Origin of the sequence: Comamonas koreensis (genome assembly GCF_021026195.1) — a bacterium.
In the GTDB taxonomy this organism is placed as follows: domain Bacteria; phylum Pseudomonadota; class Gammaproteobacteria; order Burkholderiales; family Burkholderiaceae_C; genus Comamonas; species Comamonas koreensis.
This window is the reverse complement of record NZ_JAJNCT010000020.1, coordinates 55,387-145,979: the sequence shown is the minus strand read 5'-3', so window position 1 is coordinate 145,979 and position 90,593 is coordinate 55,387. Positions and strand designations below refer to the sequence as shown.

The 90,593-nt window shown below is 64.6% G+C and carries 88 protein-coding genes and 1 pseudogene (1 of these 89 running past the window's edge); 31 read left to right on the top strand and 58 right to left on the bottom strand.

Annotation, left to right across the window (positions count from 1 at the left end; all coding sequences use genetic code 11):
• Positions 1 to 321: 321 nt before the first annotated feature.
• The 21 genes from LPW39_RS14860 to LPW39_RS14760 all read left to right on the top strand — a co-directional run bounded on the left by LPW39_RS14860 (position 322) and on the right by LPW39_RS14760 (position 26,055).
• Positions 322 to 4,281 (top strand): hypothetical protein, encoded by a 3,960-nt coding sequence (locus LPW39_RS14860; protein ID WP_230776547.1) that lies wholly within the window; start codon positions 322 to 324, stop codon positions 4,279 to 4,281.
• A gap of 101 nt (positions 4,282 to 4,382) precedes the next feature.
• On the top strand, positions 4,383 to 4,901 hold the full coding sequence (locus LPW39_RS14855; protein WP_230776544.1) for an OmpA family protein: 519 nt from the start codon (positions 4,383 to 4,385) through the stop codon (positions 4,899 to 4,901).
• A 65-nt stretch (positions 4,902 to 4,966) separates the two neighbouring features.
• Positions 4,967 to 5,803, top strand: a complete 837-nt coding sequence (locus LPW39_RS14850) for a hypothetical protein (RefSeq protein WP_230776542.1) — start codon at positions 4,967 to 4,969, stop codon at positions 5,801 to 5,803.
• A 93-nt stretch (positions 5,804 to 5,896) separates the two neighbouring features.
• The gene (locus LPW39_RS14845) at positions 5,897 to 6,517 is read left to right on the top strand and encodes a hypothetical protein (protein ID WP_230776541.1); all 621 of its coding nucleotides are present in this window, start codon (positions 5,897 to 5,899) and stop codon (positions 6,515 to 6,517) included.
• Between the two features lie 299 nt (positions 6,518 to 6,816).
• A complete protein-coding gene (locus tag LPW39_RS14840) occupies positions 6,817 to 8,685 on the top strand; it encodes a peptidase domain-containing ABC transporter (RefSeq protein WP_230776539.1) in 1,869 nt (622 codons plus the stop codon).
• Positions 8,682 to 10,010, top strand: coding sequence for an HlyD family type I secretion periplasmic adaptor subunit (locus tag LPW39_RS14835; protein ID WP_230776528.1), 1,329 nt, complete (start codon positions 8,682 to 8,684; stop codon positions 10,008 to 10,010). Before LPW39_RS14840 ends, LPW39_RS14835 begins: the two co-directional genes overlap by 4 nt.
• Positions 10,011 to 10,013: 3 nt before the next feature.
• Positions 10,014 to 11,921, top strand: a complete 1,908-nt coding sequence (locus LPW39_RS14830) for a TolC family protein (RefSeq protein WP_230776522.1) — start codon at positions 10,014 to 10,016, stop codon at positions 11,919 to 11,921.
• Positions 11,922 to 12,002: 81 nt separating this feature from the next.
• Positions 12,003 to 12,182 (top strand): Flp family type IVb pilin, encoded by a 180-nt coding sequence (locus LPW39_RS14825; protein WP_230776520.1) that lies wholly within the window; start codon positions 12,003 to 12,005, stop codon positions 12,180 to 12,182.
• Between the two features lie 10 nt (positions 12,183 to 12,192).
• Entirely contained in the window at positions 12,193 to 12,747 is a 555-nt protein-coding gene (locus LPW39_RS14820) for an A24 family peptidase (protein ID WP_230776519.1), read from the top strand.
• Positions 12,748 to 12,872: 125 nt separating this feature from the next.
• Entirely contained in the window at positions 12,873 to 13,910 is a 1,038-nt protein-coding gene (cpaB, locus tag LPW39_RS14815; RefSeq protein WP_230776517.1) for a Flp pilus assembly protein CpaB, read from the top strand.
• A gap of 99 nt (positions 13,911 to 14,009) precedes the next feature.
• Positions 14,010 to 15,407, top strand: coding sequence for a type II and III secretion system protein family protein (locus tag LPW39_RS14810; RefSeq protein ID WP_230776515.1), 1,398 nt, complete (start codon positions 14,010 to 14,012; stop codon positions 15,405 to 15,407).
• Between the two features lie 4 nt (positions 15,408 to 15,411).
• Complete coding sequence (locus tag LPW39_RS14805) at positions 15,412 to 16,812, top strand: CpaF family protein (RefSeq protein ID WP_230776507.1); 1,401 nt, start codon at positions 15,412 to 15,414, stop codon at positions 16,810 to 16,812.
• A complete protein-coding gene (locus tag LPW39_RS14800; RefSeq protein ID WP_230776506.1) occupies positions 16,809 to 17,789 on the top strand; it encodes a type II secretion system F family protein in 981 nt (326 codons plus the stop codon). Before LPW39_RS14805 ends, LPW39_RS14800 begins: the two co-directional genes overlap by 4 nt.
• Before the next feature lie 89 nt (positions 17,790 to 17,878).
• Positions 17,879 to 18,868 (top strand): type II secretion system F family protein, encoded by a 990-nt coding sequence (locus tag LPW39_RS14795; RefSeq protein ID WP_230776496.1) that lies wholly within the window; start codon positions 17,879 to 17,881, stop codon positions 18,866 to 18,868.
• 2 nt (positions 18,869 to 18,870) lie between these two features.
• Positions 18,871 to 19,890 (top strand): tetratricopeptide repeat protein, encoded by a 1,020-nt coding sequence (locus tag LPW39_RS14790; protein ID WP_230776494.1) that lies wholly within the window; start codon positions 18,871 to 18,873, stop codon positions 19,888 to 19,890.
• Positions 19,891 to 19,907: 17 nt separating this feature from the next.
• Entirely contained in the window at positions 19,908 to 20,354 is a 447-nt protein-coding gene (locus LPW39_RS14785; protein WP_230776492.1) for a DUF3613 domain-containing protein, read from the top strand.
• Between the two features lie 16 nt (positions 20,355 to 20,370).
• Positions 20,371 to 20,922 (top strand): TadE/TadG family type IV pilus assembly protein, encoded by a 552-nt coding sequence (locus LPW39_RS14780; protein ID WP_230776490.1) that lies wholly within the window; start codon positions 20,371 to 20,373, stop codon positions 20,920 to 20,922.
• Positions 20,919 to 21,425, top strand: coding sequence for a TadE/TadG family type IV pilus assembly protein (locus LPW39_RS14775; RefSeq protein WP_230776488.1), 507 nt, complete (start codon positions 20,919 to 20,921; stop codon positions 21,423 to 21,425). Before LPW39_RS14780 ends, LPW39_RS14775 begins: the two co-directional genes overlap by 4 nt.
• A gap of 14 nt (positions 21,426 to 21,439) precedes the next feature.
• Positions 21,440 to 23,284: a TadG family pilus assembly protein gene (locus tag LPW39_RS14770; protein WP_230776486.1), complete on the top strand. Its 1,845-nt coding sequence runs from the start codon at positions 21,440 to 21,442 to the stop codon at positions 23,282 to 23,284.
• Between the two features lie 45 nt (positions 23,285 to 23,329).
• Positions 23,330 to 24,760 carry a sigma 54-interacting transcriptional regulator gene (locus LPW39_RS14765; RefSeq protein WP_230776478.1) on the top strand — a complete coding sequence of 477 codons (1,431 nt, stop codon included), beginning with the start codon at positions 23,330 to 23,332 and terminating at the stop codon, positions 24,758 to 24,760.
• 26 nt (positions 24,761 to 24,786) lie between these two features.
• Positions 24,787 to 26,055: a glycosyltransferase gene (locus tag LPW39_RS14760; RefSeq protein WP_230776476.1), complete on the top strand. Its 1,269-nt coding sequence runs from the start codon at positions 24,787 to 24,789 to the stop codon at positions 26,053 to 26,055.
• A 13-nt stretch (positions 26,056 to 26,068) separates the two neighbouring features.
• On the opposite strand, the gene queC is transcribed toward LPW39_RS14760, so the two are convergent.
• Both queC and LPW39_RS14750 read right to left on the bottom strand, forming a co-directional pair.
• Positions 26,069 to 26,770, bottom strand: coding sequence for a 7-cyano-7-deazaguanine synthase QueC (queC, locus tag LPW39_RS14755; RefSeq protein WP_230776474.1), 702 nt, complete (start codon positions 26,768 to 26,770; stop codon positions 26,069 to 26,071).
• Positions 26,771 to 26,831: 61 nt separating this feature from the next.
• On the bottom strand, positions 26,832 to 27,176 hold the full coding sequence (locus LPW39_RS14750) for an ArsR/SmtB family transcription factor (RefSeq protein ID WP_133858464.1): 345 nt from the start codon (positions 27,174 to 27,176) through the stop codon (positions 26,832 to 26,834).
• 284 nt (positions 27,177 to 27,460) lie between these two features.
• On the opposite strand from LPW39_RS14750, the gene fusA reads away from it, so the two are divergent.
• Positions 27,461 to 29,572: an elongation factor G gene (fusA, locus tag LPW39_RS14745; protein ID WP_230776467.1), complete on the top strand. Its 2,112-nt coding sequence runs from the start codon at positions 27,461 to 27,463 to the stop codon at positions 29,570 to 29,572.
• 98 nt (positions 29,573 to 29,670) lie between these two features.
• Here fusA and LPW39_RS14740 read toward each other — a convergent pair whose 3' ends face one another.
• Both LPW39_RS14740 and LPW39_RS14735 read right to left on the bottom strand, forming a co-directional pair.
• Positions 29,671 to 30,477: a hypothetical protein gene (locus LPW39_RS14740; protein WP_230776460.1), complete on the bottom strand. Its 807-nt coding sequence runs from the start codon at positions 30,475 to 30,477 to the stop codon at positions 29,671 to 29,673.
• Between the two features lie 165 nt (positions 30,478 to 30,642).
• Positions 30,643 to 31,533 (bottom strand): LysR family transcriptional regulator, encoded by an 891-nt coding sequence (locus LPW39_RS14735; protein ID WP_230777301.1) that lies wholly within the window; start codon positions 31,531 to 31,533, stop codon positions 30,643 to 30,645.
• A 131-nt stretch (positions 31,534 to 31,664) separates the two neighbouring features.
• Between LPW39_RS14735 and LPW39_RS14730 the strand changes: the two genes are divergently transcribed.
• A complete protein-coding gene (locus tag LPW39_RS14730) occupies positions 31,665 to 32,402 on the top strand; it encodes an SDR family oxidoreductase (RefSeq protein WP_230776458.1) in 738 nt (245 codons plus the stop codon).
• A 9-nt stretch (positions 32,403 to 32,411) separates the two neighbouring features.
• Here the strand turns inward: LPW39_RS14730 and LPW39_RS14725 are convergent, their stop codons facing one another.
• From LPW39_RS14725 to LPW39_RS14570, 32 genes are all read right to left on the bottom strand, one after another.
• The gene (locus LPW39_RS14725; protein ID WP_230776456.1) at positions 32,412 to 33,149 is read right to left on the bottom strand and encodes a 4'-phosphopantetheinyl transferase family protein; all 738 of its coding nucleotides are present in this window, start codon (positions 33,147 to 33,149) and stop codon (positions 32,412 to 32,414) included.
• 15 nt (positions 33,150 to 33,164) lie between these two features.
• The gene (locus LPW39_RS14720; protein WP_230776440.1) at positions 33,165 to 33,605 is read right to left on the bottom strand and encodes an excinuclease ATPase subunit; all 441 of its coding nucleotides are present in this window, start codon (positions 33,603 to 33,605) and stop codon (positions 33,165 to 33,167) included.
• Positions 33,602 to 34,036: a hypothetical protein gene (locus LPW39_RS14715; RefSeq protein WP_230776438.1), complete on the bottom strand. Its 435-nt coding sequence runs from the start codon at positions 34,034 to 34,036 to the stop codon at positions 33,602 to 33,604. The genes LPW39_RS14720 and LPW39_RS14715 overlap by 4 nt, the downstream gene beginning before the upstream one ends.
• A gap of 41 nt (positions 34,037 to 34,077) precedes the next feature.
• A complete protein-coding gene (locus tag LPW39_RS14710; protein ID WP_230776436.1) occupies positions 34,078 to 35,331 on the bottom strand; it encodes a beta-ketoacyl-ACP synthase in 1,254 nt (417 codons plus the stop codon).
• A complete protein-coding gene (locus LPW39_RS14705; protein WP_230776434.1) occupies positions 35,328 to 36,074 on the bottom strand; it encodes a 3-ketoacyl-ACP reductase FabG2 in 747 nt (248 codons plus the stop codon). The genes LPW39_RS14710 and LPW39_RS14705 overlap by 4 nt, the downstream gene beginning before the upstream one ends.
• Positions 36,075 to 36,539, bottom strand: coding sequence for an ApeP family dehydratase (locus LPW39_RS14700; RefSeq protein WP_230776417.1), 465 nt, complete (start codon positions 36,537 to 36,539; stop codon positions 36,075 to 36,077).
• A gap of 21 nt (positions 36,540 to 36,560) precedes the next feature.
• Entirely contained in the window at positions 36,561 to 37,757 is a 1,197-nt protein-coding gene (locus tag LPW39_RS14695; RefSeq protein WP_230776416.1) for a beta-ketoacyl-ACP synthase, read from the bottom strand.
• The gene (locus LPW39_RS14690; protein WP_230776414.1) at positions 37,754 to 38,371 is read right to left on the bottom strand and encodes a DUF3261 domain-containing protein; all 618 of its coding nucleotides are present in this window, start codon (positions 38,369 to 38,371) and stop codon (positions 37,754 to 37,756) included. The genes LPW39_RS14695 and LPW39_RS14690 overlap by 4 nt, the downstream gene beginning before the upstream one ends.
• Positions 38,338 to 39,591: an NAD(P)/FAD-dependent oxidoreductase gene (locus LPW39_RS14685; protein ID WP_230776412.1), complete on the bottom strand. Its 1,254-nt coding sequence runs from the start codon at positions 39,589 to 39,591 to the stop codon at positions 38,338 to 38,340. The genes LPW39_RS14690 and LPW39_RS14685 overlap by 34 nt, the downstream gene beginning before the upstream one ends.
• Positions 39,592 to 39,598: 7 nt before the next feature.
• Complete coding sequence (locus LPW39_RS14680) at positions 39,599 to 41,983, bottom strand: MMPL family transporter (protein WP_230776410.1); 2,385 nt, start codon at positions 41,981 to 41,983, stop codon at positions 39,599 to 39,601.
• A gap of 14 nt (positions 41,984 to 41,997) precedes the next feature.
• Positions 41,998 to 42,639, bottom strand: a complete 642-nt coding sequence (locus LPW39_RS14675; RefSeq protein WP_230776401.1) for an outer membrane lipoprotein carrier protein LolA — start codon at positions 42,637 to 42,639, stop codon at positions 41,998 to 42,000.
• Positions 42,636 to 43,076 (bottom strand): acyl-CoA thioesterase, encoded by a 441-nt coding sequence (locus LPW39_RS14670; protein ID WP_230776399.1) that lies wholly within the window; start codon positions 43,074 to 43,076, stop codon positions 42,636 to 42,638. Before LPW39_RS14670 ends, LPW39_RS14675 begins: the two co-directional genes overlap by 4 nt.
• Entirely contained in the window at positions 43,066 to 44,616 is a 1,551-nt protein-coding gene (locus tag LPW39_RS14665) for an HAL/PAL/TAL family ammonia-lyase (RefSeq protein WP_230776397.1), read from the bottom strand. Before LPW39_RS14665 ends, LPW39_RS14670 begins: the two co-directional genes overlap by 11 nt.
• Positions 44,579 to 45,628 (bottom strand): LpxL/LpxP family acyltransferase, encoded by a 1,050-nt coding sequence (locus LPW39_RS14660; protein ID WP_230776395.1) that lies wholly within the window; start codon positions 45,626 to 45,628, stop codon positions 44,579 to 44,581. The genes LPW39_RS14665 and LPW39_RS14660 overlap by 38 nt, the downstream gene beginning before the upstream one ends.
• Positions 45,628 to 46,383, bottom strand: coding sequence for a glycosyltransferase family 2 protein (locus LPW39_RS14655; protein ID WP_230776393.1), 756 nt, complete (start codon positions 46,381 to 46,383; stop codon positions 45,628 to 45,630). The genes LPW39_RS14660 and LPW39_RS14655 overlap by 1 nt, the downstream gene beginning before the upstream one ends.
• Before the next feature lie 3 nt (positions 46,384 to 46,386).
• Entirely contained in the window at positions 46,387 to 48,132 is a 1,746-nt protein-coding gene (locus tag LPW39_RS14650) for an AMP-binding protein (RefSeq protein WP_230776391.1), read from the bottom strand.
• Between the two features lie 5 nt (positions 48,133 to 48,137).
• Positions 48,138 to 48,695, bottom strand: a complete 558-nt coding sequence (locus tag LPW39_RS14645) for a COG4648 family protein (RefSeq protein WP_230776382.1) — start codon at positions 48,693 to 48,695, stop codon at positions 48,138 to 48,140.
• 5 nt (positions 48,696 to 48,700) lie between these two features.
• Positions 48,701 to 48,961, bottom strand: coding sequence for an acyl carrier protein (locus LPW39_RS14640; protein WP_230776380.1), 261 nt, complete (start codon positions 48,959 to 48,961; stop codon positions 48,701 to 48,703).
• A 45-nt stretch (positions 48,962 to 49,006) separates the two neighbouring features.
• Positions 49,007 to 49,267: a phosphopantetheine-binding protein gene (locus tag LPW39_RS14635; RefSeq protein ID WP_230776378.1), complete on the bottom strand. Its 261-nt coding sequence runs from the start codon at positions 49,265 to 49,267 to the stop codon at positions 49,007 to 49,009.
• Positions 49,254 to 50,030 (bottom strand): lysophospholipid acyltransferase family protein, encoded by a 777-nt coding sequence (locus LPW39_RS14630; RefSeq protein WP_230776377.1) that lies wholly within the window; start codon positions 50,028 to 50,030, stop codon positions 49,254 to 49,256. The genes LPW39_RS14635 and LPW39_RS14630 overlap by 14 nt, the downstream gene beginning before the upstream one ends.
• Positions 50,023 to 50,676, bottom strand: a complete 654-nt coding sequence (locus LPW39_RS14625; RefSeq protein ID WP_230776375.1) for a beta-ketoacyl synthase chain length factor — start codon at positions 50,674 to 50,676, stop codon at positions 50,023 to 50,025. The genes LPW39_RS14630 and LPW39_RS14625 overlap by 8 nt, the downstream gene beginning before the upstream one ends.
• 661 nt (positions 50,677 to 51,337) lie before the next feature.
• Positions 51,338 to 52,486: a galactonate dehydratase gene (gene dgoD / locus LPW39_RS14620; protein ID WP_230776373.1), complete on the bottom strand. Its 1,149-nt coding sequence runs from the start codon at positions 52,484 to 52,486 to the stop codon at positions 51,338 to 51,340.
• A gap of 49 nt (positions 52,487 to 52,535) precedes the next feature.
• Positions 52,536 to 53,573, bottom strand: coding sequence for an L-idonate 5-dehydrogenase (locus tag LPW39_RS14615; RefSeq protein ID WP_230776371.1), 1,038 nt, complete (start codon positions 53,571 to 53,573; stop codon positions 52,536 to 52,538).
• 37 nt (positions 53,574 to 53,610) lie between these two features.
• Positions 53,611 to 54,636, bottom strand: coding sequence for a DctP family TRAP transporter solute-binding subunit (locus tag LPW39_RS14610; RefSeq protein WP_230776369.1), 1,026 nt, complete (start codon positions 54,634 to 54,636; stop codon positions 53,611 to 53,613).
• Positions 54,637 to 54,748: 112 nt separating this feature from the next.
• A complete protein-coding gene (locus tag LPW39_RS14605; RefSeq protein WP_230776367.1) occupies positions 54,749 to 56,029 on the bottom strand; it encodes a TRAP transporter large permease in 1,281 nt (426 codons plus the stop codon).
• A complete protein-coding gene (locus tag LPW39_RS14600) occupies positions 56,026 to 56,607 on the bottom strand; it encodes a TRAP transporter small permease (protein WP_230776358.1) in 582 nt (193 codons plus the stop codon). The genes LPW39_RS14605 and LPW39_RS14600 overlap by 4 nt, the downstream gene beginning before the upstream one ends.
• A 163-nt stretch (positions 56,608 to 56,770) precedes the next feature.
• Complete coding sequence (locus LPW39_RS14595; RefSeq protein ID WP_230776356.1) at positions 56,771 to 57,784, bottom strand: TRAP transporter substrate-binding protein; 1,014 nt, start codon at positions 57,782 to 57,784, stop codon at positions 56,771 to 56,773.
• 64 nt (positions 57,785 to 57,848) lie between these two features.
• On the bottom strand, positions 57,849 to 59,096 hold the full coding sequence (locus LPW39_RS14590) for an enolase C-terminal domain-like protein (RefSeq protein ID WP_230776354.1): 1,248 nt from the start codon (positions 59,094 to 59,096) through the stop codon (positions 57,849 to 57,851).
• A gap of 14 nt (positions 59,097 to 59,110) precedes the next feature.
• Positions 59,111 to 59,881 (bottom strand): SDR family oxidoreductase, encoded by a 771-nt coding sequence (locus LPW39_RS14585; RefSeq protein WP_230776352.1) that lies wholly within the window; start codon positions 59,879 to 59,881, stop codon positions 59,111 to 59,113.
• A 137-nt stretch (positions 59,882 to 60,018) separates the two neighbouring features.
• Positions 60,019 to 60,720, bottom strand: a complete 702-nt coding sequence (locus LPW39_RS14580) for a FadR/GntR family transcriptional regulator (RefSeq protein ID WP_230776350.1) — start codon at positions 60,718 to 60,720, stop codon at positions 60,019 to 60,021.
• Positions 60,721 to 60,913: 193 nt separating this feature from the next.
• On the bottom strand, positions 60,914 to 61,372 hold the full coding sequence (locus LPW39_RS14575) for a carboxymuconolactone decarboxylase family protein (protein ID WP_230776348.1): 459 nt from the start codon (positions 61,370 to 61,372) through the stop codon (positions 60,914 to 60,916).
• Between the two features lie 54 nt (positions 61,373 to 61,426).
• Positions 61,427 to 62,353 (bottom strand): VOC family protein, encoded by a 927-nt coding sequence (locus LPW39_RS14570; RefSeq protein ID WP_230776339.1) that lies wholly within the window; start codon positions 62,351 to 62,353, stop codon positions 61,427 to 61,429.
• Between the two features lie 132 nt (positions 62,354 to 62,485).
• On the opposite strand from LPW39_RS14570, the gene LPW39_RS14565 reads away from it, so the two are divergent.
• Positions 62,486 to 63,229, top strand: a complete 744-nt coding sequence (locus tag LPW39_RS14565; RefSeq protein WP_230776337.1) for a GntR family transcriptional regulator — start codon at positions 62,486 to 62,488, stop codon at positions 63,227 to 63,229.
• A 424-nt stretch (positions 63,230 to 63,653) separates the two neighbouring features.
• Here the strand turns inward: LPW39_RS14565 and LPW39_RS14560 are convergent, their stop codons facing one another.
• Together LPW39_RS14560 and LPW39_RS14555 are read right to left on the bottom strand one after the other, a co-directional pair.
• The gene (locus tag LPW39_RS14560; RefSeq protein WP_230776335.1) at positions 63,654 to 64,787 is read right to left on the bottom strand and encodes a thiolase family protein; all 1,134 of its coding nucleotides are present in this window, start codon (positions 64,785 to 64,787) and stop codon (positions 63,654 to 63,656) included.
• A gap of 21 nt (positions 64,788 to 64,808) precedes the next feature.
• A complete protein-coding gene (locus LPW39_RS14555) occupies positions 64,809 to 65,609 on the bottom strand; it encodes an SDR family NAD(P)-dependent oxidoreductase (protein WP_230776333.1) in 801 nt (266 codons plus the stop codon).
• A gap of 118 nt (positions 65,610 to 65,727) precedes the next feature.
• On the opposite strand from LPW39_RS14555, the gene LPW39_RS14550 reads away from it, so the two are divergent.
• Positions 65,728 to 66,672: a GlxA family transcriptional regulator gene (locus LPW39_RS14550; RefSeq protein WP_230776331.1), complete on the top strand. Its 945-nt coding sequence runs from the start codon at positions 65,728 to 65,730 to the stop codon at positions 66,670 to 66,672.
• Here LPW39_RS14550 and LPW39_RS14545 read toward each other — a convergent pair.
• On the bottom strand, positions 66,669 to 68,000 hold the full coding sequence (locus LPW39_RS14545; protein WP_230776330.1) for an aminotransferase-like domain-containing protein: 1,332 nt from the start codon (positions 67,998 to 68,000) through the stop codon (positions 66,669 to 66,671). The genes LPW39_RS14550 and LPW39_RS14545 overlap by 4 nt on opposite strands.
• A gap of 60 nt (positions 68,001 to 68,060) precedes the next feature.
• Between LPW39_RS14545 and LPW39_RS14540 the strand changes: the two genes are divergently transcribed.
• On the top strand, positions 68,061 to 68,819 hold the full coding sequence (locus tag LPW39_RS14540) for a sulfite exporter TauE/SafE family protein (protein WP_230776328.1): 759 nt from the start codon (positions 68,061 to 68,063) through the stop codon (positions 68,817 to 68,819).
• A 169-nt stretch (positions 68,820 to 68,988) separates the two neighbouring features.
• On the opposite strand, the pseudogene LPW39_RS14535 reads toward LPW39_RS14540, so the two are convergent.
• The 6 genes and pseudogenes from LPW39_RS14535 to guaB all read right to left on the bottom strand — a co-directional run.
• A pseudogene (locus LPW39_RS14535) lies at positions 68,989 to 69,429 on the bottom strand (LysR substrate-binding domain-containing protein); the annotation flags it as partial.
• Positions 69,430 to 69,592: 163 nt separating this feature from the next.
• Positions 69,593 to 71,209 carry a glutamine-hydrolyzing GMP synthase gene (gene guaA, locus LPW39_RS14530; protein WP_230776319.1) on the bottom strand — a complete coding sequence of 539 codons (1,617 nt, stop codon included), beginning with the start codon at positions 71,207 to 71,209 and terminating at the stop codon, positions 69,593 to 69,595.
• Between the two features lie 45 nt (positions 71,210 to 71,254).
• Positions 71,255 to 71,701: a type II toxin-antitoxin system VapC family toxin gene (locus LPW39_RS14525; protein ID WP_133858776.1), complete on the bottom strand. Its 447-nt coding sequence runs from the start codon at positions 71,699 to 71,701 to the stop codon at positions 71,255 to 71,257.
• Positions 71,698 to 71,958 carry a type II toxin-antitoxin system Phd/YefM family antitoxin gene (locus LPW39_RS14520; RefSeq protein ID WP_230777299.1) on the bottom strand — a complete coding sequence of 87 codons (261 nt, stop codon included), beginning with the start codon at positions 71,956 to 71,958 and terminating at the stop codon, positions 71,698 to 71,700. Before LPW39_RS14520 ends, LPW39_RS14525 begins: the two co-directional genes overlap by 4 nt.
• A 380-nt stretch (positions 71,959 to 72,338) precedes the next feature.
• A complete protein-coding gene (locus tag LPW39_RS14515; RefSeq protein WP_230776312.1) occupies positions 72,339 to 72,797 on the bottom strand; it encodes a DIP1984 family protein in 459 nt (152 codons plus the stop codon).
• A 59-nt stretch (positions 72,798 to 72,856) separates the two neighbouring features.
• Positions 72,857 to 74,332, bottom strand: coding sequence for an IMP dehydrogenase (gene guaB / locus LPW39_RS14510; RefSeq protein ID WP_230776311.1), 1,476 nt, complete (start codon positions 74,330 to 74,332; stop codon positions 72,857 to 72,859).
• A gap of 144 nt (positions 74,333 to 74,476) precedes the next feature.
• On the opposite strand from guaB, the gene LPW39_RS14505 reads away from it, so the two are divergent.
• A complete protein-coding gene (locus LPW39_RS14505; RefSeq protein WP_230776302.1) occupies positions 74,477 to 75,037 on the top strand; it encodes a DUF4124 domain-containing protein in 561 nt (186 codons plus the stop codon).
• A 65-nt stretch (positions 75,038 to 75,102) separates the two neighbouring features.
• Here the strand turns inward: LPW39_RS14505 and LPW39_RS14500 are convergent, their stop codons facing one another.
• Both LPW39_RS14500 and LPW39_RS14495 read right to left on the bottom strand, forming a co-directional pair.
• Entirely contained in the window at positions 75,103 to 75,459 is a 357-nt protein-coding gene (locus tag LPW39_RS14500) for an RnfH family protein (RefSeq protein ID WP_407928848.1), read from the bottom strand.
• A complete protein-coding gene (locus tag LPW39_RS14495; protein ID WP_230776300.1) occupies positions 75,452 to 75,892 on the bottom strand; it encodes a type II toxin-antitoxin system RatA family toxin in 441 nt (146 codons plus the stop codon). The genes LPW39_RS14500 and LPW39_RS14495 overlap by 8 nt, the downstream gene beginning before the upstream one ends.
• Before the next feature lie 137 nt (positions 75,893 to 76,029).
• Between LPW39_RS14495 and smpB the strand changes: the two genes are divergently transcribed.
• From smpB to LPW39_RS14480, 3 genes are all read left to right on the top strand, one after another.
• Positions 76,030 to 76,503 (top strand): SsrA-binding protein SmpB, encoded by a 474-nt coding sequence (gene smpB / locus LPW39_RS14490; RefSeq protein WP_021027262.1) that lies wholly within the window; start codon positions 76,030 to 76,032, stop codon positions 76,501 to 76,503.
• Between the two features lie 84 nt (positions 76,504 to 76,587).
• Positions 76,588 to 76,965: a DUF4259 domain-containing protein gene (locus LPW39_RS14485; protein WP_230776298.1), complete on the top strand. Its 378-nt coding sequence runs from the start codon at positions 76,588 to 76,590 to the stop codon at positions 76,963 to 76,965.
• Between the two features lie 89 nt (positions 76,966 to 77,054).
• The gene (locus tag LPW39_RS14480; RefSeq protein ID WP_407928847.1) at positions 77,055 to 77,465 is read left to right on the top strand and encodes a COG4315 family predicted lipoprotein; all 411 of its coding nucleotides are present in this window, start codon (positions 77,055 to 77,057) and stop codon (positions 77,463 to 77,465) included.
• A gap of 90 nt (positions 77,466 to 77,555) precedes the next feature.
• Here the strand turns inward: LPW39_RS14480 and LPW39_RS14475 are convergent, their stop codons facing one another.
• From LPW39_RS14475 to LPW39_RS14445, 7 genes are all read right to left on the bottom strand, one after another.
• The gene (locus LPW39_RS14475; protein WP_230776295.1) at positions 77,556 to 79,520 is read right to left on the bottom strand and encodes an oleate hydratase; all 1,965 of its coding nucleotides are present in this window, start codon (positions 79,518 to 79,520) and stop codon (positions 77,556 to 77,558) included.
• Between the two features lie 131 nt (positions 79,521 to 79,651).
• On the bottom strand, positions 79,652 to 80,746 hold the full coding sequence (locus LPW39_RS14470; RefSeq protein ID WP_230776293.1) for an enoyl-CoA hydratase/isomerase family protein: 1,095 nt from the start codon (positions 80,744 to 80,746) through the stop codon (positions 79,652 to 79,654).
• A gap of 82 nt (positions 80,747 to 80,828) precedes the next feature.
• Positions 80,829 to 81,860: an acyl-CoA dehydrogenase gene (locus LPW39_RS14465; protein WP_230776291.1), complete on the bottom strand. Its 1,032-nt coding sequence runs from the start codon at positions 81,858 to 81,860 to the stop codon at positions 80,829 to 80,831.
• 16 nt (positions 81,861 to 81,876) lie between these two features.
• Complete coding sequence (locus LPW39_RS14460) at positions 81,877 to 83,034, bottom strand: acyl-CoA dehydrogenase family protein (RefSeq protein WP_230776289.1); 1,158 nt, start codon at positions 83,032 to 83,034, stop codon at positions 81,877 to 81,879.
• 15 nt (positions 83,035 to 83,049) lie between these two features.
• Positions 83,050 to 84,027 carry a Bug family tripartite tricarboxylate transporter substrate binding protein gene (locus LPW39_RS14455; protein WP_230776281.1) on the bottom strand — a complete coding sequence of 326 codons (978 nt, stop codon included), beginning with the start codon at positions 84,025 to 84,027 and terminating at the stop codon, positions 83,050 to 83,052.
• 66 nt (positions 84,028 to 84,093) lie between these two features.
• Entirely contained in the window at positions 84,094 to 84,531 is a 438-nt protein-coding gene (locus LPW39_RS14450) for a MaoC family dehydratase (RefSeq protein ID WP_407928857.1), read from the bottom strand.
• 87 nt (positions 84,532 to 84,618) lie between these two features.
• Complete coding sequence (locus tag LPW39_RS14445; RefSeq protein WP_230776277.1) at positions 84,619 to 85,797, bottom strand: CaiB/BaiF CoA transferase family protein; 1,179 nt, start codon at positions 85,795 to 85,797, stop codon at positions 84,619 to 84,621.
• 106 nt (positions 85,798 to 85,903) lie between these two features.
• On the opposite strand from LPW39_RS14445, the gene LPW39_RS14440 reads away from it, so the two are divergent.
• A complete protein-coding gene (locus LPW39_RS14440; RefSeq protein ID WP_230776274.1) occupies positions 85,904 to 86,800 on the top strand; it encodes a LysR family transcriptional regulator in 897 nt (298 codons plus the stop codon).
• Positions 86,801 to 86,868: 68 nt separating this feature from the next.
• On the opposite strand, the gene typA is transcribed toward LPW39_RS14440, so the two are convergent.
• The 4 genes in view from typA to infB are tightly spaced (at most 6 nt apart) and all read right to left on the bottom strand, a layout consistent with a single transcriptional unit that may run on beyond the window.
• Positions 86,869 to 88,698, bottom strand: coding sequence for a translational GTPase TypA (gene typA / locus LPW39_RS14435; RefSeq protein WP_230776265.1), 1,830 nt, complete (start codon positions 88,696 to 88,698; stop codon positions 86,869 to 86,871).
• The gene (gene truB / locus LPW39_RS14430; RefSeq protein WP_230776256.1) at positions 88,695 to 89,687 is read right to left on the bottom strand and encodes a tRNA pseudouridine(55) synthase TruB; all 993 of its coding nucleotides are present in this window, start codon (positions 89,685 to 89,687) and stop codon (positions 88,695 to 88,697) included. The genes typA and truB overlap by 4 nt, the downstream gene beginning before the upstream one ends.
• 4 nt (positions 89,688 to 89,691) lie before the next feature.
• Positions 89,692 to 90,069: a 30S ribosome-binding factor RbfA gene (gene rbfA / locus LPW39_RS14425; RefSeq protein ID WP_021027862.1), complete on the bottom strand. Its 378-nt coding sequence runs from the start codon at positions 90,067 to 90,069 to the stop codon at positions 89,692 to 89,694.
• A 6-nt stretch (positions 90,070 to 90,075) separates the two neighbouring features.
• A protein-coding gene (infB, locus tag LPW39_RS14420; RefSeq protein WP_230776254.1) for a translation initiation factor IF-2 crosses the window boundary here: on the bottom strand, positions 90,076 to 90,593 show its end. The gene runs 2,341 nt beyond the window's last position; 518 of the gene's 2,859 nt are visible here — the last part of the coding sequence; the start codon falls outside the window, past its right edge; it ends in the stop codon at positions 90,076 to 90,078.

The window sequence follows — 90,593 nt, the reverse complement described above, 5'->3', positions numbered from 1 at the left end:
AACCCAACGAATCCGACGGACCCTACCAATCCGACGAATCCTACGAATCCGACCAACCCAACCAACCCTACGGATCCAACGAATCCGACGAACCCGACCAATCCTACGGATCCAACCAATCCAACCAACCCTACGAACCCCACCAATCCGACCAACCCCACGGACCCGACCAACCCTACCAATCCGACTAATCCAACGGACCCCACGAACCCGACCAATCCCACCAACCCCACGGATCCCACCAATCCGACCAACCCGACCAATCCTACGGATCCGACCAACCCCACCGATCCCACGGATGGCCATGGTCTGATCACCTCGGTGGAGGACGTACTGGGCGCGCTGGGTGGCGGCACCTTGGTCGCACCGGTGACGGATCTGGTGAACTCGCTGATTAACCCATCGACGGGAACACTGGCGGTGGTGACCAGCGTGCTGGAGCAGTTGACCAACACCAACGGCGGCCCTCTGGGTGTGCTGACTGAGCTGGTCGATGGCCTGGTCAATATCCAGGACCAAGGGCTGGAGCCGCTGGTGGCCACGCTCAACCAGCTGATCGCCGGTCTAGGCGATCCCACCTCCACCGAAGGCATCCCCGGTCTGGTGAACCAGGTGCTGGGCGGCCTGCTGGGTGAGAACAGCCCGCTGGGCGAGTTGCTCGCAGGTGTCGGTGGTCTGCTCGGCGGCTTGCTGGGCGGAGGGTCCGGCACGCCTCCTGGCGGTACCGAGGGCCCTGGCATCGTGACCACAGTGCAGGATGTGGTGGACGGTTTGCTGGGTGGCACGGTGGCCGAACCCGTGGGTCAGCTGATCGACAGCCTGCTGCACCCCACCGATGGCACCCTGGCAACGGTAACTGGTCTGCTCGAAGGCCTGACCAGTGTGGAAGGCGGCCCGCTGGGTGTGCTGACCGAGTTGGTCAATGGCCTCACCCAAGTGGACGGCCAGGCACTGCAACCGCTGATTGGTACCTTGAACGAGCTGATTGCAGGCTTGGGCAATGTGGGTGAAGGTGGGCTGGGCGGGGGCATCATCGGCTCCATCGTTGAGGGCATTCTGGGCGGCCTGGTACCCGGCGGTGGCGCCACCGACGGTGGCGTGGTCACCAGCGTCCAAGACGTGCTGGACGGTTTGCTGGGCGGCACGGTGGCCGAGCCTGTGGGCCAGCTGCTCGACAGCCTGCTCAACCCCGGCACGGGCACCCTCTCGACCGTGACCTCGGTGCTCGAAGGCCTGACCTCGGTGAACGGCGGCCCTCTGGGCGTATTGACCGAGCTGGTCAATGGCCTGACCCAGGTCGAAGGCCAGGCGCTACAGCCCGTCATCGGCACCTTGAACGAGCTGATTGCCGGCTTGGGCAATGTGGGTGAAGGCGGCCTGGGCGGCGGCATCATCGGCACCATCGTCGGCGGTGTGCTGGGCGGCCTGGTGCCTGGTGGCGGCGCCACCGATGGCGGCATCGTCACCACAGTGCAGGATGTCGTCGATGGCCTGCTGGGCGGCACGGTGGCTGAGCCGGTGGGCCAGTTGCTCGACAGCCTGCTCAACCCGGGCAGCGGCACCCTCGCTACGGTCACCTCCGTGCTGGAAGGCCTGACCTCGGTCGAAGGCGGCCCGCTGGGCGTGCTGACCGAATTGGTCAGCGGCCTGACCCAGGTCGAAGGCCAAGCCCTGCAGCCTGTGATCGGCACCCTGAACGAGCTGATTGCCGGACTGGGCAGCCTTGGTGAAGGAGGTTTGGGCGGCGGCCTGGGCGGTGGTCTGATCGGAACCATCGTCGGCGGCGTGCTGGGCGGTTTGGTGCCGGGTGGCGGTGCCACCGACGGTGGCTTGATCACCACAGCCCAGGATGTCGTCGACAACCTGCTGGGCGGCACCGTTGCTGAACCTGTAGGCCAGTTGCTCGATAGCCTGCTCAACCCTGGTACCGGCACCCTCGCCACGGTCACCTCCGTGCTGGAAGGCCTGACCTCGGTCGAAGGCGGCCCGCTGGGCGTGCTGACCGAGTTGGTCAGCGGCCTGACCCAGGTCGAAGGCCAAGGTCTACAGCCTGTGATCGGTACCCTGAACGAGCTGATTGCCGGCCTGAGCAGCATCGGTGACGGTGGTGCTGGCGGCGGCCTGGGTGGCGGCCTGATTGGCACCGTGGTCGGCGGCGTGCTGGGCGGGCTGACGGGCGGCAATGGCGGCCTGTTGGGTGGCCTGACCGGTGAAGGCGGTCTGCTCGGCGGTTTGACCGGAGAAGGTGGTCTGCTGGGTGGCCTGACGGGCGAAGGCGGCCTTCTCGGCGGCGTCGTCGGCGGCAATGGCGGCCTCCTGGGCGGCCTGACCGGTGAAGGTGGCCTGCTTGGCGGTTTGCTGGGCGCCGGCTCTGGTGGCAGCGATGGCAGCGGCGTGGTGACCACGGCACAAAACCTGGTGGGCGACCTGGTTGGTGGCACGGCCGCCGCCCCGGTCAATGCGGTGGTCGATACCCTGCTCAATCCACAAAGCGGCGTGCTGGCCCCTGTGACCAGCGTGGTTGAAAGTCTGACCCATACCGGCAGCGGCCCGCTGGGCACTGTTACCTCCGCCGTCAACGGCCTTACCCAAGTGCCCGGACAGGCGCTGGAGCCAGTGGTCTCTGCCGTGCACGATGTGGTCGCGGGCCTGAGCGGCGGCCTCACCGGCGACGGCGGCCTGCTGGGTGGCCTGACCGGTGAAGGCGGTCTGCTCGGTGGCTTGACCGGTGACGGCGGCCTGCTTGGCGGTGTTGTCGGCGGCAATGGCGGCCTGCTGGGCGGCCTGACCGGCGAAGGCGGTCTGCTCGGTGGTTTGACCGGTGAAGGTGGTCTGCTGGGCGGTGTCGTCGGCGGCAATGGCGGCCTATTGGGCGGCCTGACCGGCGAAGGCGGTCTGCTCGGTGGCCTGACCGGTGACGGCGGCCTGCTCGGCGGTGTCGTCGGCGGCAATGGCGGCCTGCTGGGCGGCCTGACCGGCGAAGGCGGTCTGCTCGGTGGCCTGACCGGTGACGGCGGGCTGCTCGGCGGTGTTGTCGGTGGCAATGACGGCCTGCTGGGCGGCCTGACCGGCGAAGGCGGTCTGCTCGGCGGTTTGACCGGTGACGGTGGCCTGCTGGGCGGCTTGCTGGGCAATGGCTCCGGTGGTGCCGATGGCAGCGGCGTGGTCACCTCGGCACAAAACCTGGTCGGCGACCTCGTCGGTGGCACGGTGGCAGCGCCAGTCAACGCGGTGGTCGATACCCTGCTGGATCCGCAAAACGGCGTCCTGGCACCGGTGACCAGCCTGGTTGAAGGCCTGACCCATACCGGCAGCGGCCCACTGGGCGTGGTGACCTCGGCGGTCAACGGCCTCACCCAGGTGCCAGGCCAGGCACTGGAGCCGGTGGTCTCTGCCGTGCACGATGTGGTCGCGGGTCTGAGCGGCGGTACATCGGGTGGCGCAGTCGGCGGCTTGCTGGGTGGTTTGACCGGTGAAGGCGGTTTGCTCGGCGGCGTGCTGGGTGGTAATGGTGGCCTGCTCGGCGGCCTCGACGGCGGCAATGGCGGTCTGCTCGGTGGCCTGACCGGTGACGGCGGCCTGTTGGGCGGCTTGCTGGGCTCGGGCACCGGCGGCGCCGATGGCAGCGGTGTGGTGACCACGGCGCAAAACGTCGTGGGCGACCTGGTCGGCGGCACGGTGGCCGCACCGGTCAATGCGGTGGTCGATACCTTGCTGGATCCGCAAAGTGGCGTTCTGGCACCGGTCACCAGCGTGGTCGAGAACCTGACCAGCACCAGCAGCGGCCCACTGGGCGTGGTGACCACGGCGGTCAATGGCCTGACCCAGGAAACGGGCCAGGCGCTGGAGCCGGTGATCTCGACCGTGCACGATGTGGTCGCAGGTCTGGGAGGTGCCACTTCGGGCGGCACGGCGGGTCTGGGCGGAGTCGTCAGCGGCCTGTTGGGCGACCAGGGTGTGCTGGGCAGCGTGCTGGGCTCCACTGGCTCAACCGGCGGTCTGCTGAGCGGTCTGACCGGCAACGGTGGCCTGGTCGGCGGTCTGCTGGGTGGCAACACCGGCCTGCTCTCGGGCATCACCGGTGAGCACGGTGTCGTCGGCGGTCTGCTGGGCGGCAGTGGTGTGCTGGGTGGCTTGCTGGGCGGCACGGCAACGCCGCACCTGGCCGCCAGCAACGACAGCAGCGCGCTGCAACCGGTCGCTACCGCGATCAGCAGCGTGGCCAGCGGCGATGCACACAACGTGCTGCCGCAGGACCTGCTGCACCACCAGCTGGCCTGATGCACAGCGCGCTTTGCGCTCATCACTGACCCGCTTCCATCCCATGGGTCTGCAGCGCTTGCCTGGCAACAGGCAAGCGCGGGGCCCCATCAAGGATTGCCATGTTCAAACATCTACCTCTCTCCATCGCCGCCGTGCTGGCCCTGAGCCTGACCGCTTGCGGCACCAACTCCACCACCTCCAAACGCGAGGAGCATATTTATGCAGTGTCCAAGCCGGCACCGGCGCCAGCCCAATCGGGCGTGGCACCCGTCGTGGCCACCGCACAGCCCGGCAAAAAAGGCCCGGCTGATACCGCCCATATCGTGTATTTCGACTTTGATTCCTACACCGTGCGCCCGGCCGATCGCCCGATTCTGGAAAGCCATGCGCGCTGGATGCGCAGCCACCCCGGCCAATCGCTGATCCTGCAAGGCCATACCGATGCACGCGGCGGCATCGAATACAACCTGGCCCTGGGCCAGAAACGCGCAGAGTCGGTGCGCAGCAGCCTGCAGACCCTGGGGGTCGACCCCGCCCGTGTCGAGGCGGTGAGCTATGGCAAGGAGCGCCTGGCCGATAGCGGCACCAGCGAAGAGGCACACCAGCGCAACCGCCGGGTCGAGTTCGAGTACCGCTAAGCGCCGCGCTGCATGGCGCATAGCAGCGCCATGCCCCTTCCCTTGTCTCAGCCCCTGGAGGACGCGTGTTGGCGCACCAAGCACCCCACCGCTGGAGCAAACAGCCCAGCCTGGTCCAGCAACTGGGCCTGGGCCTGGACTATCTGAAGACCCGCACCAGCCCCCTGCCCGAGCCCTTTGGCGATTGCATCTTGCTGCTGAGCGTGGCCACCCCGGGTGAGCCCGTGGCCACCTTCTATGTGCGCCGTGCCACCCTGGATGCGGCCTGGCGTGCCGGCACCACCCAGGTGCGGCAATGGGCCTGGAGCCGCAACTTGGATTGTCTGGAGCTGCGCATTGACTGGCCCTCGCACATCAGTGCGCTGCCAGGCAGTGCGCCAGCATCCAACCAGCGGCCCCCCGTATCCGCCTGGGCACTGGCCGACGAGAGCCTGGAGCAGGTGCAACTGGTGCCGCCCCAGCGCTGGTCATCGGCAGCACCGGCTCCCAGCGCATGGCTGCCCGGCATGGCCGAGCCGCCCGACAGCCTGCCCCGCGCCCATTGGCTGCTGCATCTGCAAGGCCTGTTTGTGAACAGCGAAGGCAGCCTGACACAGCTGCCGCGTATGGACCCGGCCCCGGTACCCAGCACTGCGCCTGCGCTGCCGCTGCCGCTGCCTCTGCCCCTTCCTTTGGGCGATGCCAGTATCGCCATGCTGCAGTCCCTGGCTGTGCCCGAACCCGCGCTCAGCCCCTGGAGCAACGAGCGCCTGGAAGCCTTTTGCGCGCGGCTCTATGCGCTGCTGCTGGTGCAGCAGCACTACCAGCAGCAGCCAGGCGATGCCCTGCCCCAACAGCGCGGCCTGTCCCAGCTGCTGGGTCGCGCTGCGCTGCAGCTGTGCCAGCAAGTCCAGCGCCACTAGGCAGAACCAGCGCAGAAACTGAACCATGCGCTGTGCCTGCTGGTACTGGCCCGCTATGCGCAGGCCCAGCGCTCCGACGCGCTGGACAGCGTGATGCCAGTGATGGCCCAGCTGGCCCAGCGCATCGGCCCCAAGGAACAGCCCGCGCACAGCGACCTGCAGCCGCCCTTGCCCACACCCAAACCGGCCGCACTGGCACCTGCCTGGCGCCTGGTGGCACTGGCGGCTTATGGCGATTGCCTGGCTGCCGACGGGGTTGCATCGACAGGACTCACCGCGCTGACCGGTGCAAGCGCTGCCAAGTCCAGCGACAGCCTTGCCAGTGAAGCCCGCACCGCAACACCCGAAATGACTGCGCTTGAAACCCTGACCCGGCACTGGCTGCAGTGGCACCTGCTGGCCCATGGGGGGGCCTCTGCGCCCCAACCCGATTGGTCCGTCATCGCAGTGGCCGAGCTGGCCTTGCAGCCGGGGCTGGCCCGTGCCCGCCAGCATTTGCAAAGCTGCAGTTGGCTGGCGGCCCTGCGCCAGCCCTTGCGCGCCAGCCTGCCGCAGCACATCCACCCGGAAGCTGCGATGTTCGTTCCACCCGACAACCGCGAGCAGGCCGTGTTTATCGAGCCCTTTAGCTACGCCGATCCCTTGCAGGCCAGCAGTTGGCGCAGTTACCAGTGGATCCACCACATCGCTGTCCCGCAATTAATCAATTTTTGATTAGCAAATACCTTTAATTTGTTGAACATTTACATAGAAAAAATCTTTAAAACAATCGTTCCTGCAATATTTATATAAACCCTATATTTAGTATCTGGGCGGAAGTTATTTGTCATAAAAAAATACAATTTCTTACCGGCACCCATCCGGGATATGTTTGATAAAAATCAAAGTAAATTACTGCAAATGGCGGTTTAAACCGCAGTCGAGTTTCCGAGTTAATAAGAAAAACCAATAACGAATTTGCATATTTGTGCAGCGCAAAAGCGGATCGCTGAGAGGAATTGGGAGAGACCAACATGATCGAGTACCTGCTACCCCGCGCCTTGGTGTCACGCACCGAAGCCACGGCGCAGGCCCAGGAGGCCGAAGCGGCGACGGCCAGCCCGTTTGCCTCTGCGATGGCGACCGCATTCGCCCATGCCAAAGGCCACTTGCACCAGGCCGTCTGGCTGTCGTTGCCCATCAGTCTGCTGGGCCTTCTGCCGTCCATCTTCCTGCTGCAGGTCTATAACCGTGTCATCTCGCGTGGCGGCACCGCCACCCTCACCGCCATGGTGGCCGGCGTGCTGTGCATGCTGGCGCTGGAGCTGTACCTGCGCCGCAAGCGTGCCCGTGCGCTGCGCGAAGCCGGCGCCACGATTGACCGCGAAGTCTCGCAAAGCCTGATGCGCTCCATGCTGGGCCACCCGCTGCTCACCTTGGAGCAGCGCTCGGCCACGCAATGGTTGCAGCTGTTTCGCGATGTCGGCGCGATGCGCTCCTGCATCTCGGGCGGCGTGGCCTCCTCGGTGCTGGATCTGCCGATGGCCCTGCTCGCGCTGATCGTGATCGGCATCATCGCCTGGCCAGTGCTGCCGGTGATCGTGGTGGCCATGATTGTGCTGGGCGTTCTGGCCTGGTGGTGGGCCGACGAGGTGCGCAGTGGCCGGGTCGAAGAAGTCGAGCAGGCACGCCAGCTGGACCGTGGCACGGCCGAGATCTGCAATGCACGCGGCACCCTCAAGGTGCTGGGCTATGACGCAGCAGCCCAGCAGGCCTGGCAGTCTGGCTATGACCGTTGGCTGGCCGAGAGCTTCGACAAGAACGGCGAAATGGAAAACGCCAAGGAAACCAGCCATGTGCTGCTGACCTTGTTCTCGGTCGCCGTCATCACCGTGGGTGCGCTGGCCATCAATGCGCAGTGGATGAGCATCGGCAGCCTGATGGCCGTGAACCTGCTGTCGGGCAAGGCCCTGGGCCCGATCGCCCAGCTGGCCAGCAACTGGCGCTCGCTGGCCCGTGCCAATGAGGCCACCGTGCGTCTGCAAGAAGCGCTGGAAGAGCCGCTGGAGCCCGAAAGCCAACGCATTGCGCTGCCCCGGCCACGCGGCGTGTTCCGCCTGGAGCAGGCCAGCTTCCAGTACCCATCAGGCCATCTGGCGCTGGACAACGTGTCGCTGCAGATAGGCCCCGGCGGTATCCATGCAATCCTGGGCCGCAATGGTGCCGGCAAATCCACGCTGGCCAAGCTGCTCGCCGGTCTTTACCAGCCCACACAGGGCACCATCTCGATCGACGAATACGACATGGCGCAGTTCCCGCGCAATGACCTGGGCCGCTGGGTCGGCTGCCTGGCGCAGCAGACCTACTGGTTCAGCGGCCCCATCGTCGATATCCTGCGCATGGTCAGCCCCGATGCCGATGACGGCCAGATCTTGGCGGCCTGCCAGTTGTCCGGTGCACACGGCTTCATCAGCCGCCTGCCCCAGGGCTACCAGACCATACTGGGCGAAGGCGGCGCGGGCCTGTCCGCTGGCGAGCTGCGCAAGCTTGGCCTGGCCCAGCTGTTCCTGCGCAACCCCTCGGTGCTGATCCTGGACGAGCCCAGCAACGACCTGGATTTCGAGAGCGAAACCGCGCTGCTGCAGACGCTGCGCCAGATTGCGACCAAACACACCGTCATCATCGTCACCCATTCGCTGCGCGTGGCATCGCTCGCCCAGCATATCTACCATGTGCGCGGCGATGGCCAGGTTGACCAGGGCCAACCCGAGCACATGCTGCCGCTGCTCTTTGGCGTCAGCCACAAGCCAGCGGCGGCCAATGAGGCCACCGCATCGCGCAGCGCTGCCGCCAAGCCATCGGCCCCATCCGGCCCCGCGCAAGCCCAGGAGTTGGCATCATGACGGCCCGCTCCCTCCACGATCTGCCCCAGGTGCTGCAAAACCTGGAGCGAGCCCCCGATTCCGGCACACCCGCACCCGGCCGCAACCAGCGCCGCATCGCGCTGGCGGCCCTGGGCGTGCTGGTGCTGGTCGGCCTGTTCTACCCGGTAGAGAACGTCGTGGTTGCCACCGGCCAGGTGATTCCATCGGACCGCGTGCAGACCGTGCAGCATCTGGAAGGCGGCATCGTCACCACCGTGCATATCAAGGAAGGCCAGGAAGTGCACAAGGGCGAGCCGCTGCTGGAGATTGACCTGGGCGGCAGCAGCCTGAACCTGGAGCAACTGACGGCCCGCAGCGCCAGCGCGCAGGCCAGCCGCACGCGCCTGACAGCCGAAAGCCAGGGCCTGGCGCTCAAGGCCACGGATTTCCCCAAGGAGCTGGAGAGCAAGATTGTGCGCGCCGAGATGGGTGCCTTCACCTCCCGTGCGCTGGAATACCAGGGCAGCCTCGCATCCAGCCAGGCCATGCTGCTACAGGCCCGGGGCGATGTGGCCCAAAGCCAGGCCCGTATTGACGGCCTGCGCAGCAGCCTGGCCCTGCACGAGCAAGAGGCCGGCATTGCCCAGCAACTGGCGGCCGAGCAACTGATTGGCCAGCTTGAAGTGCTGGACAAGCAGCGCGCGCTGACCCTGGTGCGCACCGATCTGGCGGCCGCCGTGCAAAGCCTGGTTAGCAACTGCGCCAAGGTCGAGCAGGCCCAGGCCAAGATACTGGAAACCCAGGGCGCGTTCCGCCGCCGTGCCTCCGAAGAGCTGGCCCAGACCGAGCGCGAGCTGCTCAGCCTGAGCGAGGACCTGTCCCGCGCCCGCAACCAGCGCAGCCGCACCGTCGTGCTGGCTCCCACCGATGGCGTGGTCAAAGGCCTGCGCAGCTCGGGCGCCGGCTGGGTGGTCAAGCCCGGCGAGGCGATCCTGGAAGTGGTGCCCGACAAGGACGAGGTCATCGTCGAAGCGCGCCTGAACCCGGCCGACCGGGGCTATGTGCGCGCTGGCCAGGAAACCAAGGCCAAGGTCAGTGCCTATGACTACCTGCGCTATGGCTTTGTGCCTGGCAAGGTCACGCTGGTGTCGGCCGATGCCGACCACGACCCGAACGTGCCCGATGCCCCCTCGTATTTCCGCATCCAGGCCAGCCTGGCCCAGCCCTGGGTCGGCCGCAAGGACAACCGCATCACCACCGGCATGCAGGCCGAGCTCGATCTGCTGCTGGGGCGCGAGCCCTTTATCTGGTACCTGCTGCGCCCCGTGCTGCATATCCAGAGCGAAGCTTTCCGGGAGCCTTGAGCCATGCGCCTCTTTGCCCCCCTTCCCACCAGCAGTCTGCCAGACCACTACCTGGCGGCCCAGCCTCGCCTGGCTTGCCCAGGCCGTGCCGAGCCGCAGGGGTCTGCGGTGTGGGGAATCGTCTGCGCGCTCACCATGGCCTTGGCCAGTACGGATCTGCAGGCGCAAGGCTTTTCCGATGGCACGGTGCCGGCGCAGGACAGCAGCCAAGCCGAGGCCACGCCCGTGGTGGAGATGCCGCTGCGCGTGCAGATGGCCGAACCTGCGGCAGGCAGCAGCGATACCGCACCTGAGCTTGCCAGCAGCGCCGAAGCCATTACCACGGCAGAACTGCCTGCTGCCCCAACACCTGCGCCAGCGGCACCCACTGCCCCCGCCATACCCGCCTACAACGGTCCGGCTGCCCTATTGCAGATGGCGCCCAAGCTGATGCCCGGCACGCTCGCGGGCAACGCGTCCCAGCGGCAGTTGCTGGCAGCGCTCTACACCATGCTCAGCGAGCACCCCGATGTACGCAAGGCGCGCGCTGCGGTGGAATCGGCGGGCTACGACACCCACACGGCAGAAGGCGCACGCTGGCCTAGCTTCAAACTTGGTACCTCGGCCGGCAACGCGGCCCTGCCCCAGGGCGGGCGCCGCAGCTCGTACACGGCAGTGAATGCCGAGGTGCGCATGAACCTGCTCGATGGCGGCGCCATCAGTGCCGGCATCGAATCGGCTCAGGCCATGGAAGCGGCGCAGGGCAGCGCCCTCTACACCACGCGCCAGAATGTGCTGCTCGATGCACTGTCGGCCTTGCTGGAGCTGCACCGCTTCCAGACCAAGGCCCGCATTGCCGCTGAGTCGGCCGAGATCATCGGCCAGCTGGCCAGGGTGGAGGAGCGCCGCGCCGAGCTGGGTGCCGTGGGCCGCAACGACCTGCGCCAGGCCGCATCCCGCCGCGCCAGCGCACTGGCCCAGCAAAACGCCCTGGAAGCCCAGCGCATCGATGCGCAGGCCCGCTTTACCCGTTACTTCAACTACATCCCCAGCCTCACGTGGCTGCCGGAACCCCAGGTGCCCAGCTTCTGGGTGCCAACGAATGAGCAAGCCGCGCTGCTGGCCGCCGAAGACCAAAGCGCCGAGCTGCGCGAGATCGGCCATCTGATCGAACGCGCCCAGGCGGAGGTGGACCGCAGCAAGGCCCAGCGCTGGCCCACGGTGGCAGCGGTGGTCTCGCACACCCGCGACCCCAAGAGCGTGCTCTACACCGAAGGCACGCGCTACGGCGTGGAGCTGAACTGGAACTTTGGCAATGGCTTTGAGCTGCGCGACCGCATCCTCAAGGCCATCAGCGAGCTGCAAGCCCAGCAGGCCCAGCAAGAGGCCGTGCGGCGCCAGGTGCATGAGGCTGCCTCATCGGCCTGGGGCCGCTGGCAAGCGGGCCGCGCCCGTGAGACCCAGCTGCGCGATGCCGTGCGTGAAGCCAGTGCCGCCTTTGAAGGCTACCGCCGCCTCCTGGAAGTGGGCCGGGGCAACCTCTCGCAGGTGCTCGATGCCCAGCTCGACGTACAGCGCCTGATGCTGGACGCCGCCGACGCCATGTATGACCAGCGCATCAATGAATTGCGCCTGACCCGCACCACCGGCCAGTTGCTGCCCCGCGACTTGCCCGAGCACTGGCTGGACCAGCTCTTTGCCCAGCGCTCTGCGAATGCCCCTGCGCCTGCCACTGCGCAGCGCCCCTTTGCCGGCCCTGGCCCCGCGCCACTGGCCAGCAGCCGCGCAGCCCCTGCCCGGCCCGGCACACCTTATACCTCACCCCCTGTTTTGACTGCACAGCACCTGCCGCTGCGCCTGGACCACCGATGGGACCCGCAGCTGCGCAGCCAGCCGCAAGGCCCCGGTGCGCCGCGCACTCAGCGCTGGTAAGAGGTACGGGTTTCCACAGCGACAGGCGCTTGCCCACGCCTGCCACTGTTTTTCAGCTGGGCTATGTAAATGGAAAGCATCATGACCAACATCATCAAGAACTTCTGGAACGATGAAGAAGGCGCGACCGCCATTGAGTATGGGTTGATTGCAGGGCTGATTGCTGTTGGCCTGCTCGTCGCCTTGACCGATATCGGTGACAAGCTGAAAGTGGTCTTCGAGAAAATTGGTACCTCATTGACCACCGCTGGCACGCCCTGAGTGTTCTGAAGTGGCAACTACTGCCTTCACCTGGATCCTGCTGCTATGGCTTGTCGCCATAGCGGTCATGGACCTGCGCAGCCGTAAGGTGCGCAACTGGATGGTGGTGCTAGGCCTGGCTACAGGGCTGGCAGCACTGTTCGGGGGTGCACAACCGTTCGACATGCTGGCCTGGCAAGGCCTGGCGGGGATGGCGGTGGCCTTTGTCGCCCTGCTGCCCCTGTACGCCATCCGCTGGATGGGCGCCGGGGATGTCAAGTTTGCGGCGGTGGCTGGGCTGTGGTTTGGGTTGTCCCCCTACCTGCTGGCCATCTGGCTGGGTGCAAGCCTGCTTGCCGGTCTGCACAGCATGTTTGTATTGGGATGCCGCATCCTGATGCGCAGTCCCCAAGGTCCGCTGCTGCTGGCCAGGCTGCCCATGCTGCAGCCCGTACTGGCAGCCGGTGCAGATGCCCCTGACAACGACCGGCCTCGTGCCCCTCAGCGCAGCATCCCCTATGCCGGTTATATGGCCCTGGTGGCGATCGTGCTGATGATGCGCAATTCCGTTCCTTTCCAGGGTTGAAGGACTGCTGACATGCACCTCTACCCATCTCCTCCTTCCATGTGCTTTGCTGTCGCTCCCCGGGCCGCACGCGCTGCCGCGACAGCAAAGCATATGCCGCGTTCAACCTCCAGGAGCCTCCGACCATGAACCTCACCAAGATACTTGCCGGCCTGCTGCTGGTACTGGCCTTGGCCCTGGGCCTGGGCGCCTTGCTGTTGGGCCGCCAGACCGCCAATAGGCCGGTGGCGCAGACCACGGCGCCAAGCAGCGCTGCAGCCAGCCCAGCTGCGCCCACCTTTGCCGTCGTAGTCGCCGCCAAACCTGTCACCGCCGGTCAGCGCCTGCAGAAAGAGGACGTCAAGGTCGTCGAACTTCCGGTGGCTGTGGCTTCCAGCTTTAAAAGGGTGGATCAGGTTGAGGGCCGCACCACCACGATGGCTTTAGCGCCCGATGCACCACTGTTCGAACAGCAGCTGATCAGCGGTTTGGCATTGCAGGTCGAACCCGGCCAACGCGCGGTGTCCGTCGGCATCCGCGAGGCCATGGCCGCTGGCCACCATGTGCGGCCCGGCGATTTTGTCGATGTGTTCTTCACCTTGGACGGCAAGACCGACGCGGCCGAGGTGGACAGCCAGACCCGGCTGCTGCTGGCACGCACCCGTGTGCTGGCCTATGGCGCAGCCAGTGTAGAAAACCCACCCCTCACGCAGGCCCAGCGCCAGCAGGAAGAGCAAGAGGCCGCCAAGAACGGCAGCAGCGCCAATGCGGCGCGGCGCAATACGCAAGATGCCCAGGCGGCGCGCAGTGCTGCCACCGCCGTGCTGGCCGTGCCTTTGCAGGACGTGGAGCGCCTCACCCTGGCCGAGAAATATGGCCAGCTGAGTCTGGCGCTGCGCCACCCCGACGACAGCCGCGTGCCCGACCCGGCGCTGTTTGCGGCCCTGCCCACCGTGCTGCAGCCCATAGCAGGCAAGCTGGCCAAAGGCGAGCAACTGCAGGACATGGACCGCTCCTTTGCAGGCCTGCGCTTCAAGGACCTGGCGACAGGCGCCGACAGCAAACCGGCACGGCGCCCTCCCACCGTCACGCAGGCCAAGGCGCCAGCCCCCGCTGCACCCATGGCACCACCACGCTCGCTGGAGGTCTACCAAGGCGCCAGCGTGCAGACCGTACGTTATTGATGGCGGCCGGGGTTGTCAGCCCCGATCGACCGCGCCAGCACAGGCGCACACGGGCCCGCAAGGCCCGGAACCAGAACGAGACAGACGAGGGAAACGACTATGAGAACTACCGCACTCGCATCCGCCGCCTGGCTGCCCCTGCTGGTCAGCGCCTTGGCCGTGCAAGCCCAGACCGTGGCGCCCGCTGCCAATAGCGCGCAGCCCCTGGCACTGGTGCAAGGCCAGCAGCAACTGTTCAAGCCCGGTATTGCCATTGCACGCATCGCCATCGGCGACCCTGCGGTGCTGGATGTGCAGGTGCTGGGCGAACTGCCCCAGACCGGCAAGCCCGCCGCCGGCAAGGCAGCCGGTCAACGCCCCGCCCGCCATGCCGAGCTGCTGCTCACCCCCAAGGCCGCAGGCAGCACCACCTTCATGGTCTGGCCTACCCAGGGCGAACCGCAGACCTGGAACGTTGTGGTCAGCGGTCCGCGTCTCTTGCTGGAACGCCGCCTGCAATCCTTGCCCGAGCATGCACGCGCATCGGCCGAGTTGGCAGCGATGGCTCCCAAAGGCACGCCACTGACCGACCTGTCCCAGGTGAATGTGCGCAGCAATACCGTGCAGGTCGATGTGCAGGTGGTGGAGTTCAAGAAGTCGGCCATGCGGCGCGCGGGCGTGCAGCTCAACAGCGGCGGTGCCAATGACCACGGCTTCCAGTTTGGGGTCTACACCCCCGGCAGCAATGGCAGCAGCAGTGGCTCGTCGAGTGGCGGCAGTGGTAGTGGCAGCGGTACCGACGGGGGCACCTCAGCCATCGCCAGTGCGATGAACCTGGTGCTCGGCTTTGGACGCGCCTTCAGCGGCAAGGGCATCACCGCGCAGCTGGGCTTTCTGGAAGGCAATGGCCTGGCGCGTGTGCTGGCCAAGCCCACACTGGTGGCCCAAAGCGGCCAGACTGCGAGCTTCCTGGCCGGTGGCGAAATCCCCATCCCTGTACCCAGTGGCGGCAGCAACAGCATTTCCATCCAGTACAAGGAGTTTGGTGTCAAGCTGCAGCTGACGCCGACCATTCTCTCCAACGAGCGCATCGCCCTCAAGGTGGCGCCCGAGGCCAGCGACTTGGACTACACCCAAGGGGTGACCATCAACGACATCTCGGTGCCGGCGTTGCGCACCCGCCGTGCCGACACCTTTGTCGAGCTGGCAGATAGCGAGAGCTTTGTCATTGGTGGGCTGGTCAGCCGTTCGACCCTGTCCAACGTCAACAAGGTGCCGCTGCTCGGCGACCTGCCCATCCTGGGCACCTTCTTCAAGAACCTCAACTACTCGCAGGAAGAGACCGAGCTGGTGATCATCGTCACCCCCCGTCTGGTGCAGCCCTTGCCTGCGGGCACCAACCTGGAGGCACTGCTGCCCGGTGCCCAGCAAGAGCTGCCCAATGCCGGCCGCGTCTGGGCGCCCTATGCCGTAGGCGCGCCCTATGCCGACTCTCCTCTGCCCGGCTTTTCGTACTGATGCCATGAACAAGGATTCTCTCGCCCCCCATGGCGCAGGCCCCTCGCCCGAGAACCCCTCGCTGGCCGACCTGCTCACACCCAGGCCCGGGCCGGCACGGCCTGCGCCGGCAGATGCCAGCGAGAGCCTGCAGCATACCCAGCTGCTCGCCGATCTGAAGAACCATGCCTATGAGCATTTGCTCAGCCGCATCGAGGAGCTGGGGGCAGAGTTTGGCCGCTGGTCGCAGGCGGCGATTGCGCAGTTTGTGAAGCTGGAGCTGGACAGCTTTATCCGCCTGCATGCGGTGCCGGTCAATGAGCAAGAGGCCCGGCAGGTGGCTGAGGCGCTCAGCCGCGAGCTGACCGGCCTGGGCCCGCTGCAGCCGCTGCTGGAAGACCCGAGGGTCGAGGACATCCTCATCAATGGCTACCGGGACATTTATGTTTCGCGCGGCGGCATGCTCGAGCGCGAGGCCTCGCATTTCAAGGATGACGAGCATGTGCTGCGCATCGTGCGGCGCATTCTGGCGCCGTTGGGCCGGCGGCTCGATGAATCCAGCCCCATGGTCGATGCCCGCCTGCCCGATGGCGGCCGTATCAATGTGATCATCGGCCCGCTGGCCATCGACGGCCCCACGGTCTCGATCCGCAAGTTCCGCAAGGACCCGCTCACGCCCAAGGACCTGGTGCAGCTGGGAAGCTTTAGCGAAGACATCTGCCGCATTCTGGAGATGGCGGTGAAGGCCCGTTGCAACATCCTGGTGAGCGGCGGCACCAGCTCGGGCAAGACCTCCTTGCTCAATGCGTTGGCCAGCTTTATCCCCAGCAACGAGCGCATCGTGACCATTGAGGACACCGCCGAGCTGGCCCTCAACCACAGCCATGTGGTGCGGCTGGAGAGCCGCCCGGGCAGCTTTGATGGCTCGGGCCATGTGAGCATCCGCGACCTGCTGGTCAACAGCCTGCGCATGCGGCCCGACCGCATCATCGTCGGCGAAGTGCGCAGTGGCGAAGTGCTCGAGCTGCTGCAGGCGATGAACACCGGCCACGATGGCTCCATGGGCACCATCCATGCCAGCTCGCCGCGCGAATGCCTCTACCGCGCCGAGATGCTGGCCGGTTTTGCCGGCTTTCAGGGCAGCGAAGTGAGCCTGCGCCGCCAGATTGCCAATGCGGTGGACTTCATCGTGCAGATCGGCCGCCTCTCCAACGGCCGCCGGCGCCTGTTATCGCTGACCGAGGTGACGGGCATGACGGACAACATGATCTCCACCCAGGAGCTCTACCGCTACGAGGCCCAGATCGGACCCGACGGCCAGGAGCAGGACCAATGGGTGTCCATGGGCATCTCACCCCATTCCCCCAAATTGCTGGCCTGGTGGCGCGCCCAGCAGCAGGCGGGCAGCAGCGGAGCGCAACGATGAACATCCACCCCGCCGTCCTGGTCATCGCCGCCCTCGCCTGCGTGCTGCTGGCCCTGGCGCTGTGGCTGTTCTCCCGTGCGCGCCAGCAGCAGGCACGGCAATCGATTGCCGGCCATATGCAGCGCAGCCGCGATATCCAGCGCGACCTGATGGCCAGCGTTGCGGCAGCACCGATGCCTGGCATGGTGGCTGATCCGCGCGCTTCGACGGACTTCCCCGCCGCAGCCAGCACTTCGGCTTCGGCACGGCAATGGCTGTATGACCATCTGGGCTATGGTGCCTGGGGCATCAGCCCGCGCGGCCTGGTCATGATCGCCGGTCTAGGCCTGTTTCTGGCGTTTCTGGTTGCATTGCAAGCAGGTGCTTTGCTGGGTCTGATGGTGCTGGCCGTCTACGCGCTGCTCACCTGGTTTGGCATCTGGCACCGGGTAAGCAAGCGCCGCGCCAAGATGCTCTCGCTGCTGCCTGGCTTTCTGGACAATATGGTGCGCCTGATCTCCATCGGCAACTCGCCCCATGCCGCCTTCCAGTTTGCCAGCGGCAATGTGCCCGAGCCGCTGGGCAGCGCGTTGCAGCATGTCAATGCCTCGCTCAGCGTCTCGCCCGACCTGGGCCAGGCGATGACCCAGCTGGAGCGCACCTGGAAATTGCCTGAGTTTGGTCTGCTAGCCGCCGTATTCCGCATGAGCACGCGCTATGGCGGCCGGGTCGAGCAGGTGCTAGAACGTGTGTCTGCCTATATCCGTGACCGCCTGTCTGCCGAGCGGGAGCTCCATTCCCTCTCAACCGAAGTGCGCCTGTCAGCCTGGATCCTGGCCTTGCTGCCCATCATCGTGGGCAGCTTGATCATGCTGCTCAACCAGGGCTACTTTCTCCGGCTGTGGCAGGACGGTACTGGTCAAAAAATGATCTTTATCGCCGCGGGCCTGGAAGTGTTTGGCTCCTTCCTGCTTTACCGGCTGGCACGTCTGAAATAAGGAGGGCTAAAGATGTTCCGATACCTCCGCCTTCAAAAGCACCGGGGTGCATCAGTGTTAGTGCACGCCTGCAGCGCAGGAGAGCGTCCATGACCGCCGACCAACTGTGGATCGCCAGCCTGGCGCTGGCTGCGCTGGGTCTGCTGGTGCTTGCTGGCAGGCTGCTGCTGCGTCTGCACCGCGCTGAACGCACTGAGCAGCGTGTCGTTCAACTGCTGCGCCAGCGCGAAACGGCAGCGGCAGTGATACAGCCCTTTCCGATGCCGGGCCTGCAACCGCTGGGCACGGCCACGCCTCAGACCGACCAGGATGCCGCCCAGCAGGTGCTCGAACGCCTCAAGCCACCCGCCTGGCTGGAGACCGGACTGGCCAAGGCCTTGTTTGCCCAGGAGGACCGCAAACTGATGGAGCAGGCGGGCATCGAGATAGGCCGAGGCGGACTCATTTTTGTGGCCAGCCGTACGGCACTGTGCCTGTTGTTGCCGGTACTGGTACTGCTGGTGCTGCAGCCGCAGGGCATGAAGGCCATGTTCTATGCCTTTGCTGCGTTCAGTCTGGGCCTGATGCTGCCCAAGTGGATTCTGCGCTCCAAAGCCACCAACCGCCGCAAGCAGGTGGTCGAAGAGCTGCCGCTGTTTGTGGACCTGCTGCGCCTGTTGCAAGGCGTGGGCCTGAGCATTGACCAGAGCCTGCATATTCTGGCGACGGAATTTGGCAGCGTGCTGCGGGTGCTGAGCGCCGAGCTGGGACTGGCCAACCGGCTCTATAGCTCGGGCCGCACACGTGAGCAGTCGCTGCAGCGACTGGCCATGCTGGGGGCCGACGACGACATGAGTGCCGTTGTCAACCTGCTGGTGCAGGTGGACCGCCATGGCGGCGCGGTGCAGGAGCCGCTGCGCGAGTTCAGCCTGCGCCTGCGTGAAAAGCGCCAGGCCAACTTCAAGGAAAAGATCGGCACCATCACGGTCAAGATGACGGGCGTGATGGTGCTGACCTTGCTCCCTGCCTTGATCGTGATCACCGCAGGGCCCGGCTTTACGGCGGTGATCCGCTCCCTGTCATCCATTGGAGGGCGATAAGCATGCGCCAAACCAACCGCAACACATCTCTATTCGCCATGCCGCTGCTGGCCTTGGCGGCCGCGCTGCTGACCGGCTGTGCCTCCAAAGGCCCGCAGGGCTATGGCGCTGCCGAGCAAAGCACGGCGGCCCAGGCCCAGCAGCAAATGGAAAAAGCCGCCCAGCTGACCCAGATCGATCCGCAGCAAACTTATCTGAACCTGATCCGCCAGATGCAGCAGGCCAACCAGTGGTATGCGTCGCTCGCGCACACGCAGGCCTTTGAGCGCCAGTACGGCAGCCAGCCGCAGATCCGCTTGATGCGTGCCGATGCACTGCGCAACACCGGCCAAGGCAAATTGGCTGAACAGGGTTACCAGGCCTTGCTGGCCGACCCCGACAGCGGCACCGTGGCGCGTGCGCGGCGCGGCCTGGGTCTGCTGTATGCCAGCCAGGGCCAGTACCCCAACGCCATTGCGCAGCTGGAGATGGCACGCCAGATCAACCCCATCGATGCCGATGTGCTGAGTGACCTGGCCTACGCCCATATGCTCGATGGCCAGACGGAAGCCGCCCACCTGCCCGTGCTGCAAGCGGCGCAGCTGGCCCCCAGCAATGCGCGGGTGCAGCTCAACTTGGCTCTCTACCTGATGGCCAGCGACCAGAAGGCACAGGCTTCGCAACTGCTGCAGCGGCTCAGCCAGCCCGCCGCCAAAAATGTGCCCGCGCTGATTGACGCGAACTCAATGCAGACCTTGCAAGCCCAGTTGCAGACGGTGCAGACCGCCATGCGCCGGCGCAACGGTGGCGAGTTGCCAACGCCAGCACCTGCTGCGGCGGTGCCGATGGTGGACAGCGCCACGCTTGCAGCCAGCCCGCTGACCTCTCCGGCTACCGCCCCTGTTGTAGCCCCGGCAGCAGCGCCATCCGACGTGCCAGCGGCGGGCCCAGGGCCTGCTATGCCCACGGCCTTGCGCAGTACGGCCACTGGCAACGACAGCCCGCAAATCATTGATTCCCCGGCACGCCCCATCGCGCCTTAGCACCCCAGGAGTACCCCATGTCTCAGTTTCCTTCTCTCCCCACCTGGCGTTCCGTGCTGATGCTGGGCCTGGCTGCTGGTGCCGGCCTCTCGGCAATCGCCGTGCATGCAGAATCCAGCCGCACCGTGGTATCGGTTGAAGCCCAGGTACCCAGCCTGGAAATGACACGCCAAGCGCCGGTGGTGGATATCCCCGAGCGCGTCTCGCCCGCCACCCAGCCCTATATCCCGCTGGCTACGGAGAACAGCAATCCGTCGCTGGAGAACCCGGTCATCTGGCGCAGCCGCCCCATCGTCATCGGCAACGCCACCGAACGCCTGCTGGCGCTGCAAACGGCATCACCGGGCGTGCATCCACGCCCCATCGATGGTGAGCAGGCCAGCCGCAGCTACCAGCGCTACCTCAAGAGCTTCGAGACCAAGATCCCCGAGCGCTTTGATACCGGCCTGGATGTGAAGAAGTAAAGCCCAGGAGCCCCGCATGCGCCCGCACCCCACCCCTTCCATGCACTGCTGCAGGCGCTCGCGCCAGCAGCGCGGCGTGTATGCGCTGGAGTGGGCGATCATCTTCCCGGTGTTTTTTGTGCTGCTCTACGGCATCGTCTGCTATGGGCTGACCTTTCTGGTGCGCCAGTCGATGCAGTATGCGGTCGAGGAAGGCGCCCGTGCAGCGCTGCGCTACCCCAGCTCTACGATCATCGGCAGCAACCCGCCCACCTGGGCCTTCCGCAGCCTGCAGGCGCGCCGCACCACCGCCAATGCGCTCAACTGGTTGCCGGCTGAGCTGCGGCCAGCCGAGAGCGATATCAACTTCACGCTCTGCCACCTGGCAGACACCGCCTGCAACCAGGACACGGCGCTGAACCCGGCGCTCGACTGCAATATCGAGACCCCTTGCCTGGTGCTGGTCAGCTACCGCATCGCCAACTACCGCCAGGGCGCCATTGCGCCGGCTATTCCCGGTTTCGGCCTGTTGCTGCCCGCCAGCCTGCAGGCCCAGGCGAGCCTCTTGGTGGACAGGAGGATGCTATGAAGCAGCTCCGCCAGCATCGGCACACCAGCACTCAGCTGCGACGCCAGCGCGGCGTCGCCGCCATCGAATTCGCGCTGATCGCCGTGTTCATGATTGTCATGCTCCTTGGCGTGACGGTGTACTGGCGGGCTTTCCAGGCGCAGCAGTCGCTCACGCGGGCGGCGGGCGATGGCGCGCGCGCCATTCTGGGCGTGCTGGCAGCGGGGGTCAGCGACCCCTGCCACCCCACGCAGGCAGCAGCCAACCGCGCCACCATCCAGCTGCGGGTGGCGCAATCGGTGCGCTCCAGCCTGGAGCGCAGTGACATACCGGGCACGGTGGGCGACCAGCTGACCGTGGGTACCATCCAATGGCAAGCGGCCTGCCCGAGCACGGGCACCGGCAGTGCCAGCTTTGAGCTGCGCTACCAACTCGCGCCACTGTTCGGCACGCAAAGCGCCTGGGTTACCGAGCCCCGGCAGCTCTATGAAAAAAGCGTGGTGCACTTTGCATCGCTGCTGTGAGGAGGATCTACACCATGTCCGCCTTTAGCGCTCCCTCCGTACGCCGACCCATGCCCCTGGTGCAGCGCGGCGCCGTGCTGGTGCAGTTTGCGCTGCTCGCTGCCGTGCTGGTCACCCTGCTGGGCACCGTGCAGATCGGCTATATGTACTACGCCAAGCGGGATCTGCAGCGCATCGCCGATGTGGCCGCGCTCGAAGCTGTCAACGCCATCACCTATGGCAACTCTGCCACCTGCGGGCAGGGCCAGGCAGCGGCCAACCAGAGCGTGACCACGCAAATGCGCCTGTCGCTGGACAAAGAACAGCGCCGCATTGACTGCGGCCACTGGGACAGCAGCAAGGCCGATGCGCTGCGTTTTGGCCTCAACAGCAGCCCGATGAATGCCGTGCGCGTGCAGCTGCAGGGCGAGGTGTTGCAGCTGGTGCCGTTTATCGGCTCGAGGGTCGTGGCAGCCGCCGCCACTGCGGCCAAGGACAGCGAACCGGTGGCCGCATTCTCGATCGGCTCGCAGCTGCTGCGCTTCAACAACAACGGCCTGCTCGGGCGCATCACCGCGCTGGTGGGGCTGGATATCCAGCGCCTTACCGTGCTGGACAAGGATGGCATCGCCAATGCCAAGATCACGCCGTCTGGCCTGCTCAAGGTGCTGGGTCTGCCCATCGGTGTCAACGACCTCGCCCTGCTGACCCCCAATGACCTGGCCAATGTCAACGCGTCGGTGATCGACCTGATCGACGCCGCAATCCAGGCGGGCAGCGACAGCCTGCTGAACGCCGGTGTCGACATTGCCGCCTTGGTTGATCTGCGCGCCTACCTGGCAGCTTTTCAGATCGCGAACATCAAGCTGCCACTGGGGGGAGACAAGGGCTTGCTGGCCGTCATCTCGGCCGGCGGTGCGGCCTCGCCCATCGGCGCCGGGCTGGATGCCGCTATTGGCCTGGGTGACCTGGTGCGCACCCACCTGGTCGCTGCCAATGGCAGCAACAGCGTGGCACTGGGCCTGGGCTTGCCCGGCATTCTGGATGCCAACCTGACCGTGGTGGAACCACCGCGCAATGCCATCGGCCCAGCCAATGGGCTGACCAAGGCCCGCAGCGCCCAGGTGCGCCTGACCGTCAACATCGGCGAGCAAAAGAATGTCAGCACGCCCGGCCTGCTGACCGCGCTGCTGGGCAATCTGCTGGGCATCCGGGTGCACATCCCCATTCAGGTCGATCTGGTGCGCAGCACCGGCACGCTGGAGGCCATCCAGTGCACGCCCGCCCGCAACAACCGCCGGGCCAATATCTCCGTGCGCTCGGCGATTGGCGATGTCTGCATTGGCCAGCTCAACGCCAACGGTGTCTGCCAGAAAACCGAGCTGGTGGACCTGAACCTGCTGAACCTGCTGGGCGGGCTGCGCGTGCAGAGCAAGCTGTCCACCTCGGTACTGCAAGGCGCTACCTACTCATCGCCGCCCAATGCCCAGGCCTGCCCCTACAACAGCAGCAATGTGGACGAATGCCTGGTCGGCATGCAGGTGGATGTCGAACGATCCAGTGGTCCCAACGGATTGCGGCTGGGCACGACGGTCAGCAATCTGTTGAAGCAGGTGCCTGCCCTGGTAGGCGATGTGCAGAACGCCGAGTACTACGGCGTGCTGGGGGGACTGCTTGGCGGGCTGCTGGGTGGTTTGCTGGGCGGCCTCAATGCGCTGCTCAATGTGGTGGTCACGGTGGTGAGCGCCTTGCTGGCACCACTGCTCAACACCATTGGCGGTGCGCTCGATCTGCTGCTGCAGGGCCTGGGCATCGAGCTGGGTCGCGCCAGCGTGGATTTGCTGGGCATCCAATGCGACACCGCCCAGATCGTGCAATGAAGACAGGAGTGAGCGCAACGACATGAAGAACCGAGGGAATAGAACGTGAATCAGAACGATTTGGTCATCTACGTCTGGGAAGGCCAAGCGGACATTGCGGAGCGGGTGGAGCGCTGCATGGTCAACTTGGATGTGGACGTGGTGCGCGCCGATGGCCTGACCCTGTCGCCGATGGCGGCACAGGGGGGCAATGCCATTGCCGTGGTCAGTGTGTCGGTGCTGGAAGGTGCGCGCTTTACGCGCCAGGGGATCGAGGGCAACTTTGGAGGCATGCCGGTGCTGTGGGTCAGCGCCAAGCCGCGTGGCGAAGGACCGGGCACCTATGCCACCGAGTACTCCCATGTGCTGCCCTTTGACTTTACCGGCGCCGAGCTGCGGGCCATGCTGGTGCGCATTGTGCGGCGCCTGCAAAGCACCAGGCACAAGCCGCCGCGTGGCGACGACATCATTGCCGAGGCCGAGGTCATGCTGGCCCTGCTGCGCGATGTGGACACCTTTGCCGACTGCGAGCACAGCGTGCTGATCTTTGGCGAGACGGGCACTGGCAAGGAGCGCATTGCCGAGCGCCTGCATGAGCGCAATACGCACTACGGCCAGGGACCCTTTGTCGTGGTCAACTGCGGCGCCATCCCTGACGGCCTGTTTGAGTCGCTGTTCTTTGGCCATGCCAAAGGATCGTTCACCGGTGCGGTGACGGCGCACAAGGGCTTTTTCGAGCAGGCCAATGGCGGCACCTTGTTTCTCGACGAAATCGCCGACCTGCCGCTGTACCAGCAGGTCAAGCTGCTGCGTGTGCTGGAAGAGCGCACGGTCACCCGGCTGGGCGCTACCTCGCCGGTGGCGCTGGATTTCCGCCTGGTCGCGGCCACCAACAAATCGCTGCGCGAGCTGGTGCATGCCGGGCGCTTCCGGGCCGATCTGTTCTTTCGCCTGGCGGTGATCGAGCTGCAGATGCCCAGCCTGGAAGAGCGTGGCGAGGCCGACAAGCTGGCCATCTTCAACAGCATTTTGCGCAAGGTGGTGGGCGAGGAGATGATGGAGCGCCTGGGCGGGCCGCCGATGTACATCCTGGATGCCATTGCGCAGATGTACTTTCCCGGCAATGTGCGCGAGCTGCGCAACCTGGCCGAGCGCATTGGCGTGGCTGCCCGCCAGACCCAGGACTGGCATGCCGGTGGCGCCACCGAGCGCCTGCTGCAGCAGGCCCAGAGCCTGTCGGCCACCACCTTTCCGCTGGAGCCCCATGCCGCCGAGCCGCTGCTGGCCGACCGCAGCAACTGGGATCTGGAAGAGCGCAACCGCATCATCGAGGCACTGCACGCCAATGCCTGGAAGCGCCAGAACACCGCGCAGCAGCTGGGCATCAGCCGCAAGGTGCTGTGGGAGAAGATGCGCAAGTACCAGATCTCGGACGGCGAACCGCTGGTGCCCCTGGCACCGGCCGCCGCGCAAGCCAACGACAACCTGCCCCTGTGACCCTGCAAACCCAGCCTTGGCCGACCATGACAGACAAACCCCTGATCGTTTTTGTAGGCGCGGTGTACCCGAGCCAGTACAGCCTGCTGTGCAGCTACCTGCGGGCCCAGGGCCTGGCCGATGCCTGGTTCATGACCACACCCGGCCACAAGGCCAACCATGACAAGCACTGCGACCACCTGCTGTCCTTCCAGCCCGATGGACTGATCGTCGGCCCCCAGAGCTACTACTACTCGGACAAGGTCGAACGCTCGGCGCGCATTTGCCGGGGCGTGCTCAAGGCGCTGGAAGACTTTGAAGCCGCGCAAGGCCGCAAGATCGATGTGGTGGTGGCCCATTCGCTCTGGGGCGCGCCCAACTGGCTGTATGGCGAGCTGGACGCCGCCATCATCAGCTACATCGAGTTCCCCAGCTACCTGGCACATGGCTGGGATGCCGCCTACCCGCCCGACCAGGCCCAGCGTCTGGGCGACCGCAACACCGAGATGCTGAGCTTTCACCAGGTGCTGTGCAGCGACCTGACCATTGTGCCCAGCGCCTATGCGCGCTCGATGTTCCCGCCGCTGCTGCAGGACCGGGTGGCGGTACAGTTCGAGGGATTTGACATCCAGCCGCCGCTGCGCAATTTTGGCGCGGCCGGCGATGCAGCGGGCGATACGAAAAAGCCTTTTACCATCGCGTTCTCGGCGCGTGATCTGTCCAGTGCCAAGGGCTTGGAGACCTATATCCGGCTGGTGGACCGCATGGTGCGCGAAGGCGATGGCCAGAACACCCGCTTTATCGCCATTGGCGATGCCAAGGCCTCCACCTATGGCTATGAGCAGCAATGGGTAGAGCGGCGCTACGGCGGCAAGGTGGAGAGTTTTCGCGACCACCTGCTCAAGGTCTACCCTGCGGCTGATGTGATCGAGTTCCCGGGCCACCTGCCCTATGACCAGTTCTCGGCGCTGCTGGCCGAGGTTGATCTCTTCCTCTACCCGCTGCGCTACGGCGTGGCCAACTGGGGCCTGATGGAGATCCTGGCGCGCGGCGGCTGCGTGATTGGCTCCAACTGGGGCTTTGCACCCGAGCTGATTGCCCACAATGTCAACGGCCTCTTGCTGCCCGACAACGACGACGACTGGATCGACGCGATACGGCAGCTGCGCAAGGACCCGGCCCGGCGCCAGCGCTATGCCCAGGCTGCGCTGGAGACCGGCAAGGCCTACCACATCGCCAAGGTGGCGCCCCGCTTTATGGCGCTGTTTGAGCGGGCGATGGCCAACCGCAAGGCGCAGCTGGTGGCACCGCGCTGACCGGCGCTGTTGTCTAGGCCGCTTGCTTCCAACGCGCGAAGCCCTGTGCGCGCAACGCACAGGCCGGGCATTCGCCGCAGCCATAGCCCCAGTCATGGCGCTCGCTGCGGTCGCCCTTGTAGCAGGTATGGGTGTCCTCCTGCACCAGGGCCGTCAAGGCGTCGCCGCCCAGGTCTTGCGCCAGCTGCCAGGTCGCGGCCTTGTCGATCCACATCAAGGGCGTCTCCACCACCAGTGGCCGTCCCAGGCCCAGGCTGAGCGCCACCTGCATGGCCTTCATCGTGTTGTCGCGGCAGTCGGGGTAGCCGGAGAAATCGGTCTCGCACATGCCGCCCACCAGCACCGTGCACTGGCGGCGGTAGGCCACCGCAGAGGCCAGGGTCAGGAACACCAGGTTGCGCGCCGGCACAAAGGTATTGGGCAGGCCATCGGCCTGGTAGGCCAGTGCGGCATCGCTGGTCAGCGCCGTATCGCTGATCTGGCCGAGCACATCGATGTTCAGCAGGTGGTCATCCCCCAGCTTTGCCGCCCAGTGGGGGAACTGCGCGCGCAGGTGAGCCAGCACGGTGCTGCGGCATTCCAGCTCCACCCGGTGGTTCTGGCCGTAGTCGAAGCCAATCGTTTCGACATGGGCATAACGGCTCAAAGCCCAAGCCAGGCAGACGGTGGAATCCTGTCCACCCGAAAAAAGTACCAGCGCCTTGGCGTCTTGCATGCTGCGCTTCTCCATCCATCAAAAATTTAAGAACCAGGCTCTGTTGACAACGGCCAATGGCCTAGCTGCGCTCACCCCAGGCCGTGCTGGCATCGGTCAGCGCATCGCTGCGCGTGGCCGAAAGAATTGCGTCGAGCAGGCCGGGAAAGCGGGCATCGAGGTCTTCGCGCCGCAGCGACAGCAGGTTCTCGCGCCCCGCAGGGCGCTGCCAGATCACGCCGCTGCTGCGCAGCACGCGCCAGTGGTGCGTCATCGTGGACTTGGTCTGGTCGCGCAGCAGCGCCGTGCAGCTGCGCTCCTGGCCATCGGCCAGCACGCGCACCACCGCCAGCCGGGTGGGGTTGCCCAGGGCGGTGAGCACATTTTCCAGATGGATCTGTGCCGCTTCAGGGTGGTGAGGAATCATCGGGGTCCATGCGCCACGGAGGCGCGCATCGGCTGACATAGCCGGGTCTTGCCAAAGGGCGCCATTCTGCCTGGGTCGGCAGGGCTGGCAGCCCGAATGGCGTTATTGTCCCCAAACCGCCAATACCCATGACGACAGTACGATTGTCTTCGTACTATTAATATCGCTCTTTTCTGGCCCTGTGCCGGTGCTCTCTTGAAGGCACCGGATGTCGCAAAGTGGGAGCGCACAGGGCTGTAACACGCAGCTGAATCCGGCTGAAAAACCGACCCAAGGAGGTCAACATGGCCCGCCATACCCCCATAGAACGCTATCGCAACATCGGCATCTCTGCGCACATCGATGCCGGAAAAACCACGACGACCGAGCGCATCCTGTTCTATACCGGGGTGAGCCACAAGCTGGGCGAGGTGCATGATGGCGCCGCCACGATGGACTGGATGGCCCAGGAGCAAGAGCGCGGCATCACGATCACCTCGGCAGCGACAACGGCCTTCTGGTCGGGCATGGAACGCAACTTCCCAGCCCACCGCATCAACATCATCGACACCCCCGGTCACGTGGACTTCACGATCGAGGTCGAGCGCTCCATGCGCGTGCTCGACGGCGCCGTCATGGTCTATGACTCGGTGGGCGGCGTGCAGCCGCAGTCGGAAACCGTCTGGCGCCAGGCCAACAAGTACAAGGTGCCACGCCTGGCCTTTGTCAACAAGATGGACCGCATTGGTGCGGACTTCTTCCGCGTGCGCCAGATGATGGTGGACCGCCTGAAGGCCAACCCCGTGCCCATCGTGATCCCGATTGGCGCCGAGGCTGAGTTCTCCGGCGTGATCGACCTGATCAAGATGAAGGCCATCATCTGGGACGAGGCCTCGCAGGGCATGAAGTTCGAGTACCGGGACATCCCCGCCGAGCTGCAGGCCTCTGCGCAAGAGTGGCGTACCAAGATGGTGGAAGCCGCAGCCGAAGCCAGCGAAGCGCTGACCGACAAGTACCTGAACGATGGTGACCTGCCTGAGGCCGACATCATTGCGGGCTTGCGCCTGCGCACGATTGCGACGGAGATCCAGCCCATGCTGTGCGGCTCGGCCTTCAAGAACAAGGGTGTGCAGCGCCTGCTGGACGCCGTGGTCGAGCTCATGCCTTCGCCGCTGGATGTGCCTGCGGTGACTGGCCACAGCGAAGACGAGAACGACAGCACGGTGCTGACGCGCCGCGCTGACGATGGCGAGAAGTTCTCTGCCCTCGCCTTCAAGCTGATGACCGATCCCTTTGTGGGCCAGCTGACCTTTGTACGCGTCTACTCGGGCGTGCTCAGCAAGGGCGATCTGGTCTACAACCCGATCCGTGGTCGCAAGGAGCGCATTGGCCGCATCGTGCAGATGCATGCCAATGAGCGCCAGGAAATCGATGAGATCCGCGCCGGCGACATTGCCGCCTGTGTGGGCCTCAAAGAGGTGACGACCGGAGAGACCTTGAGCGACCCGAGCGCGCCCATCATCCTGGAGCGCATGTCCTTCCCTGAGCCCGTGATTGCGCAAGCGATCGAGCCCAAGACCAAGGCCGACCAGGAAAAGATGGGCATCGCCCTGTCGCGCCTGGCCGCCGAGGATCCCTCGTTCCGCGTGCGCACCGATGAGGAATCGGGCCAGACCATCATCGCCGGCATGGGCGAGCTGCATCTGGAGATCATCGTGGACCGCATGAAGCGGGAGTTCAACGTGGAAGCCAATGTGGGCAAGCCCCAGGTGGCCTACCGCGAGACCATCCGCAACACGGTCAAGGATGTGGACGGCAAGTTTGTGCGCCAATCGGGCGGCAAGGGCCAGTATGGCCATGTGGTCTTCACCCTGGAGCCGATGGAGTCCGGCGAAGGCTTTGCGTTTGTCGACGAGATCAAGGGCGGTGTGGTGCCACGCGAGTACATCCCCGCCGTGGAGAAGGGGGTGCGCGAGGCACTGACGACCGGCGTGCTGGCCGGCTACCCGGTGGTGGATGTGCGCGTGCGCCTGACCTTTGGTTCGTACCACGATGTGGACTCGTCCGAGCAGGCCTTCAAGATGGCGGCCATCTTTGGCTTCAAGGAAGGCATGAAGAAGGCCAACCCGGTCATCCTGGAGCCGATGATGGCGGTCGAGGTGGAAACGCCTGAGGACTATGCCGGCACCGTGATGGGCGACCTGTCATCTCGCCGGGGCATGGTGCAGGGCATGGACGACATTGCCGGTGGCGGCAAGAGCATCAAGGCCGAGGTCCCCTTGTCCGAGATGTTTGGCTATGCGACGCAGCTGCGCTCGATGACGCAGGGCCGCGCCACCTACACGATGGAGTTCAAGCGCTACACCGAAGCGCCTGCCCATGTGGTGGCGGGCATTGCGACCCGGTCGAACCGATAAGGCCTGGGCCTGCTATAGCAGGCCACTGAGCCCATAGGCAAGCAAGTCAACAGGCACACCGCCCCCAAAGCGATGTGCCTGTTTTTTATGCGCCCTCCTCAAAAGCGCCAGGTGGCACCCAGCAAAGGCCCGGCCATCGTCACATCGATGCGGGTGCCGCCCCGGCGGTAGTCCAGGGTCAGCACCCGGTAGCCCAGCGAGACAAAGGCCTGCTCGCTCCACTGGTAGTTGACGGTGGCAGCGACCTGGTGCGTGGCCCGCGAGCCCACGCCAAAGCCACCCACATCGCCATAGGCCAGGGCCGACCAGCGCGGTGCAATGGGGATATGGGCGCGCAGGCCAAGGACAGGGTCGACAAAGCGCTTCTCGGGCGAGGTCTGCACCAGGCCGCCCGCCACATCGACCGAGGCCTTGACGCTCCAGGCGCGCAGGCCCGCCAACAGATCCAGGTTGATATCGGCGTTGGAGACCGCACGGTAGCCCGCAGCCAAGGTGGCGGAGGCCTGGCGGAAGCTGCCCGATGCCGGCAGGCCAGGTGGCAACTTGCCCGAGCGCGAACTGGATGAATAGCTGATGTCGCCCAGCAACACCAGGCGGTCCTTGCGGGCATAGCCGGTCAAAAAGAACGCCGCATCCAGGTCCTTCATCACCTCGGAAAAAGACTTGTCCATCGACACCACACTGCTGCCCTGAAAGGGCCGCAGATCCCCCCCCACCCCACTGGCCCAGACATAGGGCGTGAGCTGAACCGCCCAGGCGCCAGTAGCGCCCTCTTCGGCCGGTGGAGGCAGCTGCTGCGCCACAGCGGCCAAGGGCAGGCCCGCAACGGTAGCCAGCACTGCAAGGCGGCGCCACGCAGTGGCGCTAGAGAGCACCCGGTGGCGCAAATTGGAAGACCCTGGCATCGCTATCCCTCCATCTGGCCGCACGCGAGACGACGGCAGCTTTTTCGAAAAATAAAACAACTTATATATTGAACAAATCATCGCATGAATTTGCGGCCATGCACAGCGACGGCAGAGCCCGGCCACCCCGCCGCCGGGTCGCCGGACCGCCGGACCGCCGGACCGCTAACTTACATGTGCAAAGCGCTCGGCCAGCCAGTCGATGAACACCCGTACCCGTGCCGAAGGCTGGCGGCTGTAGGGATGGAGTACCGACACCGGCATGGACGGCGGCGGCAGATCGGGCAGTACCTCCAGCAATTCGCCCTCCTCCAGTGCCTGCGCGATGCGGTAACGTGGCACCTGCACCATCCCCAAGCCCGCCATCGCAGCGCCGGTGTACAGATCAGCGCCGTTGACGGTGATGCTGGGCTTGATGCGCCGCTCCACCACCTGCTTGCCCACGCAGAACTCCAGCGCCACCGCCCGGCCCGTGGCGCTGGAGACATAGGCCACGGCGGCATGCTGGGGCAGGTCATCCAGCGACGCGGGCAGGCCATGGCGCGCGGCATAGGCCCGGCTGACCACGGTCACCTGGCGCAGCGACGCGACCTGGCGCCCGATCAGCGTCGAGCTTTGCAGGCTGCCGGCCCGCAGTACGCAGTCCACCCCTTCGCGCACCAGGTCCACCAGGCGGTCGTCTTCGGCCATGTGCAGCTGCACCTCGGGGTAGCGGTCGGCAAAGTCACCCAGGTGCGGCATCACAAAGTAGCGCGCCAAGGTGCCCTGCAGATTGACCCGCAGCAAGCCTTGTGGCGGCGCATGGCGAAAGGCGCTTTCGGCCTCCTGCAGATCGGCCAGCAGCCGGGTGCAACGGCGGTAGTAGTCCTCGCCCTCGGGCGTCAAGCGCACCTGGCGCGTGGTGCGGTCCAGCAGCCGCGCGCCCACGCGGGCCTCCAGCCGCTGGACCAGGTTGGTCACCGTGGCACGCGGAATCTGCAGGTCCTCCGACGCCTGTGCAAAGCTGCTGCGGTCGGCCACCCGCACAAATACCTGCATTTCCTGAAAACGGTCCATCGCCAGCATGCCGCGCCAGAGCGGCGCAGATTATTAAAGTAAACCGAATTATAAAATTCAAATCAGGGTAATGATCTTTTGAATGGAATAGTCAAAAATCCAGCCATTCCATCAACGACAGGAAAGCAGACATGACCAAGCCCACCTCCATTGCCCTGATCACCGGCGCATCGCGCGGCATTGGTGCCACCATAGCCCGCCGACTGGCCCAAGAGGGCTATGCCATCGCCATCAACTACGCCAACAACGCGCAAGAGGCCGAAGCACTGGCCCAGGCGCTGATGCAAGAAGGTGGCCAGGCGATGGCCATCCGCGCCGATATCTCACAGGCTGACCAGGTGCAGGCCATGTTCAGCGCCGTCGAGCAGCAACTGGGCAAGATTGATGTGCTCGTCAACAATGCCGGCGTGCTGACCACCAGCACCCTGGCCGAAACCAGCGATGCGCTGTTTGCCAAGACCTTTGCGATCAACACCCAGGGCGTCTTCAACACCTTGCGCGAAGCAGCCACGCGCCTCAATGACGGCGGGCGCATCATCAACCTCTCGACCACCGCACTGGCCCTGAACCTGCCCGGCTACGCCATCTACAACGGCAGCAAGGCAGCGGTAGAGGCCTTTACCCGCGTGTTTGCCAAGGAGCTGCGTGGCCGCCAGATCACCGTCAATGCAGTAGCCCCCGGCCCGGTCGCGACCGAACTGTTCTTCGCCGGCAAGAGCGAGGCCCAGATCGAACACTTTGCCAAGATGCCTCCGCTGGAGCGCCTGGGCGAGCCCGAAGACATCGCCGCCGTGGTCGCCTTTCTGGCCAGCAAGAACGCCGGCTGGGTCAACGGCCAGGTGCTGCGCGCCAATGGCGGTATTGCCTGAACCGCAGACTCAGCCCAACAAGCCGATGCAAAAGCGCTGGGCGGCAGGCAGCGGCAGATGGGACTGCGCATGCAGCGCCCAATGCGCGACGGCACTGCGGGTGCATACCGACACCATCGCTGCTTGGCCAGCGGGCGTCTCTGCCACCCACGCCCAGGCATGGGCACTGCCGCCCGCTGCGCCCTGCACGGCAGCAGCGGGGGCCGGCAGGCAGGCCAGGCGTGGCAGCATGGCAAAGTCCACCCCCGTCCCGCGCTGCTTGAACCAGGCTTCCTTCAGACTCCAGAGCTGCACGAAGCGCTGCTGGCATTGCGCAAGGTCGGCGATCTGCGCCAGCGCCTCGCGCTGGTCCGGTGTGCAGGCCAGCTGGGCCAGGTCGGCGATGGCGCTGGCCGGCTTGCGGGTGATCAGCTCCATATCGATGCCAACCGGCTCAGGCGCCAGCGCGCACGCGATCCAGCCATGGCTGTGGGACAGTGACAAATGCAAGCCCGCGCCTGTGCTTGCTGAAAGACGCGGCGGCTGCCCGGCCGGCGCCTCCAGCGACCAATCGGCAAACCGCCCCTCGTCGCCTGCCAGCAGCAACCGCAACGCATAGCGGCAGGCGATGAACTCGGCGCGGCGCGCCGGCTCTGCCATCTGCGCCAGGCGCGCTTGCTCCGAGGCGCTCAGCCACTGCGAGGGTGTGCTGGCATGCACAGCGCCCTCCAAGGCAGCCTGCGACACCAGCAGCAGCCGATGGGACACAGGAGCATTCCCGCTTTAACGCGTCTTGGCGTAGCTGCCCTTGAGGGCCACACCCACAACGATGTTGCCCGCATGGCATTCAAAGTTGACGGGGTCCTTGACGTTGTTGCCCTTGTACACGCTGTGCATGTCCACCACCGCGTCGGCCCCCCGTTTCTTGGCAGACGCCTGGAAAGCGATCAGCGCCGACAGCGCGGCCCAGCGGCAGGCGGTCAGGTCGTCCTTGCCGACGCCATTGGTTTTTTTGTTGGAGACATCATCGCCCAGCGCTTCCTTGACGGCCGGGGCTGCGGCGCCAGACAGGTGGAAGGTGACGCTCCCATCCAACTTGCCATCGGCCAGGCCCATCTGGATGACCTCGTCCAGAGGCACCAAAAGCTGGGTATCGCGCGCATGGGCAGCGCCCAGGCTGCCACAGACCAGCAGCAGCGCGCAGGCATATTTCAGTGCGTTCATTGTTCAGCTCCTGGTGCAGCAGGTACGGGCGCCACGGGCGTGCTGATCTGCTTGTTCAGGTTCTTGATCCAGCGGTTGTAGCCCGGGTGGATCCTGCGCTGGCCGTCGCGCTCCTCATAGTTCAGGTTGTTGCTACGCACATAGTTGATGTCAAAGCCCGCTGCGTCGTAGTTCACCTCGATGTAAGCCTGGTACTGGCCGGCCTTGTCATACATCAGCTCCATATGGCCAGGATCATCCTTGGTGGGCTGCCAGCCAATGTTCTGCGCGGCATTGATGATTCTGGCGCGTACCTGTTGCTCGGTCAGCGGCGGGCCGTCGGCCAGCAAGAGAATCTTTGGGTGGTCAATCAAAACAGCTTGGCGCGCCATGGCAGCGCCGGAGCACAGTGCCAGGGCCAGAATGCAGCTGGAGGTTTTCAAGAGGTTCATTTTTTTCTCATTTCCGAGTTGTGGATGGGTAGAGGACGAACTCAGGGCATCCAGCGCCTGAAGATCAGCGAGGTATTGATGCCACCAAAGGCAAAGTTGTTGCTCATTACCACGTCGGTACCAATGGCCCGGGGCTGGCCGGTGATGTAATCCAGCGCGGCGCAGCGCTCGTCCACCTGGTTGAGGTTGGCGTTCTGCGCAAACAGGCCCTCGCGCATCATCTCCAGGCTCATCCAGGCCTCCAGCGAGCCGCAGGCGCCCAAGGTGTGGCCCATGTAGCCTTTGAGCGTGCTCACCGGCACCCGGTCGCCAAAGACATCGAATGTCGCCGCCGCCTCGGCGATATCGCCCTGCTCAGTGGCGGTGCCGTGCGCATTCACATAGCCGATGTCGGCGGGCGCGAGGCCCGCGTCCTGCAGCGCCAGCCGCATGGCCTGCGCCATCGTGGCCGGATTGGGATGGGTCACATGCGTGCCGTCGCAGTTGCTGCCAAAGCCGATCAGCTCGGCGATGATGGGCGCGCCCCGGGCTGTCGCATGCGCCAGCTCCTCGAGCACAAAGGTGCAGGCGCCCTCGCCCAGCACCAGGCCATCGCGCCCGGCGTCAAAGGGCCGTGGCGTCAGCCCGGGCGTATCGTTCTTCACGCTGGTGGCAAACAGGGTGTCAAACACCGCCGCTTGCGTGGCATCGAGCTCTTCGGCGCCGCCGGCCAGCATGGCCAGCTGCTTGCCGCTCTGGATCGCCTCGAACGCATAGCCAATGCCCTGGCTGGCGGAGGTGCAGGCGCTGGAGGTGGTGATCACCCGGCCCGTCAAGCCAAAGAACACGCCGATGTTGACCGCTGCCGTGTGCGACATCATCTTGATGTAGGTATTGGCGTTGATGCCTTCGGTGGTGCGGTCCATGATCATGCGGCCAAAATCACCAATGGCCGCTGGCGTGCCTGCCGACGAACCGTAGGCCACGCCCATGCTCCCGCTCTTGAGCAGCGGGTGGCCCAGCAGACCGGCACTCTCGAGTGCCAGCTCGCTTGCGCGGGTGGCCATCAGTGCCACGCGGCCCATGCTGCGCATGGTCTTGCGGTTGTAGTGCGCGGGCAGCGCAAACTCAGGCACGGTACAGCCCAGCTGGGTGTTCAGGCCCTCGATGTCCTGCCACTCGTGCATCACGCGGATCGCATTGCGTCCGCTGTGCAGCTGTTGCCGCACCGTCTGCCAATCATGGCCCAGCGGGCTCAGGGCGCCGATGCCTGTCACCACGACACGGCGCTTGGCGCTGTGGTTGTCATTGCTCATCCCAGCATGCCTCCATTGACTGATATGACTTGCCGGGTCACGTAAGACGCATCCGGCCCCATCAAAAAGGCCACCACCCCGGCCACCTCCTCCACCGCGCCCATGCGGCGCATCGGGATCAAGTCGATCGCGTGCGCCAGCACTTCTTCGCTGACCATGTCGGTGTCGATCAGCCCGGGAGCCACACAGTTCACGGTGATGTCGCGCTTGGCCAGCTCGATGGCCAGCGACTTGGTGGCCGCGATCACCCCCGCCTTGGCCGCGCTGTAGTTGGTCTGGCCCCGGTTGCCCATCAAGGCCGACACCGATGCCAAGGTGACGATGCGCCCGGCCGCGCGTCTGCGCACCATCGGCATGACGACCGGGTGCAGCACGTTGTAGAAGGCATCCAGATTGGTGTGCACCACGGCATCCCAGTCCTCGCCGGTCATCGCCGGAAAGGCGCCATCGCGCGCAATGCCGGCATTGCAGACCACGCCGTAGTAGGCACCGTGCTCTGCCATATCAGCCTCCAGCGCAACACTGGCAGCGCTGCGGTCGGCCACGTCAAACTGCAGCAAGCGGGCGGTGCGGCCCAGCGCCTCGATATCGCGCAGGACCGCTTGCGCCTGCGCCAGGCCGCTGCGGCAATGCACGACCAGGTCAAAACCATCGCGCGCCAGGCGCATTGCAATAGCCCGGCCTATGCCCCGGCTGGAGCCGGTCACCAGCACAGTGCCCTTGGAATGGGATTGGGTTGTCATTCAATTCTCAGTCGTTTGCAGCGCCTGCACATAGGCACTGCCGTCTTCAGGTTCATAGACCGAAATGCGGGCCGTGGCACACAGCTGGTCGTCCGCACGGATGCTGCATGCAAACATGCCCAGTCCGTTCTCTGCAATCAGTTCGCACTGCGCCTGCACCTGCAGCCGGGTGCCCGGCGCAAAGAAAAGTGCCGTAGCCTCAAACTTGCGCGTGCCGAGCAAAAAGCCCAGTTTCACTGGCTGCCCTGCCTGCAGCGCACGCCATCCGGCCCAGGCCGCCACGGTCTGCGCCATGTACTCCAGCCCCACCCAGGCAGGCATGCCTTCGTCCTGCAGAAAAAGACCGCCGCGCGGCACCTGCAGCTCGGCGGTTGCACCCTCTGCGCCTGCCGCCAGCAGGCGGTCGATCAGCAGCATCGCGCCACGGTGGGGCACATAGTTCTCGATGGGCAGCATCTCAGTCATTGCTTGTGGTTCATCCATAGCTCAGCCCGCCGCCAACAGCAGCGCGCAATTGCTGCCACCAAATGCAAAAGAGTTGCTCAGCACTGCTTGCGGGGCGCGGCCCAGGGCCGTGTGCGGCCCCACCACCTGCAGCGCCGGCAGCGCTTGGTCGGGCTCGCCATCCCACCAATGCGCGGGCAAACGGCCCCTGGGGTTGTCATGCAGCACATGCCAGCACAAGGCCGCCTCCAGCGCACCTGCGGCTGCCAGGCTGTGGCCGCTGAGCGGCTTGGTGGAGCTGACCGCACAGCCCTCGCCTACCAGCGCATGCACCGCCAGGCTTTCCATCGCGTCGTTGTGTGGCGTGGCCGTGCCATGCAGATTGATGTAGTCGAGCGCGGCCGGCTGCATGCCCGCACCTTGCAGCGCCTGCTGCATGGCCGACAGCGCCCCGCGCCCGCTCGGGTCAGGCGCAGACATATGGTGCGCATCCTGGCTCTCGCCCCAGCCGGCCAGGCGCACCGGCCCGGCGTCGCGCGTCATCACAAAAAAGGCTGCCGCCTCGCCCAGGTTGATGCCCTGACGGTGCAGCGACAACGGATTGCAGCGCTGGGCAGAGACCGCCTCCAGCGCACTGAAGCCCGCCACCGTGAACGGGCTGAGCGCATCCACACCGCCGGCGACCACCGCATCCACCACACCAGCGCGCAGCAGCCGCGCGCCACTGGCCAGGGCCTTGGCACCGGAGGAACACGCTGTCGAGATCACATAGGCGGGGCCAGCAACGCCCAGCGCGGAGGCCAGAAACGCGGCCACATCGCCCAGCTCCTGAACGGCGTAGTCAAAACCGGGAGGAAAAGCCCCGGTGCGGCGGTAGCTGTCTGCAGCCAACGCCCCTTCGTCCAGGCCGCCGGTGCTGGTGCCGACGATCAGCGCCACCCGCTGCGGGCCCCAACGCGCCACCAGCGCATCGATGTGCGGGCGCAGTGGCAGCATGGCCGCCCAGGCCAAGGCGTTGTTGCGCGACCGCTGCTGAGGCGGTGCAAAGTCCAGCGCCGGCAGCACGGCATCTGCAGGCAGGCAGCCCAGCATCAGCGTCCGCCCCGGTGAATAGGCCTCGGTGGCCGTCAAGGTCGGCGGCAAGGACGGCGCAAACAGGTTGGCACGCAATGCCTCAGGCGTGGCACCGGCCGCGCTGATCGCCGAGCTCGCATTCAGATAGACCGAGGCAGCCGTCATGGTGCCTCCGCCGCGTTGCTGCACAGATCCGCACCGCCCGGGCTGTCGATACGCAGCGACCAGCCGCCCTGCTGGTACACGAGCTCCAGGGCATTCGCACCGGCAGCGCGTATCCTCACCCGCTCGCTGCCCTGGTACTGCAGCACCCGCCCGGCTGCAGACACTGCCAAGGTCCAGCCCTCGGGCAGCGCGGCCGCAATCGCCTGGGGCGGCCAGAACGCCAGCTGTACATCGCTGAGCACCTGCTCGGGCGCCAGCACCGCCGGCCACCAGCGTGACAGCTGGGGCTGGAGCTGCGCACCATCCCATTCCAGCGTGCCCACCATCTGGCCCAGGTTCAGGATCGCCAGCTTCATGCGGTGCGCATCCACTTCCAGCAAGGCATCGAGTTCCTGGGCGGCCTGCCCAGGGGGCTGCACCGTCAGGCGCTGCTGCACCGCCGCCGAGCACCCCAAGGCCGCCGGCGCCAGCGCCAGCCGGGTCGAGGCATGGGCCGCTTGGGCCGTGGATTCCCGCTGCGGCGCTGGCTGCAGCGCGCAGCCGGCCAGCAGAAGGGCCGTGCCCAGCATGCCCAGCGCCTTCATGCCACCACCTCCGGCACGGTCTGCTGGCACAGCTGGCGCAATACATCCAGGCGGCGCTGAGGCTCGGCCACATAGGGATTGCTGCGGTCCCAGGCATAGCCGGCGAGGATGGAGGCGATCATGCGGCGAATCTCTGGCGCGTGCTGGTCATGGAAGATCACATCCTGAAAGCCCCCCTCGTACCACCCGGCCACAAAGGCCCGGAAGGTGTCGACACCGGCCTGCAGGGGCAGCGCATAGTCCGCCTGCCAGTCCACCGTCTCGCCCTGGTAGGCGCGGCCAATGCAGCCGGCGGCCAGGCTGGCCGACTTCATCGCGATCGTCACGCCGCTGGAGAAGACGGGGTCGAGAAACTCACCCGCATTGCCCAGCAGCGCATAGTTCTTGCCCCACAGCGAGGTGACATTGGCTGCATAGCCCGTCAGCGAGCGCCCGGGCGTATCCCATACGGCCTGTCGCAGCACCTTGGCCAGCGTAGGGACCTCGGCAATGATGGCGCGCAGGCGCTCGACCTCCGTCCCGGGGTAGCGCGCCAGGTAGTCCGGCGTGGCGACTACACCTTGCGAGCTGCGGCCATCGGAAAACGGAATGGTCCAGAACCATACCCCGTGGTGCTGCGGATGCACGGTGATGAGGATCTTGTGCCGGTCCATATCGGTCAGCGCGATGCGGTCCTCGATGTGCGTGAACAAAGCCCCACGCACCGGAAAATCAGACGGCCGCTCCAGGCCCAGCAGGCGCGGCAGGATGCGCGCAAAACCACTGGCGTCGAGCAGATAGCGCGCACTGACGGCGTAGTTCTCACCGCCTTCGCCGCGCACTTGCACCAGGGGCCGCTCAGCGTCCACATCCACGGCCGTCACCGCATGGCCATAGCGGATCTCGGCGCCGGCTTTTTCCGCGGCGTCTGCCAGCAGCTTGTCAAACTGCCCGCGCGGCACCTGGTAGGTGGTGCCCCAGCCCGGCGAGAACTTGTCGCGAAAGTCAAAATCGCTCCACAACGCCCCCTTGGCAAAGGCAGCGCCATTCTTGTGCTGGAAGCCGGCCTCGACCACCTCCTGCAGCATGCCTGCTTCCTCGATGTACTGCATGCTCTGGGGCAGCAGGCTCTCGCCGATGGAAAAGCGCGGAAAAGTCTCTTTCTCGATCACCAGCACCTGGCGGCCCTGCTTGCGCAGCAGACCTGCAGCCACCGCTCCCGAAGGGCCGGCACCAATGATTACAATCTCTGTTTGCTCTATCCTGCCCATAGGCCGTTCATCCTTTCTCAGCCGCAGGCAGCGGCGCGGCTTCCGCACGGAACAGCGGCGCCAGCAGCAGCACCATCGGCAAGCCCAGCATCAAGGTCACGCCAAAGGCGCGCAATGCTGGCGTCTGCGACAGCCCCAGCAGACCAAACGACAGCCAGGTGCTGGCAGCGCCGATGACCACCGCCAGCCAGGCCTGCGGATCGTTCTCGTGTTCCTGTAAATAGATGCCGTAGTCAATGCCCACGCCCAGCAGCAGCATCAGCGCCAGCACATTGAACAGCTGCCAGGGCTCGCCCATCAGTGCCATGGTGATGACGACAGCCAGGCTGGCCAGCACGGTCGGCAGCCAGGCACGCCAGGCGCTGCGGCCAAAGCGCAGGCACAGAGCAGCCAGCACCAGCAGGTGGCCCACCACCAGCAGCTCGGTCATCGAGATGCGGTAGCGCTGCAGCAATTCGGTTATCTCCGCAGGCTTGTCCACCCAGGTCACGGCAGCCAGACCTTGGGCAGCGGCCTCCAGCGCCGGCAGGGCTGCCTGGCCACGCACTCCGCGCAACATCACCATGCTGCGGTAGGCCCCATCGTGCTCACCCAGCCACAGCGGGCGCGCAGCGGCCGATATCGGTTGTGCCAGCCAGGCCTGCAGCGTCAGCGGCTCCTGCGGGCTGCCCGCAGCCGCCGCCTCGAAGGCCTCACCGAGCTGTGCATTCACGCCCGATAGCACCACCTGGTTGGCATGCTGCACCAGCTGGGCATTGCGCTGCTGCATCTGCTGCGAAGGCACCCAGTCCGAGACGGCGCTGTAGCCTGCGATGTGTTGCTGCGCGACCAGGGCATCCAGCCGCTCCTTCAGTGCCTCTTCCTGCTGCAGCAAGGCCTCAGGGCTTGCTGCCTTGACCAGGTAGAACTGCGCCGGGCTGGGCAGCCCCAGCATCTGGCTGACCTGTATCTGCTGCTGCAGCAGCTGGGGCGAGCTGTTCTGCAGTTGGCGCACATCGTCGCGCAGCTGCAGCAGATGGCCCTGCGTGATCCACAGCAGGGCCAGCGCACACAGCGCCAGGGACCAGGGCAGCGCCGAGCGCCAGCGCGGCCACCACCACATGGTCCTGCCGATCCACTGCGCAGCCGCATTGCCCGCCACCTGGCCCCGGTCCAGCCAGGGGAACCAGCAAACCACCGTCAGCATCGCCGCCGCCAGTCCGACCACCGAGAACAAGGCCATTTGCCGCAGGCCCGGGAAGGCCGCCATGCCCAAAGCCACATAGGCGATGGCGCTGGTGCCCAGCGCCAGCCAGAGCGCGGGCAGCAGGCCTCGCATCAGCGCATGCGGCGCGCGGCCGGGTGTGCCCTGGCGCGATGCAAAGTAGTGGATACCATAGTCTTCCGCCACGCCGACCAGGCTGGCACCAAACACCAGGGTGAGCAGGTGCACCTTGCCAAAGACCAGGTCGGTCACGCTCAGCGCCACCGCGCAGCCAATCAGCAGTGACAGCCCCACCAGCAGCACCGGGCGCAGCGAACGAAACGCGATCCAGGCCAGCAGCAGCACGCCCGCCAGCGAACCCCAGCCAATCACATGGATCTCGCCATTGGCCTGCACGGCGGCAGCCTCGGCATGCAGCGGCACGCCCGCCATGATCATCTGCGCATCGGGTGCGTGTCGGCGCACCTGGGCCAGCGCATCGTCCATCGCCGAGCCAATCACCGGCTCCCCCGAGAGACTGAAGGCCGAGCCTTCCAGCGTGTACTGCAGCACCACCCATTGCTTGCCCTGTGCAGCCACCCACAGCTCGGCATCCCGCGGCCGGGCCTGGCTTTGTGCAGCGCGGGCCGACCACCACTGCGTCCACAGGCCAAGCGGGTCGTTGACCCAGCCGGTCAGGCGGGCCTGCGTGGCAGGTTGGTACAGGTCCTGCAGCGCGCGCTGGACCAGGGCCTCATCGCTGGCCGCGCGCAGGTCGGCACGCTGTGCGGGCGTCAGCAGCGCCGTGTGCCAGGGCTGGTAGAAGTCCAGCGCCGACTGCAGCGACACATGCTGGGCCATCGTCTCTTCGGTCAGGCGCGCATCCATCTGCGCAGCGAGCGCTGCGCGGAAGGTCTGTGCCGCTGCCCGTGTGTGATCCCATTGCCCGGTGCCCAACAGCACCACGACCTGGCGCTGGAGCTGCTCGGCCAGCTGCTGCGTGGCCTGCGCCACATCGGGCGCGCGTTCATTGATTGGCAGCAGGGCCAGCACATCGGTGTCGATGCGGCCCTGCTTCCAGAAATGCCATTGGTGCGCGCCAACGGCCAGCACCAGCAAAAGCCACAGCAGCGCAGCGGCACGCCACAGCAGGCCGGCAGGCCGCTCCTGGTGGCCGCTGTGGGCGGCAGTCTGTGAGGTAGCAGTCATCAAGCCGTCATCCTTCAGCGGAACTGCGCCAGTTCGGAGTCGCTGGCCTGGGACGCGGCCTCGGCGCCTTCGATGCGGATCAGGCTGCTATCGCCCCGGGCTTCCTGCAGGCGCACTTCACGCACAAACTGCCCGCCTTCCAACTCGATCGAGGCCAGCCACTGCGCCAGCATCGGGTCGCGCGGCAGCAAGCGCATCTGCCAGCCGGAAGCCTGCGCCTTGCCGCTGACCTCAAAGAAATGGTGCAGTTGCACCAGATCGGCCGACATCACGGCAAACAGCATGGCATTTACGGTGCGCAGCACCGGCTCGTCTTCGGCACGCATCTGCATGCTCAGGGAGCCATCGGCGCGGCGCGATTGCAGGCTGTCGGGCTTGACCACCAGGCTCGACGCAAAGGGCTTGCGCACATGCCAGACGATGCCCTGGCCCTTGGCCACCAAGAAATCGCCCATGGAACGCAATGGCTGCTTGAAGCCCTTGACCGTCTTCTCCTGCGTGAACTGGCCGCGCACCACGGGCGCATCCTTGAGCTGCTGGCGCACCTGCGCCAACAGGTCCTGGGCCGCCGGCTCGGTCGGGGCCGCAGCGGGCTTTTGGGCGAAAGCCGGGGAGATCCCCGCAGCCAGCGCCATGCACAGGATCCAGGCCCTCACGGCGCCACCCCCAGACGTTCCCATAGCACAGGTGGGCAGACAAAGCGCATCTCCTGCGTTTGCATGTCGACCGCCACCTGGATCGTGTAGGCCGAATTGAGCTTTTCGCCGGTCTGCGCGTCGCGGATCAGGTAGTCGATGCGCAAGCGGTTCTCCCACTCCGTGATGCTCGCCTTGATCTTGAGGCGCTGGCCAAAGGCGGCCGGACGCACGTATTTGAGGCGCATATCCACCACCGGCCAGCCAAAGCCCGAATCGCGCATGCGCGGGTAGTCGTAGTCGAACTGGGCCAGCAAGGCGCTGCGGGCCAGGTCCAGAAAGCGCACGTAGTTGCCGTGGTAGACGATCTCCATCACATCGATGTCATAGAACGCCGGCGTGATCTCGATGTCGCAGGACAGGCGCTCGCGCGAGGCCATTTCACTTTCAGTCGGCATACAGGCTCCAGGTTTGGGCACGGATGCCGCTCAGCAACTGGTGCAGATCGCGGTCCAGCGCACGGTCTTCCTCGACCAGCGCCACGCGGCTGGCCAGGTCCGCAATCCAGGCACGCATGGCGGGTCCCACCGGCACATCGGGCTGGATGCGCTCACGCAAGGGCACTGCCTGGCGCGCGGCGATCAACATGGCCGCCAGCACCTGCTCGGTCAACTCCAGCACCCGCAGCGCATCGCGCGCAGCAATCGTGCCCATGCTCACCTTGTCCTGGTTGTGGCACTCGGTCGAGCGCGAGAACACCGAAGCCGGCATGGTCTGTTTGAGGGCTTCGGCCGTCCAGGCCGAGGCGCTGATCTGCAGCGCCTTGAGGCCGTGGTTGATCGGCTGCGTTGCGCCCTGCGAGCCCGACAGGTTGGACGGCAGGCCCTGGCTGTAGCGCGTGTCCACCAGCAGTGCGAGCTGCCGGTCCAGCAGATCGGCAATATTGGCCACCGTGTTCTTCAAGGTATCCATGGCCAGCGCAATATGGCCGCCATAGAAATGGCCGCCATGCAGCACCCGCTCCTCATCGGGCTCGATCAGCGGGTTGTCGTTGGCCGAGTTGAGCTCTGCCTCGATCAGTTGGCGCAAAAAGGGCAAGGCATCTTCGAGCACGCCGATCACATGCGGTGCGCAACGCAGCGAGTAGCGGTCCTGCAGGCGGTGGGAGTTGCGCAGCTGCGCCTCGGCCACCAGGTCGCCCCGGATGCGCGCGGCGGCACGCTGCTGGCCGGCATGCGGTTTGGCGGCAAACAGCGTCTGGTCAAAATGGTGGGCATTGCCCGCAATGGCCACCACATTGGCCGCCGTGATGCGGCATGCCAGGCGTGAGACATAGTCCGCGCGCTGCCAGGCCAGGCAGCCCAGTGCCGTCATCACGGCCGTGCCATTCATCAGCGCCAGGCCTTCCTTGGGGCGCAGGCGCAAGGGCGCCGCGCCAGTCTCTTGCAGGGCCTGCGCGGCGGGCACGATCTGGCCCTGGAACAGCACCTCACGGTCACCGCAGAGCACCGCTGCCACATAGGACAGCGGGGTGAGATCGCCACTGGCGCCCACCGAGCCTTCAGCCGGGATGCGCGGCAGGATATCGTGCTGGATCAGATGCTCGAGCTGCAGCAGCAGCGCCCAGCTGACGCCTGACATGCCCCGGCACAGCGAGGCCAGACGGCAGGCCAGCACCGCGCGCGTTTCCACGTCGGTCAGAAAACGGCCCATGCCACAGCCGTGGTAGGCATAGAGGTGGTGTGGCAGATCGGGGATCAGCGCTGGCGGTATCTCGACCGTGCAGGAGTCGCCATAGCCGGTGGTGACGCCATAGACCACACCGTCTTCGCGCAACAGCCGGTCGAGAAAGTCCGCACCGCGCTGTATGCGGCTGCGGAACTGGGGATCGGGCGAGAGCTGCACTTGCGCCTGGCCCTGGGCGATGGCCGTGATCTGCTCGATCTGCAGCGGGCTGCCATCAAAGAGGATCAGCGTGGGTGGAACGTTCTGGGTCATGGGGGCTACTTTTCTGTGCCTGTGCCAAAGGGGTGACGGGCTGCGGCGCGTTGGCCTGCGCCCAGAAGGGAAAGAAATTGAACCAGTCCCAGGGCGCGCTGCGCAGCCGCGCCTCCAGCGCCGCCGCATAGCGGGCGGCATACTGGGCCAGCGCCTGCTCGCGACCAGCGCGGGGCAGCAGCACCTGCGAGGCCAGGGTCTCGATCTGCAGCGCATAGCCGTCGCCGGCGTGGGTGCAGGTCATCAGCAGCAAGGGGCACTTGAGCAGCGCCGCCATCACATAGGGACCGGTGGGAAAGGCCGCTTGCGCGCCCAGGAACGGGGCCTGTGCGGTATTGCCCGCGTGCACCGGCACCCGGTCACCCGCAATGGCGATGAACTCCCCGGCGCTGACGCGCTCGGCCAGCAAGATTGCCGTGGCCGCGTTGAACTCCTTCACCTGCAAGAAGCGCACCTGGCTGCCCGGTGACAGGCGCGCCAGCATGCGGTTGAACTGCTGCGCATGGCGGGTGTGCACCAGCACATTCAGCCGCAGGCCCGCGCGCTGCTCGGCCAGCACTTGGCTCAGCTCGATGCAGCCCATATGGGCGGTGATGAACACGGCCCCCTGGCCGCGCGCAATCAAATCCATGACGGCCTGCTGCCCCAGAACCTGCACCCGGGAGGCCGGGTAACGGCCCGCGATGGCCAGTATCTTGTCGAGAATGACCTGCGCAAACACGCGGAAGTGGCGCAGGCTCGCCCGCCAGCCGGGCGGCTGCGGCCACAGCCCATGGGCCTGCTGCATGCGCTGCAGGTAGTCCAACGACGACCGCCTGGCCAGAGGCCGACTGAGCCAGTAGTAGCTGACGACCGGGTAGAGGCAGAGCAAAAACAGCCAACGCCCCAGCAGCCGGTGGATCTGGTAGAGCAGCCACATGCCTGCGACAAAGCTGCTCTCCCCGATCTGGGCCCAGTGCGTGGATGGCGTCTGCGGGGAAGCCTTGGAGGCCTTGTTGCCTGCGCCCGCCATCAGACCGCCCTCCGCCGCGCCAGCTTGCGCCACAGCAGCAGCGGGCTGCGCAACAGCATGCCCGCAAACAGGCGCGCATGCATCCTGGAGATCAGCAGGTTGTCCCGCAGCATCCGGAAGTGGGACAGGCCATCTTGCGGGTAGGTCACGCGGGTGAACTGCGTGACAAAGGGCACGCCCTGCCAGTGCATGCGCACGAGGATCTCGGTATCAAACTCCATGCGCCGCCCGATGTGGGCGCTGTCCCAGGCACGCAAGCTGGCCGCCAGCGGATAGACCCGGAAGCCGCACATGGAGTCGCGGATGTCCAGCGACCAGGTATTGATCCAGACCCAGACATGGGTGGCATAGCGGCCATAGAGCCTGGCCTTGGGCACGCTGTGGTCGTAGACCGGCGCACCGCAGACCATGGCCAACGGGTGCTGGCGTGACAGCGCCGCGAAGCCGGCAATGTCGGCGGTGGCGTGCTGGCCATCGGCATCGATCTGCACCGCATGCGTGAAGCCGCGCTGCTGCGCGCGGCGCATGCCGGCGATCATGGCCGCGCCCTTGCCCTGGTTCTGCGCCAGGCGCAGCAGCTCCACCCGGGGTGCATGTTCGGCGGTCAGCGCATCCAGCACGGCGGCGCAAGACGCCTCCGAGCCATCATCGACCATGATGCAATCCTGCCCGCTGGCCAGGACGCCGCGCAGCATGTCCGCCATCGTGTCGGGATGGTTGTAGACCGGGATGATGGTGATGATCGCGTGCTGCATGCGTCAAACGCCCTGGAGCAGCCGGCCACTGGCATGCATGCCACGCGCCGAACGGATGGCGAACTGGACCGCGCCCTTGGCCGCCAGCCACTGGAGCTCGACCTCGACGGTATCGCCCGGCAGGATCGGCTGCTGGAACTTGATGACCTCGCCCCGGCCATAGGCCGCTGTCAATGCAAAGGCCTGCTGCGCCAAAGTCACCGCCCAGTGCAGCTGAGCCACGCCGGGAACCAGCAGGGCCTGCGGAAAATGCCCGTCCAGCACGCGCAAGCCCGCCACGACCTGGAGGCGGGCGCAGGCCTCGGTGGCGCTGCGGCTCATCCATTGCGGCGTGGGCATCATCGGATCAAACAGCGCCAGCAGGCTTTGCTGGGTGACCTTGCTCTGCGCATTCATCGGCATGCGCTCGACGTAGCGCCAGCTGCGTGGCAACGCCACCCGCTCTACCTGATCCGCAAGCAACGCACGCAGGGCCTGAGCCATGGCCTGGCGGCCATGGGCGAGCAGCTGCTGCCAGCCCGCGTCCGTCAGCGCCAGCACCATGCCCACACGGGTCGGCAAATCGCTGCGCTCGATCAGCACGGCGCGGGCCGCATGCACCCAGTCACTGGCCTGCAGGGCCTGCTCCAGTGCAGTCAAAGAAATGCGCTTTTCGGCAATTTTCACAATCCGGTCCACCCGGCCCCGCAGCACAAAGCTGGCACCATCGCTGCTGGCCTCGGCCCGGTCTGCGGTCTCCCACCACCGAGCAGGATCGGGCAGATGCGGTGAGCGCACCTTGAGCACACCGCTGTCCGCATCCAGCGCGACGGCCACACCCGGCAAGGCCTGCCATGCCTCGCCCGATTCGGCGCGGCGCCGCCAGGCAATGCCACCGGTCTCCGAGCTGCCAAGCACCTCGGTCGGGGAATGCCCCAGCACCGCCAGGCTGTGTGCCGAGGCCTCGGCGGCCAAGGGCCCGCCGGAGGAAAAAATGGCGCGCAAACGCGATCGTGCATCGGCCCAGGGCAGCTGCTGCGGCAGCCGGCCCAGCATTGCAGGGCTGGACACCAGCAGGCAGGCTGGTGCCCGGCGGAACTGCGCAAGCAGGTCTTCGGGGTAGCGCGCGAAGGCCGTGCCGAGCATGCGGCCCGCCGACAACGGCCACAGCACGCGGAACAACAGCCCATAGATATGCTGGTGCGACACGGTGGCCAGCACCTGCAGCGGCCCACCGCCCAGCGCAGCACCAAAGGCAGTCTCCAGCGCCTGGACTTCGGCATCCAACTGCGCCAACTGCTTGACTATGCGCTCGGGCTGGCCGGTCGAGCCCGAGGTGAACAGCACCAGGCGCGTGGCCTGCCTGTCCAGGGGCCGCAAAGGCAGATCGCCTGCAGCATCGGCCACAGGCGCCACGGCGCCGGGCAGCAGCCCTGCGGTACCGGTCAGGCTGGGCAGCAGGGCGGCGGTGGTCGCCGGCAGCAGATCGCTCAGCAGTACCGGCGTCTTGCCTGCATGCCAAGCCGCCCACAGCGCGGCCGAAAAGTCCAGCGCATCGTCAAAATAAAAACCGATCTCCTGGCCGGGCAGCTCTGCAAAGGCGGCATACCAACGGCGCACCATCTGCAGCCATTCGCTGCCCGCCACGGTCCGGGCATCGCTCGGTGTGACCTGCATGGCCACGGGACGCTGGGCGCCCTGCTCTGCCATCATCACGGCCACATCGGCCAATGCCACACCCTGCTTCAACTGCGTCGCTCCTTGTCCCATTGCGTTCAGATCCCGGGCGCCGCCTGCCGCACATGGCGCCGCACCAGCCACTCGCCGCCCATCAGGCATCCCATCAGGACGTAAGCCAGCAGTCCGTTGTAGAAAGCCCAAACGGAATCGCTGGCCCAGAGCGTGGTGATGGCGGCGACCGCACCATTGAGCACAAAGAACAGACACCACACCAAGGTGACCTTGCGCGTGTAAAGCACACCTGATGCCGGCAATGCGGGCTCCTGCAGCCGCGCCAGGCGCTCGACCACCGAAGGCGGGTGCAAGAGGCTATAGCCAAATACCGCCAGCAGCACTGCATTGACCCAGACGGGGTAGAGCTTGACCATCAGGGGATCGTTGCCCAGCCAGGCAGCCAGGCCCAGCGCGGCGGCGCCTGCCGCCACGAGCCACCAGAACTTCTGCTGGGCGATGAGCGCACGCCCAACGGCCAGCACCACGATCAACAGCGCCAGCCACTGGGGCGCAACCCGCCCGATGGTGGCGTAGACCACCAGCGGGTAGAGCACGGTCAGCCCGACCAGGGCCCAGTTCAGCGCGCTGCGCATGCCCATGGCGCTCAGGCGGCCTGCTGATCGTCGTTGACCAGCAGGTAAAGCGCGTCCACCACATCCTGCACCGTGCGCACCGACTTGAAAGCTTCCGCATTCAGGCGCTTGCCCACCAGAGGCTTGAGCTGCACGATCAGGTCGACCGCATCGATGCTGTCGATATCCAGGTCGTCATAAAGCTTGGCCTCGGGCGTGATGCGCGCGGCCTCGATGCTGAAGTTCTCGTCCAGGATGCGGACGATATGTTCATAAATTTCTTGCTTTTTCAAAGCGGTACCCAATGAGGTCAATAGATGGGAAGGAGCCAGGGCCGCTTACTGCGCCTGGTGGCCCGCGACAAAGGCCACCAGGGCATTGACGCTGCTGAAATGCTGGCGGGTCTGCTCGGAGTCGGCCGACATGCTCAGGCCGTATTTCTTCTGCAGCGCCAGGCCGAGCTCGAGCGCGTCAATGGAGTCCAGGCCCAGGCCGTCCACAAACAGTGGTGCGGCCGAATCGATGTCCTGTGGCGCCAGGTCTTCCAGTGCCAGCGATGCGATGATGAGTTCCTTGATGTCCTGTTCAAGCTGAAGCACGTGAGGGTCCTCTGAATAAATAATCTGACAAGTAATCAGTGACTCGGCGCGCGGCCAACGAGTCATTGCCTGCGTCTGCGCAAAACTGCGCAATGTCGATGTCTTCGCGCACCTCGAAGATGATGTGCGGTTTGCGGGCCGGCACCTTCCACCAAGGCCAGCCCTTGGACAGCATGGGCAGGCTGGTGTGGATACGCACGGGCGTGATGTCAAACCGCCCCTTGACGGCCACATGCGCTGCGCCCCGCTGCAGCTTGGGAACTCCCTGCAGCGGCGTGCGCGTGCCTTCCGGGAAAATGATCAGGTTGCTGCCGGCATCGAGCGAACGGGTGCAGTCCTCTAACAGCCGGGCGCCGCCGCCATTGCAGATAAAGCCTGCCGCCTGGATAGGACCGCGCGTGAAGAGGTTGCGCAGCAGCGAGGCCTTGACGATGCAGTCCGCCTTCGGGATGAAGGAGATCAGAAACACCACGTCGATCAGCGAGGGGTGGTTGGCCAGAATCAAAAGACCTTGGCGGTGGAGACGCTCGAGATGGCGGGTCTCGTAAGAGATCACGCCCACAAAATTCATCAGGCCGACAAACCAGCGAAAGCTGTGGTGTATCAATGCCTGCGCGGCATGTTTGCGCTCTTGCGGATCGCGGTTGCAGACCAGCAGCAGCGGATAGACCAGCAAGCGGATCACCAACCCGCCCAGGCCAAAAACGGCAAAACACAAGCCCGTTGCAAAGACACGCCAGTAGCGGTTGAGGCGTTCAGCCATGCATGCGCTCCCAGGTCCAGCCCCTGCCCGGCGCTGCTTGTGGGGCTGCCCATTGGGTTTGCGTGGGATCCAGTAGAAAACGCAGCACTTGCAGACCATGGGGCAACCGCGCCTGGCGACTAGCGGTAGCCTTGGCATCGCCTGCTTTGCTGCAGGCAGAAGCTGCAGTCAGCGCAAACGCCGGTAGGCCAGGCCGGGCCAGGCTGACCACGACGGCCCAGGCAAACGCGGTGGCGACTGGGTCGCTAAAAGGCGCGTACTCGCCAGGCAGGCCCTCGTCGTAGCAGACCAGCACGACTGCAGGAGCCCCCTCGTGCAGCAGGCCGGTGGCCTCGACGATGCCGGCCTCGGGGCCAGCGGAGGACGCCGCTACACAGATAGCATTGGAGACCATGCCTCGCAGGATCGAATACTGCGCCGCAACACCGTTGTGCACGGACAGCGCAAATGCGGTGGGAGAAAGGGCTTCGGCGCCGACCTGGGCGCGCAGCAGTTGCAGGGATTTGTCGCTGTCGCCATAGCGGGAAACCCAGACCATGGGGATGTCGGCCAGCGCGGTCTGCGCCAGCACATCGTCTGCCACCACGACAGCCATCTTGGCCAGCGCGCCGAGCCTGCGGCGTGCCATCGCGGGGATATGGGACACATCGAGATCCAGCACACCCGCCGGCGGTGAGGGTTGGGTCGCCCAGTCCAGCCATTGGGGAGGCGTGCGCAGACCGTGCGAGACGGCCGAACTGGCTCGAATGGAAAACTCAACCCTCACCCCTGCTGCTCCACATGTTGATGTTGTTTCAGATCATGGATGCGTCTCACTGCGCACCAAACTGAGATTTTATCGCATGATTGCCATCAACTATTGATTGATCATCCTCAAAAGAAATTAACATTCATACACATCGTCTATAAGGTGTGTATCTGCCTCTGCTAGAGCAACGTTCCTGCAGTTGAGGACTACAGATCAGAATGGGAGGCTGCAGAAGGTGGTATACGGCGCAATACCCAGCGAAACCTGGCATTCCATGGGCTACCCAACTATCAATCGACCGGTATGACAGAGAGTTCCAGTAAAGATAACTCTTATCCCATGATTGTTAATGATTCTTTTAAAAATCAATATAATAGTATATAACTATTAAAATAAACCGTTTCTCTTGCGCAACAGATACCCGCTATGGGTGACCATCCTGGCAATACCGATGTAAAAAAACCTGCCCCTGGCATCATGCCAAGAGCAGGTTTTGAAGGAATTAGCAGCAGCGCCTAAGACGAGAACTAGCGAACCAGAGAAGGCATGAGGCGCCGCATCACCACTCCGCCACACTGCCATCCGCATGGCGCCAGACCGGGTTGCGCCAGCGGTGGCCTTCCTTGGCGCGCTCCAGCACATAGGCCTCGTTCACCTCGATGCCCAGGCCGGGGCCGCCGGGCATGGCGACATAGCCGTCCTGGTAGTCGAAGGCATCGCGGTTGTGCACATAGTCGAGCAGGTCATTGCCCTGGTTGTAGTGGATGCCCAGGCTTTGCTCCTGGATGAAGGCGTTGTAGCAGACCGCATCGATCTGCAGGTTGGCAGCCAGCGCAATCGGGCCCAGCGGGCAATGCAGGGCAACGGCCACATCGTAGGCCTCGGCCATCGCGGCGATCTTGCAGGTCTCGGTGATGCCGCCCGCGTGCGAGGGGTCGGGCTGGATGATGTCGACACCACCCTGCGCAAACACGCGCTTGAAGTCCCAGCGCGAATAGAGGCGCTCGCCCAGTGCGATGGGCGCGGCGCCGATGGCGGCCAGCTCGGGGATCACCTCCAGGTGCTCGCTGAGCACCGGCTCTTCGATGAACATCAGGTTGAAGTCGCGCAGCTCGCGCATCAGCACCTTGGCCATGGGCTTGTGCACCCGGCCGTGGAAGTCCACACCAATGCCAATGTGCTTGCCCACCGACTCGCGGATCATCGCCACATTGGCCACAGCCTGCTCCACCTTGGCATGGCTGTCGATGTACTGCATCTCTTCGGTGCCGTTCATCTTGACGGCGGTAAAGCCGCGCGCCACCGCCGCCTGCGCCTGGGCAGCGGTATCTGCCGGGCGGTCACCCCCAATCCAGGAGTAGACGCGGATGCGGTCACGCACCTTGCCGCCCAGCAACTCATGCACGGGCACACCCAGCGCCTTGCCCTTGATGTCCCACAGCGCCTGGTCCACACCGGCAATGGCGCTCATCATCACCGGGCCGCCCCGGTAGAAGCCGGCGCGGTACATCACATTCCAGAGGTCCTGCACATTGCGCGGGTCGCGGCCCACCAGGTAGTCGGACAGTTCCTCGACTGCTGCGGCCACCGTGTGGGCGCGGCCTTCCACCACCGGTTCGCCCCAGCCGACGATGCCCTCGTCGGTTTCGATCTTGAGAAAGCACCAGCGCGGTGGCACGATAAAGGTGGTGAGCTTGACGATTTTCATGGGAAGAACAGAGAAAGAATGGGTGGGGATCAGCGGTTGCGGCGGGAACTCATTCGAAGTCCAGCAGCACCTTCATCGCCTGCGAGCGGTCGGCCGCCAGCGCAAAGGCGCGGGCTGAATCGCGGTAGGACAAGGTGGCCGATATCAGCGGCTTCACATCGACCAGGCCCTTGTTGAGCAAGGCCACGGCGGTGGCGAACTCCTCATGGAAGCGGAAGGAGCCGCGCCAGTCGAACTCCTTGGCCACCAGGGTGTTGATCGGCAGGGTCATCTCGGCACCGGCCAGGCCCAGCTGCACGATGGTGGCGCGCGGGCGCAGCACATCGAAGGCGCCGCGCAAGGCATGCGGATTGCCACTGGCCTCAAACAGCACATCAAACTGGCCCTTGTCGGCCGCATAGCGCGCCAGCCCATCGGGCGATTCGCCCACATGCACCACCTCATCCGCACCCACCTGCAAGGCCTTGGCCAGCGGGTGCGCGCTCATGTCGGTGGCCACAATGTGCTCGGCCCCTGCGCGGCGCGCGGCGATGATGGCCAGTGCGCCAATCGGCCCGCAGCCCGTCACCAGCACCTTGCGGCCCAACAGCGGCCCTGCGCGCTGCACACCATGCAGGGCTACGGCCAGCGGCTCGGCCATCGCGCCTTCGGCATCGCTCACCTGGGGGGCGAGCAGATGGGCCTGGTGCGCCTCGATGACGATCTGCTGGCGGAACGCCCCTTGCACATGGGGGGTGCGCATGGCGCTGCCGTAGTAGCGCATGTCCAGGCAGTGGTTCTGCAGGCCCATCTGGCAAAAGCGGCACTGGCCGCAAGGCCAGCTGGGGCTCACTGCAATGCGCTGGCCGGCAGCGAAGCCCGTCACCTCGGCACCTACGGATTCGATGACACCCGAGACCTCATGGCCCAGCACCATCGGCTCCTTGATGCGCACGGTGCCGAAGCCGCCGTGCTGGTAGTAATGCAGGTCAGAGCCGCAGATGCCGCCGCAGCGCACCCGCACCAGCATCTGGCCAGGCCCGGGCGCAGGCGCGGGGACGGATTGGACCCGCAGATCGCCGGGTGCGTGGATAACAAGCGCTTCCATGTCAGAAGTTCCTAATTGGCTTGGAAAAGGGAGTGGCTCAAGGCTTGGTCTTGCGGTAGCTGGCCAGCGCTGCATAAAACGACTGGGCAAACTCCTGGCCCACCGTCGCCTGGTTCTTGTCAATCACCGGCTGCACCGCCGCGCGGATCTTCTCCAGCTCGGCTGGCGGCATCTCGCCCACCTGCATGCCATGCGATTTGAGCTGGGCGACCACCTCGCCGGCCTGGCGCAGCTCTTCGCTGCGTTGCAAGGTGCGGGCTTTCTCGGCGGATTGCTGTACCGCCTGCTGCTGCGCGGAGGTCAAGGAGGACCACCATTTGTCCGACGCAATCAAGGCCACCGGCGTGTAGACATGGTTGGTGATGGTCAGGTACTTCTGCACCTCGTACATCTTGTTGGCATACATGTCGACCACTGGGTGCTCATAGCCGTCCAGGGCCTTGATCTCCAGCGCGGGGTAGACCTCGGAGAAGGCCATCGGCACGGCGTTCATGCCCATGGCATTGAAGCTGGCCAGCGCCATCGGGCTTTGCATGACGCGCACGCGCAGGCCTTTCATGTCCGCCAACGAGGCCAGCGGGCGCTTGCTGTTGGACATATTGCGGAAGGCGCCGCCCGCCCAGACCAGGCCGCGCATTTTCATATCGGCAATGCCGTCCAGCATCTGGCGGCCAATGGGGCCATCGAGCACATGGGCGGCCTCGGCATCGCTGGCAAACAGAAACGGAAAATCAAAAATCTGCAGCGCCTTCTTGCGCGCGGCGATGGGCGACAGCGCACCCATGTACAGGTCCTGCGTGCCGCTTTGCACTGCAATCAGCATCTTGTCTTCGCTGCCCAGGGTGGCACTGCTGTACACATCGATCTGCACCTTGCCATCGGTCGCCTTGGCCACATCGGCGGCAAACTGCTTCATCGCGATGGCGCGGGGATGCGAATCGGCAAATGAATGGCCCAGGCGTGCACGCTTGCCCTCCTGGGCTTGCGCGGGCGCCAGGCCCAGGAGGCACAGGGTGGCGAAGGCAAGGCCTGCAACGAGGCTTCGGCGTTGGATCAGTGTCATGGTCGGCTCCTTGTCTGTTTTGGGCAAAGCCCAGCCCGGCGCTTGCAGGTACAGGGTATTTGCATGCACCCAGGGCTCTTCAATGGATAGGGTTCGGAGGTAGCGGCTGGGGCTAACGGCTCATCATCTCCAGCGGCCACATGACGATCTGCGGGAACACCACCAGCAGGAACATCACAATCGTCTGGGCCACCATGAAGGGGATCACGCCCTTGATGGCACCACTCATCGGTATCTTGGCCACCCCGCAGACAACATTGAGCACGGTGCCCACAGGCGGTGTGACCAGGCCGATGGCGTTGTTCATGATGAACAGCACGCCGAAGTAGACCGGGTCGATGCCCGCTTGCTTGAGCACCGGCATCAGCACGGGGGTCATGATCAGCACGGTGGGCGTGAAATCCAGCGCCGTGCCCACCAGCAGCACCAGCACCATCAGCGCAAAGGTCAGCAGCATCTTGTTGTCCATCAGCGGCTCCACCAGGGCAGCCAGCTGCTGCGGGATGTTGGCAGTGGTGATCAGCCAGGCCGACACGCCAGCGGCCGACACCAGGAACATGATGATGGCGGTGGTCTCAGCGGCGCGGTAGATCAGCGCGAACAGCTGGTTCAGCTTGATCTCGCGGTAGATGAACATGCCCACGACCAGCGAGTACATCGCGGCAATGACGGCGGCTTCGGTCGGGGTGAACCAGCCGAACTTCAAGCCACCGATGATGACCACCGGCAGCACCAGCGCCCACAGCGACTGGCGCGTCGCAGTCAGGCGCTCGGCCGTCGTGCGCTTGGGCTCGGTGATGACCGGATCGCGGCCAATGCACCAGCGCCAGGCCAGCAAGATCGCCAGCCCCATCAGCAGGCCCGGCACAATGCCGGCGATGAACAGCTTGGTGATGGAGACGCCACCGGTCACGCCGTACAGAATCATCGCAATCGATGGCGGAATCACCGGCGCAATGATGCCGCCACTGGCGATCAGGCCGCAGGAGCGGTTTACGTCATAGCCGGCCTTGCGCATCATCGGCACCAGCACGGCGGCCAGCGCGGCAGTATCGGCCACGGCCGAGCCCGACAGCGAGGCCATGATGACCGCAGCGCCCACCGCCACATAGCCCAGGCCGCCGCGGATATGGCCAATCCAGGCCATGGCCATCTGGATGATGCGGCGGGTCATGCCGCCGGCGTTCATGAACTCGCCCGCCAGCATGAAGAAGGGCACGGCCAGCAGCGGGAAGCTATTGGCACCATCCCACATGTTCTGCACGACGATCTGCGGATCGGTAAAGCCCATGTAGTACATCAGCGCCAGGCCGCAGCCGATCAGCGCAAACGCAATGGGCATGCCCAGGGCCATCAGCCCAAGCAAGGACGAGATAAAAATGAAGATGGTCATGCGCGACCTCCTTGTGGCGGGGTCTGCTCCTGCATGGCGTGCTCGGCCTCGCGCGCCTCTTCCATGCCCTCTTCCTGCACGTCGATCAGTTCGTTATCTGCCACCTTGCCCAGCACCAGCCTTACCAGGTTGGACAGGCAGATAAAGCCAATGGCGGTGCCGGTGAAGTAGCTCACGCCGTAGACCCAGATCATGCTCAGCTGCGCCACCGGCGAGGCATTGCCCGCGATGATGTCGTGCTGCAGCCAGGTGCCGTAGACGATGTAGACGCAGCACAGCAGCATGATGGCCTGGCTCAGGCCCCAGCAAACGCGGCGGCCGGCCAGCGGCATCATCTGCACCATCAAATCCACCCCCAAATGGGCGCGCTTGCGCATGCCCACGATGGCGCCCAGAAAGGTCAGCCACACAAAGGCAAAGCGTGGCACCTCTTCCGACAGATCAATGCCGGTATTGAAAAACAGCCGCAGCATCACATTGCCGAACACCATCACCAGCATGACGAGCATGCACAGCACCATCATGATTTCCAGCGCGCGCGTCAGCCCGTCCGCGAGCATTTTGAGTACCTTGCCCATGGCAACACCTTTCCCGGCAGCGCGGCCTTGTGCCGTGCCACCACCTGAAGCTTGTAGGTCTATGTAGGCAGCGCCGCACCAGGGGGCGCTGCCAGAACGTTGAAGAGAAACGAAGGGAGTGGGCCCAGCCTAGACTGCTGCTGCCCAGCCCCCTTTCTGGGCCTTACTGGGCCTTGCGGGCCTGTTCGATCTCGGCAAAGAAGCCCTTGACGAACTCGTCGCCAATCTGCGGCGAGAACTTGGCCAGCACGGGCTTGACCTTGTCCTGCATGCGCGCCAGCTCGGCTGCGGGCATGCTGTCCACCGTCACACCGGCCTTCTTGAAGTTCTCGACAGCCAGGCTGTCGCCTTCATCGAGCAGCTTGCGTTGCAGGAGGCCGGCTTCGGTGGCAGCCTTTTGCACACCGGCCTTATCGGCGGGCGAGAGGCTGTCCCAAAACTTCTTCGATGCGACCAGGGCCGATGGCGTGTAGACGTGGTTGGTGATGGTGATGTACTTCTGCACTTCCTGCATCTTGTTGGCCCACATGTGCTGCAGCGGGTTCTCCTGGCCGTCCAGCGCCTTGATCTCCAGAGCAGGGAACACCTCGGCAAAGGCCATCGGCGTGGCGTTGGCGCCCAGGGTCTTCCAGGTGTCCAGCGCGACCGGGTTGGTCATCACGCGGATCTTGAGGCCGCTCACATCCTCGGGCTTGGCCACGCGGTGCTTGCTGTTGGACAGGTTGCGAAAGCCCATGCCGGTCCAGGCCAGGCCCACCAGGTTGGCCGGTGCGATCTTCTCGAAGATCTTCTTGGACGACGCGCCATCGAGCACCGCATAGACCTCGGCCGAGTTGCGGAACATGAAGGGCAGATCCCAGACCTGCACTTCCTTGACCCGCGAGGACAGCGGCGCCAGGGTGCCGATGTACAGATCCTGCGTGCCTGCCTGCACGGCCTGCAGCTGCTTCTCGTCGCTGCCCAGCACGGCGCTGTGGTAGGCCTGCACCTTGACATTGCCGTTGGTATAGGTGGATGCGAGCTCGGCAAACTTGTTCATCGCAATGGCTTGCGGGTGGCTTTCGGGCATCGCATGGCCCACGCGCGCCTTGACCTCGGCATAGGCCGCGCCAGCGCCCATTGCCGATGCCGCCAGGGTGGCCAGCAGGATGCGGCGCAGTTGGAAGTGAGTGCTCATCTGTCTGTCTCCGTCTTTGTTGTGAATCGAAAAAAGCCGGCGCTCTTGCCCGGCACGCTGGGAATCAGGGGGTCTGCAGGCTCCCGTCGCTCAGGCGGGTCTGCGTCCAAGTGGTGACCGCGCTGCTGCAGGGGTACTTGGCGGCCTCGCGCTCATCAATGTCCACGCCCAGGCCGGGCTGGTCATTGGCGTAGACATAGCCATTGCGGAAGCTGGGCAAGCCAGGGAACACGGCCAGCAAGGCATCGCGCGGGCCCTTGAGCTTCTGGATCACAAAGTTGGGTGGCTCGGTGCCCGACCATTCCTGCACGCCAAAATTGCGCGAGGCCAGGTCGATATGGATATTGGCCGCATGCGCCAGCGGCGACATATCGCCCGGGCCATGCCAGGCGGTGCGCACGCCGTATTGCTCGGCAAACAGCTGCAGCTTGCGCGCCGGGGTGATGCCACCCAGCTGGCTCAGGTGCACGCGGATGAAGTCAATCAGCCGCTCGGCGATGATGCCGCGCCATTCAAACGGGTGGTTGAACAGCTCGCCCTGGGCCAACGGCACATTGGTCTTGTCGCGCAGCTGGCGCAGCCAGTCGCCCTCTTCCAGCGCAATCGCGTCTTCCAGAAAGAACAGCTCATAGGGCTCAAGCGCCTGCGCAAAGCGGATCGCATCGGCCGGCTTGAGGCGCTCGTGCACGTCATGGCACAGCTCCACCTCAAAGCCGATGCGGCTGCGGATGGCGTCGAACATCTTCAGCGTCTCGCGCATGTACTTGCGCGCATCGAGGTAGATGCCATTGGCTGCGCCTTGCGGTGCCGTAGCAGGCGCCGCGCCAAAGCCGCCACCGCCATAGCCACCGCTTTGGCAGCGGATGTGGGTGATGCCCTGCTCGCGGTACTTCTGGATGTTGTCGCAAAGCTCTTCCAGATCACGTCCATCGGCATGGCGGTAGATGGGCACGCCCTCGCGCAGCTTGCCGCCCAGCAGCTGGTACAGCGGCATGCCAGCCTGCTTGCCCTTCAGGTCCCACAGCGCCATGTCCACACCCGAAATCGCATTGTTTTCGATAGGGCCGTTGCGCCAATAGGCGTTCTGGTGCATCAGCTGCCACAGCTCTTCAATCTGGCTGGCGTCGCGGCCGATCAGCAGCGGACGCAGGTACTGTTCGACCAGGCACTGCACAGCCAGGTGGCGGTAGGCAAAGGTGGCGCAGCCCAGGCCATAGAGGCCGGGCTGGTTGGTCTCGATCTTGACGACCAGAAGGTTGATGCCCTCTGGCGCCGTCGCGATGACTTTGACGTCGGTAATCAAGGTAGCCATGCTGCTGCGCCCACTTACAGCACCGCCAGCCAGCCGCCATCCACATAGATGATCTGGCCGTTGACATAGTTGGATGCGCCCGAGGCCAGGTAGATGGCGGTACCCACCAGCTCATCGGGGCGGCCCCAGCGCTGCGTGGGGTTGCTGGCCTTGACCCAGGCATCAAACGCCACGTTGTTGACCAGGGCCTCGTTCATGTCGGTGAGGATGTAGCCCGGGCCGATGGAGTTGGCCTGGATGCCATGCATGGCCCATTCGGCCGCCATCGCCTTGGAGAGCATCTTGATGCCGCCCTTGGCCACCGTGTAGGGCGCCACCGTGGCGCGTGCCGCCTCGCTGGTGAGCGAGCCGATATTGATGATCTTGCCGCCGGTGCCGCGCTCGATCATGCGGCGCGCTGCCGTGCGGCCCACGACAAAGGCCGCCGTCAGGTTGGTGTTGATGACGCGGGTCCAGTCCTCCAGCGACACATCAAGCAGCGGCTCGCGGTGCTGGATGCCGGCGTTGTTGACGACGATGTCGATCGCCAGGCCCTGGGCATCCAACGCCGCAAAGGCCGCCTCCACCGCTGCCTGGTCGGCCACATCAAAGGCCGCCCCTTGGGCTTGGAGGCCCAGGCCCTGCAGTTGCGCGACCGCACCATCCACCGCTGCCTGCTGGCGGCTGTTGACCACGACGGTCGCTCCCGACTCGGCCAGGCCCTGGGCCAGCGCCAGCCCAATGCCGCGCGAGGAACCGGTAATCAGCGCAGTACGGCCCGACAGATCAAACAGGGAACGAGACATGGAATGGCGACCTTGAGAATTTCAGAAGTCGCCATCATCGGTTTATTTGTATGATGATTGAATCAGAGCAAACCCTAGACTTTTATCGCCCCTGCGCTTCGCGCGACAGGCCGCCTGAAGCGTGGATTTGCCGGCTTTTAGGCGGGAGCGCCCCAGCGGGCAATCGTGTCGGCCAGCAGCGCCCGCATCCACAGCTGTGCATCGTCAGCACTGCGCCGCTCAATGGCGGCCAGCACCTTGCCATGCATCACCAGTCCATCGTTGAACTGGCCCGCCTGCTGCGCATTGACAGTGAGCAAGGACTCCAACGCCGAGGCCACAATGCCGCCCAGCGAGATCAACAGGGGATTGCCGGTGGCCTGCAGGATGCTCTGGTGGTAGGCCAGATCGGCAACCACCCATTCATCGATCGATGTCGCAGCCTCCATGGCCGCAAAGGCCTGCTGCAAGGTGCGCAGCTGGGCATCGGTGTGCATGCGCGCGGCCAAAGATGCGGCAGCCGGCTCCAGAATGCCGCGCATCACCATCAGGTGCCGGCCCAATTCCTGGTCCACCCCCTGGCTACACAACCAACCCAGCACATCGGCATCAAACAGGCTCCACTGCTCTTGCGGCCGCACGCGGGTGCCGGTGCGGGGCCGCGCCTCCAGCATGCCCTTGGCGCTCAGCGCCTTGATCGCCTCGCGCACCGCAGTGCGGCTCACCCCCAGGCGATCGCACAGCTCCTCTTCATTGGGCAAGGTGGCCCCGGGCCCGTACTCGGGGCTGGCAATCAGCCGACCCAGGCTGTCCATCACCTGGTGGTGCAGACTGCTGCCGGGCTGTGACGATAAAGACATGGCAAACGGTGGTGGTGCTGAATCATTCATCATACAAAACAAAAAGGCTTGGGGCCAGCACTTCTGTGTCGGCGCTACCCCTGTCCGATCATGCCCGTCATCAGCCCGCTGAGCGCAGCACTCACCTTTGCAGTCGGGCAGGAACGCCTGCGGCCCCTGTGCCGCCTTGCGTCTTGCCACCACCTCCAACTTGCTAAACGGCGTCGTCGGACCCTGCTGCCCGGCTCTCCCGGCCGGCCACGCGCACCAGAATATCGGCACCACGGTTAGCAGCCGGCAGGCCACGGAACAGAAAACACAGGTTGATGACTGCTTGCAGCTCTGGCCAGTCAGCGCCCGCACGGCGCGAAGCGATGGCATGGGTTTCTGCAGCGTCGTTGCCATCCATCAGCAGCATGCCAAACAGCATCAACTGGACGGTCTTGGGATCGATGTGGGGTGTGCTCATCGCATGGGTGCGCATGCGCTCTTGCAGGTTGAGCATTTGCGAATCCAGCCCCCCGGTGAAGTTCAGCCGGGATTCCACCCGGTGCGGCAAAAAGCCCAGCAAGTCGCGGTAGGTGCGGGCATGGGTGCACATCGCTGTTTGTGAGGCGAGTGAATCCAGGCCCGCAAATTTAGCGAGGGCGGCGGTGTCTAGACTTGAGTTCATATGCAACTGCTTTCAATGATGGAGATAAAGGCGGACCCAGCGTGGTGCCGGCCGTCATGCCTTGCCGGTTTGCATGCCCTGGTAGCGCTGCACGCCATCAGGAAAAGCCCACTCCGCAAAAGCCTCAGCGCTGGGGACAAACTGCCTGGCCACCCAGCGGTCATCGCAGATATCCGCGTCAAAGTCGTATTCAGCAGCGCCCCCGCAGGGGTTTTTGAAGTACCAGAAGTAGGCGGAGGACACCGGATGCCGGCCCGGACCGATGTGGGTCTGCCAGCCACGGGACGTCATGAAGAGACCACCGCCGAAGACTTCATGGATATCGCGCACATCGAATGCCAGATGGTGGAAGCCCACCGCATCACCGCGCTGGAGCAGGAACAGGTTGTGGTGGTCTGCCGAACCGGCGGGGCGCAGAAACACGCCGCTGCCGGTATACGAATCGGTGACCCGAAAACCCAGGCGCTTTTCGTAGAACGCCACTGTCTCCTGCAGGTTTTGCACCGCAAACACCACATGGCTCATATGACTGGGATAAGCACGCGGATAGATTTGCGCCGCCGCATTGATGCGCATTGCATGGCCCGGCGTATTGAAGACAGTTGGGGGTTGCATCAGAGGCTCGACACCGCTGACTTCAAAGGCAATGGCGTGGCCGGCGGGGTCGGTGGCATGCACCCGTCCGGCGTCATCGATACGCGTGCTGGCATCCTGGCCGAGCTCGGCCGCGATGTCATCCAGCGCGGCCTGGTCCTGCACCCCCCAGACCACCTGCCGCACCGTAGGGCCCGCCACTGGCGCGGGGGCAAGCATGGGGTCTGCGAGGTGCCGCATATGTACTTGCGAGCCCTCAGGGGTACAGAAGATGACCTGGTCGGGCGCATCCATCACGAGCTGCAGCCCGAAATCGGTCCAGTAACGGCGGGCGACATCGAAGTCGTCCACGCCGTAAACCACAGTGTTCAATCCAACGATTTGCATCACAACTCCTCCTTCGATTGCTGAAAATTATTATCGATATTTTATGTATTTCTCGACATTTTTCTAGATAACGATAGTTTCCATACGTATCGGTATTGATAGAATGCGATCGTTCTTGGCCTGAGGAGTTCCATGGATAGCTTGTACCTGTTGAAGACGGAGGGCGAAGGCAGCACCTTGGCCAACTCCCTGGCTGCCCGCTTGCGCATGGCCATACTGAACGGTGATATTGCACCGGGTGAGCGTCTGCACCTGAGCGCGCTGAAGGCCCGCTTCGGCATCAGTTTCAGCCCCCTGCGTGAGGCGTTGGCAGGCCTTGCTGCAGAGGGCCTGGTCGTAGCCGCAGGGCAGCGCGGCTTTCACGTCGCCCCTGTATCTGCGGAAAACCTGGACGAGCTCATCCGCCTGCGCTGCATGGCAGAGACCACCGCCATCCGCGAATCGATTCGGCTAGGCGACGATCAATGGGAAGAGGCCCTGGTAGCCGCTCACTACCGGCTTGGCCGGGTTGCGGCAGCCCCGTTGGACGCGCAAGCCCAACAGGCCTGGGAAGCCGCACACCGCAACTACCATGTGGCGCTGCTGTCTGCCTGCAGCATGCCGCTGCTGCTGAAGTTCTGCAACACCTTGCATGACCTGAGTGACCGCTATCGGCGCCTGTTCCTCACCCTGGCACCGCGCGACAAGAAGGTGCCCGGTGAGCACCTGCAGTTGTATGAGGCGACCCTGGCCCGGGATGCAGACAAAGCCGCAGCCATTTTGGAAGCGCACATCCGCCGAACGGCTGAGAACGTACAGCGCGCGGTGGTGCCATGGCAAGCGTCAGCCGGTCGTGCCACAGGCAGCAAAGAGGTCCGCCCTTCGAGGGCCAGATAAAGGCACGGATCAACGTCGTGACCGACCGAGCGCGGTGCGGGCTACAAAACTCTGCCGATGTGCCTGCCATGCATCAAGCCGGCTGGCCGCCCGCAGCCACCGGTCTCCGGGCAGTAGTGGCTTCCCGCGTAACCCGCGCCCCAAATATCGCCTGCCCCACGCGCGGCACGGTGGCCCCAACGATCGATACCTGCCCGGCGAACAACTGCCGACCGCGAAGACCAGTAAGGAGCGCTACAGCACCGTTCTGGTGTCGCCGGTGCCGGCGCCGAGATCGGACGTCATGCACGGCAAGGCCGGCAGGATGGCGCGCGCGGACACCATCCCCAGCACAGCCCGGCGAGCATGGCCAGCAAAGGGCCGCTCAGTAGCTGTGCGTGGAGCCGACCGGCGAGATGGCCATGGAAGTTGGCGTAGTCATCATTCAAGCTCTCTCCAGCACCGTAGCGATGCCCTGCCCCCCGCCTATGCATTGGGTGGCCAGCGCGTAGCGTCCTTGCTGGCGCGCCAGCAGGGCCGCAGCCTTGCCGGTGATGCGCGCGCCGGTGGCGCCCAGCGGGTGGCCGATGGCCAGGCCTCCGCCGTCGATGTTCACGGTCGCCATGTCCAGGCCCAAGTCGCGGATGCAAGCCAGGGCCTGCGATGAGAAGGCCTCGTTGATTTCCACGACGTCCAGGTCGGCGACGGCAAGGCCGGCGCGCGCCAGTGCCTTGCGCGTGGCCGGGATCGGGCCGATGCCCATGATGGCCGGGTCCACCCCCACAGTGGCAAAGCTGCGGATGCGCGCCAGCATCTGCAGGCCGTGGCGTTCGGCAAAGTCGTCGCTGGTGACCAGCAGCGCTGCCGCCCCATCGGTCAGCGGCGACGAAGTGCCCGCCGTGACCACGCCATCGGCCCGGAAGGCCGGCTTAAGCTCCGCCAGCGCCTCCAAGGTGGTACCGGGGCGGATGCAACCGTCGGCCTCCACCACCTCGCCATCGGGCAACCGGATGGGCACGATCTCCTCGGCCAGCAAGCCTTGGTCGCGGGCAGTTGCGGCTTTCTGGTGTGACTGCAGTGCGAGCAGCTCCTGGTCGGCACGGTTCACGTTCCAGCGCTGTGCCACGTTCTCCGCCGTCTCTCCCATGGAGATGTAGGCATCGCTCTTCGGCTGCAGCTCTGGATTGGGCGAGAAGTTGAATCCGCCCTGCGGCACCATCGTCATCGACTCTACACCCACGCACAGGAAAGCATCGCCCATGCCAGCCTCGATCTGCGCCGCTGCGATGTGCACTGCCTGCATCGACGAGCCGCAGAAGCGGTTCACCGTCATGCCGCCCACGGCCTGGGGCAGGCCGGCCAGCAGGCCGACGATGCGCGCCAGGTTGTTGCCCTGCGCGGCTTCCGGGTAGGCGCAGCCGAGTATCACGTCCTCCAGCAGCACGGGATCCAGATCGGTGCGCCGGAGCAGGCCCTGCACGACCTGCGCGGCCAGCGTGTCGGGCCGCACTTCGGCAAGACGGCCCTTGCGGGCAAAGTGGAATGGCGAGCGCGCATAAGCGGTGATGACGGCTTTCATGGTGGAAGCTCCTTGCAGTGGTCAGTGCACGGCGGCATAGCGGGGCGCGACGGCACTGCTGGACAGTTGGCCTGCCATCGCCTGGCGTGCGGCCTCGTACGCATCCCATTTCTCGCCGGCATGCAGCGAGGGAATGGTGACCTTCTCGCCGCGCTCGAAGCCCAGCAGCGCGGCATCGACCAGATCCTCGGTGCGCATGACGATGCGCTGATCCAGATGCTCGACCGGTAACCCGCCAATAGCCCAGAAATCGGTGGCAGTGGCACCAGGCAGAACCGCCTGCACCTGCACGCCCTTGTCGGCCAGCTCATGCTGCAGCGACTGGCTGAAGGCCAGCAAGAAGGCCTTGCTGCCGCCGTACACCCCATTCAAAGTCTCCGGCGAGATGGCGACGATGGATGCGATATTGATGATCGCTCCGTGTCCACGGTCCACGAAGCCCGGCACGGCGGCATAGGCCAGCCGCATAGGTGCGGTGACGTTCAATTCGACCATGCGGGTCATCTGTTCCACGTCGCTCTGCAGCAACGGCGTGTGCGTGCCGATGCCCGCGTTGTTCACCAGCAGGGTGATGCTGGCGTCCTGGCGCAGCTTCGCCTCGACCTGCGCAAGGGCGGTACGGTCGTTCAGGTCAGCGGGCAGCACTTCCACCGCGCGGCCTGTGCGGGCGCTGATGTCGCTCGCCAGCGCATTCAGCCGTTCGCGGTTGCGGGCGACAAGGATCAGGTCGTAGCCGCGCTGCGCGAGTCGCTGCGCGTACAGTGCACCGATTCCGCTGGATGCGCCGGTGACGAGGGCGGTGCCGAGATGGGTCTGTGCCATGGTGAAACTCCTGGAGGGTTGAGAGATGCTGTCCATGGCATGAATGTTCCGCTATGCAGACAATGTCGTAAATGACGTATATAGTTATGAAAAAGGACATATCCCAAGGACACCTTCTATGCACCGCATTGGCTACATACTGCCCGAAGGCTTTCAGGTCATGGCGCTGGCCACCCAGGCCGTGTTCGAGCTGGCCAATCTGCTGGTGGGCCAGCCCTTCTATGCCGTGGAAACCTATGCGCTGGACGGATCGGCACGCGCATCGACAGGCCTGGTGCTGCAAGCCAAGCCGCTCAGCGCGCACCGCAGTGCTGATACGTGGCTGGTAGCAGGCACCATCAAGCCCATGCCTTCGGCCCCCGAATTGATCCGGCTGCTGAGCAAGATCGCCGTGCGCGCGCGGCGCATCGCGGGCTTGTGCACGGGTGCCTTCATTCTGGCCGAGGCGGGTCTGCTCGACGGGCGTCGCGCCACGACGCACTGGTACTGGGCTGAAGTGCTGCAGGAGCGCTATCCCCACATCCAGGTCGAGGCCGACCGCATCTACATTGCCGATGGACCGGTGTGGACGTCAGCGGGCATGACGGCAGAAATGGATTTGGCCCTCGCCCTCGTCGAGAAAGATCTCGGTGCCGACATTGCGCGCACCGTGGCACACCGCTTGGTCATGCACCAACGCCGCTCGGGCGGGCAATCACAGCATTCCGAGATGCTCAAGCTCGCGCCAAAGTCCGACCGCATCCAGCAGGCGCTGGAACATGCGCGGCGCAACCTGGCGCAACCATTGAGCGTAGAAGCGCTGGCCGAAGCCGCCAGCCTGAGCCCGCGCCAGTTCAGCCGCGTCTTCACCGCAGAGACCGGCCAGTCACCCGCCAAGGCTGTGGAAGGACTGCGGCTCGAGGCCGCGCGGCTGATGATCGAAGGCAGCCGGCATCCCCTTGAAGTCGTAGCGAGGGAAACGGGTTTTCGCGACCGACGCCATATGCGCGAGGCCTTCCTGCGCGGCTTCGGCATGCCGCCACAGGCTGTGCGGCGTGAAGCGCGGATCGCCCCACCGGCCTAATAGCTGAGACTGGCCACTGCACGGGCAACGGCCTCCAAGGCCAGCTTCAGCCTGGCATGGGAGATGGAGCCCAGGGCCAGCCGAATGGCATGCGGAGGCTGGCCCCCCACGGCATAGGGCGCTGCAGTCGATACCAAGATGCCTTCGCGTTCAAGCCGCATGGCAACGGCATCCGCCCGCACTTCATCAGGCATGGGCAGCCAGACAAAGTACGACGCCGGATGGCGGATGGTCCTCAATCCTGCGAGCGCCTTGGCCGCGATGGCCTGACGCGCGCCGGCATCGCGGCGCTTTTCCTGCTCCAGCCGCGCCACGGTGCCGTCCTGCAACCAGTTGCAGCACAGAGAAGTCACGAGAGTGGGCGTATTCCAGACCGTGGCACGTATGGCGCGGCTGATCCTGGGAACGAAGGCAACGGGCGCGCATATGAATCCGAAACGCAAGCCTGCCGCCACGCTCTTGGACAGGCTGGAGACGTAGACGGTTATGTCGGGCGCCATCGCAGCCAGCGGTGGTGGCGCCTGCTTTTCCAGAAAGGCATAGGTGCCGTCCTCCAGCAGCAGCAGGCCATGGCGCCGGGCCACTTCTATCAGCGCCAGACGCTGATTCACCGTCATGACCCAACCCAATGGGTTATGCAGCGTGGGCATGCAGTACATCGCACGCACCTTCCGGGTACGGCACAACGCTTGCAGTGCATCCAGGTCGGGGCCAGCGCCGCTTAGCGGGATGGCAACCAGTTCCAGCCGACACTGCTCGGCCACGACCTTGATGCCGGGGTAGCTCAAGGCATCCACGGCCACCACGTCGCCCGGTTGCAGCAAGGACATGGCCGCCGTGGCGAGCCCGTGGATGGCACCACTGACGATGAGCACGGCATCGGCAGACACCAACAGGCCTCGGCTCTTCAGGTGCTCGGCCACGATGGCCCGCTCGTGGGGACGGCCTCCGTGCGGCTGGTAGCGCAGAACCGACTCCAATTCACCTGCCGAGGCAAGCTGCTTGAGCGCCGTGCGCAACATCTCCGTCTGCGTGGGCAAGGCTGGATAGTTGAACGTCAGATCCACCAGATCGTCGCTGGCCGCATGCATCGCAACCTCCCCACCCATGGAGATGGGCTCGCGAACAAAGGTGCCGCGGCCCACCTCACCAGCGACCAGCCCCATGGCCTGTAGTTCGGCATAGACGCGCGTCGCCGTAGCCAGGGAAATGCCCTCCACAGCCGCCAGCTTGCGATGGGGTGGCAGCACCGTTCCGGGCCTCAACCGCCCTTGCCGGATGTCGTCAGCAAGCCGGTCCACCAGTTGCTTGTAGCGCGCTTGCGGCATACGAAATTGTATCTATGACAATAATTTGATTGTACTGACAATTATCCCTAGGATGCCGGCATGGAACTCACTGCCACCACCATCCTCGTCAGCTTTGCCGGTGTCTTTTTGATCTGCTTCATGAAAGGCGCGTTTGGCGGCGGCTTTGCCATCATCGGTATCCCCTTGCTGTCGCTTGTGATGGATCCAGTCATGGCAGGCGGCCTGCTGGCGCCGCTGTTCATCGCGATGGATCTGTACGGCCTGCGCTACTGGAAGCCGTCTACCTGGTCAAAGCCCGATCTGCTGATGCTGGTACCGGGGCTGGTGGCCGGTATCGGGACTGGCTATCTGCTGTTCCAGATGCTGGATCACCGCGCGATCGCCATCCTGATGGCCATCATCACGCTGGTCTTTGTGGGACTCTGGTTTCTGCGCGGTGGCACGGTCGTGGTGCAGCCACGCTCATCGCCCAAGGCCGTGGCGGCCGGCGTGGCGTCGGGTATCACGACCATGGTTGCGCATTCAGGCGGGCCTCCCCTGGCCATGTACCTGCTGCCGCTGGGGCTGAGCACGCAGGTCTACGCGGGCACCACCAGCATATTCTTCACGGTGGGCAACCTCATCAAAGCTGTGCCATGGCTGGCCATAGCTCCGCCAGCGCGCAATGTCTGGATCCTGATGGCGATCTGTCTCCCAGCGATTCCCGCAGGGGTGCGGCTCGGCTGGCGTCTGCATGCCAGCTTGGATCAGCGCCAGCTGTACAAGGCCTGCTATGGCTTGCTGGTGCTCACAGCGGCTAAGCTGCTGTGGGATGGTGTCTCCGGGTATTGGCACTGACTGTGCCGCTTCCCGGTATCTTTGAGTCCGGCCACCGATGCGACGGCTACCGTAGGCTGCAGGCCTCTGGCCTTTACCCGGGACTGCCCCCCCTCTGAAAGGATTGGCCGAGGTTATCGGCTTGGCACAGCAGGGCAATCGCGGCGCGCTGAGGCCGCCTCCGCGTTCATCAGTCCCGAAGCCCACGCGAAGCAAACCGGCTCTGGCCAGCACGCCGCGCGGCCTCGATCAGTGACGATCCGGCAGGGCTGTCCTTGCCCGCAAAGGCATAGAAGCGCGCCATCGGCAGCTCGGGCAGGCCATCGTCGCGATCCAGCACACGCAAGCCTTCGATACGCTGGCTGTCGGCGATGACGGTGACCGCAAAGCCTGCACGCGCCGCCGAAAGGCAGCCAGCCATACTGCTGCTCTCGAACACGATTCGCCAGGCGCGATCCGTCCGACCCAGCGCAGCGACTGCCGACTCGCGGTACACGCACGGCTCGGGGAAGACAGCCAGCGGCAGGGGTTCGCCGGCAGCCAAGGGCTGATCCGCTGCGTAAACCCAAACCAGCGCTTCTTCCCACAGGAGTGCGCCGCTGCGCTCGACGCGGCTGCATTGCTTGCCAAAGCATCTCATGTGATTTTCCGCCGCAAAAGACAGCGTCACGTCAACCGCCAAATGCGCAGGCTTAGGCAAACTGGGTGAGACACCCAGAGACGCCTAAGCCTTTATTGCATTTGGAATTTCCGTGTTTTCAAGCCTGTTTGACGCAGCGTGAGACGATGCTGTTTCACTCCCACTCGATCGTCGCAGGCGGCTTGCTCGACACATCATAAGTAACGCGATTGATCCCGCGCACTTCATTGATGATCCGGTTCGACACGCGCTTGAGCAGGCCATAAGGCAGTTCGGCCCAGTCGGCGGTCATGAAGTCACTGGTCTGCACGGCGCGCAGCGCCACGACGTAGTCGTACGTGCGGCCATCGCCCATGACGCCTACGCTCTTGACCGGCAGGAAGACGGTGAAGGCCTGGCTGGTCAGGTCGTACCAGGTCTTGCCGGTGGCGTCGTCCACCCAGTTGTTCAGCTCTTCGATGAAGATGGCGTCGGCGCGGCGCAGCAGGTCGGCGTATTCCTTTTTCACTTCACCGAGGATACGCACACCCAGGCCCGGGCCGGGGAACGGATGGCGGTAGACCATGCCACGGGGCAGGCCCAGGGCCACGCCCAACTCGCGCACTTCGTCCTTGAACAGGTCACGCAGCGGCTCGAGCAGCTTCAGGCCCAGTTGCTCTGGCAGGCCGCCCACGTTGTGGTGGCTCTTGATGGTGACGGCCTTCTTGCTCTTGGCACCGCCCGACTCGATCACGTCGGGGTAGATGGTGCCCTGGGCCAGGAAGGTGGCGCCCTTGTGGCCGCCGTCGCCAGCCTTGAGCTTGGCAGCTTCGGCCTTGAACACGTCGACAAACAGGCCGCCGATGATCTTGCGCTTGGCTTCAGGATCGCTCACACCGGCGAGCTTGCCCAGGAACAGGTCCGAGGCATCCACGCGGATGACCTTGGCATGGAGCTTGCCTTCGAACATCTCCATGACCATGTCGCCTTCGTTGAGGCGCAGCAGGCCGTGGTCCACAAACACGCAGGTCAGCTGGTCGCCAATGGCGCGGTGGATCAGCGCGGCAGCGACGGACGAATCCACACCGCCGGACAGGCCCAGAATCACCTCTTCGTCACCGACCTGCTCGCGGATCTTGGCCACCGCTTCTTCGATGTAGTCGCCCATGATCCAGTCGGCCTGGGTGGCGCAGATGTCGAGCACGAAGCGGTTGAGCAAGGCCTGGCCTTGCACGGTGTGCGTTACCTCGGGGTGGAACTGCACCGCGTAGTAGCGGCGGGCTTCATCGGCCATGCCGGCGATCGGGCAGGATGGCGTCGATGCCATGACCTTGAAGCCTGGTGGCAGCTCGGTGACCTTGTCGCCGTGGCTCATCCAGACCTTGAGCATGCCGTGGCCTTCGGGGGTGACGAAGTCCTCGATGCCCTTGAGCAGTTCGGTGTGGCCATGGGCGCGCACTTCGGCATAGCCAAACTCGCGGCTGTTGGAGCCTTCGACCTTGCCGCCCAGCTGGGTGGCCATGGTCTGCATGCCGTAGCAGATGCCCAGCACGGGAATGCCCAGCTCGAACACGGCATCCGGTGCGCGGTCGTCCACTTCGTAGACGCTGGCATGGCTGCCGGACAGGATCACGCCCTTGAGCTTGCCGTCAGCGGCAAACTCGCGCACCCAGTCGCTGCTCACATCGCAGGGATGCACTTCGCAGTAGACATGGGCTTCGCGCACGCGGCGGGCGATCAGTTGGGTGACTTGGGAGCCAAAGTCAAGGATGAGGATCTTGTCGTGTTGCATAGCAGGATCGTTGGGTTTGGATGGAGAAAAAACGGGTTGGACAGGTCAAAAATCGTCGGCGGCCAGCACGGTGATTCCGCATTGACGCGCTGCAGCCACTTGCGCGGCATCAAAACTGGCCAGCGGCAGGCGCAGCGACTGCGCCAGCCACAGGTAGGCGGCATCGTAGACCGGCAGGCCAGTGGCCAGGGCCACATCCAGCACGGCCTTGTGCTGGGCGGGTGCCAGCTCATGCAGCTCTACCCGGTGGCGTATGGCATCAAGCACGCCCCAGAGGCCTTCAACACTGCTCAGCGGAATACGGCCGCTGTTGGCACCGGTAGCGACCAAGTTGCTGCATTCCCAGAACCAGAGGTTGGGCGCTTGCGGGTCCACCTCATGGCGGCGAATGCGGGCATAGAGGCGCTGGGTATGGCTGCTCGCCGCCTCGGGAAGCAGCCAGGCTGCGGTGACCGAGGCATCGAGCACAAAGGCGCTGAAGGCGGCGCTCATGCAGCGCTCCTGCCGCGGCGGCGCAACTGGGGCACCGAATCTGCCTCGGGAGGCGGCGCGATGCTGGCCTGCAAGGCTTCGATCTGCGCCAGCTCACGGGCAATCTGTTCGTCGGTGATCACCGGCTTGCGCCGCATCGGCAGCATGCGCACCACTTCTTTGCCGTGGCGCGTGATGCGCACTTCCTCGCCCTGCTCGACCAACTCGACCAGAGCAGAAAAACGGGTTTTGGCTTCGTAGATACCGACGCTGTGCATGAAAGTGGGTGACAAAAAAATCTGGCCTGAACATCAATTCAGACCAGATTCTATCATTCAGACCAGTTTTATGCCAGCAGACCAGAATTGAAGGGGTTTTGGCTGTGGCCTGTTGTGGCGCGACAGCGCAGCAAGGGCTGTTGTCACAAGAGGGAGGAGCGCCGCGTCAGTGCAAGGTAGTGAGGTATACGCTGTCAAAGGTACCGAGTGCGTGGTTACGGGCTGATGGGTAAGCCGTGTATTGAGCACGTTTGCGCTGCCCTCCGCGCATCCAGAGGGACCCAGTATGTTTTCAACCCCCTGGCTCCCGGCCGGGGTCTTTGCACTCGCCCGTGGCGCTCCAAAAAAAATAGATGTGATCCTTTGTTGTCGGTGAACGGCTATGCCGCCACATCGACCTGCCAATTGGCCGATTGCAGCACCACATTGCTCTCGCGGATGCGGCGCGACAGGTCATCGGCCTGCTTTTGCAAGCTCGCCACGTTGATCTGCGGCAGCCATTTGATCTCGCGCTGGCTGTAGCGGTCCACATCCTTGTGCGTGGCGGCGATGGTGGCGACCAGCAGCGAATGCTGGGCGACGAGGGTATCGCGCTCAGCCAAGATGTCGGCCAGTAAGCGGCCATCGGCCAGGCGGGCCGTCTCATTGGCGGTGTTGATGGCGCGCACCAGCTGCTGCTGCGCCAGCAAGGTCGAGGTGGCCTCGGCCAGCAGGTCTTCGACCCGCTCCTTGGGCTGCTCGCCCTCTTGCACGATGGCATTGCGCGCAATGCGCTCGCGCAAGGAGAGCAGCTTTTTCTTGTGGTCGGCGCGGAGCAACAGGGCTTCGGCAAGCTTCATCGGCATTCCTTGGAAGGAGTTAAAAGAATGGCTGCCAGCGGCAGCCATTCTCAGGACCATCAGTCAGCGCGGTAGTTCGGCGCTTCCTTGGTGATCTGCACATCATGCACGTGCGATTCACGGATGCCGGCTGCGGTGATTTCCACAAACTCGGCCTTCTCGTTCATCTCGGCAATCGATGCGCAACCGCAGTAGCCCATGGATGCGCGCACGCCGCCTGCCATTTGGTAGACGATGGCAACCATCGAGCCCTTGTAAGGCACGCGGCCTTCAATGCCCTCGGGCACCAGCTTGTCGGCATTGGGGTTGCCGGTGCTCGATTCCTGGAAGTAACGGTCGGCCGAGCCTTGCTGCATCGCACCGATCGAGCCCATGCCACGGTAGCTCTTGTACGAGCGGCCTTGGTAGAGGATCACTTCGCCAGGGGCTTCTTCAGTACCCGCAAACATGCCGCCCATCATGATGGTGGATGCGCCAGCGGCCAGTGCCTTGGAGATATCGCCAGAGAAGCGGATACCGCCATCAGCGATCAAGGGCACGCCGGTGCCTTGCAGGGCCTGGGCCACGCTGTCGACAGCCATGATCTGGGGCACGCCCACACCGGCCACGATTCGGGTGGTGCAGATGGAGCCAGGGCCGATACCGACCTTGACGGCATCAGCGCCCGCTTCGACCAGCGCCAGCGCTGCTGCGCCGGTGGCGATATTGCCGCCAATCACATCGACCTGGGGGTAGTTTTGCTTGACCCAGCGCACGCGCTCGATCACGCCACGGCTGTGGCCGTGGGCGGTGTCCACCACGAGGGCGTCCACACCGGCCTTGACCAGCAGGTCCACACGCTCTTCGGTACCAGCGCCCACACCCACGGCTGCAGCGACGCGCAGACGGCCAGCACGGTCACGGGCGGCATTGGGGAAGGTGGTTTGCTTGGTGATGTCCTTGACGGTGATCAGGCCCTTGAGTTCAAAGGCATCGTTCACCACCAGAATGCGCTCGAGCTTGTGCTTGTTGAGCAAGGCCTTGGCAGCGGCGGGCGTGGTGTCGTCTTTTTCGTTGACGGTCACCAGCTTCTCGCGCGGCGTCATGATGTCGCGCGCCTTGACGTCGTAGCGGGTCTCGAAGCGCAGATCGCGGCTGGTCACGATACCAACCACCTTGCCGCCGTCGCAGACGGGGAAGCCGGAGATGCCGCGTTCGTCGGACAGCTGCATGATCTGCAGCACAGTGTGCTCCGGCGTGATGACCACCGGGTCGTGCACGACGCCCGATTCATGGCGCTTGACCTTGGAGACCTCGGCAGCCTGCTGCTCGGCGGTCATGTTCTTGTGGATCACACCAATACCGCCCTCTTGGGCGATGGCAATCGCCAGTCTGGCTTCCGTCACCGTGTCCATGGCGGCAGACACCAGGGGCAGGTTCAGGCGGATATTGCGGGAAAATTGGGTGGCGAGAGAGACGTCCTTGGGCAGGACTTGGGAGTATGCGGGCACCAGCAACACATCGTCGAAGGTGAGCGCTTTTCCGATCAGGCGCATTGTGAAGGCTCCAAAAAAAGGATTCTACCGTCTTTTGTAAGCAGCTTGCAGGGCATGCCTATGACATCCCCTCAACTCCAGGTTGTTATCTCTAACCAACAACTTCATCGGCCACTGACAATCGGCAGGCTACACTCGCCTTCTATGAAACTCATCAAGCTGCTCCTGCTCACGGTAGCCCTTGGCATTGGCGCTCCCGCCATGGCCCAGTGGCAATGGATCGACAAAGATGGCCGCAAGGTCTTCAGCGATCGACCACCAGGGCTGGACGTGCCAGAGAAAAACATCGTCAAGCGCCCCAAGGGCTATGGCGCACTCAAGGGCGTGCAGTCCTCGGGCACCGGCCCTGCACTGCGCGATGTAGCCCCCGCCCCGCAGGATGGCGAGGCCAGCGATGGCGCAGCGGCACCGGCGGCGCCGGCTCCCACTGCTGCGGCCAAGGCCGCCACCGGCAAGGACAAGGAGCTGGAGGCCAAGAAGGCCGCCGACGCCAAAGCGAAGGCCGATGCCGAAGCTGCTGAAAAAGCCAAGCAGGCAGCCGCCAAGGCGGACAACTGCAAACGCGCCCAGCAGGCCAAGGCCATGTACGACACCGGCAAGGCCGTGCGCGCACCCAATGAAAATGGCGAGATGGTGTTCCAGAGTGCAGAGCAGCGTGCCGCCGAGATCAAGCGCACCGATGACGTGATCTTCAACAACTGCTGATCCGCCCCCTACTCGCCAAAAAGCCAAGCAGATGCTTGGCTTTTTTCATGGTGTGGTGGTTGCAGTCAGGCGCCGTAACCGGCCTTGGCCTGCGGCCTGCGCCTGGCAAACAGGCCGGTGCCGCGCGCGCCCTGCCTGGCAAATCGCTCACGGCGGGCTTTCTTGGGGTCGACCTTGAGGGCTTCGTACAGCTCCACCCGGTCACCATCGGCCAGCAACTGGCTGCGGGGCCGTACCCGGCCCCAGATGCCGGCATCCTGCGCATCGGCAAACACCTGGCCGCTCTGCTGGCCAGCCGCTGCCAGGGCCTGCGCCAGGCTGGCACCGGTCGGCAGCTGCAGTTGCACGGTGTGCGTCTGGCCGTTGTGGGCCCAGACCACCTCGATCTGCATCAGCGCTGCGCCCGCTGCGGTATCAGCCATAGATCTTCTCGGCCCGCTGAATAAAGGCATCCATCATCGTTGCGGCAATCTTGTCAAAAATGGGGCCGACCACGGCGGCCAGCGCCATGCTGTCAAAGCCGTAGCTCAGGCTCAGGGATACCTTGCAGGCGCGCTGGCTGCCGTCACCCACCGGCTCAAAGCGCCAATCGCCCTGCAACTGCGAGAACGGGCCCTTGACCAGGGCCATTTGCAGGCGCTTGCCCGGCTCGTAGGTGTTGCGGGTGACAAAGGATTTTTTGATGCCGGCCAGTGCAATACCCACCTCGGCGGTCACGCCGTCGTCGTGCTGCTCGATCACGCGGGCATGGTCGCACCAGGGCAGAAAATCGGGGTAGCGCGGCACATCGGCCACGAGATCGAACATCTCCTGGGGGCTGTACCAGATCAGGACGGACTTGTTGACAGTTTTCATGCAGACAGGAGAGAGGGCCGCAGCAGCAAACCGGCTGCCGCCCGAAACATTCATAAAATCATAAACCAGAACAAAAAGCACGGCCTCCAGCAGCCCTATGGACTTGGGAAAGCCGTTTTGCCCCTAATATTGCAATTATGTCGAAGACGAACAACACCAACAGCCGCATTGCCGATAACAAGAAGGCTGCATTCAACTATTTCTTTGAGGAACGCTTCGAAGCGGGCATGGTGCTGCACGGCTGGGAAGTCAAGGCGCTGCGCGAGGGCAAGGCCCAGCTGACCGATGGCTATGTGCTGGTCAAGAACGGTGAGCTCTTTCTGATGGGCTGCCAGATCAACCCGCTCAAAACCGCCTCCACCCACGTGAGCCCCGATGCTGCGCGCATCAAGAAGCTCCTGATGAAGAAGGACGAGATCAAGCGCCTGATCGGCAAGGTCGAGCAAAAGGGCTACACTCTGGTCCCCATCAACCTGCACTGGAAAAACGGCCTGGCCAAATGCGATATCGCGCTGGCCAAGGGCAAGGCAGAGCACGACAAGCGCGACGTGATCAAGGACCGCGAAGGCAAGCGCGAGGTCGAGCGCGCGATGAAGGTGCACAACCGCTGATCGGCTACAATCTCCGCGCAACCGTCATGGGGCCACCATCGCTGCTGGCCCTGTTTTGCTTTAACCACTGGTAGCGAGATCCGCATGGGAACTTGGTCACACGGCAATTTTGACAACGACGCAGCACTGGACTGGCTCGCCGACACCACCGGCCAGCTGATTGCAGAGATCCAGGAAGCGATGGCATCGCCCGACAGCATGCAGGCCGATGAATGGGACGGCGATATCGTGCCGTGCCGCATCGAGCTGCTCTGCGTGATGGCAGAAAACGGCATGGCGCCGCGCTGGCCTGATCTGCAAGAGCTGCAGCAGTGGAAGCAAAGCTATTTGCGCGAGTGGGACGGCAGCATCGACGAACTGGACCCGGATGAGGACTACCGCCAGGACCGCCGCGAAACGCTGGTCGCCACCTTTGACCGCATGCTGAAACTGGCCGCCGCCAGCGCCGAGGCCAAACGCTGAGGGCTGCGATATAGGGTGTCCGTCTGACATGGCCCCTCAGCAGCGCGCACTATATTGGTGAGCACCTACAACCAACCAGGGTGCTGTCTATGTTCTCCAAGCTTGCTGTACTGGCCATACCGCTGTCCGCCGTTCTTTTGACTGCCTGTGGCTCCATGCACCACATGGGCCAGAAAGAAGCGGACGCCAGCACCCCGGTGCGCTCCGCCGATGGCGTGCTCGTCGGCCCCGATGGCCGCACGCTCTACACCTTCACCAAAGACACCGCTGGCAGCGGTGCATCCACCTGCTACCAGCAGTGCGCCACCAACTGGCCGCCACTGGGCGTGGCTCCAGGCGCCAAGCCGATTGGTGATTTCAGCATCATCACCCGCACCGACAACACCCAGCAGTGGGCCTACAAGGGCTGGCCGCTGTACTACTTTGCCAAGGACAGCCAGGCGGGTGACAAGCGTGGCGATGGCATGGGAGGCGGCGTGTGGAAGCTGGCCAAGCCTTGATCGGTTAGCGCCCTTAACCCTGAGCGCAAACAACAAGAGGTGGCCCTGCGGCCACCTCTTTGCGTTGGGGCGCACTGCCCAGCGCGGTGCCTATTTGGACTTGTCGCGCAGATTGCTGCTGTAGCGCTCCAGCCAGGCCGACAGCTTGCCGAACGCCTGGCCGCCCTTGCCCAGCAGCTGTGCCAGCTCTGACTCAGCACGCTCGCGCAGGGTCTCGTCGTTGTCGGGCAGCGGCGGCAGGATATGCGCGAAATAGGTCTTGCCCAGCACCCGGTGCAGCAGACGCTCGCCAACAAAGGGCTGGTTGCCGTTCAGCGCCCGCGCGCCCTTGATGATGTTGCGGATGTCGTACTGCGTGGGGCTGATGTCGGACACTTGCTTGGGCAGGCCCAGCAGGGTGTAGACGCCGATGCGCGCCGTGCGCACCGAGCTCTCCATCGTGAAGATGACGTCATTGCTGGTCTCGACAAACTGGCCCAGCAAGGCCAGGTTGGTACAGCCCTCGGGCACCACATGGGGCCTATCGCCGGCAGCGCGCGGCATGAACTGCGCGGTGATGTAAGGCATCAAGGCCAGGCGCACCTTGGTGTTGGCCGCCACGGCATCGACCTGGTCAGCGATGCCCAGGTGGTAGCACAGCTCGGCCAGAATCTCGCGGCCCGTGCATTGGGGCATGGTCTTGGGCACATGGTTGCCCTTTTGGTCCATCAGCAGCGCATACACCCAAAGCACCAGCACATCGCCAGGCTGGTCGGGGAAGTGCGGCTGGCGGTTGCAGGTAAAGCTCATCACCCAGTTCGAATCGGTGAAGGTGATGATGCCGCCGGTCACCGTCTTGCCCGAGTAGGGATCGTTGACCGACAGTTCCTTGAGCTTGTCGATCAGTGGCGAGGGTTTGCAGGTCAACGTGGCCGACTCCCACATTGAGCCCTTCACATCGCCATAGAACTTTTCGGGCCGACCAAACACCGGCGACTTGGCCGCCAGGCGTTTCCACAGGGTCCAGTCGCTGTCATCGCCCGGCTCCTCATTGCCACGCGCCAGCACCGGCACTGTATCCAGATCGCCATAGGCCGTGCCCTCGGTCATCGAGCCGGTCAGCGCAAACACCACGTCGTTGGGGCCGACGTCAATCTGAACCTCCTGGCCTGCCGATTTGCAGCGGATCGCGGTGACCGTGCGGCTGTCCGCTTCCTCGCGCATATCCAGGTCATAGGCGCGGGTGTTGAACTGCACCTTCACGCCCTTGTCCTTGAGCATGCGCGTCAGCGGTACGACAAAGCTGTCGTACTGGTTGTACTTGGGAAACACCAGCGCCGACATGTCGGTCAGGCCATCGATGGCATCGAGAAAGCGGTGCATGTAGAGCTTCATCTCCAGCAGGCTTTGCCAGTTCTCGAACGCGAACATCGAACGCCACAGGTACCAGAAATTGGTCTCCAGAAAGCTCTTGCTGAAATAGGATTCGATGCTGATGTCGTCCAGCTCCTCCTTGCGCTTGAGCAGCAGCTTGACGATCTCCCACTGGTGCGCCTTGGTCAGGCCCAAGGTGGAGAAATCGCGGATCTTGCCCTGCTGGTGCATCAGCCGGGCCTTGGACCAGTTGGGGTCGTTGTCGTTGACGAAGCGGTACTCGTCGAGCACGCTGTAGCCCTCGGGCAGCTCCAGCGCCGGCACGTCCTGGAACAGGTCCCAGAAGTTGTCGTAGTTCCAGTTCATCTCGCGGCCGCCGCGCACGATGTAGCCCTGCTCAGCGTTGCCCGCGCCATCGAGCGAGCCGCCGGTCACGTCCAAGGTATCCAGGATCGTGATGTCTTCGCCGGCCATGCCGCCGTCGCGGATCATGTAGAAGGCGGCAGCCAGGCCGGCAATGCCGCTGCCAATGATCCAGGCCTTGCGCCCCGCTACCGGCGCGCCCAGCACCGGCCGGTTGCGCATATAGGCACCCACCATGTCCGGTGGTGGCAGGCTGTCTTGGGGGCCCTTGCGCCAAAAGCCTTCGCCGATATTGGCTTCCACGCGGATCGAGGAGGCCTGGGAGTCTGCATGCGTCATGGTCTTGCCTTTCATGGATACCTGAGGATCACATGCGCAGGTATAGCACAGCCACTGCAAGCACCTTCTGACAGACGGCAAGGGCCTACGTATTCACGCAGGCCCTTGTCTGGCTCGGAGGCCATGATGGCTTAGTTCAGCGCCAGCAGCGGGTGCGCCTCTACCGGCCAGGGGCTGACAAACATCTGCGCCACTTCCTGCAGGCTCACCTCTTCAATGCGGGCGGGGCTCCACTGCGGGTGGTGGTCCTTGTCCACTGCCAGCGCGCGGATGCCTTCCAAGGTTTCGCTCTTGCGATCAGGGCGCAGGTAGAAGCAGTGGCGCACCATGTCGCGCTCCATGCGCAGGTCGTCGGCCAGGCTTATGCCGCGCGCACGACGGATCTGCTCCAGCACCACAAACAGCATCAGCGGCGAGCGCTTGCGCAAGGTCTCGGCGGTGGCCCGGGCAAAGTCGCTGCTGCCGGCCTCCAGCGCGGCGATGATGGCTGGCACATCGGCCAGGCCAAAGTACTGCGCGATCTCCGTATCGGGATTGGCTGCACGCTCTGGCGCGGGCGCCAAGGCGGCTTTGGCAAAGGCCTGCACGGCATCACCGCTGGCAAAGCTGCCAGTGGCCAACCCGTCCCACAACGCCTGCTGCTGCGCGCTGGGCAGGTAGCCATCGGCCAGCCGGTAGGCCAGTGCATCGGCCGCGCCAATCATCTGGCCGGTCAGGCCCAGGTACTCGCCCACATGGCCGGGGCAGCGCGACAGAAAATAGCCGCCGCCCACATCGGGGAACAGGCCAATGGCGGTCTCGGGCATGGCCATCTTGGTACGCTCGGTGACGATGCGAAGGCTGCCGCCCTGGCTGATGCCCATGCCGCCACCCATCACGATGCCATCCATGAAGGCGATATAGGGCTTGCCAAAATGGTGGATGAGGTGGTTGAGCGCATATTCCTCGGTGAAGAAATCCTCCAGCTCGGGGTTGCCGGCCATGCCAGCCGCATGCAGAAAGCGGATATCGCCGCCAGCGCAGAAGGCGCCAAACACGCCCTCCTTGTTGCTGCCCCGTATCGCGACGGCCAACACCTTGTCGTCCTGCTGCCAACGCAGCAGCACATCACGCAGCTCGCGCACCATGGCCAGCGACAGCGCGTTCAGCGCCTTGGGCCGGTTGAGCGTGATAAAGCCCAGCTGGCCACGCACTTCGCTTTGCACATCTTCGGTGTAGACCGACATAAGATTTGACTCCTTGTTCTTCTGAAAACAACCGCCACCATAGCCGAAAAACGGCGCGGGCTGCGGTCAATCAGGTGCCAAATCAGGCTACGGGCGCGCTGCTGTCTGTGATCTGGCGGATCACAGACAGCGCCAGGCCATCGGCTGCCAACAATGCTTGGCCCGCCTGCAGCTGCCAATAGGCTTCGCTGCCGGCCGTCTGGCGCCACAGGTGCAGGCGGCGGGTGTAGAGCTGCAGGTCAAACTCGGTGGTAAAGCCGATCGCGCCGTGGATGGAGTGCGCGAGCGATGCCACCTCGACGGCGGCCTCGCTGCTGCGTGCCTTTCCTACCGCCACCTTCAGCGGGTCCGCCACCACACCATCGGCCTCGCAGGCAATCTGCGCGGCCATGCGCGCCGCGCTCACATGCTCGGCCATCACCGCCAGCTCATGCTGGATCGCCTGGAACTTGCCAATCGGGCGGCCAAACTGCTGGCGCTCGTTGGCAAAGTTCAAGGTACTTTCAAACACCGTCAACAAGCTGCCCGCGAGCAAGGCCGACACCAGCCCGGCCTGCGCGACCAGCAAGGAGGCGGCAGCCGGCACCCGCGTGGCCGAGGCCAGCGCTGCTTCAGGCCAGTACAGATCCGCATCCAGCACAAAAATGCTGGCACTAGTCTGCGCGCCAGCCACCGGCAGCAGCAACAGATCAGCACCCTGCTGACCCAGCACCCACTGCGCCACGCGGGCACCGCGCACACCGCTGGCCCGCAACCCCCCATCGGCGGCGGCCAGTTGCGGCGCCAGGGCAATGGCGCCCTGCGGCACTGCCACGCCTGCGGCCGACAGCCAGGCCCGCGCCAGCATGGTGTCTGCCAGTGGCAGCGGCATCGCATGCTGGCCCAGCACATCCCAGACGCCAAAGGCATCGCGCAAGGCCAGGCCTGCGCCGCCAGCGGCCTCGGACAGCAGCAGGTCGGCAAAGCCGGTGTCTTCAATCTGCTGCCACAGCGCCGCAGCAGCCGGTGATGGCCCAGCACTTGCTGCCGCCTCGCTCTCGATCGCGCGCACCACGGCGGGCGTGCATTGGCCAGTCAGCAGATCGCGCAGGGCCTCGGTAATCAAATGGTCCATGTTCTTCTCCTTGCGCTCAACGCAGGCCCAGGCCGCGTGCGATCATGCCGCGCAAAATGCTGCGGGTACCGCCGCGCAGCGTGTAGCAGGGCGAGACGAGTGTGAGGTAGTTCAGGGTCAGCAGCAGTTCGTGTGGCACGGCCTCGCCATCCAGCGCCATCAGGTCATCGGCAATCGCGGCTGGAATGTACTGCTCCAGCACCGTGCCCTGGTCCTTGACCAGGGCGGCCTCGACGATGGGGCTCTGACCTTGCACCAGCTTCTCTTGAACCGCCACCGACAGCGCACGCAAGGGTGCCAGGCGCGTCAGGATCTGGCCGGCCAGCTTCAGCGATTCGGCGCGTGGCGCCGCCTGACTGCGCAAAAAGGCCAGCCACTGGTCCAACAGCACCACTGACGAGAACAGGCGCTCAGGGCCGCTGCGCTCAAAAGCCAGCTCGGCGGTGACCTGCTCCCAGCCCTGCCCTTCGGCGCCCACCAGCGCATCGGGGGCGAGCTGCACATTGTCAAAAAACACCTCGCAGAAATGGCGGTCGCCCGACATGTCCTCGATGGGCCGCACGGTAACGCCGGGAAGGCTCAGGTCCACGATCAGTTGCGACAGGCCTTTGTGGCGGTCGGCCGTCTCGCCCGAGGTGCGCACCAGCGCAATCATGTACTGGCAGTGTTGGGCGTTGGTGGTCCAGATCTTCTGGCCATTGAGCAGCCAGCCATCATCATTGGGCACGGCGCGCGTGCGCACGCTGGCCAGGTCGGAGCCGGCATTGGGCTCGCTCATGCCAATGCAGAAAAAGCTCTCGCCCCGTGCCACCGGCGGCACATAGCGCTGCCTCTGCGCCTCGGTGCCGTACTTCAGGATGAGCGGCGCGCTCTGGCGCTCGGCAATCCAGTGCGAGCCCACCGGCGCGCCAAAATTCAGCAGCTCCTCGACCACCACATAGCGCGCAAAAGCACCCTGCTCATGGCCGCCATAGGCCTTGGGGAAGGTCATGCCCAGCCAGCCCTTCTCGCCCAGCTTGCGGCTGAAGGCCGGGTCATAGCCGCTCCAGGATTTGGCGCGGATATGGGCGGGCATGTCTTTGACCGCCTCTTGCAAAAATCCACGCACCTCCGCGCGCAGCGCCTCGCCTTCAGGCGGGATGCGCGTCAGGGCCAGTCCGTTGAGAATCGTCATCGTCTTTGCTTTCGTTCAATCCAGGGACACACCCGTGCTCTTGACCACGCCAGCCCAGCGCTTGATTTCGCTCTGGATATAGTCGCCATAGGCCTGCGGGGTAGAGCCCAGTGGTTCGGTGCCCTGCACGCGCAGCTTTTCCAGCACGCCGGGGTCCTTCAAAGCTTTCATCAGCTCGGCGTTGAGGCGCTGCACCACGGCATCGGGCGTCTTGGCGGGCACCATCACGCCCTGCCAGGCACCGGCCTCAAAGCCGGTCATGCCGCTTTCGGCCAGGGTGGGTGCGTCCGGAAAGTTCGGAATGCGCTGGGCGGTGCTGACGGCCAGCAGCTTGAGCTTGCCGTCCTTGATAAAGGGCGCCACCGAGTTGATGGTGTCGGTCATGAACTCGATCTGGCCGGCCACCAGGTCCACATCGGCTGGCGCACTGCCTTTGTAGGGCACATGGGCGGCGTCCATGCGGTAGTGCTGCACCACCTGGAAGGCAGCCAGGTGAGTCACATTGCCATTGCCGGCCGAGCCGTAAGAGAGCTTACCCTTGTTGTCCTGCGCGTACTTCACCAGCTCTTGCACGGTGTTGGCAGGCACCTTGGGGTTGACCACCAAGCCCAGCGGCACCACGGCCGTCAAAGCCACCGGGCGCAGGTCCTTGGCCACGTCATAGCTGAGCTTTTTGTACAGCGAGGGGCTGAGCGCAATCGACGAGGTGTTGTAGAGCACCGTGTAGCCATCGGCGGCGGCCTTGGCCACCAGCGCATTGCCGATATTGCCATTGGCACCAGGCCGGTTGTCGACAATGACCGTCTGCCCCAGCTGCTGGCCCACTTGCTGTGCCAGCACCCGCGCCACCATGTCGGTGGGCCCACCAGGCGGGAACGGCACGACCAGGGTGATCGGCTTGCTGGGCCAGGGGTCCTGCGCCTGCGCAGCCCCACAAACAGCCACCAGCGCCAACGCGAGCAGGGCCGGACGACGTACAAAACCATATTGCATCTTTGTCTCCTGTATTGGTTCTCTCATCTGACGCAGGCCGTGGAGGCCGCCTACCGCAATGCCGCGCTAGCGCCCGGCCAGCAGGCGCACAGCGGTGTAGACCATCACCTGCTCCTGGCGCTGGTTGTAGACCTCGATGCGCGAGGTCACCACCGCCCGGCCACCTTTGCTGGTCGGCTTGATATCGGTCACTTCCACCAGCGCCTCGATCGTGTCGCCCACCACGACCGGGCCCAGAATCTTCTGATGCAGCTCCAGCATGGCCAGGCCCGTGCCCTGGATCATGCTTTGCAGGATGAAGCCTTCGATCAAGGTGTAGGTGAGCGCACCGGGCACCGGCCGGCCACGGATCGCGCCGCCGTCGTAGCCGTCTTCGATAAAGATGGCTTCGAGCATGCCGGTGGTGTTGATGAAGTTGACCAGGTCGGTCTCCGTCACCGTGCGGCGAAAGGTGCGCAGCTGCTGGCCAACCTGCAGGTCCTGCCAGACAAAGCCCTGGCCCATACGGGCAGTGCCGGCCAGCGTGGCGGCGCGGTTCTCGGTCGAAGAAATCCAGTTAGGGGCGGTCATGGTGTCTTTTCTTTCAGCGGTTCATTCAGCCACGGAAGGCTGCAAAGCGGCGATGCGGGCATCGTCCCAGCCTGCCTCGCGCAGCAGCTGCTGCGTGTGCTCACCCAAGCGCGGCGGCATGCCAATGGGTGCCTGCGCACCATCGATGCGCACTGATGAGCGCGGGAAGCGCACCGTGCCCATGGCGGGGTCCTGCTTTTCGACAAAAAAGCCGGTGGCCTGCAGGTGCGGGTCGCGTGGCAGGTCGTCCATGCGCGCGACGGGGGCGGCGGGAATCTCCAGCGCCTCGCAGGTCTGCAGCCAGTAGGCAGTGTCCTTTTGCGTCACGTAGCTGCTCATGGTCTCCAACAGCGTCGCGATATGGCGGGTGCGCTGGGCCTGGGTGGCAAAGCGCTCGTCCTGCGCCAGTTCCGGCTGGCCCACAGCGGCAAAGAAGCGGCGCCAGTGGCCATCGGTGTAGGGCATCATGCAGACATGGCCGTCCAAGGTCTTGTAGGGCTTGCGCCAGGGCGCCATCACGCGCGGGTAGCCGGCGCCGCTGAGTGCGGGCTCAAAATGCATGCCGTAGAAATGCTCAACCAGGTTGAAGCCCACCATGGTCTCGTACATCGGCACCTCGACAAAGCTGCCCTCTCCCGTACGCTCGCGCTGGAACAAGGCTGCCATCACCGCATGCGCTGCCACCAGGCCGCAGGTCTTGTCAGCCGCAATGGTGGGCAGGTAGCGGGCCTCGCCGGTCTGGCGCTCCATCAGGTCGGCCAGGCCGCTCATGCCCTGGATCACATCATCATAGGCCGGCAGACCGGCATAGGGGCCATCCTCGCCAAAGCCATGCAGGCCTACGTAAACCAGACGTGGGTACTGGCTGCGCAAGCGCACCGGGTCTAGCCCCAGCTTGGCCAGTTTTTGCGGGCGCATGCTGTGCATGAAGACGTCGGTAGTCTTGAGCAGTGCGTGCAGCGCCTCCTGGGCCTCGGGCGCCTTCAGGTCCAGCACCATGCTTTTCTTGCTGCGGTTGGAGCCCATGAACAGCGCCGACATGCCGGCCTCGGCAGCCGGCCCGGTGTAGCGCGTGGAGTCGCCGCCGGGCGGCTCGATCTTGATCACCTCGGCGCCGTAATCGGCCAGCACCTGGCTGGCCAGCGGCCCGAAAATCACGCTGGATAGGTCCAGCACCCGCAGGCCTGTCAATGCACTCAAGGCTTGTCTCCGTCTTTGTGGTGATAGCGATGAATGGCATTATTTGATATGTTTCTCAGCTGTGTCTATGTCGCAATTGACAGGTACTGATACACAGGAGATATCAATGGACTTGCGCCAACTGCGCCACTTCGTCACCCTGGCGCACACCCTGAACTACCGCCAGGCGGCCGAGCAATTGCATATGTCGCAGCCGCCGCTGTCGCAGTCAATCCGCAAGCTCGAAGACGACCTGGGCGTGCAGCTGTTCGAGCGTGACCGGCGCGGCACCGTGCTGTCGGGCGCGGGCCGGGCTGCCTTGGAGAGCGCCAAGCTCGCGCTCTACCATGCGCGCCAGGTGCAGGCCGTGTCGCAGGCCACCGCGAGTGGCGAGCTGGGGCGCCTGCACATCGGCTTTATCGGCTCGGCCACGTTCTCGCTGATTCCGCAGCTGGTGCAGGCCTTTCGCGCGGCCTACCCTGCCATTGACCTGGTGCTGACCGAATCCACGACGCGCGAGATCTGTGCCCAGGTTGCCAGCGGCGATTTTGACGCCGGCCTGCTGCGCTACCCGGTGACCCAGGCCACCGACCTGTCCATCACCCCGGTCGAGCCTGACCGCCTGATTGCCGCCCTGCCCGCTGGCAACCCGCTGCAGATCAAGGAGAGCCTGCAGCTGATCGACCTGGCCGACCAGCCCTTTGTGAACTACCGCCCCAGCGAGGTGCCGGGCCTGCATGCCTTGGTGGTGCTGGCCTGCCAGAACGCCGGCTTCATGCCGCAGATCAAGCAGCATGCGGTGCAGGCACAGACCTTGGTGAGCCTGGTGGGCGCTGGCCTGGGCGTGGCCCTGGTGCCGGCCGTGGTCGCCAAGGCCGCCACACCCGGCGTGATCTTCCGCGAGCTGACCGACACCCTGCACCTGCCCCAGATCGGCATTGCGCTGGCTTTGAACCAGCGCCAGCCGGTGGCCACGGCGCAGCGTTTGAAGGAACTGCTGCTCAAGCTCCAGCCTACGGGCTGACGCCGCCAATACGCAAAAAAGGCCGCAAATGCGGCCTTTTCTGGTGTTGGATCACGTCGCAACGCAGATTATGCGTTTTCGCGCGATGCGCGCTTGCGGTCGTGTTCCTTCAGGTGGCGCTTGCGCACGCGCAGGCTGGTCGGGGTGATTTCCAGCAGTTCGTCTTCTTCGATGAACTCCACGCCGTATTCCAGCGACAGCTCGATAGGAGGCGTGATCTTGATCGCGTCTTCCTTGCCGCTCACGCGGAAATTGGTCAGCTGCTTGGTACGGGTGGCGTTCACCACCAGGTCGTTGTCACGGCTGTGGATACCGACGATCATGCCTTCGTACACGGGGTCGTTGGGCTTGACGAACATGCGGCCACGGTCGTCCAGCTTGCCCAGGGCGTAGGTAAAGATTTCACCGTCGTCCATCGAGATCAGCACGCCGTTCTTGCGGCCGCCGATGTCGCCCTTGTGCGGCTCGTAGCTGTCGAAGATGTTGGCGATCAGGCCGGAACCACGGGTCAGGTTCAGGAATTCGTTGGTGAAACCGATCAGGCCACGGGCTGGAATGCGGTATTCCAGACGGACGCGACCGCGGCCATCGGGTTCCATGTTCACCAGCTCGCCCTTGCGCTCGCCCAGGGCTTGCATCACGCCGCCTTGGTGGCCTTCTTCGATATCGGCCGTCACCAGCTCGATAGGCTCGTGGCGCACGCCGTCGATCATTTGCATCACAACACGTGGCTTGGACACGGCCAGCTCATAGCCTTCGCGGCGCATTTCTTCCAGCAGAATGGTCAGGTGCAGTTCACCACGGCCAGCCACTTCAAAGATACCGTCTTCGTCGGTTTCCTTGACGCGCAGGGCCACGTTGGAGCGCAGTTCCTTTTGCAGGCGGTCCCAGATCTGGCGGCTGGTCACGTACTTGCCTTCACGACCTGCCAGTGGCGAGGTGTTCACGCAGAAGTTCATGGTCAGCGTAGGCTCGTCAATCTTCAGCATCGGCAGAGGCTGTGGATTGGCCGGGTCGGTCACGGTTTCACCGATACCGATGTTTTCGATACCGCTGATCAGCACGATTTCGGAAGGACCGGCTTCGGTCGCTTGCACGCGGTCAATACCTTGGAAGGTGTGGACCTGGTTGATCTTGCCGGTGTAGCTCTTGCCGTCCAGGCCGGCCATCACGGCCACTTGCTGACCGGGCTTGAGCGTGCCCTGGGTGATACGGCCCACGCCGATACGGCCCACGAAGGTGGAGTAGTCCAGTGCGGAGACTTGCATCTGCAGCGGTGCAGTCGCGTCGCCTTGCACCGATGGCACGTGTTCCAGAATGGTTTCGAACAGGGCCGACATGTCGGGACCCCATTGCGCGCCTGGCTCGCCTTCTTCCTTCGACGACCAGCCGTTGATACCCGAGGCGTACACCACGGGGAAGTCCAGCTGTTCATCGGTTGCGCCGAGCTTGTCGAACAGGTCGAACGCAGCGTTCACGACCTTGTCGGGGTTGGCACCGGGCTTGTCGACCTTGTTCACCACGACGATGGGCTTGAGGCCCAGGGCCAGTGCCTTCTTGGTCACGAAACGCGTTTGGGGCATGGGGCCTTCTTGCGCGTCGATCAGCAGCACCACACCGTCCACCATGGACAGCGCGCGTTCCACTTCACCACCGAAGTCCGCGTGACCAGGGGTGTCGAGAATGTTGATGTGGGTGCCGTTCCAGGACACGGCGCAGTTCTTGGCCAGGATGGTAATGCCGCGCTCACGCTCGATGGCGTGGTTGTCCATCACGGTGTCCACGACTTTTTCGTGTTCGGCGAAGGTACCAGACTGGCGCAGCAGCTGGTCCACCATGGTCGTCTTGCCATGGTCAACGTGGGCGATGATCGCAATATTGCGGATTTGTTTGCTCATGATGTTTCCAAAATGCCGCTGGCTTGTGGGCGCGGCGTTCCTTCCAAAATTTGTTGAATCTCGACGGGGCTCAGGAGGCGGTCGGGAATGAGCTCGCGCGCCCGGATGTGTGCCACACCCAAAAGCGCAGGAGGCTCTTCTCCGTAAACGGCCACTGCATCGGCATCGGCCCATTCACCCCGCCGGCGCAAGCCGGACAAAAATCTGCCTGCATTATCACCATCGAGCGTGACACGGGTGTGCGCTGCAAGCAACGTGTCGACGGGCAACACGGTTTGCAGGCGCTCCGCATCGGGCGTCGCTTCCAGAGTTTGCAGGCTGATACAGCGGGACAGGTCGATCCCACCGGTTTCTATGCGGCGCAGGCTGCGCAGATGCGCGCCATAGCCGAGCGCCTGGCCAATATCCTCGGCCAGGGTACGCACATAGGTGCCCTTGCTGCAGCGCACCGTCATCTTGAGCGCGACAAAGTCCTGCTCCTCATCCACGCGGGACAAGCTCAGATGCAAGATGGTCACGGCGCGCGGCTCACGCTCAAGCGTGATGCCAGCACGGGCGTATTCGTAGAGGGCCTTGCCATCGCGCTTGAGCGCGCTGTACATCGGCGGCACCTGGCTGATGGGACCGGTGAACTGGGCCGCCACGGCGGCCAGCTTCTCGTCGGTCAGCGCTGATGCGTCCACCTCCCATGTCTGCAGCACCTCACCCTCGGCATCGCCGGTGGTGGTGGTGGCGCCCAGGTGTACCAGGGCCTCATAGGTCTTGGGGGCATCAAGCTGCAATTGGCTGAACTTGGTGGCCGCGCCAAAACACAGCGGCAGCACACCCGTAGCCAACGGGTCGAGCGTGCCGGTATGGCCCGCTTTTTCGGCGCGCAGCAGCCACTTCACTTTTTGCAAAGCGTCGTTGCTGGACAGGCCAATGGGTTTGTCGAGCAGAAACACCCCGTGCACAGGGCGCCGCTGCACCCGTGTGCGAGAGGCATTCATCGGGTCAGCCTTCCTCGGGACCGCGCGATGCCACTGCCTTGGCGATCAAGGCATTCATGTCGGCCGCACGCTCGGTGGTGCGGTCGTAGATGAAGTGCAAGGTCGGCACGGTGTGGATGTGCAGGCGCTTGAACAGGCCATTGCGCAAAAAGCCAGCAGCCTGGTTCAGTGCGTCCTGGGTCTGGTCGGGGTCACCGATCAGCAAGCTGAAATAGACCTTGGCGTGGGCATAGTCCGGCGTCACCTCAACGGCTTGCAGGGTCACCATGCCCACACGTGGGTCCTTCAACTCACGGGCGATCAGCTCCGACAGATCGCGCTGGATCTGGTCGGAGACTTTGAAGCTGCGGTTGGGCGCAGCAGTTTTCTTGCGAGTTGCCATCGGAAATTACAGCGTACGAGCGATTTCCTTGATCTCAAAGACTTCCAACATATCACCTTCTTTGATGTCGTTGTAGTTCTTGAGCTTGATACCGCACTCGAAGCCTTCCTTGACTTCCTTGACGTCGTCCTTCATACGGCGCAGCGAGTCGATCTCACCCGTGTAGATGACCACGTTGTCGCGCAGCAGACGGAAGTGTGCATTGCGGGTAACGTGACCCTGGGTGATATACGAACCTGCCACGGTACCGATCTTGGAGGCCACAAACACGGTGCGGATCTCGGCCATACCGATGATCTCTTCGCGTTGCTCGGGAGCCAGCATGCCGGACATGGCCGCCTTCAACTCATCGACAGCGTCGTAAATGATGTTGTAGTAGCGGATATCGACATCGTTGCTCTCAGCGGTCTTGCGCGCTTGCGCATCGGCACGCACGTTGAAACCAATCACGATCGCCTTGGAGGCCAGCGCCAGATTCACGTCCGACTCGCTGATACCGCCCACGCCGGTGTAGACCATCTGCA

What these genes read in the sequence shown, in the direction of transcription:
- LPW39_RS14855 (WP_230776544.1), top strand. Translation starts at nt 4,383, where the DNA reads ATGTTCAAACATCTACCTCTCTCCATCGCCGCCGTGCTGGCCCTGAGC.
- LPW39_RS14845 (WP_230776541.1), top strand. Translation starts at nt 5,897, where the DNA reads ATGCCAGTGATGGCCCAGCTGGCCCAGCGCATCGGCCCCAAGGAACAG.
- LPW39_RS14840 (WP_230776539.1), top strand. Translation starts at nt 6,817, where the DNA reads ATGATCGAGTACCTGCTACCCCGCGCCTTGGTGTCACGCACCGAAGCC.
- LPW39_RS14835 (WP_230776528.1), top strand. Translation starts at nt 8,682, where the DNA reads ATGACGGCCCGCTCCCTCCACGATCTGCCCCAGGTGCTGCAAAACCTG.
- LPW39_RS14830 (WP_230776522.1), top strand. Translation starts at nt 10,014, where the DNA reads ATGCGCCTCTTTGCCCCCCTTCCCACCAGCAGTCTGCCAGACCACTAC.
- LPW39_RS14825 (WP_230776520.1), top strand. Translation starts at nt 12,003, where the DNA reads ATGACCAACATCATCAAGAACTTCTGGAACGATGAAGAAGGCGCGACC.
- cpaB (WP_230776517.1), top strand. Translation starts at nt 12,873, where the DNA reads ATGAACCTCACCAAGATACTTGCCGGCCTGCTGCTGGTACTGGCCTTG.
- LPW39_RS14810 (WP_230776515.1), top strand. Translation starts at nt 14,010, where the DNA reads ATGAGAACTACCGCACTCGCATCCGCCGCCTGGCTGCCCCTGCTGGTC.
- LPW39_RS14805 (WP_230776507.1), top strand. Translation starts at nt 15,412, where the DNA reads ATGAACAAGGATTCTCTCGCCCCCCATGGCGCAGGCCCCTCGCCCGAG.
- LPW39_RS14800 (WP_230776506.1), top strand. Translation starts at nt 16,809, where the DNA reads ATGAACATCCACCCCGCCGTCCTGGTCATCGCCGCCCTCGCCTGCGTG.
- LPW39_RS14795 (WP_230776496.1), top strand. Translation starts at nt 17,879, where the DNA reads ATGACCGCCGACCAACTGTGGATCGCCAGCCTGGCGCTGGCTGCGCTG.
- LPW39_RS14790 (WP_230776494.1), top strand. Translation starts at nt 18,871, where the DNA reads ATGCGCCAAACCAACCGCAACACATCTCTATTCGCCATGCCGCTGCTG.
- LPW39_RS14785 (WP_230776492.1), top strand. Translation starts at nt 19,908, where the DNA reads ATGTCTCAGTTTCCTTCTCTCCCCACCTGGCGTTCCGTGCTGATGCTG.
- LPW39_RS14780 (WP_230776490.1), top strand. Translation starts at nt 20,371, where the DNA reads ATGCGCCCGCACCCCACCCCTTCCATGCACTGCTGCAGGCGCTCGCGC.
- LPW39_RS14775 (WP_230776488.1), top strand. Translation starts at nt 20,919, where the DNA reads ATGAAGCAGCTCCGCCAGCATCGGCACACCAGCACTCAGCTGCGACGC.
- LPW39_RS14770 (WP_230776486.1), top strand. Translation starts at nt 21,440, where the DNA reads ATGTCCGCCTTTAGCGCTCCCTCCGTACGCCGACCCATGCCCCTGGTG.
- LPW39_RS14760 (WP_230776476.1), top strand. Translation starts at nt 24,787, where the DNA reads ATGACAGACAAACCCCTGATCGTTTTTGTAGGCGCGGTGTACCCGAGC.
- queC (WP_230776474.1), bottom strand. Translation starts at nt 26,770, where the DNA reads ATGCAAGACGCCAAGGCGCTGGTACTTTTTTCGGGTGGACAGGATTCC.
- LPW39_RS14750 (WP_133858464.1), bottom strand. Translation starts at nt 27,176, where the DNA reads ATGATTCCTCACCACCCTGAAGCGGCACAGATCCATCTGGAAAATGTG.
- fusA (WP_230776467.1), top strand. Translation starts at nt 27,461, where the DNA reads ATGGCCCGCCATACCCCCATAGAACGCTATCGCAACATCGGCATCTCT.
- LPW39_RS14740 (WP_230776460.1), bottom strand. Translation starts at nt 30,477, where the DNA reads ATGCCAGGGTCTTCCAATTTGCGCCACCGGGTGCTCTCTAGCGCCACT.
- LPW39_RS14735 (WP_230777301.1), bottom strand. Translation starts at nt 31,533, where the DNA reads ATGGACCGTTTTCAGGAAATGCAGGTATTTGTGCGGGTGGCCGACCGC.
- LPW39_RS14730 (WP_230776458.1), top strand. Translation starts at nt 31,665, where the DNA reads ATGACCAAGCCCACCTCCATTGCCCTGATCACCGGCGCATCGCGCGGC.
- LPW39_RS14720 (WP_230776440.1), bottom strand. Translation starts at nt 33,605, where the DNA reads ATGAACGCACTGAAATATGCCTGCGCGCTGCTGCTGGTCTGTGGCAGC.
- LPW39_RS14715 (WP_230776438.1), bottom strand. Translation starts at nt 34,036, where the DNA reads ATGAACCTCTTGAAAACCTCCAGCTGCATTCTGGCCCTGGCACTGTGC.
- LPW39_RS14710 (WP_230776436.1), bottom strand. Translation starts at nt 35,331, where the DNA reads ATGAGCAATGACAACCACAGCGCCAAGCGCCGTGTCGTGGTGACAGGC.
- LPW39_RS14705 (WP_230776434.1), bottom strand. Translation starts at nt 36,074, where the DNA reads ATGACAACCCAATCCCATTCCAAGGGCACTGTGCTGGTGACCGGCTCC.
- LPW39_RS14700 (WP_230776417.1), bottom strand. Translation starts at nt 36,539, where the DNA reads ATGACTGAGATGCTGCCCATCGAGAACTATGTGCCCCACCGTGGCGCG.
- LPW39_RS14695 (WP_230776416.1), bottom strand. Translation starts at nt 37,757, where the DNA reads ATGACGGCTGCCTCGGTCTATCTGAATGCGAGCTCGGCGATCAGCGCG.
- LPW39_RS14685 (WP_230776412.1), bottom strand. Translation starts at nt 39,591, where the DNA reads ATGGGCAGGATAGAGCAAACAGAGATTGTAATCATTGGTGCCGGCCCT.
- LPW39_RS14680 (WP_230776410.1), bottom strand. Translation starts at nt 41,983, where the DNA reads ATGACTGCTACCTCACAGACTGCCGCCCACAGCGGCCACCAGGAGCGG.
- LPW39_RS14670 (WP_230776399.1), bottom strand. Translation starts at nt 43,076, where the DNA reads ATGCCGACTGAAAGTGAAATGGCCTCGCGCGAGCGCCTGTCCTGCGAC.
- LPW39_RS14665 (WP_230776397.1), bottom strand. Translation starts at nt 44,616, where the DNA reads ATGACCCAGAACGTTCCACCCACGCTGATCCTCTTTGATGGCAGCCCG.
- LPW39_RS14660 (WP_230776395.1), bottom strand. Translation starts at nt 45,628, where the DNA reads ATGGCGGGCGCAGGCAACAAGGCCTCCAAGGCTTCCCCGCAGACGCCA.
- LPW39_RS14655 (WP_230776393.1), bottom strand. Translation starts at nt 46,383, where the DNA reads ATGCAGCACGCGATCATCACCATCATCCCGGTCTACAACCATCCCGAC.
- LPW39_RS14650 (WP_230776391.1), bottom strand. Translation starts at nt 48,132, where the DNA reads ATGGGACAAGGAGCGACGCAGTTGAAGCAGGGTGTGGCATTGGCCGAT.
- LPW39_RS14645 (WP_230776382.1), bottom strand. Translation starts at nt 48,695, where the DNA reads ATGGGCATGCGCAGCGCGCTGAACTGGGCCCTGGTCGGGCTGACCGTG.
- LPW39_RS14630 (WP_230776377.1), bottom strand. Translation starts at nt 50,030, where the DNA reads ATGGCTGAACGCCTCAACCGCTACTGGCGTGTCTTTGCAACGGGCTTG.
- dgoD (WP_230776373.1), bottom strand. Translation starts at nt 52,486, where the DNA reads ATGAAAATCGTCAAGCTCACCACCTTTATCGTGCCACCGCGCTGGTGC.
- LPW39_RS14615 (WP_230776371.1), bottom strand. Translation starts at nt 53,573, where the DNA reads ATGGAAGCGCTTGTTATCCACGCACCCGGCGATCTGCGGGTCCAATCC.
- LPW39_RS14610 (WP_230776369.1), bottom strand. Translation starts at nt 54,636, where the DNA reads ATGACACTGATCCAACGCCGAAGCCTCGTTGCAGGCCTTGCCTTCGCC.
- LPW39_RS14605 (WP_230776367.1), bottom strand. Translation starts at nt 56,029, where the DNA reads ATGACCATCTTCATTTTTATCTCGTCCTTGCTTGGGCTGATGGCCCTG.
- LPW39_RS14600 (WP_230776358.1), bottom strand. Translation starts at nt 56,607, where the DNA reads ATGGGCAAGGTACTCAAAATGCTCGCGGACGGGCTGACGCGCGCGCTG.
- LPW39_RS14595 (WP_230776356.1), bottom strand. Translation starts at nt 57,784, where the DNA reads ATGAGCACTCACTTCCAACTGCGCCGCATCCTGCTGGCCACCCTGGCG.
- LPW39_RS14590 (WP_230776354.1), bottom strand. Translation starts at nt 59,096, where the DNA reads ATGGCTACCTTGATTACCGACGTCAAAGTCATCGCGACGGCGCCAGAG.
- LPW39_RS14585 (WP_230776352.1), bottom strand. Translation starts at nt 59,881, where the DNA reads ATGTCTCGTTCCCTGTTTGATCTGTCGGGCCGTACTGCGCTGATTACC.
- LPW39_RS14580 (WP_230776350.1), bottom strand. Translation starts at nt 60,720, where the DNA reads ATGTCTTTATCGTCACAGCCCGGCAGCAGTCTGCACCACCAGGTGATG.
- LPW39_RS14575 (WP_230776348.1), bottom strand. Translation starts at nt 61,372, where the DNA reads ATGAACTCAAGTCTAGACACCGCCGCCCTCGCTAAATTTGCGGGCCTG.
- LPW39_RS14570 (WP_230776339.1), bottom strand. Translation starts at nt 62,353, where the DNA reads ATGCAAATCGTTGGATTGAACACTGTGGTTTACGGCGTGGACGACTTC.
- LPW39_RS14565 (WP_230776337.1), top strand. Translation starts at nt 62,486, where the DNA reads ATGGATAGCTTGTACCTGTTGAAGACGGAGGGCGAAGGCAGCACCTTG.
- LPW39_RS14560 (WP_230776335.1), bottom strand. Translation starts at nt 64,787, where the DNA reads ATGAAAGCCGTCATCACCGCTTATGCGCGCTCGCCATTCCACTTTGCC.
- LPW39_RS14555 (WP_230776333.1), bottom strand. Translation starts at nt 65,609, where the DNA reads ATGGCACAGACCCATCTCGGCACCGCCCTCGTCACCGGCGCATCCAGC.
- LPW39_RS14550 (WP_230776331.1), top strand. Translation starts at nt 65,728, where the DNA reads ATGCACCGCATTGGCTACATACTGCCCGAAGGCTTTCAGGTCATGGCG.
- LPW39_RS14545 (WP_230776330.1), bottom strand. Translation starts at nt 68,000, where the DNA reads ATGCCGCAAGCGCGCTACAAGCAACTGGTGGACCGGCTTGCTGACGAC.
- LPW39_RS14540 (WP_230776328.1), top strand. Translation starts at nt 68,061, where the DNA reads ATGGAACTCACTGCCACCACCATCCTCGTCAGCTTTGCCGGTGTCTTT.
- guaA (WP_230776319.1), bottom strand. Translation starts at nt 71,209, where the DNA reads ATGCAACACGACAAGATCCTCATCCTTGACTTTGGCTCCCAAGTCACC.
- LPW39_RS14525 (WP_133858776.1), bottom strand. Translation starts at nt 71,701, where the DNA reads ATGAGCGCCGCCTTCAGCGCCTTTGTGCTCGATGCCTCGGTCACCGCA.
- LPW39_RS14520 (WP_230777299.1), bottom strand. Translation starts at nt 71,958, where the DNA reads ATGCACAGCGTCGGTATCTACGAAGCCAAAACCCGTTTTTCTGCTCTG.
- LPW39_RS14515 (WP_230776312.1), bottom strand. Translation starts at nt 72,797, where the DNA reads ATGAAGCTTGCCGAAGCCCTGTTGCTCCGCGCCGACCACAAGAAAAAG.
- guaB (WP_230776311.1), bottom strand. Translation starts at nt 74,332, where the DNA reads ATGCGCCTGATCGGAAAAGCGCTCACCTTCGACGATGTGTTGCTGGTG.
- LPW39_RS14505 (WP_230776302.1), top strand. Translation starts at nt 74,477, where the DNA reads ATGAAACTCATCAAGCTGCTCCTGCTCACGGTAGCCCTTGGCATTGGC.
- LPW39_RS14500 (WP_407928848.1), bottom strand. Translation starts at nt 75,459, where the DNA reads ATGGCTGATACCGCAGCGGGCGCAGCGCTGATGCAGATCGAGGTGGTC.
- LPW39_RS14495 (WP_230776300.1), bottom strand. Translation starts at nt 75,892, where the DNA reads ATGAAAACTGTCAACAAGTCCGTCCTGATCTGGTACAGCCCCCAGGAG.
- smpB (WP_021027262.1), top strand. Translation starts at nt 76,030, where the DNA reads ATGTCGAAGACGAACAACACCAACAGCCGCATTGCCGATAACAAGAAG.
- LPW39_RS14485 (WP_230776298.1), top strand. Translation starts at nt 76,588, where the DNA reads ATGGGAACTTGGTCACACGGCAATTTTGACAACGACGCAGCACTGGAC.
- LPW39_RS14480 (WP_407928847.1), top strand. Translation starts at nt 77,055, where the DNA reads ATGTTCTCCAAGCTTGCTGTACTGGCCATACCGCTGTCCGCCGTTCTT.
- LPW39_RS14475 (WP_230776295.1), bottom strand. Translation starts at nt 79,520, where the DNA reads ATGACGCATGCAGACTCCCAGGCCTCCTCGATCCGCGTGGAAGCCAAT.
- LPW39_RS14470 (WP_230776293.1), bottom strand. Translation starts at nt 80,746, where the DNA reads ATGTCGGTCTACACCGAAGATGTGCAAAGCGAAGTGCGTGGCCAGCTG.
- LPW39_RS14465 (WP_230776291.1), bottom strand. Translation starts at nt 81,860, where the DNA reads ATGGACCATTTGATTACCGAGGCCCTGCGCGATCTGCTGACTGGCCAA.
- LPW39_RS14460 (WP_230776289.1), bottom strand. Translation starts at nt 83,034, where the DNA reads ATGACGATTCTCAACGGACTGGCCCTGACGCGCATCCCGCCTGAAGGC.
- LPW39_RS14455 (WP_230776281.1), bottom strand. Translation starts at nt 84,027, where the DNA reads ATGCAATATGGTTTTGTACGTCGTCCGGCCCTGCTCGCGTTGGCGCTG.
- LPW39_RS14450 (WP_407928857.1), bottom strand. Translation starts at nt 84,531, where the DNA reads ATGGGCCAGGGCTTTGTCTGGCAGGACCTGCAGGTTGGCCAGCAGCTG.
- LPW39_RS14440 (WP_230776274.1), top strand. Translation starts at nt 85,904, where the DNA reads ATGGACTTGCGCCAACTGCGCCACTTCGTCACCCTGGCGCACACCCTG.
- typA (WP_230776265.1), bottom strand. Translation starts at nt 88,698, where the DNA reads ATGAGCAAACAAATCCGCAATATTGCGATCATCGCCCACGTTGACCAT.
- truB (WP_230776256.1), bottom strand. Translation starts at nt 89,687, where the DNA reads ATGAATGCCTCTCGCACACGGGTGCAGCGGCGCCCTGTGCACGGGGTG.
- rbfA (WP_021027862.1), bottom strand. Translation starts at nt 90,069, where the DNA reads ATGGCAACTCGCAAGAAAACTGCTGCGCCCAACCGCAGCTTCAAAGTC.